At 62.3% G+C, this 114415-nt stretch carries 100 protein-coding genes, 2 tRNA genes, 3 pseudogenes and 1 riboswitch (2 of these 106 only partly in view); of the genes and pseudogenes, 37 read left to right on the top strand and 68 right to left on the bottom strand.

Going from position 1 to position 114415, the window contains the following annotated elements:
- Both P9217_RS20670 and P9217_RS20665 read right to left on the bottom strand, forming a co-directional pair.
- A protein-coding gene (locus tag P9217_RS20670; RefSeq protein WP_278087428.1) for a PleD family two-component system response regulator crosses the window boundary here: on the bottom strand, nt 1-810 show its 5' portion. The gene continues 564 nt to the left of window position 1, outside the view; only the first 810 of its 1374 coding nucleotides appear in the window; its start codon is at nt 808-810; the stop codon falls past the left edge of the window.
- Between the two features lie 15 nt (nt 811-825).
- The gene (locus P9217_RS20665; RefSeq protein ID WP_027166515.1) at nt 826-1197 is read right to left on the bottom strand and encodes a response regulator; all 372 of its coding nucleotides are present in this window, start codon (nt 1195-1197) and stop codon (nt 826-828) included.
- Between the two features lie 238 nt (nt 1198-1435).
- Between P9217_RS20665 and P9217_RS20660 the strand changes: the two genes are divergently transcribed.
- Both P9217_RS20660 and P9217_RS20655 read left to right on the top strand, forming a co-directional pair.
- A complete protein-coding gene (locus tag P9217_RS20660) occupies nt 1436-1735 on the top strand; it encodes a DUF3572 domain-containing protein (RefSeq protein WP_095826132.1) in 300 nt (99 codons plus the stop codon).
- Nucleotides 1732-2385 (top strand): hypothetical protein, encoded by a 654-nt coding sequence (locus tag P9217_RS20655; RefSeq protein ID WP_278087427.1) that lies wholly within the window; start codon nt 1732-1734, stop codon nt 2383-2385. The genes P9217_RS20660 and P9217_RS20655 overlap by 4 nt, the downstream gene beginning before the upstream one ends.
- A gap of 9 nt (nt 2386-2394) precedes the next feature.
- On the opposite strand, the gene P9217_RS20650 is transcribed toward P9217_RS20655, so the two are convergent.
- Both P9217_RS20650 and P9217_RS20645 read right to left on the bottom strand, forming a co-directional pair.
- Complete coding sequence (locus tag P9217_RS20650) at nt 2395-3978, bottom strand: DUF2125 domain-containing protein (protein WP_278087426.1); 1584 nt, start codon at nt 3976-3978, stop codon at nt 2395-2397.
- Between the two features lie 101 nt (nt 3979-4079).
- Nucleotides 4080-4655 (bottom strand): GNAT family N-acetyltransferase, encoded by a 576-nt coding sequence (locus P9217_RS20645; RefSeq protein ID WP_278087425.1) that lies wholly within the window; start codon nt 4653-4655, stop codon nt 4080-4082.
- Nucleotides 4656-4720: 65 nt separating this feature from the next.
- Between P9217_RS20645 and P9217_RS20640 the strand changes: the two genes are divergently transcribed.
- A complete protein-coding gene (locus P9217_RS20640; RefSeq protein ID WP_278087424.1) occupies nt 4721-6049 on the top strand; it encodes a DNA polymerase IV in 1329 nt (442 codons plus the stop codon).
- A 28-nt stretch (nt 6050-6077) separates the two neighbouring features.
- Here P9217_RS20640 and P9217_RS20635 read toward each other — a convergent pair whose 3' ends face one another.
- The 5 genes from P9217_RS20635 to P9217_RS20615 all read right to left on the bottom strand — a co-directional run bounded on the left by P9217_RS20635 (nt 6078) and on the right by P9217_RS20615 (nt 10676).
- A complete protein-coding gene (locus tag P9217_RS20635) occupies nt 6078-6581 on the bottom strand; it encodes a hypothetical protein (protein WP_127404286.1) in 504 nt (167 codons plus the stop codon).
- Between the two features lie 155 nt (nt 6582-6736).
- Nucleotides 6737-7915: a hypothetical protein gene (locus P9217_RS20630; protein ID WP_127217428.1), complete on the bottom strand. Its 1179-nt coding sequence runs from the start codon at nt 7913-7915 to the stop codon at nt 6737-6739.
- Between the two features lie 36 nt (nt 7916-7951).
- Nucleotides 7952-8962, bottom strand: a complete 1011-nt coding sequence (locus tag P9217_RS20625) for a succinylglutamate desuccinylase/aspartoacylase family protein (protein ID WP_127847169.1) — start codon at nt 8960-8962, stop codon at nt 7952-7954.
- Between the two features lie 9 nt (nt 8963-8971).
- On the bottom strand, nt 8972-9316 hold the full coding sequence (locus tag P9217_RS20620) for a RidA family protein (RefSeq protein WP_067000282.1): 345 nt from the start codon (nt 9314-9316) through the stop codon (nt 8972-8974).
- A gap of 34 nt (nt 9317-9350) precedes the next feature.
- A complete protein-coding gene (locus P9217_RS20615) occupies nt 9351-10676 on the bottom strand; it encodes an alanine racemase (protein ID WP_127217186.1) in 1326 nt (441 codons plus the stop codon).
- 68 nt (nt 10677-10744) lie between these two features.
- Between P9217_RS20615 and P9217_RS20610 the strand changes: the two genes are divergently transcribed.
- A complete protein-coding gene (locus tag P9217_RS20610) occupies nt 10745-11686 on the top strand; it encodes an amidohydrolase family protein (protein WP_127217187.1) in 942 nt (313 codons plus the stop codon).
- Here the strand turns inward: P9217_RS20610 and P9217_RS20605 are convergent.
- From P9217_RS20605 to P9217_RS20590, 4 genes are read right to left on the bottom strand one after another with little or no spacing between them, the layout of a single operon-like run.
- Entirely contained in the window at nt 11660-12631 is a 972-nt protein-coding gene (locus P9217_RS20605) for an ABC transporter permease (protein WP_127248446.1), read from the bottom strand. The genes P9217_RS20610 and P9217_RS20605 overlap by 27 nt on opposite strands.
- Complete coding sequence (locus P9217_RS20600) at nt 12628-13593, bottom strand: ABC transporter permease (RefSeq protein ID WP_278053868.1); 966 nt, start codon at nt 13591-13593, stop codon at nt 12628-12630. Before P9217_RS20600 ends, P9217_RS20605 begins: the two co-directional genes overlap by 4 nt.
- Nucleotides 13590-15089 carry a sugar ABC transporter ATP-binding protein gene (locus tag P9217_RS20595; RefSeq protein ID WP_278053867.1) on the bottom strand — a complete coding sequence of 500 codons (1500 nt, stop codon included), beginning with the start codon at nt 15087-15089 and terminating at the stop codon, nt 13590-13592. Before P9217_RS20595 ends, P9217_RS20600 begins: the two co-directional genes overlap by 4 nt.
- Nucleotides 15090-15113: 24 nt before the next feature.
- On the bottom strand, nt 15114-16166 hold the full coding sequence (locus tag P9217_RS20590) for an ABC transporter substrate-binding protein (protein ID WP_127403560.1): 1053 nt from the start codon (nt 16164-16166) through the stop codon (nt 15114-15116).
- A gap of 239 nt (nt 16167-16405) precedes the next feature.
- On the opposite strand from P9217_RS20590, the gene P9217_RS20585 reads away from it, so the two are divergent.
- Both P9217_RS20585 and P9217_RS20580 read left to right on the top strand, forming a co-directional pair.
- Complete coding sequence (locus P9217_RS20585) at nt 16406-17206, top strand: IclR family transcriptional regulator (RefSeq protein ID WP_278087422.1); 801 nt, start codon at nt 16406-16408, stop codon at nt 17204-17206.
- 80 nt (nt 17207-17286) lie between these two features.
- Nucleotides 17287-18168 carry a DMT family transporter gene (locus P9217_RS20580; RefSeq protein WP_127240814.1) on the top strand — a complete coding sequence of 294 codons (882 nt, stop codon included), beginning with the start codon at nt 17287-17289 and terminating at the stop codon, nt 18166-18168.
- 73 nt (nt 18169-18241) lie between these two features.
- Here P9217_RS20580 and P9217_RS20575 read toward each other — a convergent pair whose 3' ends face one another.
- The 8 genes from P9217_RS20575 to P9217_RS20540 all read right to left on the bottom strand — a co-directional run bounded on the left by P9217_RS20575 (nt 18242) and on the right by P9217_RS20540 (nt 30237).
- A complete protein-coding gene (locus tag P9217_RS20575) occupies nt 18242-19933 on the bottom strand; it encodes a hypothetical protein (protein ID WP_278087421.1) in 1692 nt (563 codons plus the stop codon).
- Nucleotides 19934-20126: 193 nt separating this feature from the next.
- The gene (locus tag P9217_RS20570) at nt 20127-21260 is read right to left on the bottom strand and encodes a glycosyltransferase family 4 protein (protein WP_278087420.1); all 1134 of its coding nucleotides are present in this window, start codon (nt 21258-21260) and stop codon (nt 20127-20129) included.
- Nucleotides 21261-21272: 12 nt separating this feature from the next.
- Nucleotides 21273-21941 carry a class I SAM-dependent methyltransferase gene (locus P9217_RS20565; protein ID WP_067000248.1) on the bottom strand — a complete coding sequence of 223 codons (669 nt, stop codon included), beginning with the start codon at nt 21939-21941 and terminating at the stop codon, nt 21273-21275.
- Nucleotides 21938-22330 carry a GtrA family protein gene (locus P9217_RS20560; protein ID WP_278087419.1) on the bottom strand — a complete coding sequence of 131 codons (393 nt, stop codon included), beginning with the start codon at nt 22328-22330 and terminating at the stop codon, nt 21938-21940. The genes P9217_RS20565 and P9217_RS20560 overlap by 4 nt, the downstream gene beginning before the upstream one ends.
- On the bottom strand, nt 22327-22902 hold the full coding sequence (locus P9217_RS20555; RefSeq protein WP_278087418.1) for a methyltransferase domain-containing protein: 576 nt from the start codon (nt 22900-22902) through the stop codon (nt 22327-22329). Before P9217_RS20555 ends, P9217_RS20560 begins: the two co-directional genes overlap by 4 nt.
- Before the next feature lie 198 nt (nt 22903-23100).
- Nucleotides 23101-24321: a glycosyltransferase family 2 protein gene (locus P9217_RS20550; RefSeq protein ID WP_127240809.1), complete on the bottom strand. Its 1221-nt coding sequence runs from the start codon at nt 24319-24321 to the stop codon at nt 23101-23103.
- A gap of 258 nt (nt 24322-24579) precedes the next feature.
- A complete protein-coding gene (gene dnaE, locus P9217_RS20545) occupies nt 24580-28107 on the bottom strand; it encodes a DNA polymerase III subunit alpha (protein WP_278087417.1) in 3528 nt (1175 codons plus the stop codon).
- Nucleotides 28108-28224: 117 nt separating this feature from the next.
- Nucleotides 28225-30237, bottom strand: coding sequence for an acetyl/propionyl/methylcrotonyl-CoA carboxylase subunit alpha (locus tag P9217_RS20540; RefSeq protein ID WP_278087416.1), 2013 nt, complete (start codon nt 30235-30237; stop codon nt 28225-28227).
- Nucleotides 30238-30504: 267 nt separating this feature from the next.
- On the opposite strand from P9217_RS20540, the gene P9217_RS20535 reads away from it, so the two are divergent.
- The 10 genes from P9217_RS20535 to gcvP all read left to right on the top strand — a co-directional run bounded on the left by P9217_RS20535 (nt 30505) and on the right by gcvP (nt 40086).
- Entirely contained in the window at nt 30505-31632 is a 1128-nt protein-coding gene (locus P9217_RS20535; RefSeq protein ID WP_278087415.1) for an S-(hydroxymethyl)glutathione dehydrogenase/class III alcohol dehydrogenase, read from the top strand.
- A gap of 67 nt (nt 31633-31699) precedes the next feature.
- Complete coding sequence (gfa, locus tag P9217_RS20530; protein WP_067000227.1) at nt 31700-32269, top strand: S-(hydroxymethyl)glutathione synthase; 570 nt, start codon at nt 31700-31702, stop codon at nt 32267-32269.
- A gap of 62 nt (nt 32270-32331) precedes the next feature.
- On the top strand, nt 32332-32799 hold the full coding sequence (locus P9217_RS20525) for a YaiI/YqxD family protein (protein WP_127241728.1): 468 nt from the start codon (nt 32332-32334) through the stop codon (nt 32797-32799).
- 24 nt (nt 32800-32823) lie between these two features.
- On the top strand, nt 32824-33501 hold the full coding sequence (locus P9217_RS20520; RefSeq protein ID WP_278088178.1) for a DUF1345 domain-containing protein: 678 nt from the start codon (nt 32824-32826) through the stop codon (nt 33499-33501).
- Between the two features lie 103 nt (nt 33502-33604).
- A complete protein-coding gene (locus P9217_RS20515) occupies nt 33605-34486 on the top strand; it encodes a cytochrome b/b6 domain-containing protein (RefSeq protein WP_127241726.1) in 882 nt (293 codons plus the stop codon).
- A 1-nt stretch (nt 34487) separates the two neighbouring features.
- On the top strand, nt 34488-35279 hold the full coding sequence (locus tag P9217_RS20510; RefSeq protein WP_127248604.1) for a molybdopterin-binding protein: 792 nt from the start codon (nt 34488-34490) through the stop codon (nt 35277-35279).
- A complete protein-coding gene (locus P9217_RS20505; protein WP_278088179.1) occupies nt 35279-35407 on the top strand; it encodes a hypothetical protein in 129 nt (42 codons plus the stop codon). Before P9217_RS20510 ends, P9217_RS20505 begins: the two co-directional genes overlap by 1 nt.
- A 139-nt stretch (nt 35408-35546) precedes the next feature.
- Nucleotides 35547-35633, top strand: a riboswitch (glycine riboswitch).
- Nucleotides 35634-35782: 149 nt separating this feature from the next.
- The gene (gene gcvT / locus P9217_RS20500) at nt 35783-36883 is read left to right on the top strand and encodes a glycine cleavage system aminomethyltransferase GcvT (RefSeq protein WP_278088180.1); all 1101 of its coding nucleotides are present in this window, start codon (nt 35783-35785) and stop codon (nt 36881-36883) included.
- A gap of 7 nt (nt 36884-36890) precedes the next feature.
- Complete coding sequence (gcvH, locus tag P9217_RS20495) at nt 36891-37259, top strand: glycine cleavage system protein GcvH (protein WP_067000208.1); 369 nt, start codon at nt 36891-36893, stop codon at nt 37257-37259.
- 16 nt (nt 37260-37275) lie between these two features.
- Complete coding sequence (gcvP, locus tag P9217_RS20490) at nt 37276-40086, top strand: aminomethyl-transferring glycine dehydrogenase (RefSeq protein ID WP_278088181.1); 2811 nt, start codon at nt 37276-37278, stop codon at nt 40084-40086.
- Between the two features lie 13 nt (nt 40087-40099).
- Here gcvP and P9217_RS20485 read toward each other — a convergent pair whose 3' ends face one another.
- The 9 genes from P9217_RS20485 to cpaB form a co-directional block, all read right to left on the bottom strand.
- Entirely contained in the window at nt 40100-41272 is a 1173-nt protein-coding gene (locus P9217_RS20485) for a GGDEF domain-containing protein (protein ID WP_067328074.1), read from the bottom strand.
- Nucleotides 41273-41446: 174 nt separating this feature from the next.
- The gene (locus P9217_RS20480) at nt 41447-41920 is read right to left on the bottom strand and encodes a hypothetical protein (RefSeq protein ID WP_095802255.1); all 474 of its coding nucleotides are present in this window, start codon (nt 41918-41920) and stop codon (nt 41447-41449) included.
- A 133-nt stretch (nt 41921-42053) separates the two neighbouring features.
- Nucleotides 42054-43016 carry a type II secretion system F family protein gene (locus P9217_RS20475; RefSeq protein WP_067328072.1) on the bottom strand — a complete coding sequence of 321 codons (963 nt, stop codon included), beginning with the start codon at nt 43014-43016 and terminating at the stop codon, nt 42054-42056.
- Between the two features lies 1 nt (nt 43017).
- Nucleotides 43018-43983: a type II secretion system F family protein gene (locus tag P9217_RS20470; protein WP_067328069.1), complete on the bottom strand. Its 966-nt coding sequence runs from the start codon at nt 43981-43983 to the stop codon at nt 43018-43020.
- Nucleotides 43984-43986: 3 nt separating this feature from the next.
- The gene (locus tag P9217_RS20465; protein WP_095802174.1) at nt 43987-45408 is read right to left on the bottom strand and encodes a CpaF family protein; all 1422 of its coding nucleotides are present in this window, start codon (nt 45406-45408) and stop codon (nt 43987-43989) included.
- The gene (locus P9217_RS20460; RefSeq protein WP_278088182.1) at nt 45405-46619 is read right to left on the bottom strand and encodes a response regulator/pilus assembly protein; all 1215 of its coding nucleotides are present in this window, start codon (nt 46617-46619) and stop codon (nt 45405-45407) included. Before P9217_RS20460 ends, P9217_RS20465 begins: the two co-directional genes overlap by 4 nt.
- Before the next feature lie 13 nt (nt 46620-46632).
- Nucleotides 46633-46908 carry a hypothetical protein gene (locus P9217_RS20455; RefSeq protein ID WP_278088183.1) on the bottom strand — a complete coding sequence of 92 codons (276 nt, stop codon included), beginning with the start codon at nt 46906-46908 and terminating at the stop codon, nt 46633-46635.
- A gap of 4 nt (nt 46909-46912) precedes the next feature.
- Entirely contained in the window at nt 46913-48307 is a 1395-nt protein-coding gene (locus P9217_RS20450) for a type II and III secretion system protein family protein (RefSeq protein ID WP_245322498.1), read from the bottom strand.
- 81 nt (nt 48308-48388) lie between these two features.
- Complete coding sequence (gene cpaB, locus P9217_RS20445; RefSeq protein ID WP_278088184.1) at nt 48389-49327, bottom strand: Flp pilus assembly protein CpaB; 939 nt, start codon at nt 49325-49327, stop codon at nt 48389-48391.
- Between the two features lie 254 nt (nt 49328-49581).
- Between cpaB and parE the strand changes: the two genes are divergently transcribed.
- Both parE and P9217_RS20435 read left to right on the top strand, forming a co-directional pair.
- Complete coding sequence (parE, locus tag P9217_RS20440) at nt 49582-51636, top strand: DNA topoisomerase IV subunit B (protein WP_067000178.1); 2055 nt, start codon at nt 49582-49584, stop codon at nt 51634-51636.
- Between the two features lie 43 nt (nt 51637-51679).
- On the top strand, nt 51680-53770 hold the full coding sequence (locus P9217_RS20435; RefSeq protein ID WP_278088185.1) for an FUSC family protein: 2091 nt from the start codon (nt 51680-51682) through the stop codon (nt 53768-53770).
- Nucleotides 53771-53819: 49 nt separating this feature from the next.
- Here the strand turns inward: P9217_RS20435 and P9217_RS20430 are convergent, their stop codons facing one another.
- On the bottom strand, nt 53820-54941 hold the full coding sequence (locus P9217_RS20430; RefSeq protein WP_067328054.1) for a DUF2336 domain-containing protein: 1122 nt from the start codon (nt 54939-54941) through the stop codon (nt 53820-53822).
- A gap of 148 nt (nt 54942-55089) precedes the next feature.
- On the opposite strand from P9217_RS20430, the gene P9217_RS20425 reads away from it, so the two are divergent.
- Together P9217_RS20425 and P9217_RS20420 are read left to right on the top strand one after the other, a co-directional pair.
- Entirely contained in the window at nt 55090-55542 is a 453-nt protein-coding gene (locus P9217_RS20425) for a MaoC family dehydratase (RefSeq protein ID WP_067000165.1), read from the top strand.
- Nucleotides 55542-56423, top strand: coding sequence for a CoA ester lyase (locus P9217_RS20420; protein WP_278088186.1), 882 nt, complete (start codon nt 55542-55544; stop codon nt 56421-56423). The genes P9217_RS20425 and P9217_RS20420 overlap by 1 nt, the downstream gene beginning before the upstream one ends.
- A gap of 63 nt (nt 56424-56486) precedes the next feature.
- On the opposite strand, the gene P9217_RS20415 is transcribed toward P9217_RS20420, so the two are convergent.
- Nucleotides 56487-57095, bottom strand: coding sequence for a flavin reductase family protein (locus P9217_RS20415; protein ID WP_278088223.1), 609 nt, complete (start codon nt 57093-57095; stop codon nt 56487-56489).
- Between the two features lies 1 nt (nt 57096).
- Nucleotides 57097-57681: a nitroreductase gene (locus tag P9217_RS20410; RefSeq protein ID WP_095779230.1), complete on the bottom strand. Its 585-nt coding sequence runs from the start codon at nt 57679-57681 to the stop codon at nt 57097-57099.
- A 162-nt stretch (nt 57682-57843) separates the two neighbouring features.
- Here P9217_RS20410 and P9217_RS20405 point away from each other — a divergent pair, with 162 nt between their 5' ends.
- The gene (locus P9217_RS20405) at nt 57844-58809 is read left to right on the top strand and encodes a hypothetical protein (RefSeq protein ID WP_278088187.1); all 966 of its coding nucleotides are present in this window, start codon (nt 57844-57846) and stop codon (nt 58807-58809) included.
- 5 nt (nt 58810-58814) lie between these two features.
- Here P9217_RS20405 and P9217_RS20400 read toward each other — a convergent pair.
- The 5 genes and pseudogenes from P9217_RS20400 to P9217_RS20380 all read right to left on the bottom strand — a co-directional run bounded on the left by P9217_RS20400 (nt 58815) and on the right by P9217_RS20380 (nt 63379).
- Nucleotides 58815-59757, bottom strand: a pseudogene (locus P9217_RS20400) (1-acyl-sn-glycerol-3-phosphate acyltransferase).
- A 95-nt stretch (nt 59758-59852) separates the two neighbouring features.
- Nucleotides 59853-61826 carry a threonine--tRNA ligase gene (gene thrS / locus P9217_RS20395; RefSeq protein WP_278088188.1) on the bottom strand — a complete coding sequence of 658 codons (1974 nt, stop codon included), beginning with the start codon at nt 61824-61826 and terminating at the stop codon, nt 59853-59855.
- 229 nt (nt 61827-62055) lie between these two features.
- A pseudogene (locus tag P9217_RS20390) lies at nt 62056-62247 on the bottom strand (class D beta-lactamase); the annotation flags it as partial.
- Nucleotides 62248-62389: 142 nt separating this feature from the next.
- Nucleotides 62390-62764 carry a membrane protein insertion efficiency factor YidD gene (gene yidD / locus P9217_RS20385; protein ID WP_095802165.1) on the bottom strand — a complete coding sequence of 125 codons (375 nt, stop codon included), beginning with the start codon at nt 62762-62764 and terminating at the stop codon, nt 62390-62392.
- A gap of 168 nt (nt 62765-62932) precedes the next feature.
- Nucleotides 62933-63379 (bottom strand): iron-sulfur cluster assembly scaffold protein, encoded by a 447-nt coding sequence (locus P9217_RS20380; protein WP_067328046.1) that lies wholly within the window; start codon nt 63377-63379, stop codon nt 62933-62935.
- Between the two features lie 236 nt (nt 63380-63615).
- Here P9217_RS20380 and folE point away from each other — a divergent pair, with 236 nt between their 5' ends.
- The 3 genes from folE to P9217_RS20365 all read left to right on the top strand — a co-directional run bounded on the left by folE (nt 63616) and on the right by P9217_RS20365 (nt 65850).
- On the top strand, nt 63616-64242 hold the full coding sequence (gene folE, locus P9217_RS20375; protein ID WP_067328045.1) for a GTP cyclohydrolase I FolE: 627 nt from the start codon (nt 63616-63618) through the stop codon (nt 64240-64242).
- Between the two features lie 93 nt (nt 64243-64335).
- A complete protein-coding gene (gene hisI / locus P9217_RS20370; protein ID WP_278088224.1) occupies nt 64336-64794 on the top strand; it encodes a phosphoribosyl-AMP cyclohydrolase in 459 nt (152 codons plus the stop codon).
- Between the two features lie 84 nt (nt 64795-64878).
- Nucleotides 64879-65850, top strand: coding sequence for a patatin family protein (locus P9217_RS20365; protein WP_067000906.1), 972 nt, complete (start codon nt 64879-64881; stop codon nt 65848-65850).
- A 13-nt stretch (nt 65851-65863) separates the two neighbouring features.
- Here P9217_RS20365 and recJ read toward each other — a convergent pair whose 3' ends face one another.
- The 5 genes from recJ to P9217_RS20340 form a co-directional block, all read right to left on the bottom strand.
- Entirely contained in the window at nt 65864-67648 is a 1785-nt protein-coding gene (recJ, locus tag P9217_RS20360) for a single-stranded-DNA-specific exonuclease RecJ (RefSeq protein WP_278088189.1), read from the bottom strand.
- Between the two features lie 140 nt (nt 67649-67788).
- On the bottom strand, nt 67789-68772 hold the full coding sequence (glpX, locus tag P9217_RS20355; protein WP_278088190.1) for a class II fructose-bisphosphatase: 984 nt from the start codon (nt 68770-68772) through the stop codon (nt 67789-67791).
- A gap of 148 nt (nt 68773-68920) precedes the next feature.
- Nucleotides 68921-70234 carry a homoserine dehydrogenase gene (locus tag P9217_RS20350; protein WP_278088191.1) on the bottom strand — a complete coding sequence of 438 codons (1314 nt, stop codon included), beginning with the start codon at nt 70232-70234 and terminating at the stop codon, nt 68921-68923.
- Between the two features lie 47 nt (nt 70235-70281).
- Nucleotides 70282-71499: an LL-diaminopimelate aminotransferase gene (locus P9217_RS20345; RefSeq protein ID WP_067000132.1), complete on the bottom strand. Its 1218-nt coding sequence runs from the start codon at nt 71497-71499 to the stop codon at nt 70282-70284.
- Nucleotides 71500-71548: 49 nt separating this feature from the next.
- Nucleotides 71549-71959 (bottom strand): hypothetical protein, encoded by a 411-nt coding sequence (locus P9217_RS20340; RefSeq protein WP_067328042.1) that lies wholly within the window; start codon nt 71957-71959, stop codon nt 71549-71551.
- A gap of 97 nt (nt 71960-72056) precedes the next feature.
- Between P9217_RS20340 and phaC the strand changes: the two genes are divergently transcribed.
- The 7 genes from phaC to P9217_RS20305 all read left to right on the top strand — a co-directional run bounded on the left by phaC (nt 72057) and on the right by P9217_RS20305 (nt 85781).
- A complete protein-coding gene (gene phaC / locus P9217_RS20335) occupies nt 72057-73898 on the top strand; it encodes a class I poly(R)-hydroxyalkanoic acid synthase (protein ID WP_095829324.1) in 1842 nt (613 codons plus the stop codon).
- 270 nt (nt 73899-74168) lie between these two features.
- Nucleotides 74169-75395 (top strand): YcbK family protein, encoded by a 1227-nt coding sequence (locus tag P9217_RS20330; RefSeq protein ID WP_278088192.1) that lies wholly within the window; start codon nt 74169-74171, stop codon nt 75393-75395.
- Between the two features lie 138 nt (nt 75396-75533).
- Nucleotides 75534-75608, top strand: a tRNA-Glu gene (locus tag P9217_RS20325).
- Between the two features lie 226 nt (nt 75609-75834).
- On the top strand, nt 75835-80739 hold the full coding sequence (locus tag P9217_RS20320; protein ID WP_278088193.1) for an ATP-binding protein: 4905 nt from the start codon (nt 75835-75837) through the stop codon (nt 80737-80739).
- A complete protein-coding gene (locus P9217_RS20315) occupies nt 80736-82232 on the top strand; it encodes a hypothetical protein (protein ID WP_278088194.1) in 1497 nt (498 codons plus the stop codon). Before P9217_RS20320 ends, P9217_RS20315 begins: the two co-directional genes overlap by 4 nt.
- A gap of 143 nt (nt 82233-82375) precedes the next feature.
- Nucleotides 82376-85399: a hypothetical protein gene (locus tag P9217_RS20310; protein ID WP_278088195.1), complete on the top strand. Its 3024-nt coding sequence runs from the start codon at nt 82376-82378 to the stop codon at nt 85397-85399.
- Nucleotides 85400-85526: 127 nt separating this feature from the next.
- Nucleotides 85527-85781, top strand: coding sequence for a hypothetical protein (locus P9217_RS20305; RefSeq protein WP_278088196.1), 255 nt, complete (start codon nt 85527-85529; stop codon nt 85779-85781).
- Nucleotides 85782-85863: 82 nt separating this feature from the next.
- Here P9217_RS20305 and P9217_RS20300 read toward each other — a convergent pair whose 3' ends face one another.
- From P9217_RS20300 to P9217_RS20290, 3 genes are all read right to left on the bottom strand, one after another.
- Nucleotides 85864-86745 (bottom strand): aldo/keto reductase family oxidoreductase, encoded by an 882-nt coding sequence (locus P9217_RS20300; RefSeq protein WP_278088197.1) that lies wholly within the window; start codon nt 86743-86745, stop codon nt 85864-85866.
- Between the two features lie 103 nt (nt 86746-86848).
- Nucleotides 86849-87148: a 4Fe-4S binding protein gene (locus P9217_RS20295; protein ID WP_278088198.1), complete on the bottom strand. Its 300-nt coding sequence runs from the start codon at nt 87146-87148 to the stop codon at nt 86849-86851.
- A gap of 105 nt (nt 87149-87253) precedes the next feature.
- Nucleotides 87254-88183 carry an NAD(P)-dependent alcohol dehydrogenase gene (locus tag P9217_RS20290; RefSeq protein WP_278088199.1) on the bottom strand — a complete coding sequence of 310 codons (930 nt, stop codon included), beginning with the start codon at nt 88181-88183 and terminating at the stop codon, nt 87254-87256.
- A 124-nt stretch (nt 88184-88307) separates the two neighbouring features.
- Here P9217_RS20290 and P9217_RS20285 point away from each other — a divergent pair, with 124 nt between their 5' ends.
- On the top strand, nt 88308-88907 hold the full coding sequence (locus tag P9217_RS20285) for a TetR/AcrR family transcriptional regulator (RefSeq protein WP_278088200.1): 600 nt from the start codon (nt 88308-88310) through the stop codon (nt 88905-88907).
- 20 nt (nt 88908-88927) lie between these two features.
- Here the strand turns inward: P9217_RS20285 and P9217_RS20280 are convergent, their stop codons facing one another.
- The 10 genes and pseudogenes from P9217_RS20280 to P9217_RS20235 form a co-directional block, all read right to left on the bottom strand.
- A complete protein-coding gene (locus P9217_RS20280) occupies nt 88928-89611 on the bottom strand; it encodes an SAM-dependent methyltransferase (RefSeq protein WP_278088225.1) in 684 nt (227 codons plus the stop codon).
- 180 nt (nt 89612-89791) lie between these two features.
- Nucleotides 89792-90175: pseudogene (locus P9217_RS20275) on the bottom strand (VTT domain-containing protein); the annotation flags it as partial.
- A gap of 421 nt (nt 90176-90596) precedes the next feature.
- Nucleotides 90597-91481, bottom strand: a complete 885-nt coding sequence (locus P9217_RS20270; RefSeq protein ID WP_278088201.1) for an MBL fold metallo-hydrolase — start codon at nt 91479-91481, stop codon at nt 90597-90599.
- Between the two features lie 7 nt (nt 91482-91488).
- Complete coding sequence (locus P9217_RS20265; protein WP_278088202.1) at nt 91489-92697, bottom strand: alpha/beta hydrolase family protein; 1209 nt, start codon at nt 92695-92697, stop codon at nt 91489-91491.
- 20 nt (nt 92698-92717) lie between these two features.
- Nucleotides 92718-93341 carry an SDR family oxidoreductase gene (locus P9217_RS20260; protein ID WP_278088203.1) on the bottom strand — a complete coding sequence of 208 codons (624 nt, stop codon included), beginning with the start codon at nt 93339-93341 and terminating at the stop codon, nt 92718-92720.
- 46 nt (nt 93342-93387) lie between these two features.
- Nucleotides 93388-94293 carry an SDR family NAD(P)-dependent oxidoreductase gene (locus P9217_RS20255; RefSeq protein ID WP_278088204.1) on the bottom strand — a complete coding sequence of 302 codons (906 nt, stop codon included), beginning with the start codon at nt 94291-94293 and terminating at the stop codon, nt 93388-93390.
- Nucleotides 94294-94422: 129 nt separating this feature from the next.
- Nucleotides 94423-94785, bottom strand: a complete 363-nt coding sequence (locus tag P9217_RS20250) for a hypothetical protein (protein ID WP_278088205.1) — start codon at nt 94783-94785, stop codon at nt 94423-94425.
- A 74-nt stretch (nt 94786-94859) separates the two neighbouring features.
- On the bottom strand, nt 94860-95702 hold the full coding sequence (locus tag P9217_RS20245; protein WP_278088206.1) for a DUF3313 domain-containing protein: 843 nt from the start codon (nt 95700-95702) through the stop codon (nt 94860-94862).
- A gap of 93 nt (nt 95703-95795) precedes the next feature.
- On the bottom strand, nt 95796-97088 hold the full coding sequence (locus tag P9217_RS20240) for an ATP-binding protein (protein ID WP_278088207.1): 1293 nt from the start codon (nt 97086-97088) through the stop codon (nt 95796-95798).
- Nucleotide 97089: 1 nt separating this feature from the next.
- A complete protein-coding gene (locus P9217_RS20235; protein WP_278088208.1) occupies nt 97090-97776 on the bottom strand; it encodes a response regulator transcription factor in 687 nt (228 codons plus the stop codon).
- A 422-nt stretch (nt 97777-98198) separates the two neighbouring features.
- Here P9217_RS20235 and P9217_RS20230 point away from each other — a divergent pair, with 422 nt between their 5' ends.
- The gene (locus tag P9217_RS20230; RefSeq protein WP_278088226.1) at nt 98199-99338 is read left to right on the top strand and encodes a patatin-like phospholipase family protein; all 1140 of its coding nucleotides are present in this window, start codon (nt 98199-98201) and stop codon (nt 99336-99338) included.
- 135 nt (nt 99339-99473) lie between these two features.
- On the opposite strand, the gene P9217_RS20225 is transcribed toward P9217_RS20230, so the two are convergent.
- The gene (locus P9217_RS20225; RefSeq protein ID WP_278088209.1) at nt 99474-100349 is read right to left on the bottom strand and encodes an oxidoreductase; all 876 of its coding nucleotides are present in this window, start codon (nt 100347-100349) and stop codon (nt 99474-99476) included.
- A gap of 160 nt (nt 100350-100509) precedes the next feature.
- Nucleotides 100510-101196, bottom strand: a complete 687-nt coding sequence (locus P9217_RS20220; protein WP_278088306.1) for an aspartyl/asparaginyl beta-hydroxylase domain-containing protein — start codon at nt 101194-101196, stop codon at nt 100510-100512.
- A 720-nt stretch (nt 101197-101916) separates the two neighbouring features.
- Here P9217_RS20220 and P9217_RS20215 point away from each other — a divergent pair.
- Together P9217_RS20215 and P9217_RS20210 are read left to right on the top strand one after the other, a co-directional pair.
- A complete protein-coding gene (locus tag P9217_RS20215; protein ID WP_278088318.1) occupies nt 101917-102951 on the top strand; it encodes an efflux RND transporter periplasmic adaptor subunit in 1035 nt (344 codons plus the stop codon).
- A complete protein-coding gene (locus P9217_RS20210; protein ID WP_278088211.1) occupies nt 102951-106097 on the top strand; it encodes an efflux RND transporter permease subunit in 3147 nt (1048 codons plus the stop codon). The genes P9217_RS20215 and P9217_RS20210 overlap by 1 nt, the downstream gene beginning before the upstream one ends.
- Nucleotides 106098-106335: 238 nt before the next feature.
- On the opposite strand, the gene P9217_RS20205 is transcribed toward P9217_RS20210, so the two are convergent.
- The 9 genes from P9217_RS20205 to P9217_RS20165 form a co-directional block, all read right to left on the bottom strand.
- On the bottom strand, nt 106336-106641 hold the full coding sequence (locus tag P9217_RS20205) for a hypothetical protein (RefSeq protein ID WP_278088212.1): 306 nt from the start codon (nt 106639-106641) through the stop codon (nt 106336-106338).
- Nucleotides 106642-106737: 96 nt separating this feature from the next.
- Nucleotides 106738-107505: a recombinase family protein gene (locus P9217_RS20200; protein WP_278088213.1), complete on the bottom strand. Its 768-nt coding sequence runs from the start codon at nt 107503-107505 to the stop codon at nt 106738-106740.
- Nucleotides 107506-107636: 131 nt separating this feature from the next.
- Nucleotides 107637-107993, bottom strand: coding sequence for a hypothetical protein (locus P9217_RS20195; RefSeq protein WP_278088214.1), 357 nt, complete (start codon nt 107991-107993; stop codon nt 107637-107639).
- A gap of 286 nt (nt 107994-108279) precedes the next feature.
- Entirely contained in the window at nt 108280-108723 is a 444-nt protein-coding gene (locus P9217_RS20190; RefSeq protein ID WP_278088215.1) for a terminase small subunit, read from the bottom strand.
- A 184-nt stretch (nt 108724-108907) separates the two neighbouring features.
- Nucleotides 108908-109309: a hypothetical protein gene (locus P9217_RS20185; protein ID WP_278088216.1), complete on the bottom strand. Its 402-nt coding sequence runs from the start codon at nt 109307-109309 to the stop codon at nt 108908-108910.
- A gap of 128 nt (nt 109310-109437) precedes the next feature.
- Complete coding sequence (locus P9217_RS20180) at nt 109438-110499, bottom strand: AAA family ATPase (RefSeq protein ID WP_278088217.1); 1062 nt, start codon at nt 110497-110499, stop codon at nt 109438-109440.
- 280 nt (nt 110500-110779) lie between these two features.
- The gene (locus P9217_RS20175; protein WP_278088218.1) at nt 110780-111322 is read right to left on the bottom strand and encodes a hypothetical protein; all 543 of its coding nucleotides are present in this window, start codon (nt 111320-111322) and stop codon (nt 110780-110782) included.
- Nucleotides 111323-111391: 69 nt separating this feature from the next.
- On the bottom strand, nt 111392-111646 hold the full coding sequence (locus P9217_RS20170) for a hypothetical protein (protein WP_278088219.1): 255 nt from the start codon (nt 111644-111646) through the stop codon (nt 111392-111394).
- A gap of 237 nt (nt 111647-111883) precedes the next feature.
- Entirely contained in the window at nt 111884-113284 is a 1401-nt protein-coding gene (locus tag P9217_RS20165) for a tyrosine-type recombinase/integrase (protein ID WP_278088220.1), read from the bottom strand.
- A 124-nt stretch (nt 113285-113408) separates the two neighbouring features.
- Between P9217_RS20165 and P9217_RS20160 the strand changes: the two genes are divergently transcribed.
- Nucleotides 113409-113505 (top strand) — tRNA-Ser (locus P9217_RS20160).
- 128 nt (nt 113506-113633) lie between these two features.
- Entirely contained in the window at nt 113634-114275 is a 642-nt protein-coding gene (locus P9217_RS20155) for a hypothetical protein (protein ID WP_278054104.1), read from the top strand.
- Here the strand turns inward: P9217_RS20155 and P9217_RS20150 are convergent.
- Nucleotides 114248-114415, bottom strand: partial view of a DUF4238 domain-containing protein gene (locus P9217_RS20150; protein WP_278054103.1) — the final stretch only. Its footprint extends 753 nt past the window's final position; the window shows 168 of its 921 coding nt (coding positions 754-921); its start codon lies off the right edge, out of view; the stop codon is at nt 114248-114250. The two genes, P9217_RS20155 and P9217_RS20150, sit on opposite strands and share 28 nt — an antisense overlap.

The raw sequence follows: 114415 nt of genomic DNA, 5'->3' as shown, positions 1-114415 counted from the left end.
CGTGCGCAGCCGGGCCGTCAGCTCGTGCTGATCGATCGGCCGCGTCAGATAGTCGTTGATGCCGAGTTCGAGGCCGCGGATAATGCGGCCCTCCTCGCCCTCATCGGCCAAGAGCATGATCGGCAGGAAGCGGGTGCGGTCGAGCGAGCGCAGTTGCGAGCAAAGCCGGAGCGCATCGAAATCGGCGAAGGCCGTCGAGATCAGCACGCATTCATAGGCGGTCTCGGCGGCCTGGAAGAATCCGGCATTCGGATCGGTGGCGACGTCGAGATCGGCGCTGCCGCGAAGCATCTTCTGGATACGCTCGATAGACGACTTGCGCTCGTCCACCAGAAGCACCTTGGGCTTGGTGTCTTCCGTCGCGAAATTGCGGCTGAGCAGCTCTTCGATGCCGATGTTGCGCGTGGTCGAGGCGCGCAGCCGCAATTCGTCGGTCAGCGACTTCAGCCTGACCAAGCTCTTCACCCGCGTCATCAGTTGCAGATCATTGACCGGCTTGGTGAGGAAATCGTCGGCGCCCGCCTCAAGGCCGCGCACCCGGTCCGATACCTGGTCGAGCGCGGTGATCATGACCACCGGAATATGCGAGGTCGCCGGGTCGCTCTTCAGCCGCTTGCAGACCTCGAAGCCGTCCATGCCCGGCATCATCACGTCGAGCAGCACGACATCGACCTTGCCGTTTTCGCAGGTCTCGATCGCATCCGGGCCGTTGCCGGCCGTCAGCACCTCGAAATATTCGGCCAGCAGCCGAACCTCCAGCAGCCGCACATTGGCGGGGATGTCATCGACGACGAGGATCCGCGCGGTCATCTCAAAGGCTCCGGCTCAGGCATCGCCCAGATAGGATTTGATCGTTTCGATGAAGCGCGGCACCGAGATTGGTTTGGAAATATAGGCCTCACAGCCACCCTGGCGGATGCGCTCCTCGTCGCCCTTCATCGCGAAGGCGGTGACGGCGATGACCGGGATCGAGTGCAATTCGTCGTCTTCCTTCAGCCACTTGGTCACTTCCAGGCCAGAAACCTCGGGCAGTTGGATGTCCATCAGGATCAGGTCCGGCCGGTGCTGGCGCGCGAGATCCAGCGCCTCCAGGCCGTTGCGCGTGCGGACCGTTTCGTAACCGCTGGCTTCGATGAGGTCCCGAAAGAGCTTCATGTTGAGCTCATTGTCCTCGACGATCATGACCTTCTTAGCCATCAATTTCCCGTCCCGACGGTCCCCTGAGCCGAAGACCGCCGTCATGCGTCCTTGCCGGATCGCACCCAACCCGCCTGTACCCTACGTCAATATGATTGACGAAACGCAAACCTGCCGTTGGAAAAGCACACCCATTCCACTTGCGGCTGCAGGGCTGAAGCGGCTGAGACTTGCCGCAAGCGACGCTTGCCATTACTGCGGAAGAAAGACTCAACATGCACATCGGCAAAAGGTAATGATGACGAACGCAGCGTCAATGCGCGAGGAGGCGGAAACCCTTGCCGTCAGGGCGCTTGGCTTCGTCGCCGGCGATCCGGAGCTGTTGCCTCGCTTCCTGGCGATAACCGGCATCGAGGCGCGGTCGATCCGCCACGCTGCCGCGGAGCCGGGCTTCCTTGCCGGCGTGCTGCAGTTCATCCTCGCCCACGAGCCGACGCTTTTGCGCTTTGCCGAGGAAACGGGCACGCCACCGGCTGCCGTCGGCAAGGCTTTGCGGGAGCTGCCGCTCGGCAACGACGATCATGAGCGCTCGACATGAGCGACGATCCCGAAACCGCGCGCCAGATCGAGGAGTTGGCGGCCGACGACCGGCCGCTGCTGGTGCTCGATGTCGATGATGTCGTGCTCGAATTTATCCGTCCCTTCCCGCGCTACCTGAAGTCGCGCGGCTTCGGGCTGACTCTCGCCTCCTTCCGCCTCACCGGCAACATCGCCGAGACGGCGTCCGGCCGGCTGATCGAGCAGGCGGAAGTGACGGCGCTTCTCGGCGATTTCTTCGATGCCCAGGCCGATTGGCAAAGCATCACCGACGGCGCCGCGGAGGCGCTGGCGTCGCTCGGACAGCGCGCCGAGATCGTGCTCCTGACCGCGATGCCGCACAAGCACCGCGCCGTGCGCCGGGCGCATCTCGACGTGCTAGGCCTGAACTACCCGCTCCTGACCACCGAAATGGCCAAGGGCCCAGCCATCGCCAAGCTGCGCGGCGCCAAGGGCCGGCCCGTCGCCTTCGTCGACGACCAGCCCTCCAACCTGCTGTCGGCGCGCAGCTCTGTCGTCGACGCGCACCTCTTCCACCTGATGGCCGACAATTCGCTGCGCGCTTTCCTGCCGCCGACGCCGGACGACATCATCTCGGTCGATAACTGGCGCGAGGCGGCGCCGAGGATTGCGGGCGCGCTCGGGCTATAATTCAGGCGCTCAGGGCTGCAGCTTCGCTCCAGCCCCGCCATTGTCGCCGCCGTCCGAATCGGCCCCGCCGGTTGAATTGTCCGTTCCGTTCGCGCCGTCATCGCCGCTCGAATTGTCGTCCTGCCCCGCGCTGTCGTCCTGGACTTTATCCGGGCCCTTCAGCATGGCGCCGTTGACGACGATGGACCCATCGGCCTTGGTGTTGATCACCCACTCCAGGCGACCGTCAGGCAGTGTCTTGCCAAAACCCTTGACGGCAAGCGCGAACGGGAAGGCCTGCACCATTTGCTCATCGCTCTTTGCCGCTTCCTTCAGGGCATCGACGATCCTGTCGTAGCCGGCGACGTCGATGGTCACGCTCCCATCGGGTTTCTTGCTATCCGGGAAATACACCTCGCCTTCCATGGCGACTTCGATATCGCCATTCTTCACTGTCGAGTGCCCGAACACGATCTTGGGCTTCTTGGCCTTGAAATCCTCGACCAAAGCCTTGCCGAATGCATCCGGCAGCGACGGATTCTTATTGAGATCAAAGGCTTCGATCGTCTTCCTTGCCATCGTATCGAGATCAATATTGGCGCCACCGAAGTTGAGGTCAATATCCGTCGGCAGCAACGCGACGCTCCAGGCGGGCAGCGCTTGCTGCGGGATCGTCAGGCCGGAGGCCTTGATCGCGTAGTCGACTCTGCCGTTCGGTGAGATTCCGTCCATCGCGAACGCGGTGCTGAACTGCTTCGCCGCGAATTTGCCGACGGGGCTATCCACCTCGAAATCCTTGAAGCTGTAGTTGCCGTCGATCCTTTCCCAGACGGGCAGCGCGGCCAACAGGAGCGATTTGAGCTCCGCCTGGTTAGCCTTGAGCTTGGCTTCGTCCTCATTGGCGACGGCAAAGGCAAGAAGGTCGAGCAACGGCTTCGTCCGTACGCCCTTGCCATTCGCATCAACGGAAAGTTCGGGCGTTTTCAGGGTGACCGGAAAATTCATTCCGCTGTTGGGATCGTCGATCTTGATCGTCTCGACGAAGCTCGAGACCTTTTGCGTTGCCTTGAAGTCGACGCCGCCATTGACCGACTTGGTGGCGGCAATCGTCGCGGTGCCGGCACCGGCGGTGACGTCCGCCTGCTGCTTGGCTTCCCGAGACGTCAACGTCATGCCGGCCATCGAGCTGGCGCCGCTGGTGAACGCCGCCAGGTTCGGATCGTAGACGGCGGAGCCCTTGCCGTCCTTGACCGAAACTTGCATGCTTTGCGGGCCTTCGGGTCCGTTGAATTCGAAGGACATGGTGTGGGAAAAATCCGAGGTGACGTCCCAGAATCCATCGCTGCGCGGCTTCACCAACAAGGCATAGGGCGCGAGGTCGATCTTGAACGGCTTCTGCTCCGGCAGGGCGCTGACCAGGGCCTTGACGTCCACTGCGATCTTGTAGGCGTCGCCTTCGACCGAGACCTTGAGCACGCCCTTCTCGAACGCCTGCTTGCCGAAATAGCGCGCCAGATTGTCCGAAAGCTGTTTGGCGCCCTGGCTGTCGACGGTCTGTGCAACGGCCGGCGCGCTGAAAGCAAGAATGAAAACAAGTGGCAAAACACGCTTCACGTCAGTCTCCGTCGGTCTCGGAAGGCAAATCGTTTCGTCTTCTCGTAGAAAAGAAGCATTACAGCCGCAAGACGATGACTGTAAGCCAAATCCTCAAGCGGCTAAAGCACCAGCCGCATCAGCGGCCTACCGGGCTTGCGCTCCAGAAGCCTCTCGAACCCGGCCTTCTCGAACACGCGCGACGAGCCGACGAACAGCCCGATCGAACGCGAATCGCGCGACAGATCGATCGGCCAGGCTTCCAGCAGCCTGGCGCCATTTTCGCGGGCAAAGGCGATGCCGCCGTCGACAAGTCGATGAGTGATGCCCCTGCCCCGCGCCTTGGCGCGAATGAAAAAGCAGGAGATCGCCCAGACGTTCGGGTCTTGGGCATCCGCGGGATCGACAGGCGCCGAGCCCCGGCCTTGATTGTTCCATTCAGGCACGTCGGCGCGCGGGCCGACCTGCATCCAGCCGACGGCCTTGCCGTCCTCGAAAGCTAGAAGCCCGGGCGGCGGGCCGGCTTCGATGCGCGCCTTGATGTGATCCTTGTTGCGCTCGCGGTCGCTTGCCCGCCGCTCCGCCGGGGTCAGCCGGAAATGCGTGCACCAGCAGCCGTAACAGGCGCCCTGCTTGCCGAAGAGATCCTCGAAATCGGTCCAACGCTCAGGACTCAGCGGTACTATGGTCGTGCTCATACGTTCTCCCCAGGCCAAGCTTGTTGCAGGCCCTGCACTGTCGTACCATTGCGTTTGTTCTCTTTATGTTCGCAGCGATGGCGGCTCCTGTCAACAATCCCGAACACGGCTTCTGTCGCGACTGCCTGGCTTCTCAGCGCAGCGAGACGCGCCGTTGCGAGCGCTGCGGCAGCCCGCGCCTTGTCCGTCATCCGGAACTCTACCGGCTGCACATCGCTCACATCGACTGCGACGCTTTCTATGCCGCCATCGAAAAGCGGGACAATCCGGCGCTGAAGGACAAGCCACTCATCGTCGGTGGCGGCAGGCGCGGCGTCGTCTCCACTGCCTGCTACATCGCCCGCATCCAGGGCGTGCGCTCGGCGATGCCGATGTTCAAGGCGCTCGAGGCCTGTCCCGAGGCCGTGGTGATTCCGCCGAACATGGAAAAATATGTCCGCGTCGGCCGCGAGGTGCGCGCGCTGATGCAGGCGCTGACGCCGCTGGTCGAGCCGCTGTCGATCGACGAAGCTTTTCTCGACCTCGCCGGTACCGAGCGGCTGCATGGCATGCCGCCGGCGCTTGTGCTGGCCCGCTTCGCACAGACCGTCGAGAAGGAACTCGGCATCACCGTTTCCGCCGGTCTCTCTTACTGCAAGTTCCTCGCCAAGATCGCGTCGGACTTCCGCAAGCCGCGCGGCTTTTCAGTCATCGGCGAAGCGGAAGCGCCAAGCTTTCTCGCCGGGCAGCCGGTCACGCTGATCTGGGGCGTCGGCAAGGCCTTGGCCGCGACGCTCGAGCGCGACGGCATCCGCACCATTGCCCAGCTGCAGCGCATGGAGCGCGGCGAGCTGATGCGGCGCTACGGTGTCATGGGCGACCGGCTCTACCGGCTTTCGCGCGGCGAGGATGACCGCCGCGTCGACCCCGACGGCGATGCCAAGAGCGTATCGGCCGAAACCACCTTCGACAACGACATCGGCTCGCTGGCAGAATTGGTGCCGGTGCTGCGCGGCCTGTCGGAAAAAGTCTCGGCGCGGCTGAAGAAATCCGGCATTGCCGGGCGCACCGTGGTGCTGAAGCTGAAGACGCAGGATTTCAAGCTGCGCACACGCAACCGCCAGCTTGGCGATCCGACACGGCTGGCCGATCGCATCTTCCAAACCGGGCTCGATTTGTTGCGTCGCGAGACCGACGGCACGAAATTCCGCCTGCTCGGCATCGGCGTCAGCGATCTTTCCGACGACGGGAAGGCCGATCCGCCGGATCTGGTCGACGTCCAGTCGCGCAAGCGCGCGATGGCCGAAACCGCGATCGACGAGCTGCGCGACAAATTCGGCAGGAAGGCCGTCGAGACCGGTTACACCTTCGGCAAGGGCCGTGCTGCCAACCCGCCCGAGCCGCTCGAGGACTGAGACCGGCTGGCATTCATGGGCGGCTTGATCAGGTGCGCTGCAGGTCGATCCGGCTCGTCACCATGGTCTTGCCAGTTTCTGGATCCGTGTCGGTCACCGTCAGCCGCATGCTGTCGCTGCCGGTCTTTTCGACGGTCAACTGCGCTTTGCGGTCGCCATTGACCTCCTTTGCCCAACGGATGCCGAGATTGAGCGCGTTGCCCGAGCGGCTGCCGTTCAATTGCGCCGGCCCGGTACGTGAGCCGATATAGACGCCGCTATAGCCCCTGCCGGTGGCCTTCAGATCCGCGCTGATCTCCCGCGTCATCAAGATCAGCCCGCGGCATTTGCCGTCGAGCGACAGCGAGGTCGAGGTAGCGCCGGATTTGAAGTCGCAGGAGATATTCACCGTCGGCGCATTCGCGCTCACCTTGAAGGTGCCGTTGCCGGCGAAGCTGCCCTGGAACGAGCGCAGGAAATCTGCATCGTCGGCGTAGGCGCTCGCGGCAGTCATCAGGCAGCCGGCGAGAACGAGCGGAACCACTGGTCTCATCGAAATTCTCCCCCGTTGGAGCCGAAACGCGCCTCCTGGCCTCGGAAGGCGCAAACAGACTCAGGAACGCAAGCGATCTTGGCAGGTTCCCCTGCCGATATCACCGTTTTGCAACAATGTCGGTTGGCGTGAGGGTATTTTAAGCCGGCGGCGGCTCAGGCCGAGAGCGCGGCCTTCACCCAATCCAGCCGCGCTGCCGGCACCAGCCCGTAATTATAGAAATTGATGCCATCGACATCAGTTTTCCGCGCCGGGCTGACCTTCGCCGCTAGCAACTGCGGACCCGCCATTTCCGGGTAAAAAAGCCGGTAGCCGGTGCCGAGAAATTTGCCGGCGCCGAGCGCGGCGCGGCCGTCCGTCACCAGGCTTGCGACATCCTCGGCCTGCATGTCATAGGCGCACAGGATCGCCCCGTCGCAGACCTTGCCGACAGCCGCCAGATCGCAGCCACCCAGCCAGCCTTCCTTGAGGTCGATGATGAGGACCTCGGTGACCGGATGCGCCACCTCGCGCAGCTCGGCGATCAGACTGGTCACCGGCTCGAAGCGCCAGACCAGATAGGCGTGTAGCTCCGGCCATGGCCCGAAAACCTCGAGTCCGCTCGCTGGAAAGCTGGGGAAGCGCCGCTCCGGCACTGCGCGCTCGCAGGTCTCGACAATCCATTGCCGGACGAGCGCTCGCGCCGGTTCGGCGTTGACCCCGGCTTTGGCTGCGCGATCGACACAGGAGGGACAGAAGCACAGCGACAGCAGGAAATCCTCCTCGGGCGTCAGGCCGACGCCGTCCTTTTCGTGATGGTACTCATGGGCAAATCCCATGAAGGAAGGGCTTTCGAGTTCGATCCTGTCCGGTTTGTAGCCGTGCGAGATGTCCGCAACCAGCGCCCGGACATAGGCGCGCGCGTCGGGATGCGAGGGACAGAGATTGTAATAGTTGGGATCGCCGAAGGCGTTGCGAGTGACCGCCTCGGGATGAAGCATGCCGAGGCGGGTGTTGTGCAGGCACACCGTCCAGCAAGAGACCCCGGGGCCGCCCTGTTCCCGCCGGCGGACGAGTTGGCCAAGCACGTCGCCGCCTTCGCTAATCACATCCGCGACCTTGGGCTGGATGGCGAGGTCGGCCCATCGCGCCGCTGACGGCTTGAAATAGATGGTGCCATCCTCTGGAAAATAGGCTTTTCGCCGCGGGCTACGCGGCTGCAGGAAGCGACCGGCATGATAGGAGGTGGCCAGGCTGATCATGTTGAGGTCGGCGCGCTGGACAATATCGCGCTCGACCGTCTCCAGGCCGAGATCCTGAATGTCCCAGGGATAGGTCCACATCGAAAGCTGCATGCTCATCCTCGGTTCTTCGTCCCTTCCGGGCCGGCGTCAGCCTTCGACCGGCTCGGCCACTTGCATCAGGCAGTCGCCCGCCTCGCACATGGTGTGCAGCCGGCGCGACAGCACGATGCCGCTTTCGGAGAAACGCATCGCCTCCTCGGCAAGCTCCAGCCGTTCGAGATCGTGATACCATCCCGCCAGCTGGCCAGCACTGACGCTGTCGCCGAGGCGGACCGCAGGCTCGAACCAGCCGCGCCGCGTCGAGTAGATGCCCTGGCTGTGCCTCGACAGCGAAAGCAACCGCGTCGGCTTCGCCGGCTCTGCGTCCGATGTGAGCACCGGCGCCGCGACCACGCCCAGCTCGACCATCAGGCGATCGAGCGCGCGAGCGGTAAGCGTCATCGAATCGACGGTAGCGGTTCCGCCGCCGCCGAATTCGCCGCTGACGCCGATGGCGCCAGCCCGGCGCGCGGCACCCATCGAGGTCGGCGAGGCCTGGCCGTTGTCTGCGACGAAGCCGAACGGCATCCCGAGCGCGCGCATTAGCTCGACACCCCGCCGATGGCGCTCGGCATCGGCATTGCGCTCGACCAGCGCCGTCGGCAGATGCTCCATCGAGGTGCCGCCCGAATGGATGTCGAAGACGACATCGTGACGGGGAAACAGTTCCGTTTCCAGGAAATGGGCGAGCCGACTGGTCGGCGTGCCCGTCGGATCGCCCGGGAACGCGCGGTTGAGGTTGCCGCCGTCCAGCGGCGAGCAGCGCTTGGCGGCCATAACCGCCGGCGTATTCGCCATCGGCAGGATTGTGATGCGACCGCTGATTGCGGCCGGATCGAGCCGGCGGATCAGCTTGGCCAGCGACAGCTCGCCCTCATACTCGTCGCCGTGGTTGCCAGCCATCAGCAGCAGTGAGGGACCCTTCCCGTTGCGAATGGTGCAGATCGGTACCTTGACCTGGAAATAGGGTGAGCGGTCGACCGAGAACGGAATGCTGAGATAGCCGTGCGTTTTGCCTTCGCGGTCGAAACCGAGCGTGTGGACAAGGCCGGTATGCATGCTGTCCTCTCAGACGGCCGCGACGGCGGTGACTTCGATGCGCAGGTCCGGGTCGGCCAGACGCGCTTCGACGCAGGCGCGTGCCGGCAGGCGCTCGGGATCCACCCAGGCATCGTAGATCTTGTTCATCGCGTCGAAATCGCCGATCTGCGGCAAGAAGATGTTGACCGCCACGAGCTTCGACTTGCTGCTGCCGGCCTCATGCAGCAGCGCCTCGACTTTGGCCAGAACATCGCTGGTCTGCGCTTCGATGCCCCCCTTGCGGTCGTTGGCGACCTGGCCGGCTATATGCACCATGCCGCCATACACCACCGCCTGCGACATGCGAGAGCCGGACTGGAAGTATTTGATCATCTCGGATCCTTTCGAGTTCTTTTTGGAGGCCTGGTCAGCCGAAATAAGTCGGAATGGCATGGGCCACACGACCGGTCTCATCCACACCGAAAATAACGCGATAGCGGTCGAGGCAGGTGCAGGGATGCGAAATGCCGAATTCGATGACGTCGCCGACCGCGATGTCGTCGCCAGGCTGGAGAGCCAGGAAGGCATGCTGATCGTTGAGCTTGACTACCTGCGATTTCTCAGGTGAAGCCGGCAGCGGCTCGCCCGAACGATACACCCTGAGCGGCTTGGGAAAACCCTGGTCGAAGGAGACGTCGCGCATGCCCATGCCGCAAATGACGAGATCAGGTTCCGGCCGCGAAAGCACTTCGGCCCAGACACGCAGGACCGGACGGAAAGAATTGCGCGCCGAGGCGGTGGCGCCGCCGAGCTCGAAACCGCTGCGGCTGTCGACCGCGCCAAGCGATCGGTCATAGACGCCGTGGTCGTGGAAGAAGATGGCACCGCTGCGCAGCACCAGCGTCGCCTTGCCGTCCTGTTCGACCAGCGGCGAAAGCGCCGCCACCACCCTGTCGAAGAAGACCGACCCGCCGGCCGTCACGACCAGGGGAGCCTCGCCGCCGAGGCGAGCGCGGAGCCTGAGGAACATGTCGCCCACCGATGCCAGCAGCGCAGAGACCGCTTCATCGGTGCGCAGCGAATCAGGCTGAGCGGCAGCACCTTCATAGGTGCCGACGCCGGCAATGCGCAGCCGTCCGCCGGTCGCAGCGACGGCATCGGCGATTGCTTCGGCCTCGGCCGTGGTTCGTGCGCCGGCCCTCGCCGCGCCGAGCTCGACCAGGACACGCAACGGCGGGAGATCGGCAGCTGCCCGCCACGCATCCGCCAGTGCCCGCACGGCCGCGACCGAGTCGGCGAAGACATAGAGCTCGGCATCCGGCCACGCGCCAGTCAGTTTCGCGAGCCGGCCTGCACCACCGGCGCCGCCGACCTCGTTGGCAATGATCAGTCTCGAGAGACCCGCCTTCAGCATCACCGTTGCCTGCCTTATATCGGCGACCGTCGTGCCCCAGGCACCGGCCTTGACCAGCGAATGGGCGAGATCCGGCGCCATCGGCGTCTTGGCATGCGGCGCGACCGCAGCGCCCTGCTCGAGCGCATAACGCAGGAACAAGTCGCGATTTGAGGCGAAGGCCGCTTCGTCAAGGGTGAGCAGCGGCAGCGACATGCGGCCATCGGCCGGATGCCAGCCTTGCTGTCCGGCCAGGCTGGAATCCAATCCGGACGTGCCGGGGGGCACGCCACGGATACGATCGTCGAGCATGAAATTTTCATGCACGACAAGCGATTGGGCCGGTGTGTTCTCGCTCATCCGATGCTAACCCTTCGGTCGCCGAACAATGGCTCAACCGATTGCCGGCCAAGGCCTGAGGGAACCGCGTGCCAAATCCCTACTCCGGACCCATCATCGACGCCCATCACCATCTCTGGGATCTCAGCCTCGGCCGCCATCCCTGGCTGACCGCCTCTGCCGGCGAACGCGGCGGCCTCGGCGAGCTTGATGCCTTGCGCCGCAACTATCTGCCCGAGGATTATCTGCGCGACGCCGCCCGGCACAATGTCGTCGCCAGCGTCCATGTCGAAGCCGGCTGGGCGAGCGACGACAGCGTCGGCGAGACCCGCTGGCTCGAGACGCTCGACAAGTCGTGCGGCGTAGCGGCGCGCTACGTCGTCCATGTGCCGTTGGCGAGCCACAACGCGGCGGAGTTGATCGAGGCGCAGGCCGCGTTCGACCGCGTCATCGGCATACGCGACATTCTGAGCTGGGACCCTGATCCCGCCCGGCGCTTCGCCGCTCGCGACGGCATAATGGACGATCCCGCCTGGCGCGCCGGCCTTGGCTCGCTCGCCCGGTACGGGCTCTCCTTCGACCTGATGGTGTTTCCACGCCAACTGGCCGAGGCAGCGCACCTCGCCGCGGCCTTTCCCGACCAGCAATTCGTCCTCAACCATTGCGGCAGCCCGATCGACCGTGATCCCGAAGGCTTGCAGAGATGGCGAGACGGGCTGCGGCGGCTGGCCGAGCGCGACAACGTCGCCATCAAGATCTCCGACCTGGTCGCTTACGATCATGACTGGACGCTCGAAAGTCTGCGGCCGATCGTTCTGCATTGCATCGACTGCTTCGGCATGAAGCGCGCCATGTTCGGCTCCGACTTCCCGGTCGCCGGCCTGCACGCCTCGTTCGATGAGGTATATGACAGCTTCAAGGTCATCACCGCCGATCTTTCCCGGGATGAGCAGGCGGCGCTGTTCTTTGGCAACGCCGCTCGCATCTATCGCCTGGACGCCGGGTCATCGCCGGGCTTGCTCCCTGCCTGAGAGCAGCAGCAGCCCGAGGATGAGCGAACCGAACAGGATGCTGCGCCAGCCGGGCGATGCATTGACCACGGTGATCAGCGCAGTGATCGTCACCAGCAGGATGGCTCCCGGGATGGTGCCGGCATAGGTGCCGAGCCCGCCGAGGATCGAGGTGCCGCCAAGCACCACTGCGGCGATCGAGGCGAGCAGATAAGGATCGCCGATCCCGACATAGCCCTGCCCGTTCATGCCGAGCACCAGCACGCCCGCGAGCCCCGCCGTGAATCCGCTGATGCCGTAGACGGCCAATGTCGTGGAAATGATCGGCACGCCCGATAGCGAAGCCGCAAGCGGATTGGCGCCCATGGCGAAGATGCGGGCGCCGAAAGGCGTTGCATGCATCAGCGTCAGCACGAGCACGGAAACCGCGATCCACAGCAGGATGCCAGCCGGGATGCCGGCCGGCCGCGCATTGCCAAGCCAATGAACCAGCGGGTTCTCGGCGGTGACGGCACTGCCGCCGGCAATGATGATCAGCAGACCCTGCAGGAATGTCGCCATGGCAAGCGTCATGATCATCGGATGGACTCGCAGCAGCGCCACGCCTAACCCGTTGACCACGCCGATAGCTGTGGTCAGCGCAAGCACCGCGAGCACGGAGGCAAGGCCGGTCGGATCGGCCTGCCATGACAGCAGCGGCAGGCTGATGGCGCTGACGGTGACGATCGCTGCCACCGAGAGATCGATGCCGCCGGCGATCACCACGAAGGTCTGCCCGGCCGCCACGAGGCCGATCACCGCGCCAAGTTCTACCAGGTAGCGCAGATGTCCGTAGGCGCCGAAGCCGCGCGATGCGAAGCTCGCCGCGATCCAGACTGCGACGACGATGGCAAGGGTAAGGGACGGTCGGCTGGTGAGGATCGCCCTGGCGCGTCTGCCGCCGGGGCTATCGGTCCAGGCTGTCATTGCTGCACCTTGCGGAATTGCGGGATGGCGACCGCGCCGATGATGATCAGCCCTTGCGCGACATACTGCGCTACCGGGGTGAAGCCGAGGAAGAACATCACGCTAATCATCAGGCTGAGCAGCAGGCTGCCGGCGAGCGCGCCTCGCATGGTGCCCTGCCCGCCGAGAAAGCCAATGCCGCCAAGCACGGCAGCGGCAATGGAATTGAGCGTGAAGGCGGTGCCGATGACCGGATCGCCAGAGCCCGTTTGCGCGGCGACGAACAGCCCGGCGCCGGTCGACAAGAGGCCGCTGATCGCATAGGCGGCCACACGCGCCGCGTCGACCGGCACACCGGAACGGTAAGCCCCGACCGGATTCTCGCCGGCGGCATAGAGGCTCAATCCAAGCGGCGTGGCGAGATAGAGCTTCCACAGCAGGACGACCACCACCAGCAGCACGAACACCGCTGGCGTGTCGCCGGCAAGCAGGTCGGACAGCCAAGCCGGGATGGAGCCGCCAGGCCTCGGCAGGATCAGCAGTGCGGCGCCGCCGATGATGAACGAGCCGGCGAGCGTCACCACGATCGCCGGCAGGCGCAGCCTGACCACGATGAAGCCGGTCGCGGCGCCGATGCCGAGCCCGGCAAGCGCCACGGCGGCCGCGCCGCCGGCGACGCCCAGCGGTCCGCCCATGGTGGTCGCGGCAATGACCGCGCCGAGGCTGACGGTCGCGCCGATCGCAAGGCTGATGCCGCCGGTGAGCATGAGGATCGCCTGCGCCATCGCCACCAGCGCCAGCGGGAACCAGCTCTGGGTGAACTTGGCAAAGCCGGAGACCGTGAACAGGCCCGGAAAAAGCACGGCATAAGCGATGAGAAACGCCAGCACGACCAGGAAGAGGCTGCGAACGCCGATGTTGCGGCGCGCCTGCACCTGCCAGTAGAGCGCGCCGTCGGCTCTCGCGGATGGAATGATGCTCATGCCGCCACCTTCCGCCTCTCTGCACCCATCGCCGCCGACACGATGGCTTCCTCGCTCAGCGCGGCACGCTCGAGCATCCTGGCGACCCGGCCTTCACGAACCACCGCGACGCGGTCGCATAGATGCACCAGTTCCGGCGTATCGGAACTGAGCAGCACGACCGCCTTGCCAGCGGCGGCGAAGGCGCGAAGCATCAGATAGATTTCGCGCTTGGTCCCGACGTCGACGCCACGCGTCGGATCGTTGAGCAGCAGCACCAGCGGATCGTGCGGCATCCACTTCGCCAGCGCGACCTTCTGCTGATTGCCGCCCGACAAGGCCTGCGCCGGACGCTGCAGGTCGCCCTTGATGGAAAGCTGGGCGGCGAGATCCCTTCCCTTCTGGCGTTCAGCCTTGCGGCTGCGCAGCTTCAACGACGGAAGCCTCGCGAGGGAAGGCAACATCATGTTGGTGATGATCGGATGAATAAGGTGGAGGCCCTCGCGCTTACGGTCGGCTGGCACATAGGCGAGCCCCAGCGCGTTGGCTTTCGGCACATTGCCCGGCAGGCCCGACACGCCGTTTACCGTCGCCGAAACCGTCCTCGCCGGGATGGCCCCATAAAGACCGAGCAGCAGATCCTCCTGCCCCTGACCGACCAGGCCGCCTATGCCCAGCACCTCGCCGGTCCCGATGTCGAGGTCGACGTCTTGCATCAGGCCGGCCGAGAAGCCGCGGACCGAGATGGCGGCGCCGGGCGATACCGACGGCTGCCATTTCGGAAAGAGATCGCCGGGGTCGCGGCCGACCATCAGGCGCACCAATCCAGTCGCGTCGGTTCCCTCCAGCGACCGGTCGGCCGTGCAGGTGCCGTCCTTCAGCACGGTCACATGCTGGCAGAGCGCCATCACCTCGTTGAGCCGGTGCGAGATGTAGAGAATGGCGACGCCTTCTCCACGCAACCGTCCCAACAGGGCGGTGAGGATTTTCGTTTCCGTCGCCGAGAGCGACGAGGTCGGCTCGTCGAGGATGAGCACGCGCGGCCGGCGATAGAGAGCCTTGGCGATCTCCACCATCTGCCGTCGCCCGAGGGATAGATTCCCAACTGGTGTCGACAGCGGCTCGTCGAGGCCGACAAGTTTGCATGCCGCCTTCGCCCGCGCGGCAAGCTCCTTGTAATCGACTAGCCCGAAGCGCTTGGGATAGGCGCCGATGCCGATGTTCTCGGCTATAGAAAGGCTGGCCGTCAGGCTGAGCTCTTGCTGCACGACGGCGATGCCGGCCCGCCGCGCGAGCGCTGGCGTCATGCGTGCCACGGCACGCCCATCGAGCTCGATGGTCCCGCTGTCCGGGCGCAAGGCGCCCGACAGGAGGTTGATCAAGGTCGACTTTCCGGCGCCGTTCTCGCCGAGCAGCGCATGCACGCGGCCCGGCTGGAGAGCGATGGAGACGTCGCGCAGGACGGGGTTGCCGAAGAACGCCTTCGACACCCCCCGCGCGGCAAGGAGCGGAGCCATGGTCAATGCTGCGACCTTTCCGGCCTACTTCTGCGCCAGCAGCTTCTTGAACAGCTCCTCATCGTAGGGCGAATAGATGTAACCGTCAGCCGGGAAATCTTTCGCCCGGGCGAGGTATTGATCGATGTTGGAATTGTCGATGACCGGCAGCGGAATCTTGACGAAGGCCGGCACGTCCTTACCCTCCAGCGCCTGGACCGCGGTGTAGGTGGCAAAGGCGCCGAGCCAGTTCGGCTGCATGGTCGCCCAGCTCTTCAGGCCCTTTTCCTTCCACAGCTCGAGGAACTGGCGCGCATTCTCGCCGGTGATCGGCACCTGGTCGCGGCCCTGCTTGTCGAGCGCGAGCACCGCACCGGCCGAGAGCGCGCCGCCGAGCGACAGGATGCCGTCGATCTCGGGATTGGCGAACAGCAAGCTGGTGACGGCTTCCTGGGCCGGCGCGACATTGTACGGCGTGTTGGTCTCGGCGAGGATTTTCACGTCGGGGTGGGCCTTGAGCTCGGCATCGGCGCCCTTGCGGCGATCGTCGCTGACTGAAACGCCGGCGGGGCCGTTGAGGATAAGGATCTTGCCCTTGCCGCCGATGGCGTCGATCAGGAACTTCGCGGCCTGGTCGCCCCACTGCGAGGAATCCGTGTTGACCTTGGCCGTCACCTGGTCGGTATCGACCAGGCTGTCGAAGTTGATGATCGCGATACCCTTGGCGCAGGCATCCGCGATCACGCGCGCCGGAGCGGTCGAGGAACCGGCGATCAGGATGATGGCGTCGACATTGGAATCGATCATCGACTGGATCTGCTGGATCTGCACATTGGCGTCGCCCTGGGCGTCGGTCACGACCAGCTTGTCGACCAGCCCCTGCTTCTTGAGCGCCTCGACCTCGGCTTCGATCGTGCCCTGGGTCTGCTTCATCCAGGTCGGCACGGAATAGATGTTGGCCCAGCCGATCGTATACGGCGCCTTGCGGTCGCCCTTGATGCACTTCGCGGCCGCATCGGCCTGCGAGCCGACACCCACGGCCAGGACGAGACCGAGGCAAAAGGCGCTGGCGGATACGAAAAACGATGACTTCTTCATGACGGTTCCCCTTCTGTAGCTCTTGTCCGGACGCGCGGAGTCGGGACGGCGAAACACCGCGGTCGCCGCGTCGCGGAAACCGCTTGTTCGTCGTCTGGACTTCTTCTGCCCGGCTCGTTAGTTTGTCCGATATTCCAGACAACGTGTCTGTATATCGGACAAACTGGATGCTAGACTGAGCCTTGACATCTTTCAAGCGTCTTGAGACGAGAGCCGAAAATGATTTTTGGGCGGCTGGCATGAGCGAAGGCGCAACTGGTTTGATCGAGGCAGGCGCCGGGGTGCAACCGCAGGCCGGTGAGCGCCGCCGCGGCATCGACCGCGTCATCATGCTGCTCGAGGCCCTGCTGAAGCATCGCGCGCCGATGCGCATCGGCGACATCGCAAAGATGATCAACGCACCCCGTTCGACGACCTATGAGATCGTCAACAGCCTGCTCGGAGCCGAGATGCTCGAAAATGTCGGGTCCGAGGGCTACGTCTATTTCGGGCGGGCGATGCACTTGTTCGGATGGGCGTACTCGCATCACAACGCACACTATCGCCGCATCCTTGAAACGCTGGACAGGATGGCGGCCGAGACCGGCGAGACCGTTCAGCTCTGTGGCCTGCGCGGCAACAAATATGTCGTTCTCGATTGTCGGGATTCTCCTGGCCCTTTCCGCATCTCGAGCGATGTCGGCATCGAGGTGCCGATCCCCTGGACGGCGTCGGGGCGGCTGCTGGTCGGCCATATGCAGGAGAGGGAACTCAAGGATTTCATTCCTGCCGCCGACTACGAACTCCCCGACGGTCGGGTCATTGCTCCCGACGAATTCTTCGCCGACGTCGACCTGGCTCGCCGGCAGGGCTTCAGCGAGACCTCGGCGCTCGCCGACCGTTTCACCTGGTGCATGGCGGCTCCCATCCGCGACAGCCACGGCGCCATCAACACGACGCTTTGCTTTGTGCTGCCGGTCGATACGCCGGAGCCGCGTCGCAACCAGTTGCTTGAGCTGCTGCGCGAGCGCGCCCGCGCACTGTCGCTCGCCGGAAGCTGAGCCGGAATGCGGCCGTCTGGCCCAGTCGAATGCCGCGACTACCGGTTGCGGCACAACGACGGTCTTGCGACATAGCGCCAATGGCACCCGCTCCCTCGATCACCAAGGCCGCGCTCTGGATGGCGCTGTCGATCGCCTCGTTCCTGGCGATGTCGGTCGCTGGCCGTACCGCGACGGCCGCGCTCAATGTCTTCCAGGTGCTGGAGCTGCGCTCGGTGATCGGCTTCTTCATCCTGCTGCCGCTGGTGCTGATGGGGGGCGGCTTTAGGGCGATGCGCACCCAGCGCCCGCTCGCCCACATTGCCCGCAACGTGGTCCATTATGCCGGCCAGGCCGCCTGGCTCTATGCGCTGACCTTGATTCCGCTGGCCGTGCTGATCTCGATCGAGTTCACGACCCCGATCTGGACGGCGATCCTGGCGGTGAGCTTTCTCGGCGAAAGGCTGTCGCGGGCCAGGCTGACGGCAATCGTGCTGGGGCTGATCGGCGTGGTGATAATCGTGCGTCCCGGCGTCGGCTCGGTCGATCCCGGGCATCTCGTCGTGCTGGGAGCCGCAATGTGCTTCGGCGTTTCGGTGGTCATGGTCAAGTCGCTGACGCGAACCGACAGCGTCGTGCGCATCATCTTCTGGATGCTGATCATTCAGTCCGTGGTCGGCCTCGTCCCGGCGCTCTATGTCTGGCGCAACCCGGCAGTCGAACTGTGGCCGTCGATTTTGGTGGTCGCCTTCACCGGCATGTCCTCCCATTTCTGCATGGCCCGCGCGCTCAGCCACGCCGATGCGACCGTCATTTCGCCGATGGACTTCCTGCGCGTGCCGCTGTCGGCGCTGATCGGATGGCTGCTTTACAACGAGCAGATCGATGTCTTCACCGCCGGCGGCGCCTTGCTGATCCTGACCGGCAATCTGCTCAACCTGCAGCGCAAGGCGCCTCAGCCTGCCGAAGTCGCGACCTCCTAGCTGCCAGGTCAGACGCCCGGTTGGGTTGCCTGCGAACTGGCGTCGGCGGGACCGTCATCACTCGCCTCATCGCTCAATCGTAGACGCCATCAAATAGAAGATCATTGTCGCCGCCGGCCTTGAAATGTCCGGCGTAAGAGCCCGCTGGCAGCAGCAGGGCTTCGCCCGCACCGTTGCGTAATGTTACGGTCTTTGGCCCGATCGCAAGGTGAAATGGCGGATCAAGCACGGTGCCGTCGATTTCGACCCGGCCCCGCAAAGGCGTTCCATCGGCGCTGTAGAGCGCATAAGTTCCAGCAATAGGAACATCAAAGATCTTCCGCTCACCGGGTTGCAGGCGGAAACCAGCGATCCTGAGGTTTGGCGCCACACGGACATAGCTGTTCAAAATCAGGGGCGCGACTACCGGATAGATATAGTCCATCCGGTAGGACCACAGGATCAGCTTCGGGCGAGACTTGCTAAGCACATTGTAAGCCTCGGAACGCCCGCTTTCCCGCAAGGTCGCGAGCACGTAGTGTTTGTCGAGCCACAAAGTTGTTGGCTCCATTCGATTGGGCAACATTCCTATGCCGTCGAAGTACCGCTCGTCGGGTGCAAGCAATGACTCCGCACGCGCCACCAGCTCAAGTTGGGCCGTATTGTCGAAGCGAAAGTAAAGTATATTGGCAACGAAGCTTATGGCCATCGCCGTGACCAAGGCTATCCACGCCAGGCGCAGATAACGCGCGCGGGCTGCGAGGCCGTCGAGCATCGTCAACGACCATAGCGACATGAACGGCAACGCCATGATGAACACGTAGGGCCACGGCTGGTCGTGCGCGAAGACCAGCACCGTGATGACGACAGAGAAGATCAGCGCAATTCGCCTCCGCTCGTCGAGCTTCATGATCTGTATCAGAGACAGAGCCATGCCGGCGAAACAGAAGACGTAAAGAACATAATTGCGCGCGAGCGTCTGAACCACGAAGCGCCTCAGCCCCCCGTAGTCACCGCCGCCGCGCGTCGCGACCTCAACAGGGCCGAACACCAGGCTCTTGGCGACGGGAACAGGGTCGGCGCCGCCGAAGATGAAGCAATATGCGATTATAGGGAGAGTCCATCCCAGCACGAGCCATGCCCCGCGGGCCATGCCTGCCAGATAGCGTCTCATCAAAGCCGCGTCGGCGACCAGGCCAAGGCCTAGCGCAAGGTTGAAGTAGATTGATTTCTGCGTTGCGAGAAACGACAGGCCGCTCAAGGCGCCGGCAGCGACAAGCTGCCATCCCCTCAATTCACGGGCCCGTAGCACGACCAGCAGCGCCCCTACGGCGAAGAACACCGCCAGCGGTTCGGCGATAGTGCGAAAGATGCGCTCCATGAAATTCGAGAAGCACAAGAGGACGAGGACAATGGCCAAGGCACGAACCCGATCCTCCCCAAGCGCGCGAGCGCAGGCGTAGACCAAAGCAATGGTCGCGCATGCCAGCAATGCGGTCTGCATACGACCGACAAGCAGAATGGACGTGGCATCCCAACCGATCAGGTGAGCCAGCTTGTAAAAGGCGGTGGAACCGACCGCCTTGCTTGGCTGCACGGTGGCGAACAGCCCATTAAACAAATGCTTCGCGTATCCAAGCTGACCAAATTCGTCCATGACGAATCGGCAATTCCAAGCCGAGGCGAACAACAACGCGATCTTCAGTACGATCAAAGCGCGTAGAAAGATCGTTAAGCGGCGCGATCCTGCACCGAATAAATCAGCCAGACCTGCTTCTGATCGCATTCAATCCCGCCCTGGAATGAACCTCAGATTTAAGCGACGTTAATTAAGAAAATTGGCTAGGCCACACCGCCCAGACGTTTGAAGCCCTGTTCGGTGTTCGTTGCTGGAAGGCCTCAAGCACAGGCCAGGGCCGAAAGCGCCTGAACTTCGGCCAGATGCGGACGCGAAACCGCATCGACCATGGCGAAGTAGGTCAAAGTTTGGCCACTCCTCCGCCTGCCAAGGTCAGCACGCCGAGCGCCGTTGCGCGCCAGTCGTACTGCGCCAACGCGTAACGAGCCATGGCGGCTCGCTCCTCGGAGGTGAGGGCAAGGCTGTCGATGGCATCGGCGCAACGCCTGGCCGACCCGTCGGGATTGGTGAGGTCGATGGCAACGCCACGCAGCCATTTGGCCGCGCCCGGGTCGGCACGGTTGCTCGGTTCGCCGCAGACGACAGGCAGTCCGCAGGCCATTGCCTCTTGAATAACGAGCGGAAAGCCCTCTCCGACGCTCGGCAACAGCAGGAAGTCAGCCCCCCGATAAAGGTCCGCCAGGGCCTGAGGGCTCTGGACACCAAGGTCGTGAACATTGGCAAGTCCCCATTTGCCGGGGTGGATCGGGCCGCTGCCGACCATCAGAAATGCGAGATCCTGGCGGAACGCGGCCAAAGCCCGCAGCACCGACAGTCCTTTCTTCTCGACGTAGCGACCAACGAAAAGAACGCGACGCGTACCCGGGGGGATCGAGTTCGCCGCAGGGGCCTCCGGCACAGGCAGCGGGCCTGAAGCGGGATGAAAAATCGCACCGTCAACACCGTTGAACAGCAGTTGGAAGGGAATGCGCGCTGGCGTGCCCACAAGATCATGGCGCACGGTGTCGCAGATGAACACAACTGCGTCAGCGGCTCGGAGCATCGGGCGCGTGATGACGATGTTGGCTAGTGCCATCACGGAGCGGAGAATGCGCGAAGAAAAGGGGATGCCGGCGATATGCTGGATCAGCACCACGCGCTTGCGAAAAGCCTTCGACATCAGCAATGCCAGGATCGATGTCATGTACAGCGCATCGTGCACTACGACCGCATTGCTACGGTGCATTTCGCGGGCTAGCGCGCGAATCGCACGGACGCGCGCCAGCGGCATTGGCAGCCCAATGACCTTCTCGACTGGGTCGACGCAGGCAAGAGGGACCGCTTCAACGTCGCCTTCCGGCGGCTGATCGGCATCGCTGGCGGCCCAAACAGCCTGAACGCCCAGTTGCGTGAATTGTCGGCACAAATGCCCGGCCACACGCTCTATGCCGCCGCCGTGACCTTCATAGAAATGGCTGACGGTCAAAATGCGCACCGGACCGACCCATCAAGCGGGCTCGAAGCGCATTGTCACTTCGAGACGATTGGGAAACAGCAGTTCATGGATGCTTTTTCGATATTGCTTCGGCGCAGCGCGACGAGCAATGCGGTAGCCACTTTCGGTTGCTAACTTCCCCCATTCTGCCCGCTTCAAGTAGCGCGCCCAGATCATTCCGCCAAATGGGATATTGCCTATCGCATCCATTGCGGTGAGGCGCAGGTCGTCCAGCCTTCCGCAGCTTTCGTGATCCTTTATGTAAAGCGGACCATCAACCACGCGCCGAATTTCACGCAGCAAGTCCGTACGTGCTGTGACTGGAACGTGATGTACTACATTGTTGAGTGTCGCCGCATCAAAACTACGGTCCGCGAAAGGCAGGGTTTTGCCGTCATACTGCTTGGTCAGCACGCTCAGCGAAGGGCAGAAACGGTCAACCATATCCACTGTCTGCACCTCATCCACCGGAAAGAGTTCGGCTATGGCTTGAGCGATCACCCCAGTGCCACCACCGACGTCGAGCAATTTGCAATGCTGCTTGTCCCACAGCTCGCGTAGACTATCGAGCATAACCGCCTGATAAGTCGGCGCCTTGTTTCGATAAAAGGCGAGGTGACGCGACAGGATGTCCTGCAGAAGCTTCGGATCGATCGGGCCCATTGCCGTGGCCAAGGTCATGGTCCCCCCGTCATCCAGCGGTTTGGCGTGGCGATAGCCCATCGACCAAGCAGGAAGTTCAGCGCCAGCATGCAGACCGAGGCAAGTGGCGAGGCGAACACCATCGGCAGGCCGGTCTGCTGATGCCAAAACCATATGGTGACAAATGCCAATGGTATGTTGGCGATCATTGCAATGACGTACCGTGCGAAGGTTATGGGAGCCAATGGTCGCCGAAAGGTGAATACGCTATGAAGCACATAGCCAGTGCCCGCCACGACGCAGAAGGACAACAGTACGGCCAGCCACAAACGTATCCCGACCCTGTCAGACAAGATGATGACCACGTTGTGCAGAGCGATGCAGATGCCGGCGATCACCATATAGGCGAAGGGCGTGCGCACGCTCATATCGCTGCCTTCCGAGCGCGGATCAAGAAAACGCAGGCATTGTCGTCGCGTATCTGGGCGGGCGTTAGACGATCTTCCAATTGAGCGCGCAGGTTCATCAACAGGGCAAGGAGCGACGCCAAAATTGCGCCTATGATGGGTAGGCGGCGAAGGAAGAAAGCAAAGCCCGTAAGGCGGATTAGCGTCGTGGTTGCCAAGGGCCCGGCAATCGCATGCACCTCTTCGACTTCGAGGCCGCGATCGGCAAGATCTACGACAAGTCCGGTGCGTGTCCAACGACGATGGTCCTCAGGGTGAGGGTGGTAGAGCCAGCTGCCGTGAGTAGACAACAACAGCACACCGTCATCGCGCAACAATCTCCGAATCTCGGCGCAGTACGAGTCAAGGTCGCGCACGTGTTCCAGGACCTGTACTGAAAGTACTGCTCCAGCGATGCCATCTGCTAGTGGCACGCGGCCCTGCTCGTCAATTTTCAGGAAGCTGCCCTCGCCGATATCCGCGCCCCGATAGTCGATCTTCATCTCGAACATCATGTCAGCATAGGGCATGTCACCACAGCCGAGATCGACCATTAGTGTGCCCGGCCTAACATGCGCCCTCGCCTCTTTTCGCAACAGCCGAGCTAGCCCGCGCAAGACCAGCCAGTCCGTATCCCAAATCCGCGGAACCGCCCTGCTTCCCCTCATCCCACCAGCTTTCAATGCACCACCGACCTGCTGGCGCCGACTCTATCTTTTTTCCGTCGCGCCAGGCGCTCGATGTCGAAGCGCTCAGAACGCACGCCTATCGTCCAGATTATCAAGCAGCAACTTGAGAACGAAGCCGGACAGCACCATGGACATCCCGGCCACGCAGGCGGTGGTGATCACGAAGGTCAGGTGCACCGATTGCTCCATCGGGCCGCCTATGAAGATCCAATGCAGTGCCAGCAATACGTCCGCGACAAAGCCCGCCACCGCGAGCATGCCGCCGGAAAAGACCAGCCATTCCAGCGGGCGGCCGCGCATCAGCCAAGGCACGACCCGGCCGCCGTGGCCCGGGTGATAGATAGCGATCGCCACCTTGGCCAGCATACCGAAAAGGATGGCCGAAAGGCCAATCAGCGTCGCCATCGCGGAGAGCGCGACGAAGTGAATTCCGAAATACCACCCTCCGATCCGGACAGGTCCCGCCGCGAGGACCGCAAGACCAGCAATACCGGACACCAGCAAGGTCGCTCCCGGTATGAGATACATGGTGTTGGGTGCATGGGCCACGATCAGCCGCAGATGTCGCCAACCGTCGCGGAACGAACGCAGGTGAGGTGGGCGGCCGCGCTTGTCCGGATAGAGCTTGATTGGCACCTCGCGGATCACCAGGCCCGCGCGATGCGCGTTGATGACCATCTCCGAGGCGAATTCCATGCCAGGCGAGCGCGCGCCCATTTGGCGAAACGCATCGCGGGTGAATCCTCGCATGCCGCAATGAAAATCGTGTATCGGAGAATGATGAAGCCAGCGGGCAATTGTTGAAAGCGCAGGATTGCCAAGATACCGATGCAGAGGGGGCATGGCGCCGGGCTCGATACCGCCGGCGAAGCGATCGCCCATCACCAGTTCGGCACCACCCTCCAGCGCGTCGATGAAGTCGCCTAGGCTGCTCCAGTCGTAGGAATCGTCCGCATCCGCCATGACGAGGTACTTGCCTCGTGCAGCTTCAGCCGCCGCGCTGATCGCCGCGCCGTATCCCTTGACCCGCTGGTGCACGACACGCGCGCCGAGGGACTCGGCAATCTCCACCGACCGATCGGTCGACCCATTGTCCCCGACGACGACCTCGCCCTTAATGCCCCGCTTCGAAAAAACGTCAAGCGCCTTGCGAATGCAGATGCCGAGCGTGCGCTCTTCGTTCAGGCAAGGGATAATGGCCGACACGAGAGGGGCCCCTGCGTCATCGGCGTGCTGCCCATCGAGATCAGTTGCGACGATCGCGAGATTCGACTTGTCGACCATCGTGCCCGCTCCTGCCCAATCGTCAGCCTTGCTTACAGCTTGGGCCCCAACATTTCCGCAGCCCAGTTGCAAGATTAGCAAGAACAAGTTAGGCAAAGATATACAGAACCATACGTCGTTGAGCGAATGACGTGGTTTGGCCAGTACGGGTGATCGTGGCGGGGCTTGAACTGGTGGCCACGCCTCGCGCCAAAGCATTCAAGGAAAGCGCTAGCCGGTTTCTGTTCGGAGTTGCGCGAAAACAAGTCGTTGGAACGCTTACACCAGTTCCACTTCGACGACACCCGGCACCGCGCGCATGGCCGACGCGACCTGCGGCGAGATACGATAGCGGTTGGGCAGTTCGATCTCCACCTCGCCCTGGCCGGCTTCCTTGATCAGCACGAAGCTCACCTGCCCCTCGCCCTTCACGGCAAGCTGGTTGGCAAGGATGTTGATGGGCTGAGCATCACGCACGAAGATGCGTAGCGCCTTTTGGATGCGGCTTGCTTCGTCCTCCAGCGACTGCACCGTCTGGATGCGCAGATTGATCCCCTCCGGCCGGTCTTCGGCCGAGACGGTGATCACCACCGAACGGCCAGGCTCCAGCATGTCGCGATACTGCGCCAGGCCTTCGGAGAACAGCACCGCCTCGTACTGGCCGGTGGTGTCGGAAAACTGCACGACGCCCATCTTGTTGCCGGTGCGGGTCTTGCGCTCCTGCTTCGTGGTGACGGTGCCGGCGAGCCGGCCGGCCGCAGCGCCGCGTTTGACCGCGGCGGAGAATTCCGCCCAGTTCTGCACCCGCATCTTCTGCAGCGCGGCCTTGTATTCGTCGAGCGGATGCGCCGAGAGATAGAAGCCGACCACCTGGAACTCGCGGTGCAGCCGGTCGGCGGCAAGCCATGGCTCGGCCGCCGGCAGGTTGAGCGCCTGCGACTGCGCGCCGAGCGAGGCGCCGAAAATATCCGTCTGGCCCGAGATGGCGTTCTGCTGCGCCAGCGACGCGAGGCCCATCATCCGCTCCACGCCGGCCATCATCACGGCGCGGTCGTGCCCGAAGCAGTCCAGGGCCCCCGCCATGATCAGGCTTTCGAAGACCCGCTTGCCGACGATCTTCGGATCCACGCGCTCGCAGAAATCGGCAAGGCTCTTGAACGGCCTCTCACCACGCTTCTCGACAATGTGTTCGACCGCCGCGTCGCCGACGCCTTTGAGCGCCGCCAGCGAGTAGAAGATCTTGTTCTCGCCGACCTCGAAGGGTCGGAAGCTGGTCATCACCGACGGCGCCACCACCTCGATGCCGAGGCGCAGTGCGTCCTGGCGGAAATCCGCCAGTTTGTCGGTGTTGCTCATGTCGAGCGTCATCGACGCCGCCAGGAACTCGACCGGATAGTGCGCCTTGAGGTAGGCGGTCTGGTAGGAAACGACCGCATAAGCCGCGGCGTGCGACTTGTTGAAGCCGTAGTCGGCGAATTTCGCCAGCAGATCGAAGATGAAATCGGCCTGCGCCTTGCCGACGCCGCGCTCGACGGCGCCGGTGACGAAGCGCTCGCGCTGCTTGTCCATCTCGGCGCGGATCTTCTTGCCCATGGCGCGGCGCAGAAGATCGGCTTCGCCGAGCGAATAGCCGGCAAGCTCCTGCGCGATCTGCATCACCTGTTCCTGGTAAACGATGACGCCTTGAGTTTCCTTCACAAGGTGGTCGATCTTGGGGTGGATCGAGGCCATCTCCTCCTCGCCATGCTTTCTGGCGTTGTAGGTCGGGATGTTCTCCATCGGGCCTGGGCGATAGAGCGCGACCAGCGCGATGATGTCCTCGATGCAGTCCGGCCGCATGCCGATCAGCGCCTTGCGCATGCCCGCGCTTTCAACCTGGAACACGCCGACCACCTCGCCGCGCGACAGCATGGCGTAAGTCTCGGGGTCGTCGAGCGGGATGCGGGCAAGATCGATATCGACACCGCGCCGCCGGATCAGCTTCACCGCCGTTTCCAGCACCGTCAGCGTCTTCAGGCCGAGGAAGTCGAATTTCACCAGCCCGGCCTGCTCGACATATTTCATGTTGAACTGGGTGACCGGCATGTCCGAGCGCGGATCGCGGTACATCGGCACCAATTCCGACAACGGCCGGTCGCCGATGACGATGCCGGCGGCATGCGTCGAGGCATGGCGGTAGAGGCCCTCGAGCTTCTGCGCGGTGTCGAGCAGCGTCTGCACGATCGGCTCCTTTTCTGCCTCGTCGGCGAAGCGCGGCTCGTTGGCGATAGCGTCCGCCAGCTTGACCGGGTTGGCCGGGTTCTGCGGCACCATCTTGGAGAGCTTGTCGACCTGGCCATACGGCATCTGCAGGACGCGGCCGACGTCGCGCAGCACCGCACGCGCCTGCAGCGTTCCGAAGGTGATGATCTGCCCGACCTGGTCGCGGCCGTATTTCTGCTGGACGTAGCGGATGACCTCCTCGCGCCGGTCCTGGCAAAAGTCGATGTCGAAGTCCGGCATCGAGACGCGGTCCGGGTTGAGGAAGCGCTCGAACAGCAGCGAGAAGCGCAGCGGGTCGATGTCGGTGATGGTGGTCGAATAGGCGACAAGCGAGCCGGCGCCCGAACCGCGCCCCGGTCCGACCGGGATGCCTTGCGCCTTCGCCCATTTGATGAAGTCGGCAACGATCAGGAAGTAGCCGGGGAACTTCATCTTCTCGATGATGCCGAGCTCGAATTCGAGCCGCTCGCGATATTGCTCGACCGTGTAGCCGGGCGTCGGTCCGTGCGCGGCAAGCCGCGCCTCCAGGCCCTCGCGCGCCTGGCGCGCGAGCTCGGCGGCTTCCGCCTTCTCGGCGGCGTCCTTGTCGGCGGAGTCGGCGCCGGTGAAACGCGGCAGGATCGGGTTGCGGTTCTTCGGATAATAGGAGCAACGCATGGCGATCTCGACCGTGTTGTCGATCGCTTCCGGCAGGTCGGAGAACAGCCGCGCCATCTCGGCCTGGCCGCGCAGAAAATTGTCAGGCGAAAGCCGCCGGCGATTGTCTGCGGCCACCACCGAGCCTTCGGCGATCGCAATCAGCGCGTCATGCGCCTCATAGTCTTCACGCTTGGAGAAGAAGGCCTCGTTTGTGGCGACCAGCGGCAGTTCGTGGGTATAGGCAAGGTCGAGCGTCGACTTTTCGACCATGCGGTCATAGCCGGCGACCCGTTCCAGCTCGACATAGAGACGGTCGCCGAAAAGCTCTTTGAGGAACAGCAGCCGCTGTTCGGCCAGGTCGCGGCGGTCCGCCTTCAGCGCGCTGCCGATGGGGCCGCGCGGGCCGCCGGTCAGGCATAGCAGGCCATCGCGATGGCTCTCCAGCATGGCGCTGGTCATGTGCACCGGCTCGCCGGGCGGCGTTTCCAGATAAACCTTGCTGATCAGCCGGACCAGATTGGCATAGCCGGCCTCGCTGGCGGCGATCAGCACGATCGGCGACATCTCGGGACCGTGCCGGCGGCGGTCGCGTTGGGCGTCGCTCGTTTCGCCGGAAAAGACCAGATCGACCTGGCAGCCGATGATCGGCTGGATACCGTCCTTGACCGCTTTCTGGGCGAATTCGAGCGCGCCGAACAGATTGTTGGTGTCGGTCACTGCGATCGCCGGCGCTTCATCCTTGACCGCGTGGCCGACGATGGCGCCGAGTTGCAGGGCGCCCTCGAGCAGCGAATAGGCTGAATGCACGCGCAGATGGATGAACCTCCGTGCAGGCGTCTCCGGCTGCGTGGCCTTCACGACAGCTTCGCGCTGCAAAGGGTCGCGTGGAAGTCGTTCATCCGCCATGTTTTTTTCGCGCTATCTCAAGGACTCATCCGTGCAGATGTATTGTCCCGGACGCCGCGATGCCAGTCCAGTACAATCGACCGCGAACCACAAGCTTGCGGCCTATGTCGCCCTGGGTCAGGCGAACTCCATGATCACAGCGTCGACCGCCAGGCTGTCGCCCGGTTTGGCGTTTAGCTTCGCCACGGTGAGGTCGCGCTCCGCGCGCAGCACGTTCTCCATCTTCATCGCCTCGACCACGGCCAGCGTCTCGCCGGCCTTGACGTCTTGGCCCTCGGCGACGGCGATCGACACCACCAGTCCTGGCATCGGGCAAAGCAGCATTTTCGAGGTATCCGGCGGCAGCTTTTCCGGCATCAGCCTTTCCAGCTCCGCCGTCCGCGGCAGCATGGCTTGAGCCGTCACCGACATGCCCTTCCAGGCGATACAAAGGCCGTTCAGCACTGGCCGGACCTGCGCCGCGATCCGGTTGCCGCCGACCGTGCCGCGCCAGATCGCGTCGCCCGGCCGCCAGTCGGAGGCGACCGTCAGCGGCTCGCTGCCATCGATCGAGAGATCGATCTCCATCGGGATCAAGACCATGCCGTCCAGGATGCCGGCGCAAAGGTAGTCCGCGCCGATCTTCACCACCCAGTCGCGCTTGAGATGGCCCGAATGCGGTGCCAACCGGCCGCTGAGCCGGTCGAGCCGGTCCCGTCGCAGCAGTTCGATCGCGGTGGCGATCGCGGCAAACACCGCCATCTCCTCACCGTCCGGTTCGACCGGCGCGAAACCGTCCGGATACTCCTCGGCGATGAAGCCGGTGGAAAGCCGCCCCTCGCGCCAACGCGGATGCTGCATCAGCGCAGCGAGGAACGGAATGTTGTGCTCTATGCCGTCGACGACAAAACCGTCCAGCGCTTCGGACATGGCATCGATAGCCTCGAGCCGCGTCGGCGCCCAGGTGCAGAGCTTTGCCACCATCGGATCGTAGAACATCGAGATCTCGGCCCCTTCGGCGACGCCGGTGTCGTTGCGGATCACCACATCGCCGAACGTGCCCTCTTGCGGCGGCCGGTAGCGCGTCAGCCGGCCGATCGAGGGCAGGAAATTGCGGAACGGGTCCTCGGCATAGAGACGGCTTTCCACCGCCCAGCCGTTCAGCTTCACCTCGCTTTGCCTGATGCCGAGCTTTTCGCCGGCGGCGATGCGGATCATCTGCTCGACCAGATCGATGCCGGTGACGAGCTCCGTCACCGGATGCTCGACCTGTAGTCGCGTGTTCATTTCAAGGAAATAGAAGTTCCTGTCCTTGTCGACGATGAACTCGACCGTGCCGGCGCTCTGGTAATCGACGGCTTTCGCCAGCGCCACAGCCTGCTCGCCCATGGCCTTGCGCGTCTTGGCGTCGAGGAACGGCGACGGCGCTTCCTCGACCACCTTCTGGTTGCGGCGCTGGATCGAGCATTCGCGCTCACCCAGATAGAGCGCATTGCCATGCGCGTCGGCCAGCACCTGGATCTCGATGTGGCGCGGGTCGACGACGAATTTCTCGATGAAGACGCGGTCATCGCCGAAAGAGCTTTTCGCTTCCGAACGCGCTCGCTCGAAGCCGTCGCGCACTTCCGCGCTGCTCCAGGCGATGCGCATGCCCTTGCCGCCGCCGCCGGCCGAGGCCTTGATCATCACCGGATAGCCGATCTCGCCGGCAATCCTTTCGGCGTGGTCGGCATTGTCGATGACGCCCAGCCAGCCGGGTACGGTCGAAACCTTGGCCTGGCTGGCGAACTTCTTCGATTCGATCTTGTCGCCCATTGCGCGGATCGCCTTGGGCTTCGGTCCGATGAAGATGATGCCTTCCTTTTCCAGCGCTTCGCAGAAAGAGGCGCGTTCCGACAGGAAGCCATAACCCGGATGCACCGCTTCGGCGCCGGTTTCCTTGCAGGCGGCGATGATCTTCTCAGGCACTAGATAGCTCTGCGCGGCCGGCGACGGGCCGATATGCACAGCCTCGTCGGCCATTTCGACATGCACGGCGTCGCGATCGACGTCCGAATAAACCGCGACCGTGGCGATCCCCATCTTGCGCGCCGTCTTGATCACGCGGCAGGCGATCTCGCCGCGATTGGCGATCAGGATCTTCTTGAACATTCGGATGTCGTTCCTCCGGCGAAGCGGTCCAGTTCTATGGACAATCCCGACGCGCCTCAAGTGTCTCCAACCTCCTGCCCTTCGGCACTCGATGCTTTTGCAGAAACGGCGTCGAAAAACGTCGTAACAGACGTTGGCCGCCACCTTCGAACCCGGTAAGGTGGTGGCGAGCGCAAGAAAATGGCAGGCGGTATTCGCCTCGCCGGGCAGGCTCGGCGGCCTGCCACAAAGCTGAGACTTTTAAGATTGCCTTGGGAGGAATGCCTCATGAAAACGCGTGCCGCAGTTGCCGTTGGTGCCGGAAAGCCGCTGGAGATCATGGAGGTAGACCTTGAGGGGCCGCGCGAAGGCGAGGTGCTGATCGAGGTCAAGGCGACCGGCATCTGCCACACCGACGAGTTCACGCTCTCGGGCGCCGATCCGGAAGGCATCTTTCCGGCGATCCTCGGCCATGAAGGCGCCGGCATCGTCGTCGATGTCGGCAAGGGCGTGACCTCGGTCAGGAAGGGCGACCATGTCATCCCGCTCTACACGCCCGAATGCCGGCAGTGCCCGTCCTGCCTGTCGCGCAAGACCAATCTGTGCACCGCCATCCGCGCCACGCAGGGACAGGGCCTGATGCCCGACGGCACCTCGCGCTTTTCGGTCGGCGGCGAGGAGCTGTTCCACTATATGGGCTGCTCGACCTTCTCCAACTTCACCGTGCTGCCGGAGATCGCGATCGCCAAGGTCAATCCCGACGCCCCCTTCGACAAGATCTGCTATATCGGCTGCGGCGTGACCACCGGCATCGGCGCCGTCATCAACACGGCCAAGGTCGAGCAGGGCGCCACCGCGGTCGTCTTCGGCCTCGGCGGCATTGGCCTCAACGTCATCCAGGGCCTTCGCCTGGCCGGCGCCGACATGATCATCGGCGTCGACTTGAACAACGACAAGAAGGCCTGGGGCGAGAAGTTCGGCATGACGCATTTCGTCAATCCGCAGGAGATCGACGGCGACATCGTGCCTTACCTGGTCAACCTGACCAAGCGCGGCGCCGACCAGATCGGCGGCGCCGACTACACCTTCGACTGCACCGGCAACACCAAGGTGATGCGCCAGGCGCTCGAGGCCTCGCATCGCGGCTGGGGCAAGTCGGTCATCATTGGCGTTGCCGGCGCCGGCCAGGAGATTGCGACGCGGCCCTTCCAACTGGTCACCGGCCGGACCTGGATGGGCACCGCCTTTGGCGGCGCGCGCGGCCGCACCGACGTGCCGAAGATCGTCGACTGGTACATGGAAGGCAAGATCCAGATCGACCCGATGATCACTCATACGCTGACGCTCGACGACATCAACAAGGGTTTTGATCTCATGCATGAGGGCAAGTCGATCCGCAGCGTCGTGGTTTATTGAAGCAATGCCGCATCGGTCGCGGGCTGGAGCCCGCGACCTTTGCGGCTCAACATGGGAGGAAGGACGAATGGCGGAAAAACTGCATCCGAAGATCGACAACGGGCTGCCGAAGGAAAGTGCTGCCTTTTCCGGCGGCACGCTGGTCTGTCTCTGCACCAGCAATCCGGTGAAGGTGAAGGTCAAGGGCCAGATCGCCCACAACCATGCCTGCGGCTGCACCAAATGCTGGAAGCCGGAAGGCGCGGTGTTCTCGGTCGTGGCCGTTGCCGGCACCGGCGACGTCACTGTGGCCGAGAATGGCGACAAGCTGAAGGTGGTCGACCCGGCAGCGCTGATCCAGCGCCATGCCTGCACCAGCTGCGGCGTGCACATGTACGGCCCGGTCGAGCGCGACCATCCCTTCAAGGGTCTGTCCTTCATCCATCCCGAGCGTTTCGAGGAGGACGGCTGGTCGCCGCCCGGCTTTGCCGCCTTTGTCTCCTCCATCATCGAAGCCGGCGTCGACCCGAGCCGCATGGACGGCATCCGCGGCCAGCTGAAATCGATCGGGCTCGAACCCTATGACTGCCTCAACCCCGCCCTGATGGACTACATCGCCACCTGGACGGCGAAGAAGTCGGGAGCCTTGGCGGCCTGACGATTGCGGGATTTCTGGTAAAGGGCCGGCCAACGCCGGCCCTTTGCACATTTGGAGAGACGATGCCAGCACCTATCATCTATGTCGATGCCGATGCCTGTCCGGTGAAGGCCGAGGTCGAGAAGGTGGCGGAGCGGCACGGCGTCATGGTTACCTATGTCTCCAATGGCGGCCTGCGCCCGTCGCGCGATCCGATGGTCCGCAATGTCGTAGTCTCCAAGGGCGCGGATGCCGCGGACGACTGGATCGTCGAGAACGCCAAACTCAACGATGTCGTGGTGACGGCCGATATCCCGCTTGCCGCGCGCACGGTGGCGCTCGGCGCGCATGTGCTGGGACCCACGGGCCGTCCCCTCACGCCCGAGACCATCGGCATGGCGGTGGCGATGCGGGATTTGAAGCAGCATCTGCGCGAGACCGGCGAAAGCCGCGGCTTCAACGCCGCCTTCACGGCGAAGGACAGGTCAAACTTTCTCGGCGAGCTCGACCGCATCTTGCGGCGGGCGCTCAAATCCGCCACACCCGGCTGACCCGAAGCCCTTTGAGAACCGGCCATGGGCGACGACATATCCCTCAACACGCCGATCCACCGGCACGTGCAGTTCGCTTTGGCTGCGGCCATCGGCATTGTCGCGCTGCTTCTCGCCCTGATGCTGGGGGCGCCGCTGCCCTACTCCATCGGCGCCAACCTCTTCTTCGCCGCTTACACTCTTCTGGTGCTGGTCGCGATGCCGAGGCTCACCGTCCGTTACCTGAGCAAGAACGCGCGTGCCACGGACCAGCCGGTGCTGCTGATTTTTGCGGTCACGCTCCTGGTCGTCGGCCTCGCCATCGGCTCGCTGTTTCAACTCATCAACCAAAAGGCTGCCGCGCATCCGCTGGAGGTTCTGTTCGCGATGCTGTCGATCCCGCTTGGCTGGTTCACAATCCATGCGATGGCGGCGCTGCATTATGCGCATGTCTACTGGATGGACGGCGACGAGATCGACGAGAAAACCAGGAAGAAGAATCCGGTCGGCGGCCTCGATTTTCCCGGCGGCAAACGCCCGGAAGGCTGGGATTTCCTGTATTTCGCGACCGTCATCGGCATGACTGCGCAAACCGCCGACACTGGGATAACGACCTCGCGCATGCGCCAGGTCGTGCTCGTCCATTCGATCCTGAGCTTTTTCTTCAACACGGTGATCGTCGCCGCCGCGGTCAATCTCGCGGTCAGCCTGGGCTGTCCATAATAAATCCGTGATCGGATGAAACAACGCTTGGGCCGGAGACGTATTGGGAGGAGAACAAGGCTCTGAGAGGCCGCAGAAGATGCAGCCGGGAGGACACCTAGATATGGAGACCGTCGCCAGAAGCGAACCCTCCACCGAGGTAGAAGCATCCACGCCGAAGGACCCGACGCTGATTTACCGGCAATCGGGCTGGACGCGCCTGACCCATTGGCTCTGGGCGTTCTCGCTGTTCTTCATGCTGCTTTCGGGCCTGCAGATCTTCAACGCGCGCCCGCAACTCTACATCGGCAAGGAATCGGGCTTCCAATACAACAATACGATCCTCGAGATCGGCGCCGAAAACACAGACGGCGGACCGCGCGGCTTTACCAAAATCTTCGGGCATCGCTTCGACACCACCGGCGTGCTCGGCTGGTCCGGCCCTCCCGGACAGGAAACGCCGCGCGCCTTTCCGTCCTGGGCGACGATCCCGTCCTACTACGACCTCGGCACGGCCCGCGTCGTGCATTTCTTCTTCGCCTGGGTGCTGAGCGCAACACTGCTCATTTGGCTGGTGGCGAGCCTGATCAACGGCCATATCCGTCGCGATCTTGCCCCTCGCCTGGATGACTTGCGCAAGCTGCCGCGCGACATCCTCGACCATGCGAGGCTGAAATTCCACCACGCGCGCGAATACAACACGCTGCAGAAAATGGCCTATGGCGGCGTGCTCTTCGTGCTGTTGCCGCTGATGATCATCACCGGGCTTGCGATGTCGCCGAGCATGAATTCGGTGCTTCCCTGGCTCAATGAAATCTTGGGCGGTCGGCAGACGGCTCGCACCATCCACTTCATTGTCATGGTGTTGCTCGTGCTCTTCTTCGTCGTCCATATGCTGATGATCGTGGCTGCCGGTCCGATCAACGAGCTGCGCTCGATCATCACCGGCTGGTATCGCACCGACCCGCCCGCAAAGCACGACCAGGCAACCGAGAGGAGCGCCTGACATGGCAAAATTCCAGATTAGCCGCCGGAAGTTCTTGACCTCCGCCAGCCTCGGTCTGTCAGGCATCGCGCTGTCCGGCTGCGATGCCTTCGACAGCGGTCTGGGCGTCGGCAGCGGGCTGCGCAGCTTCCTCGAAAACGCCAACGGGCTGACATACCGCGCGCAGCGCCTGCTTGCCGGCCGGGACGCGCTGGCACCGGAATTCAGCGAGGCCGACATCCGCCAGCCGCAGCGGCCGAACGGCGTCACCGCGCCTGACGACGACACCTATAAGGGTCTTCTCGCCAACAATTTCGCCGACTGGCGCCTGGAGGTGACCGGCCTCGTCGAAAAACCGCTGTCGCTCACCCGCGAGCAGTTGCAGAACATGCCGAGCCGCACCCAGATCACCCGCCACGACTGCGTTGAAGGCTGGAGCTGCATCGCCAAATGGACCGGCACGCCGCTCTCGCTGGTGCTCGATCAGGCCATCGTCAAGCCGCAGGCGCGCTACGTCATGTTCCATTGCCTCGACACGATCGACCAAAGCCTGTCTGGCGACATCAAATATTACGGCAGCATCGACCTGATCGATGCCCGCCATCCGCAAACGATCCTGGCCTACGGCTTGAACGGCAAGCCGCTGCCGGTCGAGAACGGCGCGCCGCTGCGGGTGCGGGTCGAGCGCCAGCTCGGCTACAAGATGCCGAAATATCTCTACAAGATCGAGCTGGTCGACGGCTTCGCCAATGTCGGCGGCGGTCGCGGCGGCTATTGGGAAGACAATGGCTACGACTGGTATGCTGGTATTTGATGGTGCTTCGCCTGCAGGCCGAGCACGATCTTGCGTCAGCCGAGTTCAACGCGATTGAGAAAAGCCTCACGGCGACAATCGGCCATTCCAACATCATCCTTTGCAAGACGATGGCCTCGGGCGACTAGGCCGCCTTGCTGGGCCGCCGTTCAGACCAGATCGGGTGTTGTCATCGGCGTCGGCTGCCGAGAGATATGTCGCTGGGAGGTGACAAGGTGTCGCCGACGGGCTATGGATGGCGCGTCGAGGGCTCAGGTGACTGAGTCCTACCTGTTTGCGGGAGAGAACAGCGCAAGCTGTCGCCGAAGGGGAAATCGCCCGAAATCTCTCAGGCAAAAGAACCGTGGACGGGAAAGACAACTCTGGAAAGTCGGGAATCTTCCCGCGCCGAAGGTGTAAGCGCTGCCGACAGAGTTACGGGGCGCGAGTCTCTCAGGCTTCAGACAGAGGGGCACGGACTAGACCGCTAATGGCGGTCGATTGCGTGCGACTCTGGAGAAGACATGACCGGCGAAGACACCAAACATCTACCCCTCGAGGATTTGCATAGCGCCGCGGGCGCGCGTTTCGGCGCTTTTGCCGGCTGGTCGATGCCGCTGACCTATCCGGCCGGCGTGATGAAGGAGCACCTCCACACGCGCGAGCATGCCGGCCTGTTCGACATCTCGCATATGAAGCTGTTCGAGGTCGGCGGCCCGGGCGCCGCCGCCCTACTCAACCGCGCCTGCCCGCTCGACGCCGGCGCGATGGAAATTGCCCAATCCAAATACACTTTCTTCCTCAACGAGGCCGCCGGCGTCATTGACGACTTGATCGTCACGCGTCTTGACGATGGCCGATTCATCGTGGTGGCCAACGCCGGCAATGCGGCCGAGGATGAAAGGCATCTGCGTGCGTTGGCCGCGGATTTCGATGCCAAGGTCGAGCCGCTCGACCGCGTCTTCCTGGCAATCCAGGGCCCGGATGCCTGGGCGGCCCTTTCGCGAGCCGGTATCGAAACGGGCTCGCTGCTGTTCATGCATGGTGTCGAGCCCCGGCAAAACTGGTTCATGAGCCGCTCCGGCTACACCGGCGAGGATGGATTCGAGATCGGGCTGCCGGAAGCGGATGCCCGCGATCTCGTCGGCAAGCTGCTGCAGGATGAGCGCGTGCAATGGATCGGCCTTGCCGCCCGCGATAGCCTGCGGCTCGAGGCCGGGCTCTGCCTGCATGGCCAGGATCTGACACCCGAGACCGATCCGGCGAGCGGCGGTTTGATGTGGGCGATCCCTAAGGAGCTCCGCGCTTCCGGTCACTTCATCGGCGCCGACGCGCTGCGCTCGATCCTCGAGCGCGGGCCGTCTCAGAAGCGGGTTGGCCTGAAGCCCGATGGTCGTCAGCCGGTGCGCGCCGGCGCCGCGCTTGTCGATGCCGACGGCAATGCGGCCGGCCACGTGACCTCGGGCGGCTTCGGCCCGTCGACGGGCCACCCGGTCGCCATGGGCTATGTCGACAATGCGCTGGCCAAGCCCGGCATCAGACTATTCGCCGACGTCCGCGGGACCAGGATCCCGATCGATATCACTTCGCTGCCCTTCACGCCACATCGCTACCGCAAAGGATGATATTCCGATGGCAAATACCTATTTTACTGAGGATCATGAATGGCTGCGCGTCGAAGGCGGCGTCGCCACCGTCGGCATCACCGACTATGCGCAGGAGCAGCTCGGCGATCTCGTCTTCGTCGAACTGCCGGAAATCGGCCGCAAGCTCGCGAAGGGCGACACTGCAGTAGTCGTCGAATCCGTCAAGGCGGCCTCTGACGTCTATGCGCCGGTCGACGGCGAGATCACCGAAGCCAACACAGCACTGTCGTCGGACCCTTCATTGGTCAATTCGGCGGCGACCGGCGATGGCTGGCTCTGGAAGATGAAGCTTTCCAACGCAAGCCAACTCGACAGCCTCATGGACGAGGCCGCCTACAAAGCCCATATCGGCTGATACCAGGATCTTGGAAATGACCGCAGCACCCATTCCTTTCTCGGCCCGTCACATCGGCCCCAGTGTCAACGATGTCAGGGCCATGCTCGCCACCATCGGCGTTCCGTCCGTCGAAACGCTGATCAGCCAGGCCGTGCCGAGATCGATCCGCCTCGACCTGCCGCTCAACCTGCCCACTCCGGCCAGCGAAGCCGAAGCACTGGCCGAATTGTCGGCGATGATGGTGAAGAACACGGTGCTGAAGAGCTTCATCGGCGCCGGTTATCACGGCGTCCATGTGCCGCCGGTCATCCAGCGCAACATGTTCGAGAACCCGGCCTGGTACACGGCCTACACGCCTTACCAAGCCGAGATCAGTCAGGGCCGGCTGGAGATGCTGTTCAATTTCCAGACCCTGGTTGCCGAGCTGACCGGCCTGCCGGTGGCGTCGGCATCGCTGCTCGACGAGGCCACCGCCGTTGCCGAAGCGGTCGGCATCGCACTGCGCCATCACCGCGACAAGCGCACCAAGGTGGCGCTTGCCGGCACGCCGCATCCGCAGACGCTCGATGTCGTGCGCACCCGCGCCGAACCGCTCGGCACCGAGGTCGACGGCGAGACCATCGACGACAACACCGCCGCCCTGCTCGTCTCCTGGCCGGACACTTTCGGCGTCTATGGCGACCACAAGGCGGCGATCGAGAAGGCCCGTGCCGCTGGCGCTCTGGTCGTCTTCATCGCCGACCCGCTCGCGCTTACGTTGACGGATGCGCCGGCCAAGCTCGGTGCCGACATCGCCGTCGGTCCGATGCAGCGCTTCGGCGTGCCGATGGGCTTTGGCGGCCCGCACGCGGCCTATTGCGCCGTCTCCGACAAGCTCACCCGTCTAATGCCCGGCCGCCTCGTCGGCCAGTCGACCGACAGCAAGGGCCGCCCGGGCTATCGCCTGGCGCTGCAGACGCGCGAGCAGCACATCCGCCGCGACAAGGCGACCTCCAATATCTGCACCGCGCAGGCGCTGCTCGCCAACATGGCGACGGCCTATGCGATCTGGCACGGTCCCGCCGGTTTGCAAGCGATCGCGGAGCGCGTCCACACTCTCGCCAACCGCCTTGCGGTGGGGCTGAAGACAGCGGGCGTGGCCGTTCTCGGAGCACACCGCTTCGACACCGTGACGGCCGAAGTGAAAGGCAAGGCCGCGGCAATAGCCGCCGCCGCCGAGAAGACCGGCCGGCTGCTGCGCGTCATCGATGCCGACCGCGTCGGCATCGCCTTCGACGAGACGTCGACCGAAGCCGACCTAGAGGCGATCGCGGCCCTGTTCGGCGCCAAGCCCGGCAAAGTGGGAGCCGGCTCGACGCCCGGTAAGCCGCGCGGCAAGGAGTTCCTCACCCAGCCGGTTTTCCACGAGAACCGCTCCGAGACCGAGATGATGCGCTTCCTGCGGCGGCTGGCCGACAAGGACCTCGCGCTGGACCGCGCCATGATCCCGCTCGGATCCTGCACCATGAAGCTCAACGCCGCCGCCGAGATGATGCCCGTGAGTTGGGTGAATGTCGCCAACCTGCATCCCTACGCGCCGGCCAGCCATTCGGCCGGCTACCGGGCCATGGTCGACGACCTGGAGGCCTGGCTGTCGGAGATCACCGGTTTCGACGCGGTCAGCCTGCAGCCCAATGCCGGCAGCCAGGGCGAATATGCCGGCCTGCTCGCCATCCGGGCCTATCACCGCGCGCGCGGCGAAGGCCACCGCACCGTGTGCCTTATCCCGTCCTCCGCGCATGGCACCAATCCGGCGAGCGCGGCGATGGCGGGAATGAGCGTCGTCGTCGTGCGCTGCGCCGAGGACGGCAGCATCGACATGGATGACATGCGGGCCAAGGCCAACGAGCATTCCAAGAACCTCGCGGCGCTGATGTTCACCTATCCCTCGACGCATGGCGTCTACGAGGAAGGCGCGCGACATCTCTGCGCCCTCATCCACGAGCATGGCGGCCAGGTCTATTTCGACGGCGCCAACCTCAACGCCCTGGTCGGTCTCGCCCGCCCCGGCGATATCGGCGCCGACGTCTGCCACATGAATCTGCACAAGACCTTCTGCATCCCGCATGGCGGCGGTGGCCCGGGCGTCGGCCCGATCGGCGTCAGGGCGCATCTGAAACCCTATCTGCCGGGCCATGTCACGGAAGGTTCGGCGCATGCCGTCGCCGCCGCGCCCTTCGGCAGCGCTTCGATCCTGCCGATCACCTGGATGTATATCCGCATGATGGGCGGCTCCGGGCTGAAGCAGGCCACCGAGACGGCGATCGTTTCGGCCAACTATGTGGCGACGCGGCTCGCGCCGCATTTCCCCCTCCTCTACAAGGGCAGGAGCGATCGCATCGCCCATGAGTGCATTCTCGACACGCGCGTGCTCAAGGAGAGCGCCGGCATCAGCGTCGACGACATCGCCAAGCGCCTCATTGACTACGGCTTCCACGCCCCGACCATGTCGTTTCCGGTTGCCGGCACGCTGATGGTCGAGCCGACGGAATCCGAACCCAAGCGCGAACTCGACCGATTCTGCGAGGCGATGATTGCGATCGCCGGCGAGGCGGCGAAGGTGGCGAAGGGCGAATGGCCGCTCGACGACAACCCGCTGGTCAACGCCCCGCACACTGCCGCCGAGGCATTGGCAGGCGCATGGCCGCATCCATACTCGCGGATGGAAGCAGCCTACCCAGCGGGTGACGTCGATCTGGCAGCAAAATACTGGCCGCCGGTTTCGCGCATCGACAATGTCGCCGGCGACCGCAACCTGGTCTGCTCCTGCCCGCCGCTGTCGGAATATCTCGGCGCCGCAGAGTAGACGGTAGGGCAAGTTAGGCCGAGCGCAGGGCTGGCCCACTATCGGGCTGGTCCTCCTGGCGTTGGGCGATCACGCGGTTTCGCCCGGCGCGCTTTGCGGCGTAGAGCGCGGCGTCCGCCTCAGCCAGCACCTCGTCCAGGGTCCGGCCATCGGGGGCGCCAAATCCCATGCCGCCGCTGACGCTGCTGCGCAACGGACCACGTTGAGTCGGAACGATTTCGGTGCCGAAAGCGACCCCGATCCTGCTTGCCATATCGTGCGCCTTTTCCGGCGTCATGCGCGATAGGACGAGCGCGAACTCCTCACCGCCTAGCCGGAAGGCATCGACCCCGGCCCTGCCATATTTCTTGATCACCGCCGCGAAGCGGCAAAGCACCTGATCGCCGACGGGATGGCCGAAGACATCGTTTGTGGTCTTGAAATGGTCGAGGTCGAACATCGCGATCGCCATGAACGGACCGAAGCTGCGACCGCCGTAAAGCTCGTTGAGCGCCCTGCGGTTCATCAGGCCGGTCAGCGGATCGGTCATCGTCGCGGCCTTGAGCTCGATCTGCGCCTGCAGATGGTGCAGCGAAAGCGTCAGCGCGCCGAAGCCGGTCATGCAGGCGACCGCGACGACGGAGTTCAACCGCTCCGCCCAGTTGTCGGGCGCGGCGCCTAGGACCCATTGCCCTTGCACCAGCAGCACCAGGCCGCACAGCGCGAAGGATATCCCGCAGGCGCCGCTGAGAAACGAAACGACGAGCAGTATCCGGCGGTCGTGATCGCCCTTCATCCAGAACATCGTTCCGATCGCGCCGAGCAGCGCCGTCACCGTCGAATAGGTGATCAGAAAGCCGACGCCATCGAAGCCGAAATAGGTGACGAGGGCGCAAGCCGCCATCGCTGCCAGCGCCGGCACGATGGCGCGGCGATAACTGCGGATGCCGAGATACTGCATCGCCGACAAACAGATGACGAGGAACCCCAGGCTGAGCAGGGCAAGCACCATCTGGCAGAGCCACGGGTTGGCGTCCTTGGTATAGCGCCAGAACAGGACGACATGGGCAACGAGCACGAGTATGCCGCAGGCGACCGTAAGCACGAAACGCGCCTGCGGCGCGGTGAGCCAGATCGCGAGCATCGTGACGCTGAGGCATGTGCCCGACAGCGCCGCCGCGAGCAGGAGCGAGCTGAAATCCAACATCTCTGAAGATCTGCCGTTGGGGAGACTCGTTGCTTCCTCAATGTAGGTTGTAGAGGCGTGGCGCAAACCCTTTTCGGCCGGTGTCCGCTGCTCGCTCGACAAAGGGTTTACAAAGCGTCGACATGTCCGCTGAAACTACGGCCCGGTTCCGCGGCGGGACGAGCCGGAAGCGGATCAGCTCTTGTCGAGCAGCGCTAGGTTGGCGTTGACCACGGTCTGGTCGGCGAGACCGGCCTTGGCTTCGAGCAGCAGCGCCCTTGCCTTCTTCTTGTTGCCGCGCAGGAGCTGCGAATAGCCCATATTGTTGACGATCTGCGGCTTGCGCCCGGCGACCCTCAGCAATTGCGCATAGGCGCGGTCGGCGAAGTCGAAGCGGCCGAGCTCGTCATAGGAGGCGGCAAGCCCCATCCAGGCTTCGGCATTGTCTGCCTTGAGCTCCACCGCTTTGCGGAAATGCTGTTCTGCGAGACCGAAATTCGCCTCCCGGAATTGCGCCTTGCCCTCCGTCAGGTCGGCGGCGCTGATATCCTTGGCCGTCGCCTGGATTGCGGTGGTCTTGGTCGTGTCGACGCTGCTGTTCGTAGTACAGCCGGTGATCATCAAGACGGCCGCCAATACCGCCGCTGCCGTGGAAAGTCTGTGACGCATGCCCTGCCCCGTCGCCCGATTTGCCGGGTCGTTCTTCAGCAAGGACCATACAGGAGAGCGATTAAGCTTCGGTGCCGAAATGCGCCTAAATTTCAGTTGCTTGCAAAGGATGCGTTAACCAGCACCGCCGGCCTCAGTGCGACGTCAGCCTTACCACGATCGGGATGATGGCGACCATCAGCACCACCGGCAGGATGCACACCGTCACCGGGACCGACATCTTGGCCGGCAAGGCATGCGCCTTCTCCTCGGCAAGCGACATGCGCTTGTGGCGCATTTCGTCGGAAAAGACACGCAGCGCTCCCGACAGGCTGGTGCCGAGCTCCTTGGACTGCTGCAGGAGCGTCGCGAAGGAGCGCACTTCGTCGAGGCTGAGGCGATCGGCGAGCGCCTTTAGTGCATCGTCGAGGCTGCGGCCGGCCCTCAACTCCAGCGACACCAGCTGCAGGTTTTGGCTGAGCGACGGATAGGTCCTGGCGAGTTCCTTCGAGACCCGCTCAATGCCGGCCTCCATGCTCATGCCCGCGTCGGAGCAGACGATCATCAAATCCATGAAGTCGGGAAAGCCATTGCGGTATTCGCGCATCTTTTCCCGCACCTTCTGCGTCAGCACCAGGCCGGGCAGGAAATAGCCGGCCGCTCCCGACAGGATGATGAAGGTCCAGCGGCTGGTCACGGTCGATTCGGCGCTGGCCGCCCAATGGTTGACCAGGAACGCCCCAAGCGCCATTCCGACCAGCGCGGCAAAACGGATCAGGAAGAACGTACCGACGGCGCGCGGCTCCATGTAACCGGCCTGGATGAGCTTCATGCGCAGTCGCGCGACATTCTCCGGATCGCTCTTGGCATAGAATTCCTGCGCCCGCCTCACCGCCTTCTCGCGCACGGCGTTCGCGTTTTTCCTGGGTGCCGGCTCGTGCTGCTCGATCGGCTGCGCCGCCTCGACCTTCAGCCGGCGCTTGACCTCGTTGCGGTCGCCCTGCGCGACGACCAGCGGCCAGGCCACCGCGCCACCGCCCATCACCAGCAGCAGCACAGCCACCGGCATCAGCGATGTCGGCGCTAGCGAGGCAAGGAAGCGGATGACCTCGTCCATTTCAGAACCTGAAATTCGACATCTTGAACATGATGGTATTGCCGAGCAGGAGCCACAGGATCGAGCCGCCCAGCATGTACCAGGTCTTCGGTATCCCCCACACCTCGCGGTAGAATTGCGGCATCAGCACCATGATGGCGGTGAACAGAAGCACCGGCACGGCGGTCAGGATATAGGCCGACATGCGGCCTTCGGTCGAAATGGCGCGCACCTTGCGCCGCAGCTTGCCGCGCTCGCGGATGGTCGACGACAGGCCGTCGAGGATCTCGCGCAGATTGCCGCCGGAGCTGCTCTGGATCGAGACTGCGGTGACGAACAGCGGCAGGTCCTCATGGCCGACGCGATCGAACAGGTTGTTGAGCGCTGAAACCAGGTCCGAGCCATAAGTCACTTCGTCGGCCACGACGCCGAACTCGGTGCCGATCGGATCGGCCATCTCGCGCGCCACCATCGCGATCGCCACCGGCACCGGGTGGCCGGCCTTGAGGCCGCGCGTGATCAGCTCCAGCGCTTCCGGCAATTGCATGCCGAAGCGCTTAAGCCGGCGCTTGCGCAGAAAACGCATCGCCATAACCGGCAAGACCGGCACCAGCACAGGAAGCAGGACCAGCCCGAACAGCAAAGGCAGGCCGTACCAGACGGCGAAAAGCGCCAGAGTGAACGCTGTCCCCGACGTGATCGTGAGGAATTTGGGCATCGGCATGATCATGCCGGACTGCGTGCGCAAGGCGCGAAAGCGATCGAAAGAAAGGAGGGGCGTGCCCTCTTCCATGCCGCGCTCCTTGCGCAGCTGGATCAGCACCTGCTCCTGGCTGATCTTGTTCTCCGCCAGCTTCATGCGGCGATTGATCGCCGTGCGCTTGTCGCTGCGGCCGGCATAGAGCAGGTAGCAGCCTTCGGCGATCATGATGCCGGTGAGCGCCGCCGCCGCGTAGACGGCATAGATCGGGCTGAATCCCTCGAGCACCGGCTACTCCTGCGGCCGGCCGGGTTCGAAATACTTGCCCGGAAATTCAATGCCCATGTTGCGCAGGTCCTCGAGGAAGCGCGGTCGGATGCCCGTTGCCTCGAAATGGCCGACGATCTTGCCGTCCGCCTCCATGCCGGTGCGCACGAAGCGGAAGATCTCCTGCATCTGGATGACGTCGCCTTCCATGCCCGTCACCTCGGCGACGCTGGTCACCTTGCGCTTGCCGTCGGACAGGCGTGTCAGCTGCACGATGATGTCGATGGCGCTCGCAATCTGGCTGCGGATCGACTGCACCGTCATCGGCATGCCGGTCATGCCGAGCATTTGTTCGAGGCGCGATATTGCGTCGCGCGGCGTGTTGGCGTGGATGGTCGCCATCGACCCTTCATGGCCGGTGTTCATAGCCTGCAGCATGTCGAAGGCTTCCTCGCCACGGCACTCGCCAAGGATGACGCGGTCGGGCCGCATGCGCAGCGCGTTCTTGACCAGATCGCGCTGCTTCAGTTCGCCATGACCCTCGATGTTTGCCGGGCGCGTTTCCATGCGCGCGACATGCGGCTGCTGCAGCTGCAACTCGGCGGCGTCCTCGATGGTGATCAGGCGCTCGTCCTCGGGAATGAAGGCCGACAAGGCATTGAGCATCGTCGTCTTGCCGGTGCCGGTGCCGCCGGAGATGATCGTCGTCTTGCGCGCATGCACGGCCGCCGCCAGCACCTCGGCCATGTTCTGGGTGATGGCGCCGAACTCGACCAGTTTGTGCAGACCGAGCTTGTTCTTGGAGAATTTGCGGATCGACACCAGCGGCCCGTCGACGCCGACCGGCCTGATCGCGGCGTTGAAACGCGATCCGTCGAGCATGCGGGCGTCGACCATCGGCTGCGATTCATCGACGCGGCGGCCGACGGCCGCGACGATTTTATTAATGATCCGAAGCAGATGCGCCTCGTCCTTGAACGGGATATGGACCTGCTGCAGCTTGCCTCGCTTTTCGACGAAGCAGTTCTGATGGCCGTTGATCAGGATATCGTTGATCTCCGGATCCTTGAGCAGCGGCTCCAGCGGGCCGAGGCCCACCATCTCGTCGACGATGTCGTCCACCAGCGCGTCCAGCTCGGCGGTGTTGATCGCCATTCGCTCCTGACGGGTCTTTTCCGAGACGAATTCATGCACCTGGCGGCGCATTTCGTCCTTGGGCAGCCGCTCCAGAGCGACGAGGTTGATTTCTTCGAGCAGCATGCGGTGGATGCGCACGCGCGCGTCGAGCACCTTGTTGGCGCTCTTTGCGGGTGCTGCTTCCAGCTTCGGCGGCGCCGGCTTGCGGGTCGTCGGAATGACCACGGCGTGATGCGCAACGGGCGCGGGTTCGGGCGCCCGCAGCGGACGGACATCGCGATTCTGCAGGTTGGAGAAGCGACTGCTCATCCTGCTTTCCTCTTCAAGAGGCCCTTGCCGAGGCCGAACAGCGACTTCGATTTTGCCGTCGTCGCCACGGCCTCCTCGGGCAGGATGATTTTCTTCAGGTCATTGACGACATTGGCGTTCGGATCGATGTCGTGCAGCGGCACGCCGCGGTCGACGGCCTCGCGCACCAGCCGGTAGTTGTTGGAGATGCCGCCGACGAAGTGCTCGCCGAGGATATCCTGGACGTCAGCCTGCTTGATGCCGCTGTCGAACATCTTCTGCTCGAAACGGTTGACGATGACGTTCGGCTTCACTTCCCTGCCGGCCGTCTCGTAGATGGCCTGGATGAGACGCTGCGTGTGGCGCAGGCAAGGTACCGTCATCTCGGCCACGATATAGAGCTTGTTGGAGCCGAGCAGCACCGTCTCGGTCCACGGGAACCAGGTGCGCGGCATGTCGATGACGACATTGTCGAAATAGGCCGAGACGAGGTCGAGCATGCGCACCACGACATCGGTCTTGAACGAGCGCATTTCGGAAGGGCGCGTCGGCGCCGCCAGCACGCAGAGCCCGCTTGCATGCTTGGACAGCATGACGTCCAGCAGCTGCCGGTCGAGGCGCTCGGGCTGGTTCTCGATTTCGGTGATGTCGAAGCGTGGTTCGAGGTCGAGATATTCGGCGCAGGCGCCTTGCTGGAAATTGAGGTCGACCACGCAGGTCGAGGCGCCGCGCGTCACCGAATGGTGCAGCTGGAAGGCGGTCTGCAGGGCAAGCGTGGTGGTGCCGACACCACCGGCGGCCGGCATGAAGGTGTAGATTTGCGATTCGGAGTTTTCCTCCCGCCCCGGCCCCTGCAGCGCGCGAATGACGGAACGCACCAGATCGGCGGTGGTGATCGGCTTCACCAGGAAGTCGGCGACTTGGAGCTGAACCAGGATGCGCACCGCCGCCGCATTGAATTCCTGCGTGACGACGACCACGGGCACGCGGCCTTCGATCCGGCGCATGATGCGCTGCAGCGACTCGATCTCTTCGAGCTTGGCCGCGTCCATGTCGACAATGACGGCGCCGAAATCGGTCTCCTGGACCTCGCCGCGCAGTTCGTTGACGCTTTTCTCGACCGTCAAAAGCTCGATGACCTCGGATGCAGCGAAAGCCGTCCGCGTGTCCTGCGAAAACGCCCGGTCGGTCGAAACGAGCAGGATCTTCTTGGTGTTGGTGCCCGATGCCATGGTCGTCAGCCCATCAGTCTGCTGTCGTTGATACCGGTGTCGTTGAAGCCGGCGCCGCGCCGCCCTTCGCGCCCGCGGCATTGGCCGTGGAGCTCGTGCTCGGAGCCGGCACCAGGAGCCTGGTGTTCTGGACGCCGTACTGCCAGGGGTCGACCATCTGGATGGCTGTGTTGGACGCCTGGGCGTTGCCGGCGGCCGGAGACACGCCTTCGGTGCGCACATAGTCGTCGCTGGTGCAGCCGGAGAGCGCGCCGGCGAGCAGCAGAGCGATGCAAGGAGCCAGACGCATGGCTTCAGTCCTTCGGCAGATCGAGGAAATGGCCCGACGTCGTCGCCGCCACCGGACGGGCCCCGCTGCCGTCGGCCAGCGCCAAGGGGCGCTTGGGAGCGGAAGCGTCGACTTCCTCGGTGTTGTTCAGGAAGTAGTCGGCATTGCTTGGCGGCCGCGTTCCGTCGGTGGGCTCGACCATCTTCTTCGACGGGTCAACCGGTTTGACCAGGTAGGGCGTGACGATGATCACCAGATCGGTCTCGCGCCGCTGATAGGATTTCGAGGAGAACAGCGGACCGAGAACCGGCAGCTTGCCGAGCCCCGGCAGGCGCGAGGTGGTGATGTCGTTCTGCGACTGCAGAAGGCCCGCGATCATGAAGCTCTGGCCGTTTTTCAAGTCGACCGACGTCTTGGCGCGACGCACGATGAAGGCAGGAATGGAAATGCCGCTGCTGACTTCGATCGACGCGGAGGGATCGATCGACGAAACTTCCGGCGCGATATCGAGGCTGACCAGTCCACCCTTGAGCACGGTCGGCGTGAAATCCAGACCGACGCCGTATTTCTTATAGCTGACGCTGATCTTGCCGTTGTCCTCGGACACCGGGATCGGGAACTCGCCGCCGGCAAGGAAGCTCGCCGTCTGGCCCGAGCGGGCGATCAGGTTCGGCTCGGCCAGCCGCCGGGCGAGACCGCGCTCTTCCAGCGCCTTGATGGCGATGTCGATCGAAACCCCGTTGGAAAGCAACCGGCCGATGATCTCGCCGGTCCCGGCGGTCGGTACCGTGCCCGGGTCGATGATGACGTCGCGACCGCCGACGCCGAAGGCAAAGTTGGCCCCGTATTTCGCGCCGAGATCCTGTCCCGCCTGCCGGTTGATCTCGACGAAACGGACATTGAGCTGAACCTGCTGCGAGGACGAGATGTTGACCGAGTTGATCACTTCCTCATTGCCGGAGAAGCGCGACGCGATCTTGCTCGCCTTGTCGGCCGCGACCGCGTCTTCCGCCTCGCCCGAAAGCACCACGCGGCCGTTGGCCGAACCGACCTTGATCTTGGCATCCGGCACGCTGGCGCGGATGGTGTTGGCCAGTTGGTCGGTGTCCAGCGTCACCTCGATGTCGATGGTGCCGACGAGCTGCTTGTTCTGATCGAACAGCGCGATGCCGGTGGTGCCGAGATTGTTGCCCAACACATAGAAGGACTTGTCGGTCAGCGGATTGACGTTGGCGATCTCCGGATCGCCGATGACGATCTGATAGAAGGCCGCGTTCGTCATGATCGTCTTGGGCTTGCCCTTGGCGACTTTGATCGAGGCGTTCTTGGTCGCCGAGACGTATACGACGTCGTTGTTTGCCTGGGCCGGCGCCCCAAAGGCCAGCATTCCGGCGGCTGCCAGAAAGGCGCCCGCCGCCATTGCACGCAGAAGGCGCAGCCCTCTCGTCGTCCGTTCTTTGTTCAATACATGCATTGTCCCGTTCCCGCCGGTCCCCACCGGCTATTGTGCTTGTTCCTTGGAAGGAACGACGTCTCCCTCGGCGGGCTTGGATGGAACCTTGTATTCCTCCACCTTCGTGCCACGGGACACGATCACCGTCTTGAATTTTGGCTCCTCCGGCTCCTTCGCCACCGCCTTGACCAGCGAGGCGGCGCTTGCCTCGGCGCTCGCGGCAACCGAACCGCCGAAGGAAGAGATGGTGGTAAGCCCGTTGCCGCTGGCGCTGGCATCGGCGGCGGACCGCAAAGACAGCGACAAGGAGCCGACGGTGCGGGCGAGCGCTACCTTCTGCGCCCCTTCGTTGGTGACCTCGAGGGTCACGGAATTGGCGACCTGCGGCTCGGTCTTGCGCTCGTCCGCGCCCTGCCCGACCGAAAGCACCTTGGCGTCGGACACGACGATTTCGGACGTGACCGTCGAGCCGGCTGCCCCTTGCGCGTTCTTGGACACTTCCTGGATTTCGCCGGCATCGCGCGTCAGCACGACGTCGACCCGGTCGCCCGGCGTGATGAAGCCGCCGACGCCGGCGATCTCGTCGGTGCGGATGGTGACTGCCCGCATGCCCCGCGACAGCATGTTGGAAAGTGTGGCGCGGCCATTCGGTCCCGACAGCTTGGCGAGCAGCACCGGCTCGTTGACCTCGATCGGCGACAGCACGACGCGGCTGCCTTCGGCCAGCAGCTTGTCGACGGTCGGGAAGGCGCCTTGCGGCAGAGAATCCTGCGGCCACGGAATTTCGGTGAGTTGCGACCGGTCGAGCTGCATGCCGTAGCGCAGCGGCGCATTCGCCACGACGATGGTCTTGAACTCGACTTTGGGCTCGTGCGGCACCACGATCGATGCCGTCTTCTGCTCGGACTGGGCCCTCGCCTGGCTTTTGACCCAGAAGTCCGCGGCAAAGATCGAGATCGCGCCGAAAACGGCTGCGATGCCGATCATGGTTATGGCCCTGCCCTTCACAACGAAACCCCTGACGCCCCGTGGTCTTTTGCCGTTGAGGCTCACGCTAGGCCTTAATGTTAAAGAATCAGGAATCCGAAGGGGTGGAGCCCGCCCTATTTCCGGCGGCTTGGTTATCGAATGGTTTTGGAATAAGAGACAGTTTGATCCCTGAACGGAACAGGAACTCGTTCGCCCGCCAAAAGCGTGGCAGTATCGAGGAGTGATTCGCAGTACCGGACTTAATGGCTAGCATGGACGACACCAGCGATCTTTTCGGCAACCCGGAAAAGCAGCCCCAGCAAGTACGCGCGCCCTCGCGGCCGGCCGATCCGCTGGTGCAGGCCGCGAAGCGCTCGGCCGCCGCCCGCGACGGCAGCGAGAGCTACAGCGCCGCCGACATCGAGGTTCTGGAGGGGCTGGAGCCGGTGCGGCGGCGCCCAGGCATGTATATCGGCGGCACCGACGACAAGGCGATGCATCATCTCTTCGCCGAGGTGATCGACAATTCGATGGACGAGGCGGTGGCCGGCCACGCGACCTTCATCGACGTCGAGCTTTCGGCGGACGGATTTCTTACCGTCACCGACAATGGCCGCGGCATTCCGATCGACCCGCATCCGAAGTTCAAGAAGCCGGCGCTCGAAGTCATCATGACGACGCTGCATTCGGGCGGCAAGTTCGACTCCAAGGTCTATGAGACCTCCGGCGGTCTGCACGGCGTCGGCGTATCCGTCGTCAACGCGCTGTCCGATCACCTCGAGGTCGAGGTCGCGCGCGGGCGCCAGCTCTATCGCCAGCGCTTCTCGCGCGGCGTTCCGGTGAGCGGGCTGGAGCACCTCGGCGAGGTGCACAACCGCCGCGGCACCAGGACCCGCTTCCATCCCGACGAGCAGATCTTCGGCAAGGGCGCCGCCTTCGAGCCGGCCCGGCTCTACCGCATGACTCGCTCGAAGGCCTATCTGTTCGGCGGCGTCGAGATCCGCTGGACCTGCGATCCCTCGCTGATCAAGGAAAAGGATCAAACTCCGGCCAAAGCCGAGTTCCATTTCCCGGGCGGCCTCAAAGACTACCTCAAGGCCACCCTCGGCGACGAATTCCAGGTCACGCGCGAAGTCTTCGCGGGCAAAAGCGACAAGCAGGGCGGCCACGGCTCGCTGGAATGGGCGGTGACCTGGTTCGGCGGCGACGGCTTCCTCAACTCCTACTGCAATACGATTCCCACTCCCGAGGGCGGCACCCACGAGGCGGGCTTCCGCAACGTGCTGACGCGCGGGCTTCGCGCTTATGCCGACCTCATCGGCAACAAGCGCGCCTCGATCATCACGACCGAGGACGTCATGATCTCGGCCGCCGGCATGCTGTCGGTATTCATCCGAGAGCCGGAATTCGTCGGCCAGACCAAGGACAGGCTGGCCACCATCGAGGCGATGCGCATCGTCGAAACCGCCATCCGCGACCCGTTCGACCACTGGCTGGCCGACAACCCGCAGGAAGCCTCGAAGCTTCTCGAATGGGTGATCGCGCGCGCCGACGAGCGTGTGCGCCGGCGCCAGGAAAAGGAAGTGTCGCGCAAGAGCGCGGTACGCAAGCTGCGCCTGCCGGGCAAGCTCGCCGACTGCACGCAGAACGCCGCGGCCGGCGCCGAGATCTTCATCGTGGAGGGCGACTCGGCCGGAGGCTCGGCTAAGCAGGCGCGCGACCGCGCCAGCCAGGCGGTGCTGCCGCTGCGCGGCAAGATCCTCAACGTCGCCAGCGCCGGCAACGACAAGCTTGCCGCCAACCAGCAGATTTCCGACCTGATCCAGGCGCTCGGCTGCGGCACCCGCTCGAAATATCGCGACGAGGACCTGCGCTACGACCGCGTGATCATCATGACCGACGCCGACGTTGACGGCGCGCATATCGCTTCGCTTTTGATCACCTTCTTCTACCAGGAGATGCCTAACCTGATCCGCGGTGGCCATCTCTATATGGCCGTGCCGCCGCTCTATTCGATCCGTCAGGGCGGTAAGGTGGCCTATGCACGTGACGACGCGCACAAGGACGAATTGCTGCGCACCGAATTCACCGGGCGCGGTAAGGTCGAGATCGGCCGCTTCAAGGGCCTTGGCGAGATGATGGCCTCGCAGCTCAAGGAAACCACGATGGACCCGAGGAAGCGCACGCTTCTCAGGGTCGACGTGATCGACGCAGAGCAGGCGACCAAGGACGCCGTCGACGCGCTGATGGGCACCAAGCCCGAGGCCCGCTTCCGCTTCATCCAGGAACGTGCCGAATTCGCCGAGGCCGACGTGCTGGATATCTGAACGCGGACTGGTCCATAACAGGCTCCGGCACGGAGACTTGCATGTGACCTGGACGCGGCTGAAGGATCTAGCCGGGACACCGTTAAGTGAGCTGACCCAGCCGACGCGCTCGGACTGGATCTTCGCCCTGCGCACGGTTTCTGCCGGGCTGATCGCGCTGCTTGCCGCTTATGCCTTAAAGCTCGATCATCCGCAGTGGGCGATGATGACCGTGTTCATCGTCGCGCAGCCGGTCGCCGGCATGGTAGTGGCGAAAGGCTTCTACCGCCTGCTCGGTACGCTGGCCGGCGGCCTGGCGGCGATCGGCATCACATCGCTGTTCGGCACCAATCCCTGGCTCTTGGTGACGGTGCTGGCACTATGGATCGGCGTCAGCACCCTCGTTTCCTCGCTGCTGCGCAATCCGGAAGCCTATGGCGCCGCCCTTGCCGGCTATACAGCGATGATCATCAGCCTGCCGGCATTCGGGCAGGCGCATCTCGTCGTCGATCTCGCTGTCGCGCGCTGCGCCGAAATTGTGCTCGGCATCGTCTGCGCCGGCGTCACCAGCCGGCTGATCCTGCCGAAGCTCGCGGCGGACGCCATCATCTCCAGGCTGAAACGCAGCATTCTCGATCTCGCCGACTACGCCTCAGGCGCCTTTTCCGACGGCGATCCGGCCGGTCTTGCCGCTCTCCAGCGCAAGCTGATCACCGATGCCCAGACACTTGCCGAAATGCGCACCTATGCGCGCCTCGAAGCGCCGAGCTTCGCGACCCGCGCCCATCCGGTCCGGCGCACGATCGGACAGCTCCTGTGGGCGCTCTCGGCGGCCCGCGCGCTGCATACCCATGCCGCGCCGGAGAATGCGACGCTCATCCCTGTTCGCAGCGAGTTGAAGGCAATCGTCGGGGAACTCGCTACGACGCGCGACGCGTTGGACGACACCGGCCCATGGGTGGCTCGGCTCGAGGCAATCGCGATCAGGGCAAGAGAAACGGCGCCGGTGGCCACCGATCCCGGTGAAGACAAGGTCGGCACCATCACCCGCCTCACCATTGCCGCCGATTTCGCGGAGGCGCTGAAGCAGGTGATGCGCGGCTTGGATGCGCTTCGCTCGCCGGTTTCCCGAACGTCTCGTGAGCGGCAGCAGCCGGCCCTGGTCGTGCACCGCGACTATCATGCGGCCTGGCGCAATGCGGTGCGCGCCGCGCTCGCCACGCTTCTGGTGGCCGCCTTCTGGCTGACCACCAAATGGTCGGAGGCGGCGGGCACCGTCATTCTCGTCGCCGTCGTCTCCAGCCTGTTCGCGGCACGTCCCGATCCGGTTCAGTCGGCCTGGGGCTTCTTCACCGGAACGCTCCTCGCTTTGCCTTTCGCTTTCCTCGTCGGCCAGATCGCAATGCCGGCGCTGCCCGGCTTCGGCTGGTTCACCCTCTTTGTCGTGCCGATCCTGGTGCCGGCAGCGCTCGGCATGGCCAATCCGCGGCATGTCGGCGTGGCCACCGCCTTCGCCATCAATTTCCTGGCTTTCCTCAGCCCGCACCAGATGATGACCTATGATCCCGGCCCGTTCTTCGCCGGATCGGCATCGATCCTGGTCGGCATCCTGATCGCCATCGGCGTCTTCATCGTCGTTCTGCCGGCCAATCCCTGGGCCACTGTTGAGCGCATCTCGACGGCGATGCGCGAGGACCTGGCGCGCCTTTGCCTGCATGAGCGCGTCCCCAGGCGTTCGGCCTTCGAAAGCCTGGCCTATGACCGGATCAACCAGTTGATGCCGCAACTGCAGCAGACCGGGAGGAAAGGCGACCCTATTCTTGGCGGCAGCATTGCCGCCGTGACCGTCGGCCTCGAAGTGCTCCGGCTGCGCCAGGCGCAACTGAACTCCATCGTGCCACGCGAGACGGTCGAGTCGATCGGCAGCTTCCTGCGCGGCCTGGCGCGGGAATTGCTGTTCAGGAGGCATGGCGAGCCGCAGACCTCGACCATCGCCGTGGCGCGGGAATATGCGGCGAGCATCGCCGGTCGCAGCGACCGGCCGGAAATGCTTCAGGTCGCGGCCTCACTGCGCATCATCGCTGCCGCGATGCAGGATTATCCGGATTTTTTCGCGAAGGGGGCACCCTTAGACGGGCCGGGCCGGGATACGTGAGCATCGAGCAGGAAGCCGCCAGGCCGGCCACACCTGGCACCGACGTGCGCTAGGCGGCGGCAATTGCCAGCGCATGCCCGCGCGCGTTCTCGCGCAGCGCGTCGAGATGGATCGACTTCACCAGTCCAGCGAGATCGCCCTCGGCCGATTGCCCGCCGAGTTCCTTCAGCATCAGCCAACTCACCTCCTGCACGCCGGCGACACGCTTGCCGTTGGCGACCTCGCGCCAGATCTTCAGCGCGCGCAGGATGATGCCGTGCGTGGCGGCGGCGAGGCCTGCGCTGCGGAACAGCGCCTGCAGCGCAACGTCGTGCCCGCCGGCCAGCAACGCCCTCACCCGCTGCTCGGATTGTTGGGCAAGCGCCACCAGGGCCGAGCCGAAGAAGTCGACCTTGCCATGCGCGACGGTGCGGATGATGAAGCTCGCGGTGAGATCGCCGCGCAGTCTGAGATGCTCGATCAGCGCGGCGTGCTCCTCGGCGCGGGTGCCCTCGATCAGCGTCACCGAAGCCTTCACGCAGGCGTCGCGCATCACGCGGTCTGCCCGTGCCGCTCCCATCAGTGCCAGTACCAGCGGCGATCCCTTCAGCGTCTCGCCGAGCTTGACCAGAAGCATGTGCCGGCAGTCCGCGGGAAGCCGCGCGTCGGCGATCAGCGCCTCGCGCACCAGCGGCAGGTGGCCGTGCCGTTCGGCCATCCGGCGGAAACTCAGCGATGCAATATCGGCGCCGCTGTTGGCGATCAGCGTGGCGCAGGCTTCCGGCTCGCCGATCTCGGCGATGGCTGCCGCCAGCGACATCGAGACGACGGGACGGTTGGCTATCAGCTTTTGGGTGGCCTTCTGGCCGCAGGCGACGCGGTCGATGAGATCGGCATCGGTAAGCAAAGGCGAACGCGCCAGCACCAGCGCCGCCACTTCCGGCTGGTCGGAAGCGAGTGCTGCGATCACCTGCGGCGGGGCGTGATGGCTCATCGACAGCGCTTCGGCGAGCGCCTGCCGGACCTTGGCGGAAACGTCGTCGAGCAGCAGCGTGAGCGCCGCCTCGGCGGCGCAGCGATCCTCGAACGGCAGGTCGGAATTGATGTAGGCGCGGGCCAGCGCGCTCGCGGCGGCGGCGCGCTCGGAAACCCTTGCCTTATCGATCCACTTTAGAAAATGCGAAACAACCATGCCGATCAGCTGCCCTTGCCGAAACGTTTCGGCCCCGTTGGGAACGGTAAGCTGGAAATGGTTTACGAACGGTTCACCATGTTTCTTAACCGGCTTGATGGCTTTGCAACCAACGCCTATCAAACAGAAATAGCGGAGGAGATCGACCATGGCCGGGCTTTATCTGGAGGAGTTCGTCGTCGGCCGCGTCTTCCGGCACACGCTGCGCAAGACCGTCACCGAAAGCGACAACATGCTGTTCTCGGTGATGACGCTGAACCCGCAGCCGCTCCACATCGACTTCGACTTCGCCGCGAAGAGCGAATGGGGCAAGCCCTTGGTCAATTCGCTGTTCACGCTTGGCCTCATGATCGGCATCTCGGTGAACGATATCACCGTCGGCACCACTGTCGCCAATCTCGGCATGAAGGAGACCGTCTTCCCGCACCCGGTTTTCCACGGCGACACCATTCGCGTCGAGACGACGGTCGTTTCGGTGCGCGAGTCCAGGTCGAAGCCCGATCGCGGCATCGTCGAATTCGAGCACCGCGCCTATAATCAGAACGATGTTCTTGTCGCCAAATGCACGAGGCAGGCGATGATGATGAAGAAGGCGTCCTGATGCGCTCGCTGCTCTTCGTGCCGGGCGATTCCGAGCGCAAGCTGGAAAAGGGCTTTGGCGCCGGCGCCGACGTGGTCATCGTCGACCTTGAGGATTCGGTCGCCGCCGGCAATAAGGCGGCCGCCCGCAAAGTCGCGGCGAACCTCATCGCCGGCCACCGACAGCAGACCAGCTCCGACATCTACGTACGCGTCAACGATCTGTCGACCGGCCTGACCGACGATGATCTTGCGGCGCTCGTCCCGGTGAAACCCGACGGCATCATGCTGCCGAAGTCGAACAGCGGACAGGATGTCCAGCAGCTCGCGGCCAAGCTTCGGGTGCACGAGGCCGAAAGCGGCTTGCCGGATGGCGGCATAAAGATCCTGCCGATCATCACCGAAACCGCATCCGGCCTGCTGGCTGCCGCGAGCTACGCCGGAGCAAGCAGCCGGCTTGCCGGACTTACCTGGGGCGCGGAAGATCTGTCGGCCGCAATCGGCGCGCGTTCGGCGCGCGACGAGAGCGGCCGCTACACCGACGTCTTCCGCCTGGCGCGCGCGACGACCATCCTGGCCGCCGGAGCGGCGGAAATCGCCGCGATCGATACCGTCTTTCCGGATTTCCGCGACATGGCCGCTTTCGAAGCCGAATGCAGAGAAGCCGAGCGCGACGGCTTTACCGGCAAGATGGCGATCCATCCGGCGCAGGTGCCGGTCATCAACGCCGCTTTCACGCCGTCGCCGGAATCGGTCGAACGATCGCGGGCGATCGTCGACGCCTTCGCGGCGGCGGGAAATCCGGGCGTCGTCGGCATCGACGGCAAGATGTATGATCGGCCGCACCTGCGGCTTGCGGAGCGGCTGCTGGCACGCGCGAGAGCGGCGGGACTTTCAGCCTGAACCGCCAATTGCCAGACCATGGGGATCAGTTTGTAGCGGACGTGAGCCGTGTAGCCCTTTCGGTTAATCCTTGCTCCAGCGCGGCCGCCGCATCGAGAAAATCTCGTTCACGCTGGCATAGTCCATATAGCCGAGCCGGGCGACATTGCCGGCCCTGACGATGTCGAACAGGCCGTCCCTGAGATAAGCATCGTCGATGTGGACCCCGACGACCTCGCCGGCGACGACGATGGCGCTGGTCTCGGCGCCATCCAGTGCCCGCGGCCGAAATATCTCGGTCACCTTGCATTCGAGGGCGGCGGGCGCTTCCCCCACGCGCGGCGGCGCGACGAGGCGCGACGGCGCCATGGCGAGATCGGCATAGGCGAACTCGCTGACGCCGCGCGGCGCATCGACGGCGGTGCGGTTCATCTTCTCGGCAAGCTCGCGGCTGACGAGATTGGCGACGAATTCGCCGGTTTCTTCAGCGAAGGTGGCGCTGTCCTTCGCGCCTTCGGATGAGAACCAGACGATGAAAGGCCGCGTCGAAAAGGCATTGAAGAAGGAATAGGGCGCCAAGTTGATCTCACCGGCCTTGTTCAATGTCGAGATCCATCCGATCGGGCGGGGTGCAACGATCGCCTTCGACGGATCGTGCGGCAGGCCGTGCCCCTTGGATGGCTCGTAGAACATCTCAGCCGGCCCACGGCCCGGCATAATCGGCATAGAGCTTCGCCGGATCGGGTCGGGGCCGCTCCGGCGCCGGTCCCTGGTACGAGCCGATATGGACGAAGCCGATGACGCGCTCCTGCGGCGACAGCCCGAGGATCGCCCTGCCCTCCGCAACGTCGGAATACCAGTTGCTGATCATGTTGGTGCCATAGCCCAGCGCGTTGGCCGCGATCATCAGATTCATAGCCGCCATTCCACCCGACAGGAACATCTCCCATTGCGGGATCTTTGGGTTCTCCCGCGGCACGGAGACGACGCCGATCACCAGCGGGGCGCGCGAGAAGCGCGCCAGTTCCTGGTTGCGGCGCCCCTCCGGCAACGGTCCTTCGCGCTGCTCGGCAAGCGCCGCGAGCTTCTTGCCGATCTCGACCCGCGCCTCGCCGCGGTAGACGATAAACCGCCAGGGCTCGAGGCGGCCATGGTCTGGTACCCGCGATGCCGCGGCGATCATCGTGGCGATTTCCGCATCGCTCGGCGCCGGCTCCTTGAGGTCCGGAATCGGCGCTGAACTGCGGGTCAGCAGGAAGTCGATGATCGGCGACGCCATGGGCGCAAGTCTCCTAGCATTCGATTTTGAGCTGAAGCGCGCCATCGGGAGATCGGGCGGCTCGGGCAATGGCGCAATTATCCGCCGGATAAAGAGCCCTGGCGGAGGGCGGCAGGCTCTTGAGCCTTGAAATTGCCACCGCCTTGGGCTTCAACGCAAGGCATGTTTGAGGGGACTCTGCGCCTTTTCGTGGTCGGGCTCATCGCCGCGTTGCTTGCGGTGCCGGTTTCGTTCGCGCTGGCCCAGAACGCCAACGATGTCGGCAATATCAAGTTGCCGGGCATTTCGAGCTATGCGACGCCGAAGAGCGAGCGGTCGCTGGCGCTTGGCAGCGGCGGAGCGATCACCCTTTCTGCGCAACTGACCGACAAGGGCGCCGACATCACCCGCGGCATCGTCTGGCGCGTCTTCAAGCCGGAACCGGCCAGCGACGGCAAGCTGCCGATGGTCGCGTCCGCGCATGGCGGCACGGCGGTGTTCCAGCTCGACCCCGGCAGCTACCTGGTCCACGCCTCTTACGGACGGGCCGGCGCCACCAAGCGCATCACCGTCGGCAAGGACGCAAAGCGAGAGAGCCTCGTTCTCGATGCCGGCGGCTTGAAGCTCGATGCGGTGACGTCCGGCGGCGCGCACATCGCGCCAAAGAAGCTCCGCTTCGCGATCTATGAGGGCCAGGCCGAGACCAATGGCGACCGCGCGCTGATCGCCCCCGATGTCGAGCCGAACACGGTGGTGCGGCTGAATGCAGGCACCTACCATGTCGTCTCCACCTATGGCGCGGTCAACGCCGTGATCCGCTCCGATATCCGCGTCGAGGCCGGCAAGCTGACCGAGGCCACCGTCGAGCACCGCGCGGCCGAGATGACGATGAAGCTGGTGCGCGAGCCCGGCGGCGAAGCCATTGCCGACACCTCCTGGTCGCTGCTCAATGAATCCGGCGATCCGATCAAGGAAGCCGTCGGCGCCTTCGCCTCGATGGTGCTGGCCGAAGGCCAATACACCATCATCGCCAAGAACCGCGACCGCATCTACCAGAAGGATTTCACCGTCGCGGCCGGCCAGAACCAGGAAATCGAGGTCGTGGCCAACGAATCGTCCGCCATCGATCCCGAGGAGGGCGCGGACTAAGCTGCTCAGGCGGCTTTGCGCATCCGCTTGGTTAGAAACGGCGTGCGTCCGCGCCGCGCCGCCGCCGGAGCGAGATCGAAAACCGCTTGGTAGAGCCTGTCGAGCAGCGCCTTGCGGTCGCGCAACGGTTCGAGCTCGCTCCACTTCAGCACATCGCCGATGCGCACCTCGATCGCCTTGCCCGACAGCCGGGCGAATTCGCGGATTAATAGGGAGGTGCGCAGCGTCAGCGACGCCTTGCCGACGAATTTCGCCACGCGGTTGTCGCGCTCGGCCATGTTCATCGGCCCACTGACGAGATGGAACAGACGGCCGTTCTGGCCGGAGAAATGCAAAGGGATGACCGAGGCCTTGGCCTCCTGGATGAGCTTGGCCGGAAACATCTTCCACGGCAGGTCGATCGCCCGGCCGAACCCCTTCGGCGCCGTGGCGACGCCGCCGGCCGGAAAAACGACGATGGTGACGCCTGCCTTCAACAGCCGCACCGCCTCGTGGCGCACGGCCATGTTGTTCTTCAGCGCTTCCTTGGTCTCGGAAAAATCGATCGGCAGCGAATAGGCTTCCATCTCGCGGATCCTGAGCAGGTCCTTGTGGATCATGACCCGGAACGGACGGCCGAGCTGCTCGGCGAGCGACAGCACTGCAATGCCGTCGCCGATGCCGAAGGCATGGTTGGCGACGATCACCAGCGGACTAGCCGGCACATTTGCCGGCGGCCAACGGCCGGCGTGGTGCACCCCTGACGTCGATCAAGTCCAGCATGCGGCTGAACACACGTTCGCCCGTTGGAGCGACCTGGCGCCGCCACAAGTCGTAGAGCACGGCAAAGCGGTCGCGGCCCGACAGGCCTTCGACGGAATGGATGAACCACCGCGTCAGCGCCGGCTGATGCCGGTTGGCGTAGGAGAGCTCGGGAAACGGCCTTCCCCGCGGTTTCAGCTTGAGCATGGCGGCTCGGTTACAAGGTTGGCGTGACAGGCGTGTGAAGATGGCGGTGGACTATGTGCCACCGCCATTCGAGAAGCGATTGGAGATTAACGATTTTAGGCCGCGCGGCGCTTGCGGTCCGGAGAGACGGCCTCGTCCGCCAGCAATTTCACGGCGTCGCCGAGCTTCAGCGATTCCTGGTCGCGGGAGCCGAGACGGCGGACATTGACGGTTTCCTCTTCCGCCTCCCGCTTGCCGCAAACGAGAATGACCGGAACCTTGGCTAGGCTGTGCTCGCGCACCTTGTAGTTGATCTTCTCGTTGCGCAGATCGGTTTCGGCGAGCAGCCCCGCAGCCTTCAGCCGCTCGACCACTTTCGTGGCATACTCATCCGCGTCGGAGGTGATCGTCGCCACCACCACCTGCAGCGGCGCGAACCACAGCGGGAAATGGCCGGAATAGTTCTCGATCAGGATGCCGAGGAAGCGTTCCATCGAGCCGCACACCGCGCGATGCACCATGACCGGCTGCTTCTTCTCCGAATCCGAGCCGATATAGAAGGCGCCGAAGCGTTCCGGCAGGTTGAAGTCGACCTGGGTGGTGCCGCACTGCCATTCGCGGCCGATGGCGTCCTTCAGCACATATTCGAACTTCGGCCCGTAGAAGGCACCCTCGCCCGGATTGACCGAGGTCTTGATGCGATTGCCGGAGCGCGTGCGGATCGTCTCCAGCACATTGCTCATGATCGCCTCGGCATGATCCCAGGCTTCGTCTGTGCCGACGCGCTTGTCGGGCCGCGTCGACAGCTTCACCGCGACCTCGTCGAAGCCGAAATCGGCATAGGTCGACAAGATTAGATCGTTGATGCGCAGGCATTCCGCGGCGAGTTGCTCCTCGGTGCAGAAGATATGCGCATCGTCCTGAGTGAAGCCGCGCACACGCATCAGCCCATGCAGCGCGCCCGACGGTTCGTAGCGGTGCACATTGCCGAACTCCGCAAGCTTTACGGGCAGTTCACGGTAAGACTTCAACCCATGCTTGAAGATCTGCACATGGCCGGGGCAGTTCATCGGCTTCAGCGCGAAGACGCGGTCGTCGTCGGTGTCGTCACCGGCAACCGTCACCTTGAACATCGCGTCGCGATACCAGCCCCAGTGGCCGGACGTCTCCCACAGGCTCTTGTCCAGCACCTGCGGCGCGTTGACTTCCTGGTAGCCGTGCTCGTCGAGGCGGCGGCGCATGTAGTTGACCAGGTTCTGGAACATCTTCCAGCCCTTGGCGTGCCAGAAGACGACGCCCGGTCCCTCCTCCTGAAAATGGAACAAATCCATCTCGCGGCCGAGCTTGCGATGATCGCGCTTCTCGGCTTCCTCCAGCAGCTTCTGGTATGCCTCGAGCTGCGCCTGGTCGGCAAAGGCGGTACCGTAGATGCGCGTCAGCATCGGGTTGTTGGAATCGCCGCGCCAATAGGCGCCCGCCACCTTCATCAACTTGAAGGCGTTGCCGATCTGCCCGGTCGAAGCCATGTGCGGACCGCGGCAGAGATCGAACCAGTCGCCCTGCGCGTAGATCTTGATATCCTGATCCTCGGGGATAGCGTCGATCAGCTCGACCTTGTAGCGCTCGCCCTTGTCGGCAAAGACCTTCTTCGCCTTCTCGCGCGACCACACTTCCTTGGTGAACGGCCTGTTGCGGGCGATGATCTCGCGCATCTTCTTCTCGATCACCGGGAAATCGTCCGGGGTGAACGGCTCGTTGCGCGCGAAGTCGTAATAGAACCCGTTCTCGATCACCGGCCCGATGGTCACCTGCGTTCCCGGCCAAAGCTCCTGCACGGCCTCGGCCAGCACGTGCGCCGCGTCGTGGCGGATGAGTTCCAGCGCGCGCGGATCCTCGCGGGTGATGATCTCGACCTTGCCGGACCTGCCGAGCGGATCGGAAAGATCGCGGACGGTGCCGTCGAGGCTATAGGCAACAGCCTTTTTCGCCAGCGATTTGGAGATCGATTCGGCAAGGGCGGCGCCGGTCATGGCCGCGTCGTACTCGCGGACGGAACCATCGGGAAATGTCAGGGACACGGAATTCAGCATCAGAGTTGTCCTATCCAGTCCCGCAAACGAGCGCGGGTGGTGAATGCATGTCGCAGGAAGTGTGCTGGAGCATGCAGGGTTGGCCGGAGGCGCCAATCACTTGGACGCTGGCGGGCGGCAGTCTTTTATGAGGAGTTTCCGCCGCCGTAAAGCCGCAAGCCGTTCTATTTGATGAGCCCGGGAAGATCGTTCAGGAAGCCGCCCGCGTCGCGAGCCCCTTCGGCAAGATCGAAGCCGGGCTGACGCGCTCGTCGCGGAAGCCATCCTGGCAAAGCGTCGAGCCGCTCGCCGAGTCCTCGATCAAAGTGCAGTGGATGTCTTTGAGCGGCGCCGATTGCGCCCGCATCGGCAGGCCGAGCATCCAGGCCAGCAGGAACAGAATGATGGCAATGAAGAACGGATAGCGGTCCATCTGGCGCATCGAAGCTCACTCCGGAAAATGGATTACGCGGAGCGGCTTAGCGAGGCGTCTTGTCTCGATTTTGTCTCAAATTGGCAGTGTTTGTGCAGGCTGACGTTAACCCTACTGAATCGTAAACACGGGCTGCGAAACGCTGCCGCAGTCAGCCATCTGCGTCATCGCGCTTCCTGCCGATTTGCCAATAGCGCCACGGCATGAACCAGACATAGCGCGGCGCAAGCGTTTCCGGCACGCGGTCGATGCCATGCGTCCCGAACGGCCCGCAACGCGAGACCCGGAACAGCGCCAGCCAGCCCCCGGTCCACAATCCATGGCGGGCGATTGCCTCATGCGCGTATTCGGAACAGGTCGGCAGATGCCGGCAGCTATTGCCGACGAAGCCGGAAAGCGTCAACTGGTAGAGGCGCACGAGCGACGTGCCGAGGACGCGGCCCGGCGTCTTGCGCCAGGGTCCCTGCCAGTTTCGCCCATGCCGGACCGGCCGGACGCCATGGATATGTCCTGGATGGTCTCCCATCCGTACTTCTCCGCAGCCAGCTTCCTTGTGCGTTAGATGTGGGCTTCGAGCCGGGAACGCAACGACCTTTTATCGCTCATCGCCTGGAACGCCGGACGGTCCACTCAGCATAGCGCCGGGATACCAAGCGAGTTCGCCATAACAGGCAAGCAGCTCAGGAGATCGCCCTCAAGCAGCCTCTCCGGCGCGCTTCTTCTCGATCTGGCCGATCGCGTCGACCACCGCATCGAAGGTCAGCATGGTCGAGGCGTGACGTGCCTTGTAGTCGCGCACCGGCTCCAGATATTTCAGATCGGCGAACCGGCCTTCCGGCGGCGCGCCGTTTTCCTTGAGCATCTTCAGCATGGTCTCGCGCACTGCGCGCAGCTCATCGGCGTTCGCGCCGATGACATGCTGGGCCATGATCGAGGAGGATGCCTGACCAAGCGCGCAGGCCTTCACGTCATGAGCGAAATCGGTCACCACGTCGCCATCCATTTTGAGGTCGACTGTGACGGTCGAGCCGCACAGTTTGGAGTGCGCTCTGGCGGTCGCATCGGGGTGGTCGAGCCGGCCGATCTTGGCGATGTTTCCGGCGAAGCTCAGGATTTTCGCATTGTAGACGTCGTCGATCATATTTTTCCAATCCGTCGCCGCCAAGCGAACAGGCTTTGCCGCTGTTGCGTCTTCCTTTCGCTGTGCACGACCATATATAATGATGGCAGCCGGGCATCGACAAGGCAAACTCAAGCCATTGTCATTGCTCATCTGTTCACGCCGCTTACGGGCTGGAAACCGGGCGAGTTTCACCCGAAAGGTCGTGGTCCGTTCAACTCGTCCCACCTCTGAGTGGGACTACGGGAGACGCCTTTATGGATGCCGTCATCAAGAAACTCATGCCCCCTTCCTCCTATATGGAGAAGCCTGTCACCGATCGCCCAAGCGAGGCCGAGGTCGAAGCCGCCGTGCGCACGCTTTTGCGCTGGACCGGCGACAACCCTGATCGCGAGGGCCTGGTCGACACGCCGAAGCGCGTTACCAAGGCTTTTCGCGAGATGTTCAACGGCTATGACATGTGCCCGGCGGAGGAGCTTGGCCGCACTTTCGAGGAAGTGGCCGGCTATGACGATCTCGTCATCGTCAGGGACATCAAGTTCCACTCCCATTGCGAGCACCACATGGTGCCGATCATCGGCAAGGCGCATGTCGGCTACCTGCCGGACGGCAAGGTCGTGGGTCTGTCCAAGATCGCGCGCGTCGTCGACATCTTCGCCCATCGCCTGCAGACGCAGGAAGCGATGACGGCGCAGATCGCAGGCGTCATCCAGGACGTGCTCAACCCGCGCGGCGTCGCCGTCATGATCGAGGCCGAGCATATGTGCATGGCCATGCGCGGCATCCGCAAGCAGGACTCGACCACGCTCACCTCTACCTTCACCGGCGTCTTCAAGGACACGCCCGAGGAACAGGTGCGCTTCGTCACCATGGTGCGTGCCTGATCGCCGGCTGCTGCCGGCCTTCAGACCATGGTCCCGAAAAGCGGGACCCGGTTTTCGGATAAGATCATGGTCCAACAAAAAGACGAACCGGCAATGTCGGCACTGCAATTTCCCAAAGCCCCGGCAGACAAGAAGGCGCTGGAGGAAGGCACCGTCCTTTCTCCGCGCTTCGATGCTGCCGGCCTCGTGACCGTCGTCGTCACCGACGCCGGCGACGGCATGCTTTTGATGGTCGCGCATATGAATGCCGATGCGCTGACGCTGACGCTCGAAACCGGCATCGCCCACTATTGGTCGCGTTCCCGCAACGCGCTGTGGAAAAAGGGCGAGACCTCGGGCAACCTCCAGCGCGTCCTCGAGATGCGCACGGATTGTGACCAAGACGCGATATGGTTGCGCGTCAAAGTATTGGGCCAGGACGCAACTTGTCACACCGGTAGGCGTTCCTGCTTTTATCGGACGGTGGGGCTCAGCGACGGCAAGGCGGTGCTTGCCGACGATGGCAGCAAGCCGCTGTTCGATGCGCAAGAAACGTATCGGAAGCCGGCGTGAACCATTCGATATTCACAAACCACTCATATTCACTATTCTCAAACATCCTTGTGATAGAAGGGACACGGGACAAGGGAGATCATGATGCTCGAATGGGCGTCATTGCGCAGCAGACCTGACGTTCAGGAGGCCAACGGCCTTGCATCGTCCGGCGGCGTGCTCGATCCGAAATCGGCGAAGAAGATGGGCATCTCGCTGGCGCTCGGCGGCGGCTGTGCTCGCGGCTGGGCCCATATCGGCGTGCTGCGCGCGCTGGACGAAGCCGGCATCGAAGTTTCGATGATAGCAGGCACCTCGATCGGCGCGCTGGTCGGCGGCTGCTATCTCGCCGGCAAATTGGACGAACTGGAAGAGTTCGCCAGAAGCCTGACCAAGCGGCGCCTCTTCGGACTGCTCGATCTCAATCTGCGCGGCAGCGGCCTGTTCGGCGGCATGAAGCTCGATGCGCGGCTGCGCGAACACGTGGACGGTATCCGTTTTGAGGAACTGTCGAAGCCCTTCGTCGCCGTCGCTTCCGAAATCCGCACCGGCCACGAAATCTGGCTGTCGAAAGGTTCGCTCATCACCGCCATGCGTGCGTCCTACGCGTTGCCCGGCGTCTTCGAGCCCGTGAACTGCAACGGGCGCGTGCTGGTCGACGGCGCGCTGGTCAATCCGGTGCCGGTCTCGGTCTGCCGTGCTTACGAGCAGCCGCTGGTCGTTGCCGTCAACCTCCACTACGATCTGTTCGGGCGTGCCGCGGTGATCAAGCACAGCGCGGGCGAACTCGTCATCGAGAACGACGCGCCGCGTCCCGGCCAGGTCAATCCCCAGCACCCGCCGCACCAGACCCGCCTCGGCATCACCGGCGTCATGGTCGAGGCCTTCAACATCATCCAGGACCGGATCTCGCGCGCCAGGCTCGCCGGCGATCCGCCCGACATGTCGCTGCAGCCGAAGCTCAGCCATATCGGACTGACCGAGTTCCATCGCGCCGACGAGGCGATCCGCATCGGCTATCAGGCGACCATGTCCCAGATCAGCGAATTGCGGCGGCTGCAGACGGTGCTCGCCTGATCCGAAGCGTCAGTCAAGCAATCGCGGCATCTGTGATGCGGAATTGCACTGAGCGGTTGCCGTTCCAGTAATTGCCCGACAGCGAACCGGCTATGTGCACGGTCTTGCCCCTGTTCTTGAACAGGAATTCGCCGAGCGCGGTGTCGACGGCGCGGAACGCGATCGCCTGGAGGTTGCCGCCGCTTTGCGACTGCAGGTCGGCGCGGATGTGGTTCGTGCCGATCGGCCGCGCATCGATAAGTCTGTGGCGCGGCAGCACAAACACCGGCGCGATGTGACCGGCGCCGAACGGGCCGGCTTTCTCCAGCGCGTCGAGAAGCGCCAGCGTCGCGCCCTCGGCGGCTAAGGCGCCGTCAATCGCCAGGCTTTCCTCGCTCTGCAGCCGGAACACATCCGCCGCAGCGCGCTCCTCGAAGAAAGCCCGAAGCGCGCCGAGCTTGGCACGTTCCACGGTGATGCCTGCCGCCATGCCGTGACCGCCGCCCTTGGCGATCAGGCCGGCCTGCGCCGCCTCGCGCACCAGCCGGCCGAGATCGAAACCGGAGACCGAGCGCCCCGAGCCGGTGCCGATCCCATTGGCATTGAAGGCGATGGCGAAAGCGGGACGGCGCGCATGTTCCTTGAGCCGCGAGGCCAGCAGCCCGACGATGCCGGGATGCCAGCTGCTGCTGGCGGTCACGACGATGCCAGGGCCGGTGCCGCCGGCAAGCTCCGCATCGGCCTCGGCGCGCGCCTGCGCCAGCATCTCCAGTTCCATCTGCTGCCGTTCCTGGTTCAGCCGGTCGAGCGTCTCGGCAATGCTTGCGGCTTCAACAGGATCCTCGGTGGCAAGCAGCCTGCTGCCGAGCGCGGCATCGCCGATGCGCCCGCCGGCATTGATGCGCGGCCCGATCAGATAGGCGAGATGGAAGGTGTTTATCGGCTCGCCGATGCGCGAGACCCGCGCAAGCGCCGCCAGCCCCTCATTCTTCTGCTGGCGCGCCGCCTGCAGCCCCTTGACTACGAAAGCGCGGTTGACGCCGGTGAGCGGCACCACGTCGCAAACGGTCGCCAGCGCGGCAAGGTCGAGCAGCGAAAGCAGATCGACCGGCGCGGCGTTCGGCAACCGTTCGCGAAGCACCTTCGCCGTCTGGACCAGGCACAGGAAGACCACACCGGCGGCGCAGAGATGCCCCTGCCCCGAAAGGTCGTCCTCCCGATTCGGATTGACCACCGCGTCCGCCGCCGGCAGCGGTCCGCCGACCTGGTGATGGTCGAGCACCACGACATCGGCGCCGGCATCTTTCGCCGCCTCGATCGACACGGCGCTGTTGGTGCCGCAGTCGACGGTGACGATCAGCTTCGCGCCGCGCGAGATCAGTTCGCGCATGGCTTCCGGATTCGGGCCGTAACCTTCGAAGATGCGGTCGGGGATATAGATCTCGGACGGCACCGAAAAATGCGCCAGGAAGCGCTTCAGCAGCGCCGACGACGCGGCGCCGTCGACATCATAGTCGCCGAAGATCGCCACCTTCTCGCCGGCCACGACCGCATCCGCGATGCGCGCCGCCGCCTTCTCCATGTCGGTCAGCGAGGCCGGGTTCGGCAAAAGCTCGCGAATGGTCGGATCGAGGAAGCGCTCGGTCTGCTCGACCGTCACGCCGCGCCCAGCCAGCACCCTTGCGACGATGTCCGGCACGCCATGACCCTGCGCGATGGCCAAAGCGGCCATGTCCTGCCGCTCGGTCAGCCGGTGCTCCCAGGAAACACCGGTCGCCGACTGCCTGACATCGAGGAAGAAGCGTCTCTCGCCCATCATGAGACGCGCCGTCTGCACACCATCTTTCGGCAGATATCAAGATGCGACAGCCCTAGCAATTGCGGGAAAGCGAACCACCCCGGAAAACTGTGGAAGGGCGCTCCGGCCGTAATTGCGCGAAAGTGTCTACAAGGACGAAATCAGAACTTTTCCAGATCCTGGTGACGAGCCTTGATCTCGCGCACTGTGCGCGAGGACGAGCGCAGCACGATGGTGTGAGTGGTGATGAAGGTGCGCCCGAATTTCACCCCGCCGAGCAGATTGCCGTCGGTGACGCCGGTCGCCGCGAACAGCACGTCGCCGCGCGCCATGTCCTGCGCGCGATAGACCCGCTTCGGATCCGAAATGCCCATCTTTTCGGCCCGTGCAATCTTCTCCGGCGTGTCGAGGATCAGCCGGCCCTGCATCTGTCCGCCCGTGCAGCGAAGCGCCGCCGCGGCCAGCACCCCTTCCGGCGCGCCGCCGGTGCCGAGATAGATGTCGATGCCGGTCTCTTCCGGATCGGTGGTGTGGATGACGCCGGCGACGTCGCCGTCGCCGATCAGCCGGATGGCGGCGCCCGTGGCCCGCACCGCGTCGATCAGCTTGGCATGGCGCGGCCGGTCGAGGATGCAGGCGGTGATGTCGGGCACCGCCACGCCCTTGGCCTTGGCGAGATTGGCGATGTTCTCGGCCGGCGACGCGTCGATGTCGATCAGGCTGTCCGGGTATCCCGGCCCGATGGCGATCTTGTCCATGTAGACGTCGGGCGCGAACAGCAAGCTACCCTTCTCCGCGATGGCGATGACGGCAAGCGCGTTGGGAAGGTTCTTGGCGCAGATCGTCGTGCCTTCGAGCGGATCGAGCGCGATGTCGACCGCCGGGCCTTTGCCGGTGCCGACCTCTTCGCCGATATAGAGCATCGGCGCCTCGTCGCGCTCGCCCTCTCCGATGACCACGGTACCCTTGATGGCCAACCGGTTGAGTTCCTGGCGCATCGCATCGACCGCGACCTGGTCGGCCGCCTTCTCATCGCCGCGACCGCGCAGCCTGGCAGCGGCGACCGCGGCCCTTTCGGTCACACGCACCACTTCCATGGTGAGGATACGATCGAGGCCGGCTGCGATGTTTTGGGCCATGTTCATGGATGGGCATTCCTCGTTGAAACTGCGCTTTGCCTCCCGCCAGAAGCGCGCTTCTTCTGGCAAAGCTCCATGACAACGGCAAGACTTGCCATGTCAATTTTTGAAATGGCAGCAATATCAATCGATTAAAGGTGAAGTATGACTCGAACTATTCCGCCCGCTCGATACGGATCACCTGCGGCTTGTCGGTGAGATGGCCGTCCTTGGTGACGCCTTCGACCGCCTTGCGCACCGCCGCTTCCGTTGTCTCGTGGGTGACGAGGATGACGGTCTTCTGCGCTTCGGTAGCCGGCCCGGCGGCCTGCTGGACGATCGATTCCAGTGAAATATCGTTGTCGGCCATGCGCTTGGCGATCGCCGCGAAGACGCCGATGCGGTCGTGCACGGTCAGCCGGATGAAATAGCCGCCGGCATGGCTGCGCATCTGCGCTTTCCTGTAGGGCTTCAATTCCTTCGCCGGCCAGCCGAAGACCGGCCCGTGCTGGAAGCCCGGCCGGCTCTTGGCGATATCGGCAATGTCGCCGACCACCGCCGAGGCGGTGGCATTGCCGCCGGCGCCGGGGCCGGAGAGCAAAAGCTCGCCCAGGATGTCGGTCTCGATCGCCACGGCATTGGTGACGCCATGCACCTGCGCGATGACCGAGGCCGTCGGCACCATGGTCGGATGCACGCGCTGCTCGATGCCGCTGTCGGTGCGCTGCGCGACGCCGAGCAGCTTGATGCGATAGCCGAGCTCGGCTGCGGCGCGAATGTCGGCCTGGGTGATGTTGGAGATGCCCTCCATGTAAATGTCGTTGGCGGCGATCTTCGTGCCGAACGCAAGGGTGGTCAGGATCGACAGCTTGTGCGCCGTGTCATGGCCTTCGATGTCGAAGGTCGGGTCCGCTTCGGCATAGCCGAGGCGCTGCGCGTCCTTGAGGCAGGCATCGAAAGAGATGCCTTCGGCCTCCATGCGGGTCAGAATGTAGTTGCAGGTGCCGTTGAGGATACCGAAGACGCGGGTGACCTGGTTGCCGGCCATCGCCTCGCGCATCGTCTTGATGACCGGGATGCCGCCGGCCACCGCAGCCTCGTAGTTGAGCAGCACGCCCTTCTTCTCGGCGATCTCGGCGAGTTGCACGCCGTGCTTGGCCAACAGCGCCTTGTTGGCCGTCACGACATGGCGGCCGGCCTCGAGCGCCGCCTTCACCGATGCACGCGCTGGCCCTTCGTCGCCGCCGATCAGCTCGACGAAGACATCAATGTCGGCCTTCTCGGCCATCTTCGCGGCATCGTCGAACCATTTGGTGTCGCCCAGATCGACACCGCGGTCCCGCTTCGGATCGCGCGCCGAAACCGCTGTGACGACAATGTCGCGACCGCACTGGCGGGTGAGCTCGGCGGCCTTGTCGTTGAGCACGCGCGCCACCGAGGCGCCCACCGTGCCAAGGCCGGCAATTCCAACACGCAACGCTTCAGCCATGTCCGGCGACGCCCCTCAAAGATTGGTCGGTGTGATGTGCGGTGAATTCAGCGGCGCGCGGTGAGCGGCACAACATTGTTGGGCTGCTTGGCGGTCGAGGCCAGGAAGCGCTTGATGTTGCGCGCCGCCTGGCGGATCCGGTGCTCGTTCTCGACCAGCGCCACACGAACGAAATCGTCGCCGTGCTCACCGAAGCCGATGCCCGGCGCCACCGCCACGTCGGCGTGCTCGATGAGCAGCTTGGAGAATTCGAGCGAGCCGAGCTGGCGGAACTGTTCCGGGATCGGCGCCCAGGCGAACATCGAGGCCGCCGGCGCCGGAATGGTCCAGCCGGCACGGCCGAAGGAATCGACCATCACATCGCGCCGCTTGTGATAGACCTCGCGCACCTCGGCGATGTCGGCACCGTCGCCGTTGAGCGCATGCGCCGCCGCCACCTGGATCGGCGTGAAGGCGCCGTAGTCGAGATAGGATTTGACGCGCGTCAGCGCCGCGATCAGCCGCTCGTTGCCGACCGCGAAGCCCATGCGCCAGCCGGGCATGGAAAAAGTCTTCGACATCGAGGTGAACTCGACGCAGACATCCATCGCCCCTGGAACCTGGAGCACCGAAGGCGGCGGATTGCCGTCGAAATAGATCTCGGAATAGGCAAGGTCCGACAGGATGATGATGTCGTTCTTCTTCGCGAAGGCGACCACGTCCTTGTAGAAATCGAGCGAGGCGACAAGCGCCGTCGGGTTCGACGGATAGTTGAGGATCAGCGCCAGCGGCCTCGGAATCGAGTGGCGGATGCCGCGCTCGACCGCCGGGATGAAGCCGTCATCCGGTTCCACCTGCAGCGACCGGATGACGCCGCCCGACATGATGAAGCCGAAGGCGTGGATCGGATAGGTCGGATTGGGGCACAGGATGACGTCGCCGGGCGCGGTGATCGCCTGCGCCATGTTGGCAAAGCCCTCCTTCGAGCCGAGCGTCGCCACCACTTGCGTGTCGGGATTGAGCTTCACGCCGAAGCGGCGGGCATAGTAGTTCGCCTGGGCCCGGCGCAGGCCCGGAATGCCGCGCGAGGACGAATAGCGATGCGTGCGCGGATCGCGCACCACTTCGCATAATTTGTCGACGATGGCCTTCGGCGTCGGCAGGTCCGGATTGCCCATGCCAAGGTCGATGATGTCGGCACCGCGCGAGCGGGCGCTGGCCTTCAGCCGATTCACCTGCTCGAACACGTAAGGCGGAAGCCGGCGGACCTTGTGAAATTCTTCCATTGGAGTTCCAGACGATCAAAGGGGGCGCTTTTCGGCGCGCGATATAGACCTAATTGCAGTTAGGGTCGAGGGCAGGATCGCATTTGCCTTCGATCTGCTTCAGCGCGTCGTCGCCATGCGTCCTGGCGAGCGTGTTCAGCGCCGCCGTATTGGCGGCTGGCTTCGCGCGGCCGCCCTTGGCGAGCTGCGCCTGCTGCTCGGCCTTGAGCTGGGCAAGCTTGGCGGCAGTCTCTTCCTTCGTCAGCTGCTTGGCGGCTACCGGCGGCGGAATGTTGAGGTTCGGATAGGAGCCGGTGTCCTTCGGCCCCTCGGTCACCGCGGTCGGCCTCGCATTGTTGGTGTTGCTGCTGGTCTCGCAGCCGCCCGCGAGCAACGGCGTGCATAGCACCGCGGCTGCGGCGGCGATGCGGCAAATCGAACCGGCGCCGAGAAAATAAGTCCCGCCAACATTAATCGTCATATTGTTTTCCTGGCAGCCGGGTTAGAGCGTGTTGGACCCGGTCAGATGTCCCATGGTAATATGTCAAGAAAACGCTCCGGGAGGAACCCCGCGAACCATGTCCAAAGCGCCCGATTCGGACAAAGCGGAAAATGGCGGACCTTCGACCGTCGAGCAATATCTGGTGAAAGATCCCGAACGCTTCGCGTTGAACATGGCGCGCATGATCGAGCAGGCCGGCAAGGCGGCCTCCGCCTGGGCCGAGCCGCGCGAAAAGGGCGAGGTGCGCGACCACGTCGCCGAACCCGTGGTCGACATGGTCAAGACCTTCTCCAAGCTCTCGGAGTACTGGCTGGCCGACCCGCAGCGCGCGCTGGAAGCGCAGACGCGGCTTTTCGCCGGCTACATGACGGTCTGGGCGAACGCCATCCAGAAGGTCAGCCCGAGCCCCAACGCCGAAGCCCCCGAGGACGCGGTCAAGCCCGAGCGCGGCGACAAGCGCTTCCAGGATCCGGAATGGGGCCGCAATGCCTTCTTCGACTTCCTGAAACAGGCCTATCTCGTCACCTCGCGCTGGGCCTCCGATCTCGTCGATCATGCCGAGGGCCTCGACGAGCACACCCGCCACAAGGCGAGCTTCTACGTCAAGCAAGTGTCCAACGCCATCGCGCCGTCGAATTTCATTCTGACCAATCCCGAGCTGTTCCGCGAGACCGTCGCCTCCAACGGCGAGAATTTGGTGCGCGGCATGAAGATGTTGGCCGAGGACATCGCCGCCGGCAGGGGCGACCTGAAGCTGCGCCAGGCGGACTACGCGCCGTTCGAGATCGGCAAGAACATCGCCACGACACCCGGCAAGGTCATCGGCCGCAGCGATGTCGCCGAGATCATCCAATACGATCCGACGACGGAGACGGTGCTGAAGCGCCCCCTGCTCATTTGCCCGCCGTGGATCAATAAATACTATATCCTCGACCTCAACCCGCAGAAATCCTTCATCCGCTGGGCCATCGAGCAGGGCCACACGGTCTTCGTCATCTCCTGGATCAACCCGGACGAGCGCCACGGCGCCAAAGGCTGGGAGGCCTATATCCGCGAGGGCCTGCAATATGGCCTCGACATGGTCGAGAAGGCGACCGGCGAGAAGGAGGTCAACGCCATCGGCTATTGCGTCGGCGGCACGCTATTGGCCGCGGCGCTCGCGCTGCTGGCGCAGGAAGGCGACCACCGCATCAGGTCGGCGACCTTCTTCACCACTCAGGTCGACTTCACCTATGCCGGCGATCTCAAGGTCTTCGTCGACGAGGACCAGGTTGCCGCGGTCGAGCGCTCGATGAGCGAAAAGGGCTATCTCGACGGCACCAAGATGGCGACCGCCTTCAACATGCTGCGCTCGGGCGACCTGATCTGGCCTTATGTCATCAACAACTATATGCGCGGCAAGGACCCCCTGCCCTTCGACCTGCTCTACTGGAATGCCGATTCTACCCGCATGGCGGCGGCCAACCATTCCTTCTATCTGCGCAATTGCTATCTCGAGAACAATCTCTCCCGCGGCACGATGGAGCTTGCCGGCCGCACCGTCTCGCTGGCCGACATCACGATCCCTGTCTACAACCTCGCCACGAAGGAAGACCACATCGCGCCGGCGCTTTCGGTGTTCCTCGGATCGCGCTATTTCGGTGGCGACGTCGAATATGTCATGGCGGGCTCCGGCCACATCGCCGGCGTCGTCAATCCGCCGGCGGCGCACAAGTACCAGTACTGGACCGGCGGCAAGCCGGTGGGGGATTTCAGCACCTGGTTCGCCGGCGCGCACGAGCATGCCGGCTCATGGTGGACGCACTGGCAGCACTGGATCGAAAGCCAGGACAACATCCATGTGCCCGCCCGCAAACCGGGCAAGCGTATGAAAACCTTGGGGGACGCGCCGGGCACCTATGTCAAGGTGCGTGTGTAACCGGCTGTAATGTCTGGTGAGTTGACGGGCCGCCCAAACAGGGCGAAATGGTGATGTTAATCGTTTTCGTAGCCTCAGCTCGCCTGCAGACAAACAATAAATCCGAGGCTTTGCAGATCGATACAGATCCCGTTTCCGGTTCGGGAACAGGAGGTCGCCGCCAGAGGCACTGGAGTGCTGCGGCGACGATGTACGGACCGGATGCCGAGGGGGAATTTTATTTTGAAATCAGCAGGTTGGCGCCTCGCACGAAGGGAAAGCCGCAGCATCGTGGCAGCGCTCTTATCCGTGCTTCTGGCCTCCTGCACCTCGACCGGCGACCCCACGATGTCGGTCGTCACGCCCGCCTACAATTCAACCGCCACAGAAATGAGCGCGGCTTCCAGCGCCCAGTCCGAGGCGTCGGCCGATTCGACCTCGCAGGCGGCGTCGACCTCCCCGGCATCCCCAGAGGCGGCATCGACCGTGATGGGCGAAGACGACAAACCGTTGCCTGAAAAAGTCGCCTATTTGCCGGAAACCCGGCCCGGAGCAGCCTTCCCCGCGGTAGCGGTTCCTGCTGACGCCGGCTCGATCGCCGGCAACACGCCGCAACCGCTGGTACATCCGCCGCAGACGGCAGAGGAGACGAAAGCGGCCGCCAACAAGGTCGCTGCCGGCGATGCCGCCGCGGTCGCATCGCAAGCGCAGGCGACCGTGCAGGCGATGAGCAAAGGCGTCTACGTGACAGCGGGCGAGCCCCGGCAGCAGCCGATCGCCGCGCCGAAGAAGGGGCTGTTTGCTTCTCTGTTCAGCACCACGCCGGCCTCGGCCGCGCCTGCCCCGCTGATCAACACGCGCTCCAGCGACCAGCCCGCCGCCCAGGCCAAGACAACGTTGCCGGCGACAAAGCCGATCGTCACCCTCGCCTCCGCGACCCCGGGCGACAAGCCGGTGCAACTGGCTTCCCTCGGTGACGACAGCAGCAACCACATCACCGGCGCCGATGCCTTGCCCGGCGTGCGCCAGACGGCGCTGTTCGAGATCAAGCGCAAGTCCGGCATCGACGACGAGAGCGACGTCGATCTCAACGAGGACGAAGGCGGCGGCTCCTACCAGGTGGCGTCGGCCGCCGGTATGGCAAGGCTCGCGCCCAACGGGCTCTTGAGACAGAACGAAAGCGTCGACGTCGCCTGCCTGAAGCCTTCGCTGGTGCGCGTGCTGAAGACGATCGAGGGTCATTTCGGCCGCAAGATGATCGTCACCTCCGGCTATCGCGACCCTGCCCGCAACCGCCGCGCCAACGGCGCCAAGAACTCGCTGCACATGTATTGCGCTGCCGCCGACATCCAGGTGCCCGGCGTCTCCAAGTGGGAGCTGGCGAGCTATGTGCGGTCGATGCCCGGCCGCGGCGGCGTCGGAACCTACTGCCACACCGAATCCGTCCATGTCGACGTCGGCCCCGAGCGCGACTGGAACTGGCGCTGCCGCCGGCGCGGCGGCGGTGGCGACAACTGAGCGGCTTACCTGCTTCGGTCGAACTGTTTTCCGGTTGCCAAACATGCGTTTTGCAGGCTCGCGAAAAAAGTTGTCGCATGTGGCGGCAGATGGGTTGCCGGTTGCGAACAACGCAATTATAAGCCGCTTCGTCTGAGCGCGCCCATCGTCTAGCGGTTAGGACACCGCCCTTTCACGGCGGTAACAGGGGTTCGATTCCCCTTGGGCGTACCAGCTTTTTCAGGCACTTAGCTTACCTTACCGGTCTTCAGTCCCGATAACGGACCCGAAATGCGCTCAGACCTGTGGATGCCTTAGAGCCGCCATCTGATTCCATCGGTTCTGGGTTTCCATCGTGATTTACAACATTTCGCGGCTTGATCTCAGTCAATCCTGGCGTGCAATGACTAGCAGGCCAACGCACACCAACTCCGGTCCTGGGCGACAACGAAGAACTCCGATGATGACTGATGACAATAAGACCGCTGGCGGAAGAGCTACCGAAGCTGGAATGGCGTTTCAGGCGGCGGTCGCCACATGGTTCGCGGCGCAAATGCTTGCGGACACGCCTATCGGTTCGCACTTCGGGCTCTCAACCGCATCAAACATAGTCGGCTTACAGTGCGAGACTGGTGACGCCCTAGATGACATTGTGGTGCACCTAGAGGATGGAGGCGCGATCTACATTCAATGCAAGACCCGGCCGTCACTGACCGTTAGTGCCGATTCTGCGCTAGGTAAGACTCTCGAACAACTCGTAGGACTTTACGTGCAGTTGGGAGGGACACCCCTCGCCGCGGCGGCAGACGTTGCTTTGTTGGCTGTGGTTGAAGACGCGCCCCGTTCTCTCGACATTCTCGAAGCGGGGTGCCGAATGTTCGATCATGGCGGCGTCTGGGACGCCGTTATCGCACAAGTTCCGCAAGACAAACGGGACGCTCTAAGCCTTTTCAAGGCCCACATCCAGCGTGCTTGGGAAGGCCGCGTCGCGTTGCCGCTCACGGGTGATCACCTTGTCGCAATGGCTCGCTTGTTTCGAGTGAGGCGCTTTGCAGAAAAAGCGACGGGCTCGACATGGCGGGAGGCTTCCCACTTGCTTGGACGACGGCTTTTCGGCGCAGATGATGCGGGCGCCGCGCCCATGGAGAGCCTAATGGCTTTGTGCCGCACATTCATCAAGACGGGCGCTCCCGTCGATCGGAGCGGCCTGCTGCGGGCATTGCGTAGCAAAGGCCACGTCGATATTTCAGCTCCAGCTTTCAATAAAGACATCGAGGCACTACTCACCTATTCTGCCAACGAACAACGTCGCCTGATAAAGCACACCAGACTTCCCCTGGGCCAAGGCATTCCTATCAATCGCGACTGCCTAGAGCCGCTAATAGCGGCAGCTGGCGGCGGAAGCCTCCTAGTCACCGGCGAGCCTGGGGCGGGCAAGACGGGTGTGCTGCTGGTCTTGGCCGAGCGTTTGGCTAAGGCGCCGGGACCGCTGGTGTTTCTGTCTGTAGAGCGGTTGTCCGGGGTCGCTTTGCGCCATGACCTCGCCGCTGAATTGAAACTGGGGCACGATCCTATAGAAGTGCTGGCGGCCTGGCCGGGCAACCAGCCCGGTGTCTTGGTCATCGACGCCTTGGACGCTTCACGAGGCGGCCCGTCTGAAGCAGTAATCGCCTCTTTCATCGCAGACGCGGTGGAGAAGGTAGGCGCACGCTGGTCCATCGTAGCTTCCATCCGCAGTTTCGACCTGCGTAACGGCCAACGATTTCGCGAAACTTTTGCGGGTGCGCCTCCGGACCTCAACTTTGCAGAGAGAGGTCTAGACAATGTCCGGCACTTCCACATTCCGCGCCTGTCGTCTAACGAACTGGCCAAAGTGTCGGCGGCGTCGACCGTACTCGACGAACTGAATAAGACAGCGCCCCAGCAACTGCAGGACCTACTGAAGAACATCTTCAATCTCTCGCTTGCTGCCGAACTTTTAGATGCCGGTGTCGAACCTCAGTCTATCCGCAAAGTCAGCACTCAATCCGAACTGATCCGTCGGTACGAAGATATCCGGCTTCCAACTCAAGCCCTGCAGCGGGCGGTGAAGGCAGTTGTGGCTATCATGGTGCAGCGACGCCAACTGACCGTTCGGGCCATCGATATCGAGAACGATGCGGTGGATGATGTTAAGAAGTCCGGCGTCCTGGTGGCCGCCGGAGACCGCATAGCCTTTGCGCACCATGTCCTGTTCGATCACATCGCGGGACGATTTTATCTCGCATGGGACGACACCGAAGCATTGCGAGATCAGCTCTCCGGCGACCGTTCGATCGGTCTGGTGCTGGGTCCGGCTTTGCGGTTCGCCTTAGAGGAGGTATGGCAGGATGACGCAATAGCCCGAACCATCACCTGGCGTTTTCTAGCAAACTTGGCCGCTGAAGCTGAGCCAGATCCAGTCATATTAAGCATTGCCCTACGAACCGCCGCCGAGCGCGTAGAGGAACCGACAGACGTCGAGGGACTCTGCGATATGATCGTGGCAGCGAGTGATCCCGCGCAGCCGGTCGCCCGCCTAATGTCGCAACTTGCGCGTTTCGCCGACATGGCAATCGCAGAGCGGGGCCGTCTTGCCGCGCCGGCAGCGCTGGCTTGGGCCAAGGTGGCCTTAGCTGCGGCAGCAGGTCCCGACCCTCACCTTGTTGATGCGGCGCGCATTCTCCTGATGACGTTGGCCAACAAAGCCGATTTAGCCGACGCTAACGTTATGCAGATGTTCGGGGCTGCAGGTCGCCGCCTTCTCATAACTGCTTGGTCACTTGCGCCCGAGAATCTGCGTCTGTCGAGCGCTGGCATCCGTTTTACCGCACGATCCTTCGGGTCTGACCCCGCGGCGTCCCGCGCACTCTTGCAGCGCATTCTCGATGACCGATTTGACACCCATGCCTCACAAGAGGCTCCTGAACTTGCAGAAGCCGTCGGGTCGATTATTCCCCACGATCCGGACTTTGTTGCCCGAATCTACGCAACGTTTTTCACCCGCGACGTGACCGATGAGAGCGAGACGTGGATCGGCGGTTCGGCGAGCCGCATTCTTCCGCTAACCTCAACGCGTAGACAGGACTACCGACACGCTCGTTGGCACCTGACTGAAGTGCTGAAACCCTTCCTAGAAGCAAATCCAGCAGGCGGTACCGCCGCTGTGATAGGCGCCGTACGGGGATTGGAGCTTGAGAAGCGCGGTGGAGAGCTTAGCGCGCCTACGGACCTCATCATCACCGGGCGAACGGTTCGAGTCTTCGATGATCTGCTGTCGCTGCAGGATTGGCGGGAGGAGCGCACCCACGAAGAAGAACCCCTGACTGCCTTCGTGGACTTCCTTAGGTCGTGCGAGCCGGACGCATTCCGTCAAGCTGTGATGACGACCCTCGCGTCGCCGGCCAACGCCGCCGTCTGGGCGCGCCTATTAGGCACAGCAGCCGATCGCCAGGGCGTGGCCGACGATCTACTATGGCCGCTCGCCAGCGACCCACATTTCACTGCCCTCCAAGGCCTAGCGCGGGACGCTGTAATCTTTCTGGCGGCTTCCTACGCTGCCCGGCCCGAGGAAGATAGGGCTGCCTTCGAACGCCTGGCTCTCACAGACGGTCTCTTCCCTGCTGGGCGAGCGTCGCGCTGGTGGCGCTCCGTTCTAGGCCGCCTCCTATCAATCCTGTCCGAGGAGTTGTTGGCAACATCCGAGATGAGAACCTACAAGGCGGACATGGCGGCCGCCGGAGAACTCATCGGCAACCAACCGTTTGTGACCATGTCGGTCGGTTGGGGCTCAACCGACAATATTGTTGATAGCATGCTTCAGAGCAGCGGCGCAGATCTAGAGCGCAGCCCTGACCGCGAGATCCGCACCGCCAGCCGCAGAGTCGAGAACGACATCAAGTTAAGCCCAGATAGGGATGACGCTACGACATTGACCGCTCTATGGGGTCACGTCGTCGAGCTGCTAGCAACTCTGGATGCCGGGATTGCCGCCGCGCCGCACGAACAACTCGTGCATTCAAGTTGGGGGGCGGTTTGCAACGGCGTCGAACGGATCGCCAAGAGTTCTGCTTACGAACCGGGCGTCAACGGTTTGCCCGATCTGGACACTTTGCTGGCCCTAATAGACCGCCTATCTGCCAGCCCATATCCCGAAATCGTCGATGCACCCTCTGATCAGATGGGGTGGGGCAATTGGGACGTGCGGGTCTATGCAGCCTCCAGCTTGGTCGCCCTTGCGCCGCGCTTCGCCGACGTGCGGTCAGACATAGTCGACCGCATGCAGGCTTGCCTTCACGATCCGGCTCCGACGGTGAGGCTGCAAGTGGCCCAAGCCGTAAACGTGCTTTGGGACGTCGCCCATGAGCGAATGTGGGAAATGGTCACCGAAATCGCAGAGACCGAAACCCACGAAGGTGTGCTGTTTTTCTTCATCGCTGGCCCGCTCGGACCAATCTCCCGCGAATACCCGGAGCGCTGTGCGAATCTCCTTTCCCAGCTGCTGGAGAGGGAATGGGTGAAGGTGCCTGACGAAGTGCGCACGGACCGTGACCGCGACGCCGAAGCCTCCGCCAATCTAGCTGCGTCTCTCTATGTGATTCACGACCAGCCTGCGGCGTGGGCATGGATCGATCGCTGGGCCTCTGATCTGCGCCGTGGCGAGGCTTACGTCGCTCCCATGCTACACTATCTACGCCAAGTATTTTTCTTTCCTTACGGCAAGGCACCGACGCCCGATGACCTCGACATTGCTGCGCGCGGCCGACGAATCCTGGACGCGGTCACAACCTCGGCGGCCGCGGCTCTGGTCCAAGCCCGCCCTTATCTCTTGGGACAGCCAGACGAGGCAGCCGTCGCCACATGGCGCCCCCTCTATGCGGCGGCCGACCACCTGATCAATCAAGTCTGCAACCAGCTTTATTTCGGATCTGGTGCCTACCGATCAAACACTAACGACGAGCCGGGACTACCGGATATCCAAGCCAAGCGCCGTTTCCTCGTCGACTACGCGCCAATTCTGGACATCATCGCGAACCACGCTCAGTCCAGAACCGCCCATAACCTCATCGAACTGCTGGCCTACCTTGTTGAAGGCGACCCGACGGCGGTCTTCGACCGCATCGCTAACATCCTTTTGGGATCGGCGGCACGGGACGGATATCAATTCGAATCTCTTGCCGTAGATCGATTGGTGAAGCTGGTGCGTCGTTACCTAGCGGATCACCGAAACATCTTTGAAGATCGGGATCGGCGTCAAAAGCTGCTCGAGGTGCTGGAGCTGTTTTCGTCAGCGGGTTGGCCAGACGCGCTGAAACTCTTGTTCGAACTTCCGGACCTTCTGCGATGAACGAGGCGGCAAATATTGCCGCGTTCGGGGCCGCTCTCCAACTCGCTTTCGGTCGGTTCAAGATGGAAGAGGCGGTCATCCGAGCCAAGGCGGCGCAGGATATTGATGCGGGAAAAGCGCCGCGCGGTTTGGCTTTAGACGACATGCTCGAACGCCCCACACGGCGATTTCTGGTCGACCCGATGCTCCGTGAACTTGGTTGGGATCCAGCCGATCCTCGTCAGGTTACCGAGGAGGCCCGCAGTTGGGCCGAGAACGGCGACCGACTTTATTTCGACTATCTCGGGCTCGATCGGCAACGCGCACCAACGCTGATCGTCGAGGCCAAGGGAGCAGACGCCAAAACTGTGCGTCCACCTCGTAGCGCCGAAGTATCAGGACGGACAATGGCCGCCTTGATAAGTGAGGCGCTTGCTAGTCTAAAAGCCAACGCAGCACCTTCTGCGGTATTGGCGCAATGGGCGGCTTGGCTCAACGACCTTCGGATATACGTGCGCTCTCTTGGTCCGATTGAGCGGAAAACCCTGCAGCGAGTTGTTATCACTGCTGGTCGATGGTTGATTATTTTCGCCGATCCCATCTCCGCATTCGTCGACGACGAGGCGCCTTCGCCAGAAGCGATTCATTGCTACGTTTCGTTGGAAGAGATAGTCGATGCCCACGCGGAGATTTATCGCCTCCTCGCGAGATCGCGGCTTATCAATACCCTTCCGCTTACACTGACGCTTCGCGAGGCGCTAGAAGTACTCCGTCCGTCTGCCTTGACGAGAACATACCGTGGCGTCGTAGTTGCAACTAGGATGAGCGGTGGCATGCGCGGCGAGTACCCTACGCGCGCCGTATATCCTGCTGTGGTGTTGCTGTCGGGCGGTTCAGCCTGGGGTGTAGTCGACTACAATGGCGAACCCATAGAGGAACCAAGGGACGCAACACGCCTCAAGGAATTTCTCTCTCTCTTAGCCACGAGGGCCGACGCCTTCGAACAGAACGTCCTAGTCGCTTTTGGCCGTACGGATTTAGCCCCGTCACCTTTGGCTGCTTTCCCATTGGACATTCTCGATCCTGGTGTCGAGGATGCCTTCGCGCCTGTGTCAGGATCTACTGCGGGTATGATTGCGGCAACCGCGCCTTTACAACCGCAGTTCGTCCGGCGAACCAGAGAACGAGGCGCCAACTACGAATTTCTGGTGATCACCGGTGAAGCGTGGTTCTACAAAGCAGCGGCACCCTTTGGGAAGCCATGCGATTTCCACAGCTTCCCAACGGCCCGCAAGCAAGGTGCTGCTGGCAGCGCGGGCCACTTCGAGCGGGCTGCCGATACATTTACAGTCTCGGGCGACGACCAGCACTGCGAGCATGATCCATTGAGTGGCTTGCGGTCATCTCGATGCCATCTCACCCCAATTGAGTTGCATCTTTGTTGCCGAGCCTGCATATTTCATGACAGCTGCTGGAGCGACGATGACCTCCTCAGACTGCCTTGCGCAACGTGATGGTACGACCTTCACGCCTCCTACCAACCGACTTCTTGCAGTTCTCCTAGAACGAACCAATAGCTTCATTCAGAAGCTGCGTGAGCGTGCCCGCCGATTTGTCTAGAATAGTCCCGTGAGTCCTCGGTCTAGACTGGATCTCTATGGATTTTGTTGAACTGCACCGTTGGTTTGCACCGATTAGCAAGAACCAGGAGCTCAATCCCGATTTTGGGACCTACTGGGGCGCACGGTTATCGGGTTGGTTGGACTGGTCGGGGCTGCTGCAACGGCACCGCGTAGTTATCCTTGCAGAAGCTGCCAGCGGCAAATCGGAGGAGTTTCGCAACCAAGCACGCAAGCTATCCGCCCAGAATAAGCCCTCGTTCTACCTGCGCATCGAGGAGCTTGCCGACCAGGGCTTCGAAGCTGCCCTTGGCCAAGGCGAAGCGCGAAAATATGAGGGCTGGCGGACGGGCTCTGCCGAAGGCTGGTTCTTTCTCGATTCAGTTGACGAGGCTCGGCTCAATCGGAAGAGTTTCGAAGGTGCCCTCAAGCGGCTTGCCCGAGAAAGCGGTCCAGCTCTGGAACGCGCCAACATCTTTATTTCGTGTCGGGTTACCGATTGGCATAACGATGACGACCGCCGCGCGATCCGGGAGTGGCTGCCAGCCCACAAGAAGGCTGAGCCTGCGACTGACAAAGTTGATCAAACCAAACTTCTCGAGCCACTTTTCGAAGAACGCAGATCATCCCAACAATCGCAGACTCCTGAAACCGCAACACATGAGCTGCTTGTCGTGCAGATCGTGCCTCTTGATGCAAAGCAGTCGACTGCCCTTGCATCTGAGGCAGGCGTTGCCGATTCCGGAACATTTGCCGCCGCGATTGTAAAGGCTGGACTGGAAGCTTTCCGGCAGCGTCCAGGCGACGTGCTCGATCTCGCGGCGTACTGGAATACACACAAGGCGTTCGGCAGCCTAGCGGCAATGGTTGACTATGGAATCGAAAGGAAGTTGGCAGAGCGCGACCCTCACCGAACTGACAATGATGTACTGACTCCAGCCATGGCTCGAAAGGGCGCAGAGAGTCTGGCTGCGGCCCTTACCCTCGGCAAATCGTTCACCTTGCGCGCGCCTGGCGGGGAGAGCGATCCAAGTCTAGCAGCCGGCGCTGTTGACCCCGCCTCCGTGCTCGATGAATGGAGCGGCGCACAATGCAATGCGTTACTGCGGCGCGGGATTTTTGCGCCTTCAACCTTCGGCAGAGTGCGATTTCACCATCGGGCAACCCAGGAGTATCTCACCGCTCGATGGCTAGACCGCCTACTCCGGGAAGGTTGCCCGCGCGCTGAAGTCTGGGGCTTGATTTTTGCAGAGCGTTATGGCGTGGCCACAGTTGTACCCTCGTTGCGGCCAGCAGCCGCCTGGCTCGCGATGTGGCATACAGACATTTGCGATGAGGTCATCCGCCGTGAACCGATCATTCTGATGCAACACGGCGATCCTCGCTCGCTTGCCATTGGTTCCCGCGCTCGAATCTTGTCAGCGGTGGCCAAGTTGCACGCGGAAGGCGAGATTCCCGACACCAGTTTGGACTCTCGCAACTTTGCCATGTTCGCCGATCCCCTTTTGTCTGCTGAGATTGCCAGAGCTTGGCAGGCAAATAGCTACGACGATTTTCGATTTCTGCTGCTGCGCTTGATAAAAGATGGGCCGATCCCGGGGTGTGAAGGCCTGTTGCGCGAAGCCTCGAAGAGCAAGGGATCAAGAGACTATCGCCGTATCGTTGCCGTTGAAGCGATGAAAGCCTGCGGTGACTTTGTCGGGTGTCGACAGGTCGCGCGTGACGCTATGGCCGATCCCGGCAGGCTCAGCGCATATATGGCGGCTGGACTCGCTCAGGCGCTGTACCCGGACTTTCTCAGTACTGACGATCTGTTGCGGCTCCTCGTGGAAGCAAAACCGCCACGTCCTAGATCGACCGAAGGGTTCGCTTACACGATCGTTGAGATTTATCGATTGGCCGGAACGCCGCACGACAGAGCCCAAATTGTAAAGGCAGTCGGCGACCTTTGTCTGATGCCGCCGCTGGTGGAAACGTATCATCGCGTATCGGCGAAATATGGATATCTTGCCGATCATCTTCGGCCGATCGCCGCAGCCGAAATCGGAATGCTTGGTGATGAAGCCCCTCGTGCTGCCCTCGTCAGATTGCTTATGGCGATTGAACGAGCCGATCGGAGCTATTCCGTCGAAAAGGAGGAGCTACCCGTTTGGCAGCTAGTACAAGCAAATTGGAAGCTCAATCGAGCCTTGTTATGGGCCGATGTTGCAGAAGTCCGCTCCGTTCAATCCGAGCGCCCAGTTACACGGCACTGGCACGTCTATTTCGGATCAGACAATAAATTATGGGGAGTATCGGAGCGAGATCGCGAATGGCTGTTTGATGACGCTCTGACGTTACCCGAACTTGATGACCGGCGCGTTGCGCTGAGCCTTCTCATGTCGCTGCTTCAAACTGGGGAGAAAGAAACAGAGCGAGAACGCCTTCAGGCGATCGCAGCGACAGCGCCTGCCCTCGCTGAGGATCTCGCCGCCTATTTTGCGCCCCCAGTGGAGAGCGAGACAGACCGCCGTTACCGCGCGGAGCACAAAGCCTACGAAGACAAGCAGAACCAACAGCAGGAAGAGGCCAAGGCTTCCTGGATTCGATTTAGGGACGCTTTGCGTGCAAACCCGAGCGAACTCTGTGCGCCAGCAAATCTAGCGTCGTGGCAAGCTGGAATACATCGTCTCAAGCACCTCACCCATTGGCTGCAACGCAAGACCGGCCTCGCCGATCATGCCGCGCCTTGCCAATGGCGCCTTTTAGAAGAAGGCTTCGACCGCCAGGTCGGAGAAGCCTATCGCGATGGAATGATGGCGCTCTGGCGGTTCGTAGAGCCGAAGCGCCCCCAGCGGAAGTCAGGAGGCGCCCTGACACGTCAATGGACGCAAATTCTGGCCTTTGCTGGTATCGGGATTGCGGCGCGAGAGCAGCCCGATTGGCCGTCCTTTGCCCGCTCCAGCAGAGGCCGCGAGCTAACGTCTCCCTTTTTTAGCTGGAAGCGAATCTCATTGAGAACTGATAGGCCGACCCGCATCAGGTCGACACCGGTCTTGACCGGGGCTGTGTGCGTTCGCTAGGGGGCGGTTTCATGCCTATCGAGAAGCCGAAGTTGCCCTTGGTGATCGGCCAGACATCGTCCTTGCCTCTACATCGGCCCAATGCGAGGTCGCCATTGAGGTAAAGCACGGTGGTATGGGGTGGACGTTGCGCCAGCTTGATCATGCCTTGCGCATTCAACTCGCTGAGGACTACCTCAAGCCGGCAACTCGTCGTCATGGAATCCTGATCATCACCAATCATACATCGCGCATTTGGATCGACCCGCAAACCAATGAACGGCACGGATTTGAGGAGTTGATCTCAATACTCGCCGCCGCGGCCGACACCATCACCGACAACAGCAGTGGTGCTATCGAGGTCGCGTGTGTCGGAGTAGATGCTACTGCGGCAGTAGTTTGAGATCTATGGCGAGAGAGACCGCGGGTTAGGCCCTTTGACAACCAGTTTACCGCACTGGCAGTGGAAGCGCGAGAAACCTGGGCTACCTCCCCTCCTGCTGAACCGCACGGCCGATCCGCGCCAGAAGGTCCTGCGACAGTGAGAGCTCGGAAACACCCAGGTTCTCTTGCAAGTGCGCTGTGCTGGACGTGCCCGGTATGAGCAGGATGTTCGGCGAACGGGCGAGAAGCCATGCCAGCGCGATCTGCATTGGCGAGACGCCCTGCCGCCCCGCCTCGGCTTCAAGCACCTCCGACTGCAGACGGTTGAAGCCACCTAGCGGAAAGAAAGGAACATAGGCGATGCCCTGTTCGGCCAGTGTGTTGATCAAAGCATCATCGGCCCGATGCACCAGGTTGTAGTGATTTTGGACGCAGACCACGCGGGCGATAGTCTGTGCTTCCTCAACTTGCGTTGCGGTCGCGTTGCTAAGGCCCAGATGGCGGATAAGGCCTTGCCTTTGGAGTTCGGCAAGTGCGGAGAAGCGCTCCTCGATCGAACCCTCAGCCGGCGCCATCCCGTTGCCTTCGATGACGCGGAGGTTGACGACCTCGAGCACGTCGACGCCGAGGTTGCGAAGGTTGTCGTGCACACCGCGAACCAGCTCGGCGGGAGCCTGTGCGGGCAGCCACGAACCATCTTCGCCGCGGAAAGCGCCAACCTTTGTTACGATAACCAGTTCATCCGGGTAAGGGTAGAGCGCTTCCCGGATCAATTGATTGGTCGTGTGAGGACCATAGAAGTCGCTCGTGTCGATATGATTGACGCCCGCAGCCACGGCTTCGCGGAGCACCTCAAGGGCTTGCTCGCGGTCCTTGGGTGGGCCGAACGCGCCCCTTCCCGCGAGTTGCATAGCGCCATAACCGACGCGCGCTACAGACCTGTCGCCCAGCGCGAAGGTGCCGCTCTTTGTGATGTCCATCATCATCTTCTCCATTTTTGTGGCCGTACTCGCCTGGACAGGGATGCAGGCGCAATTGCCTAGCTGTTGGCCTGTTCGGCGCCCGCAGAGCGCCGTCGCGCGCGTTTCAGGCAACGAAGCGTTGCAACCGAATAGCGTGCTCGGGGCACGCTGAGACGCACAGCCCGCAGCTCTCGCAAGCGGCGGCGTTGGGCGTTGCTGCTGTCTTCATGCCGTGCGCCCAGACCTTGAACTTGGCGAGACGCGGTAAGCCTTTGTAGGTGTCGTCCGGAATGCGCACGATCTCGAACACGTCCACCGGGCACACTTCCACGCACGCGGCTTTTCCCTCGCAGCGGGCAGGATTCACCACCGGGCGTATGATGCCCGGGGGCTGGCGGCACTTGTCCTGCGTTCCTCTTTCCATGCGAAATCGTCTCCTTGAATCGGCGGGTTTTCCAGACAGATGAGGGCGCCGTCTCTTTTAGAGACTGTCAGCCTCTGCCGCTCCGGCGCGCTCGGTTTGGCCCCTTCAAAACGCCAGCACCATCTTGCCCGCGTGACGCCGGCCGTTCTCGGCATCCGCGATAACTGACAGGGCTTCGCTAAACGGGGCTTCAAGGCCGATTGTGGGTCGCAGCGTCCCGTTGGCCGCGAGTTCTGCAATTCCCGTAAGATGTTTTATGCCCATGGTGGCGAACGCCAGCTTGTAGCGTCGGGACAGCATCCCGCGAAGGAATCTTCCCGGGGTGGGATTGATGTCGACAAACACGCCCTTCTTTGTGAGCATCGAAAGGCCCTCGCCAACGCCAAGCGTTCCAAGGCTGTCAAAGACGGCGTCGTATTTTCCGCCTTGCGTGTATGCTTGCCTGTCGGAGTAGCCGAATATCGGATGGACGCCGGCAGCGCTTGCGCTGTACCTCGAGCCAGGTCCGCAGGTGCCCGAAACGTGAGCTCCCTGGGCGATTGCCAACTGCGCGGCAAAGGCGCCCACGGCGCCGCTGCAGCCATTAATGAAGACCCGGGATCCGGATCGGACCTGCGCTCTGTCGAGGATGGCCACCCACGCCGTCATCGCGGCGATCGGAAGAGACGCTGCCTTGCCGAATGATAGCTGCGATGGCTTCTTCGCCACATGATGGCTCTCAACGACTACCGCTTCGGCGAAGGCGCCTGACTTTCTGAAGTCCACGGTGCCGAACACTTCGTCACCAACCCGCACGTTTCTTACCTTGCTGCCGATCGACTCCACGATCCCGGCGAAGTCCGTGCCCATGGCCTTTGGAAACCGCCTGCCGGTGAACAGTTTCATTGCTCCCTGACGGAGCTTCCAGTCGAAGGGATTGATCGCGGCGGCCTTCACGGCGACGCGCACCTCGTCGTCGCCGAGCTGGGGCAAGGCGTATTCTCCGAAGTACATTTTTTCCGGACCGCCATAGCGGTCATACTGAACCCGTTTCATCTCACTTTCCTGCATTGGTCTGGATGCAGCCTTAGATATTACATTACGTGCGATTTTACAATGTGTGTGATTTTACAGAAATTGCGATTTTACAAGAGATGCGATTTCTGATATGATTTCGGGTATGGATCAGAATCAAAATCAGGAAGGCTGGCGGGAGAAAAAGCGTCGCGAAACGCTTCGGCGCATCACCGATTCCGCGCTCGGGCTGTTCGTTGCGAACGGATATGAGGCGACGACGCTCGATGCTATCGCCGAAGCAGCCGGCATCTCGCCGCGGACGTTCTTTTATTATTTCAAGTCGAAGGAAGAGATTCTGGCGGCTTGGCAAAAGGGTCTGCCAGAGGCCTTTCATGCCGCCGTTCTTGCAGAATCGACGGCTCAGTCTCCGCTTGAAGTCGTTCAAAACGCTCATCGAAAGCTAGTGGCGAACTACGACGCCGGCCAAGCGGCCGCTATCGATAAAATCCTTCGCTCGAGCGAACAGTTTCGCGCGAGCAACCAGGCCAAATATCTCCAGATGGAGCAGGCCGGGTTCGAGGCTCTTTGCGAACTCTGGCCGCAAGCCAAACGACGGAAGGCTTTGCGAATTGTGGCAATGGTCTCGGTCGGAGCATTGCGCCTGGCGATCGACAACTGGGTGGAAGAGCAAGGCCGAAAACCGCTTCTCCATTATTTGGATGAGGCGTTTGCCGGTTTGAAAAGCGAACTCTCCGGCGGATAAACGTCCTGGTAAGCGGCTCGTCATGAATGTAGCTTCATTCTGACGCGGGTACCCGACAGTGGAGTTGTCTCGACCGGCCGTTTGCTGAGCTTGCATTCATTCTCGAAATCGACAACTGCGCGGACGCGATCAGCACCGGATTCACGCCGCGCCCGTCGGCGCGTTATGCGATAGACAGAGGCGGGCGGCACATTCGCCATCGTGCCGCCGATCCGCACCGCTTTAAGTCCCAGCCGGTCGAGTATCCAGCGCGGGATCGGGCAGCGCAGCCCGTAGGTGAACTGGTAAAGAGCGGCGTGGGGCCGCAGTCGACCGAATGTGCCGTCGAGAATTGCTATGACCTTCCTGGGCGGCATCGAGAGCAGCGGCAGACCGCTGATAGCCGCGCCGGCTTGATCCGATCCCGGTATCCTGGCGCGGCCGAAATGCGCGGCATCGATCGACAGAACGTGAGCGCTCGGAAAGCGCCGGGCGAGCAATTGCGAGAACCCGGCTTCAGCCTCGACGAGGACCAGCCTATCCTCCGGCACTCCGCGCGCGACGAGGGCTCGGGTGAAAACGCCGGTTCCGGGTCCGAGCTCGATTACGGGCGACGAGGAGCTGGTGATCTCGCTCGTTATCAGGTCTGCAAGCGAACTGCTTGACGGAGAGACGGCGGCAATGCGCAGCGGATGGGCGGCCCAGGCGCGAAGAAACAGCAGCAAGTCTTTTGCCCCATGGCGCTCACGGTCATTGACCGCTCGACCTGATGCTTGGCGCTTGGCTCTCGCGCTCCAGAAGCTGAAGAACAATGCCTCGGCGACTAAGAGAACGATTACGGTCTCGAGCGCCAGAACCGACGCATTGGTATCGTCCGCGGCAAATTTGGCCACGTAGCCCACCACGATGAAAATGGTATCCCACAGAGCCACGCCGATGGTCGTAGCAGCGACAAAGCCGCCAAAGTTTGCTCGTAGCAGGCCAGAAATGCCAGGCGCGACCACGCGGATGCCGGGAACGATCTGCGCGCTCGCGACGGCCGAATATTCGTTGGCCCGGAGCCGTTCAAGCCATAGGTTGAACCTGACCGGTTGTATGCCGACTAGCCTTGCCAGTCGTTCGAGGAAATTGCGGAAACGGCTTTCGCCGGTGACCGTACCGATTGCATAAACTGCCATGCAACCAAGGACGCTTCCAACCGTACTCAGAGCGATTGCCGCCGGCAGAGAGAAATATCCCTCAGCCGATGCTATCCCAATCACGACGAGCAGCACGTAGGACGGCAGCATCGGGATCAGGCGTTCAACGAACGTCGCCGTTACTACCGCAACCAGGCCGAACGTCACGATCCACGGGACAAAAGTTCCAACAAGATCCATAGCGCATCCCCTTCAAAGCCGGCATTTGGCCAAGGTGCCCGAAGAGAAATTCGCTCCGTCATTGGCGATCCGGCCGCCCGCGGCGTCGCCGAGCTTTCGACGATGGTCACAATCGCTGCGCCTGCCGAAGACAGCAGGGCCACCGAGAGGTCTGCCGGTGCGGGCCTTTAAGTCGCCGAACATTGCGGAAACTGCTGAGCGGACATCATAGGCTCAGCCTTAGCGACCTCAGCGTTAATGGCGGTAAAGGCAGTGTAAAGTTGGGTAAATCTTGCGCTCTGCCTTAAGTACGCGACGGTGAATGAACACCATGCTGGCGTAATCCGCGCTTCTATTCCTTCGAGAGCTGGTGATAAGCGACTGAAGCGAAACTCGGCAACCGAAGACCTCGCGCTTGCGGCGCAGGGGGGTCCACCGCCATTGCCTTCTCCACTTCGTCTATCGATTCCCCCGCCGCGACCATGGCCTTGATCTCATCATACTGGGTCTGGAACTGCTCCAGCTTCTGCTGCACCTCCGGTTTCGACTGCACGTCTCCGTGCCCAGTTACGAAGGAGTCAGCGTCGAGTTTGAGCATCTCTTGCACAGTCGCCAGCCAGCCGGCCGCCGACCCGCCCTTCTCTTCATGCACGGTGGGAGTTGGGCTGCCGCCCCAGGCGAGAATGTCGCCGGCGAAAATCAACTTGTGATCGGGCAGGTATACGATGACATCCCCGCTGGTGTGCGAAGGACCAAAATGGAGGAGTTCGAAGCGCACGCCGTCGAGGGTGGCATATTCCTTGGTCTCGAATGTTTGGTTCGGCAAGGCTGCATCGGGGATAGTTCCCATGAGCCCCGCGGCGTTGGCAGCCTGCATATCCCTCTTGCAGTTGTGATGGGCGATGATGGTCAGTTCGGCAGGAAAACTGGCGAGGCCCATGACGTGATCGCCATCGCCATGCGTGAGGATGACGTGAGTTACGGGCTTCGCCGTAATGCGAGCAATTTCATCCAGAAGTCTTTTCCCTGCGCCAGCGCTGACCTTGGCGTCGATTACGATGACGCCATCCTGGCCGACCACGATGCCGGAATTTCCGCCGGCTCCCTCTACCCAGTAGACGTTGTCCCGCACTTCATGAACAGCGAGGGGCTCAGCGCCCCACGCTTCGACATAGCGCTGGATCTCCTGTAGCGAAGGGCGCTGCGGGTTATTCAACTTTTCGCTATCCATTTTCATGCCCCGCTCAAAGCCTTTCGTCGATCCAGGCGAACAGATGTTCGGTCGCCGTCGCGTAGGCTCCTATCTGGCAGTGAGCCTGCGCCGTACTGGTCTCATCGAACAGCAGGTAGTGCTTCGGACACTTCAGGGCATCAAACAGCCGTTGCGCCTGCCCCCGCGCCATCTCTTCGGTTCCGTCGGTGACAAGCATTTCGCATTCGATCTGGTCGATGACGGGCGTGTTGTCATAGGCCAGAAGGGTCTTGAACACTTCCTGCTGCCGAACCCCGTGCTTCCACGCGTAGTCCCTGACGAGCCAGCTAAGTGAATCGCCCTCAGCGGTCCCAGCAGATGCCTGCAGAATGAAGTCCGGGCCTTCTTCGATAAGCTTTGGACGGACGGGTGGCGGGAAATGATTGATGATCGACTCGCCCCAGCTAATGGAGCCCGGATCGGCGATGCAGACTTTCAGGCGTTTCTCAAAAGCCGCGGCGCGCGTGGAAAGAAACGCGCCGAAACTCAGCCCCATCAGGCCGACCCGCGAGGCATCGATCCCTGGAATTTCCAGCGCGAAGTCTATCACCGGCCCTACGACGTTCTCCCAGTCGGGTCGAAATGTCAGATTGTTGAGCCGCAATGCGAACCCCTGGCCGGGACCGTCATAAACCAGGCAGTGGATGCCCCTGCGAATGGCAGCGTCGTAGACCCAGCACGTGTCTTCGGCCCAGGTATCGCGGCCTGGTGTGAGGATCAGCAATGGCGCCTTTTTCGCGGCCACAGGAGACCTGTAGAAATGCCCCCGGAGAAATGTGTTCTCGTAAGGTATCTCAACATATGCTCCGGGATATCCTGACAGCTGAAGGTAGCGCTCGTAACACTTTGAACTGGCGCGCGCGTAATCGCGCAAACGTGTGTCATCGGGATAGCTGAAGTACATCAAGGACGCGCGCCAGTATGTGGCTGCGCGCAAATATGCGGAACTGGCCGTAATCAGCTTGCCAGCCCGATCGGCCTTTTCGGCCCGGCTTTGAAGGCGCTGGGCTACGGCGCTCCAAGCATTGATCCAGCATTCCTCGTCGTTCGACTTCAGCTGACCTATGACCTCATAGACCTCACCGAGGTCTGACATGCCGTGTCGCATCAGGCCGAGGAGGTGCTTCAGCAGTGCGTCTATCAACAGGCTGTCGCTGAACTTAGTCGACGTCCAATGGGCGTTGATGTTGTCGTCCGACATGATCACAACCTTCCTTTCGCTCAATAGATCAGCAATGGCGCCTGGCCGATCAGGCGGGGCGCCTTGGCTTGCGAGAGCATGAAATCGGCAACGTCGGCGCGCGAGATCCGGCCGCCGTGGATGCCCCTTAGATCGGTAAGAACCCGATACCGCCCCGTGCGAGGTCCATTGTTCAAGAAGCCGGGGCGCACGATGATCCAGCAGGAAACATTGCGCATGATGATGCGTTCCTGGCGCTCCTTGTCCGCATACATCCTGCGCAGGACGACTGGCAGAAACAGATGGTCGTACAAGAAACTTCCATGTCCTCTGCTGTCGCCGGTCCCCATCCCCGTCACTGCGATAAGCAGTTGTTCAGGCTTGAGTGCTTTCGAGAGGTTTTCTGCGCAGCGGGAGAACATGGTTATGGTTCGAAACACATTGGTTGTCCCCAGGCAGTCGCAGACGACATCTTGCCCCTCGACCAACTTCTCGATCGCCTCGGGATCCTGGGCATCGCCTGCAATAACCTGCAAGCGTAGTTGGCTAATCGGCACGCGGGCTGGTACGCGGGCGAGTACCGTGACCTCATGGTCGTCCGCGAGCGCCGCCTGCGCCAGAGCCAATCCTATTCCACGCGTCGCGCCTATTACTGCTATCTTCATCGAGATCTCTTGAGTTGGGAAACTCGCTGCCTCGGCTCCCCGAGTGCTACTTGAAGCCGACCATCACCGCGCTTTCGCGCCACAGCCGATCTTGCGCTTCTCGGTCCCGCGCGAGTTCAGAAGGGTCCGGGAATGTCGGTTCGCCCTTGACCAGTGAGACATAGGCCCTGCCGGGAGGTGGAGCGATTTTTCCCAGAGCCACATCGGCCAGCATTTTTCCCGAATGCTCCGGTCTGTTCATGACGAACTCGGGACGAAACAGGCCGACCAGCGGAAAGATCGTACGAGTCAGAACCGTGACAAGTGCCCTTTGTAAAACAGAGGCGTCACGGCCCGAAACACCACCGGTAAGACCTGGATTGAAGGCGATCACACTGATCTGGCGTGACTTCACCTCATCCAGTCGGGTGAAGGACAGCGCGGTCATGAGGTTGCACAGTTTCGACGCCGTATAGGAGCGAATGCCTGCACCAGAGCCGTTTGGGGTTGGATGTGCCCACTCCTCCAAGTCGAGCTTCTTGGGCGCGATCCGCTTGATCGGCGGATCATGCATATTGCTCGAGGTGATCACGAGTCGGCCGTCGTTGGCCAATTGCGGCAGCAGGAGCCGTGCTAACAGGTAGTGGGCAAGGTGGTTCACCGCGAAGGTCAAACCGTAGCCGTCGGCGCTCCGCTCCTCGGCGGCAGAACCATGAAGGCCGGCGTTGAGGATCAGAATGTTGATGCGGACGTCACCAAGCCGCCGCTTAACCGCGTCGATGAAGTCCCGTACGCTGGCGAGCGAGGCGAGATCGAGCGGCAGGATCTCGACCCCCGGCGGCGCGGTTCGGCCGCTTCCGCGAGCGCCGATGATTACCCGCGTGTTGGGCTGTGCGGCGATGTGCCGAAGGGCGTACACGCCAAAGCCGCTTGTGGCCCCGGTCATGACAACAACACGTTGCGCTTTTTCCATGATCGATACTTCCGTCCTGCCGCGCGGGTTCTGTTAGACCAGCCGCCGCGCCAGCGCGCTTGAGCCGCTCGCCGGCGCGGGCTCAGCTCTGACTTCATGCAGGGCTCGTTCGAGCCGGATCACAAGCAATTACCGGGTGACCTTCAGGTCAGGCTTGCCCCCATTCCAGCCTTGAAGCCCGCCAGGTATCTCGCGAAACTGGAGGCACTTTGAAATCATTGTGTTTTTAAGGCATACGGCGTCGCCTTTGATCGCCCAGTTGACGGACAGCGTAAACAGCAAAGGCCCGCGTATGCTTCCAGTGCCGTCCTTGTTCAGAGTGAGCTTGAAGCTCCGGCCATTCGGCGCACTTGCCGACCAAGGGGCGCCATCGGCTAAGATGGCGACCGCCTTTTGTGGCGGCAGATAATCCTGCCCCCCCGCAGCGAACGAGGTGGGTATTGAAGCAAAAATTGCCACGGCTGCAGTTGCTAGCGTTAGCTGGATCTTCATGCGATGTCCTTTCTTTCGAGGCTTGCGGAAGGAGGGCCTTGTTGGAGCGCTCCCCAAAGTGGTGTTTTCTATTGTCAGTGAGGGGCCGCGGCGCCCTTGTCCGTCCAGGCCGGCGGCAGGCCAAGCTGACCGGCGACGGCGCCAGGGATGCCAGGGGCTCGGCCAAATGCGTTGCAAGCGTCGTATTTCGGTTTGCCGCCAAGCGAGACCCTGATCCTTTGCATCGACGGGATCGCCGGCATTCCCTTGAACGGGTCCTTGCCCTTGACCAGCATCTTGCTGAAGTCATCCGAGAAAGCCGAAGAGAGCGAATACGCGTCCCCCACCGAGGAAACGCGAGCGCCTGTCGTGATCATGTTGGCGCCGCGCGACCAGACCATGGCTGCCTTTTGCGATCCGTCCCTGCCGACCGCCTCTGCTTCGATGGCCAAGCCACCAAGGCCGATCGGAAGTCTCGGGATCGGGACCGGAAGCGCCACCGTGGCGCCTAGCGAAGCGACGGTCGAGGCTGCAGCTGCCGTCCGGTTCGTCGCGACAATGTTGGTGACCGTGGCGTGGACAACGAGATCTGCCGGCTGGTTCGGAGCCACAACCAGGAACCGATCACTAAGATCCGTGCAGAGGGCACGATCGATGGTGTTGGTGACAAGCGCCAGGTCTTTGGGCTCGAAGGTACCGCTTGCAATCTTCGCCGACGTCGGCACGATGCTCACCGTCTGTGCCGTGAGAACCGGCGCAGGATCCAGGCGTATTTCAGCTTTGGTGAGCATGCCGCCTGACGGGGTCATTCCGGCGTAGGAACTAAGGGATGTGCCCTGCTGCAAAGGCACATTTGCGCAAGCGGAGAGCAATGCGAGCAAGGGCCCGCAGAGTGCCGTTCGCCGGACCGTTGCACGTCGCTCAAATCTCAAGATCATTGCCAACTCTCTGAACCGCGATCACGGGTTCAGACTTAGCGACGTCAGCGTTAATGGCGGTAAAGGCAGTGTAAAGTTGGGTAAAACTTCCAGTCAGGCTCGATCATCGGACGGGCCATACGCCGTCGGGCGCCGAGGGATGGCGAGCATGATAGCCAAACCGCCAGCCTGTGGCAGCGAGGCGACCACCTGCCCGCCATGTCGTTCGACGGCCTGTCTTGCGATCGCAAGGCCCAGGCCATATCCGCCTCTCGGCACCGCATCCTCTCCGCGGGAGAATGGCTGGAAGATTCGCTCCAGTTCTTCTCGCCTGACGCCCGGCCCCTGATCCACCACGCAAACCTTGAGCACGTCTCCAGCCGTTTCGCAAACCACCGATATCCGAGACCGCACGGCAGTGTACTTGACTGCGTTGCGGATGACGTTCTCCAGCGCTCGGTAGATCAGCTCACCTTCGACATCCGCTAGGAAGGTGCCATCGACATTGGCAGTGATCGCTACCTCGCGCGCCTGGGCTTCGAACGCCGCGTCGGCAAGGATTTCATTCAGAAGTTCGATGATGTCGAGCGTCTGCGTTTTCAATGGAAGGCTGGATCTAACAGTCAGTCTGGCAAGAGTCAGGACTTCGCCCACCAGTGAATCGAGCCGTTCGACTTCCCTGTCGATGCGCTCCAGCATGGCATTGAGTTTGGCGGGGCTCTGCCTGAGGACGCCCACGACGGCTTGCAGTCGCGACAGTGGCGAGCGCAGTTCATGCGACACATCATGGAAGAGTCTCTGTTGAGCGTCCTGCAGCTCCTGCAACCGCCCGGCGGTGGCATCGAAGTCGTGCGCAAGTGCGCTTACCTCGTCCTTTCGCCAAACCTTCATCTTGTTCCCGATACGCACATCGAAACGCCCATGTGCGAGCGCGCTCAAGCCTTCTCGGAGGTTTGCGACAGGACGGATGAGGTATCGCGCGAGCGCAGCCGCCGACAGCGCGCTCGAGATCAAAATAGCGGCCCCCAGTAAAAGAGGAGCAAACCTATCGAAAAGGGAGCTGGATTGCTGTGCTATTGAGATGCGGTAGCAAATCCCATCCTTCAGGACGCTTCTTGCATCGCTGACGTTCCTATCGGAACAAGCGTCGGCCTGCGCGATCTTCGAGATTGTGAGGCCGAGGGGCAACGTGCTTTCGCTCGTGCGAACAAATCGCTGAGCGGCATCTTCACCATTCTGGGCAAGCTGGTTTTTAGTCAGATCAAGGACGATTTCCCGCTTCTGACGTTCCAATTTCGGGGCATAAGGCAGCGTCTGGAAAAAATTAAGCATCATGACCAAGGCCGCAACGGAGGCGGCAAGCGTTAGCCATGTTATTGCGAAGAACTTCCAAAACAGCCTGGGCATCTTAGTCCAAAAGCAATTGATAGCCTTGGCCGCGGACAGACCGTATCCAGGACTGGCCGTCATCCCTGAGACCGAGTTTCTGACGAACACTGCTGATATGGACGTCGATGCGGCGATCGAACGGGGTCAGCGGCTTCCCAAAAGCCCGCTTCGAGATGTCCTGCTTCGGCACCAGTTGCCCGGCATTTCGCGCGAGAACCTCGAGTAGGCTGAACTCCGTGCCGGTAAGCTCCAAGGGCTGGCCGTTCCATTCCGCGGTTCTGTTGCCTGGGTGGATCACCAGCCGCCCTGCCCGGAGCGCGTCGGTTGACGCCCCGACCGCGAGTTGGCTGGCACGACGAAGGATTGCGCGCACCCTGGCCGCGAGTTCTCCCGGCGAGCAGGGTTTCGTAACGTAGTCATCGGCGCCGAGGTTAAGGCCGGATATTCGGTCGATGTCGTCACCTCGCGCCGTCAGCATCAGGACCGGAACCTGGCTCAGCTTCCTGATCCTTTGCAGAACCTCGATCCCATTCATTCCAGGCATCATGATATCGAGCACGATCAGATCCACAGAGTTGCGCGCGGCTGCGGCAATGGCTGCGCGACTGTCCGTGTCTGTCGAGACATCATATCCCTCCTCGGTCAGGTATTCCTGCAACAGCGTCGTCAGTTCGACATCGTCGTCGATCAGGAGGACCTTGTTCATCTGCCTTCGTCCGTCATTCATGCCGGCCACCCATAAGGCACAAACGCGGGCGGGCGGCAGGTTTTTACCCAGCTTAACACTAACTTCACAGCACTTAACGTTCATCCGGCTACTCATGGACCCCGTCAGCCTTGGCCGGGATAGCTGCCCCGCCGAGGAATACCTTGGGAAGCCATGCTATGCGCAGCGTCCTCGTCATCGCGCTAATCCACGTATCGATCTTGCTGGCTTTCTCATCGGTTTGGCTGCCGAGGTTGACCGGTTGGGACCAGCCCGGGGTTGCTTCCTCGGGGACCACGCTCGCCTCTCGGTGACGCCCATTGGGACCGAATGACACCCTCGAAGCGGACCCAAGTCTCCGCTCGGCTGGCAAGCTGACTGGTGAAAGGCCGTCTCGAACGGCCGCGCCCTCAAGGAACAGGCTGACGCAGACACTTGCGGTTTTGCTGCCAGCAGCCTTGATCATTTCCGGGTGTACCCAGACGCTGCACAGAGCCCGCAGCGCCCAAGAGGCTGAAAAGGCTTCGATCTCCGGCTATGGCGAGATCCGTTCCTACCTCGACATCCGGCCGAACGAATTTCCGCGCAATGCACTCGACTGGACGCCGGCAGCTCATCACAATGACCTCGATGTCCTTATGATTTCAGGCGGCGGGGCGGGCGGCGCTTACAGTGTTGGCGTGCTCTGTGCGTGGAGTTCGGCGAAGACCCGCCCGCAGTTCGACGTCGTCACCGGCGTAAGCACAGGAGCCTTGATCGCCCCCTTCGCATTCCTGGGGTCGGCTTATGACGACACGCTGGTGCATCTCTATACGAGCGGCGTGGCCGAAGACCTTGTCCGAAGCAAGCGGCTCGGTGGGCTGTTCAGCTCAAGCCTGCTGCGAGCCGATCCTTTGAGACGGATGGTCGAGCGCTTCATCACGCCGGCGGTCCTTCAGCAGGTTGCTGCCGAGCATCGCAAAGGCCGTCGACTCCTGGTTCTGACCACCAATCTCGATACACAACGTGCCGTCGTATGGAATCTCGGCGCAATTGCCAACAGTGGCCGCCCCGACGCACTGAAGCTGTTTCAGGATGTCGTCGTGGCCTCGGCGAGCATCCCAGGCGTTTTCCCTGCGGTTATGATCAAGGCCGAGTCGGGAGGACGGCACTTCGAGGAGATGCATTCGGATGGGGGTTCTGCATCGCAGGTCCTAACCTTTCCGCAGACGTTTCTGACACGCGCCGTCCGCCTGGGTACCAGGCGCCAGAGCGTCAATCTCTACGTCATTGTCAACAATGCGCTCATGCCGGAATTTGCCGCCACGCCCGATGAGACGCTCTCAGTGATTGCGCGCGCGTACACGATCTTCGTCAAATCGCAGACACAGAGCGCCGTGACAGCCCTCTATAACTATTCCAGGCTGACCGGAGCACGTTTCCATCTCGCATCGATCGATGCCCAAGTCCCCTATTCGATGCTTGACCCGTTCAACACCAACTATATGCGAACCGTCTACAAGCTCGGCTACGCCGAAGGCGTTGCCGGAACGGTATGGAAAAGCACCCCGATTTTCCGCTGATTGGCGATCACAGTGATCGGTCGAACACGTCCACCGATGAGGTAGATGTGTCGCCAACCAGGCGGCGGAAGAGTCGGCCCTAGTGGCCTTGTCGAGATGTCCAGCTGCTCGGTCAACGATCGGAACGAGTAAACCCTATAACTGCTGTGCGATTCCATCCAGCTGCGAGATGATCTCGGCCGGAAGATCGACATCACCCGCGGCGAGATTGTCGCGCAGGTGGGTTAAGCGTGAGGTGCCTGGGATCAGGAGAATGTTAGGCGACCGAGCGAGCAGCCACCCAAGCGCGACCTTCAGGGGGGTTGAACCTAAGTCCGCAGCAATCGACGACAGTTTGCTGGACTGTATCTGGGAAAAGCCACCAAGCGGGAAGAACGGCACGTATGCGATGCCTTGCTTCGCCAGGCTGTCAATTAATGCGTCATCCGTGCGATGGACGATGTTGTAGTGGTTTTGGACGCATACTACCGGGGCAATTTGCTGTGCTTCTGCGACCTGAGCGGCCGTAACATTGCTTAAGCCAAGGTGTCGGATAAGGCCTTGCCGCTGGAGATCGGCGAGCGCCGCGAAGCGCTCTCTGATTGAGCCCTCGACAGGCTTTTGCCCATTCCCGATGATTACTCGTAGATTGACGACGTCCAGAACGCTCACGCCAAGCGAGCGAAGGTTGTCGTGAACCTCCGAGACCAGTGTCTGTGGCTCCTGAGCCAAGTTGAAGGAGCCATCGGAATTGCGTCGAACACCGACCTTGGTGACGATGGTGAGATGGGACGGGTACGGAGCAAGCGCATCGCGCAACAATTCGTTGGTGACGTGTGGCCCGTAAAAGTCGGCAGTGTCGAAATGATCGACGCCGGCTTCCGCCGCGGCGCGAAGAACGGACAAAGCGCCCTCGCGGTCCGCCGGAGGACCGGACATGCGTGGCCCGGTTAGTTGTAAGGTGCCGTAACCGATGCGCTTTACAGGTCGATCACCCAACACGAATGTGTCGGCTTTTCTCTTTCGAGCCATTGTTATCTCCTTGAAGTGGTTTGTCCCGATGAAGCAACCTCGAACCCAGTCACCGGCGGGGCAGAGCGTTATTGGGTTGAAGACTGTGGCGATGTGTTCAGCAACCGCGCGACCAACGCGTTGCTCCATCATCTCGGCGGAGCGCCTCGACAGGAAGGCTCTAGCCGCCGAAGGAGATCCCTCTGCGGCGCATTCCGACTTGAACACCGCGCACGATCAACCTCGACAGCATCTCCATGTCCCGCGACATTTTCGGACGCCAGACGTCGAGAAGAAGGGCGACACGGGGTTGGTCAGAGTGGTTGGTCACTTCGTGAGGAAAAGTGTCGTCCCACAGCATGCACTCGCCGTCAGCTATCCTTCTTTCCTGATGGTTGATCATCATCACGGTAGCCGGACGGCCGTCCGGCTGCGCCGGAATGGAGAGGCCAAGATGAAACCGCATGATGCCCCTGAACGGTCCGCGATGGCTTGGGATGTGCTTGCGCGGCGCAAGAAACGAGATGGCCGCCGATTTTACTTCGGGGCATTCTGATAGCAGTCGGCTGAGGACCGGCATTCGAGCCAGGTTATCCTGAACCGGGAGGTCGTAGGCCTTGAGGACGAACATACGCCAATCAAGGCCATCATTCGCCGAAATGTCGGCTTGTTCCGGCATGATGTCGTGGAAGCGAGGCACCCTATTGAGCCTCACGGAAAGCGCTTCATCGCGGATGACTTGCCAAGCAGCGGTGAACTTCGTTGCGTTTGGGAAATCCGTGGCGGCGTCGAGGATTGCTGGGGCGTTGATGCGCATTTCATAGATGCGGCGAACCAACCCAGATGCAAGGTCGTAGGCGTAGGACATCCCGATACCCTAGTGAGATGGAAGTACGGATCGTTCAGACTTGCCGCCGTGTCGACGTTATTACCTTCCGTACCAGTCTTGGTTGAGCTCGAGGCAGAGCCGAGAAACCTGCACAAGAGCAGGGCACACCTCCCTTGTTCGGATCGAAAAAAGTGGCGGCTTTTGAGGATGCATTGTTCATGCCGCCACCATAGGGCGCATCACCGGACATCCGGAGGGATTTTACCCAGCTTTACACTAACTTGACCTCACTTAACGTTCGTCCCGCTATTCGTTGGGGTGGGCAACGTCGACCTCATGTCCGTCGAATCGACGCAACCGGAAGATGGCGCCCCAAACACCGAACCATGAGGTGTGGATCGTTGAGTAAGTCGCCCTACCCGCCCCCGTTGCCCAACCCTGCGGGGGGCAGTCCTGACTCACCGAGCTGTCAACTTCCTGGTGCCGGCGGTGCTCGCCTCCGGGGGCGGAGGTCGTGCGCCGCAGAATGCAACTGGTCCGAGAGGTCGCTGAATAGGCTGCTCGGCACTGAGTTGCGCTGGCCGGTCCTACCCCCCGGGGACCGGCCAGATCTTCTTTTTTGAGCGTGTTTCGGGCGGAACATGCAGCAACAAGCGCAAGCCATTCGCTCGAACAGGCGATAGCGACCGTCAACGCCAGCGTCTTAGACTTCGAGGACTTATGACATCGCTTTCCATCCGCTTTGCCACCGCGCTGTTCATGATGGCGCTTTTCCTGCCCTTTGGCAGCGCCAGAGCGCAGCAATCCGAAGCTCCCGCGCTCACTGTCTCACTGGTGGAGCCAGTGCAGCGGGTGTGGCCGGAGACGATCCCTGCCAGCGGCTGGCTGAAGCCATGGCAGGAGGCAATCATTGCCTCCGAGACCAGCGGCCTCCGGATAACCGACATTCTGGCAGATGTGGGATCCGTTGTGTCAAAGGGGCAGCCGCTTGTTCGCCTTTCCCAAGACAGCGTGCTGGCTGACCTTCGCAAGCAGGAGGCTGCGGTCGAAACCGCCAAGGCGAACCTGGCAAAGGCCAGCGCGGATGCCGACCGAGCCCGGCGGCTTCGTCCCTCCGGGGCTCTTTCTGATCAGAACATCGCCGACCGCCTCACCGATGAGCAAACGGCAAAGGCAAGCCTTGAAGCAGAGGAGGCAAGCCTCGAAAGCCAGAAGATCAAGCTTGCACAGACTGTCGTGCCAGCCGTTGACGACGGCCTGATAACCACACGATCGGCCGAACTCGGCGCCGTCGTGTCCTCTGGCACCGAGCTGTTTCGCATGATCCGGCAACAACGTGTCGAGTGGCAGGCCGAAGTCTCTGCGCGCTACCTGCCGCGTATCACAGAAGGTTTGCGCGTCGAAATCGACGGGCCGACCGACCGTCCCGTTCAGGGCAAGGTGAGGCTTGTCGCCCCCTCCGTCAGCGCCAATACCGGCCGAGCGATCGTCTATGTTGCACTTCCATCTGACGTCCACCCGCGTGTGGGGCTCTATGTGACTGGCAGCATCGAGCTCCAAACCACGCCCGCACTCGCGGTACCCGAGACGGCGATCGTCTTCCGCGACGGGCTCAACTACGTCTTCACGGTCGACGCCACCAAGCGCGCGCGCCGCGTCCGCGTGGGGACAGGTCGCCGCAACAACGGCGAAGTCGAGATCACGTCCGGGATAAACCAATCGTCGCGAGTCGTGTCGTCTGGAGGCGCTTTCCTGTCCGACAATGCGCTAGTGAATGTTGCCGGAGAAAGCTGATGAATTTCTCGGCATGGTCAATTCGCAATCCCGTTCCCGCGATATTGCTGTTCGTCTTGCTGACCGTAGGTGGGCTGTTGGCCTTCGAAGGTCTCGCGGTACAGAATTTCCCTGATATGGACCTTCCGACCGTCAGTGTCACCGCCACGCTCGATGGCGCGGCGCCCACGCAGCTCGAAACCGAAGTTGCCCGGGTCATTGAAGATAACCTCGCCTCGCTGAGTTATCTCGATCACATCACCACGACGGTCACAAATGGCCGGGTCTCGATCAACGTCTCCTTCAAACTGGAGAAGAACAGCGAAGAGGCTTTGAACGAGGTCCGCAATGCCGTCGACAGCGTCAGAGCCAATCTTCCGGCGCAGATGGAGACGCCGAGCGTCACCAAGGTCACCAGGCAGAGTTCCGCCCTGGTAGCCTACGCAATCCGCTCTGGCGATCTTAACGAGGCCGAGCTCTCCTGGTTTATTGACAATGATATGACCAAGGCCCTGCTCTCCGTGCCGGGCGTTGGGCAGGTCAGCCGTGTGGGCGGAATCGACCGCGAGGTTCACGTCGACCTCGACCCTGCCATGATGGCACAGCTCGGCGTCACGGCAGCTACGGTGTCCGCGCAACTGAAATCGGTCCAGACGGATAGCTCGGGTGGGGTGGGCGAGATAGGTGGCACCCGCCAGACTTTGCGAACGCTCGGTGCCGTGGCGTCGATCGACGATCTGAAAGCTTTGCGGATTCCTTTGACGAACGGGCAGCAGATTCGCCTCGATGAGGTCGCGTCCATCACGGACAGCTTCTCGGACCGATCTTCCATGGCCTATCTCGATGGTAAGCCCGTGACTGCAGTCGAGATCAAGCGCTCAAACGGGTTCTCGGACACCGGTGTCGCTGCAGGAGTCGAAAAAGCCATGGAGCGGTTTGCAGCCGCAAATCCCAACGTGAAAATCGAGGAGGCCTACAGCACGGTTGGGCCTATCCTCGACAACTACAGCGGTTCGATGCACATGCTGTTCGAGGGGGCGATCCTCGCGATCGTCGTCGTCTGGCTGTTCCTTCGCGACTGGCGGGCGACGTTTCTATCGGCTGTGGCACTGCCGTTGTCGGTCATACCGACCTTTCTCGTCATCTATCTCGCCGGCTTCAGCCTGAATATCTTCACGCTGCTTGCGCTGTCGCTTGTGGTCGGCATCCTGGTCGACGACGCCATCGTCGAGATCGAGAACATCGCCCGCCACCTCAAGATGGGAAAGCGGCCGATCGATGCCGCGCTAGAAGCCGCCAACGAGATCGGCCTCGCCGTCATTGCCACCACTTTCACGCTGGTCGCGGTCTTCCTGCCGACAGCCTTCATGAGCGGTATACCGGGCCTTGTATTTCGGCAGTTCGGTGTCACCGCGGCCGTTGCGGTGGTCGCCTCGCTCGTCGTCGCCCGCCTCCTGACGCCGATGATGGCCGCATATTTGATGAAGGCCCGTCCGGGTGACGACGAGGACGGTCGCGTCATGCGTGCCTACCTGAGGATCGTGAAGGCGTGCCTGAGCCATAGGAAGACGACCATGCTTGTGACGGCTATCGCCGTCGGACTTTCACTTTCCACCATACCCTTCCTGAAGTCCGGCTTCCTGCCCGCCGCAGACGACGCACGCACGCAGGTCACGCTGACCCTTCAGCCAGGCGCCACAATCGAGCAGACAAATGCCGTAACCAAGAAGGCCGCGGACATCGTCAGAAAGCTCCCCGACGTCAGGCATGTCTATTCATCGGTCGGTTCTGCATCATCGAATGAAGGGCCCCAGACCACTACCACGAGCAATCTCGCAGCCGCCACGCTTGTGGTCGTGCTGACGCCCATCGAAGAACGCAACTACAAGCAGTCAAAGATCGAGAACACCATCCGGGAGGCACTGTCACCCTTACCAGGCGTCCGAGTTGCAGTCGGCGGCGGCGGCAATGGAACGAAACTCGATATCACGCTGGCCAGCGACGACCCTGACGCGCTCGACGGAGCCGGCACGGCACTGGAAGAGCAACTACGCGCCCTCAAGGGCATCGGAGCGGTGACCTCGACCGCTGCAAGGCAGGCTCCGGAACTTCAGATCACCCCCGACTTCGCGCGCGCTGCCGCGCTTGGAATAACCTCGAGCGCGCTCGCGGAGGCGGTGCGAGTGGCGACAGGAGGTGAATACTCTTCGGCACTGCCGAAGCTCAATCTGCCGCAAAGACAGATCCCGATCGTTGTCCGATTCAACCCGGAAACACGAGCAAGGCTCGACGACATCAAGAACATGAGGGTTGTGGGAACGAACGGCAGCGTCGATCTGGGTTCCGTCGCCACCATCCGCATCGGCGGCAGCGCTTCCGAGATCAACCGCATCGATCGAATGCGCAATATCACTCTGTCCGTCGAACTGAACGGCCGGATCCTTGGCGACGTCTACCAAGAGGCAAAGGCATTGCCGGCCCTGCAGCATCTGCCGCCGGGTGTGACGCTCGTGGAGCAGGGAGAGCTTCAACGCAGTTCGGAGCTGTTCCAGAGCTTCGGGATTGCAATGGCAATCGGCGTCTTCTGCATCTATGCCGTCCTCGTCCTGCTCTTCCACGATTTCCTGCAGCCATTCACCATCGTTATGGCTCTGCCGCTTTCGCTCGGTGGTGCGCTGCTGCCGCTTGTAATTACCGGAACCGCCTTCTCGCTGCCGGTGGTCATCGGGCTGCTCATGCTCATGGGCGTTGTGACGAAGAACTCCATCCTACTGGTCGAGTACGCGATCATGTCGCGGCGCCAGGGCATGTCCAGGTTCGACGCTCTCGTAGATGCTTGCCACAAGCGCGCACGACCCATCGTAATGACAACGGTGGCGATGGCGTCGGGCATGCTGCCCGTAGCTCTCAGCCTGACGGGAGGCGATTCAAGCGTTCGGCAGCCGATGGCGATCCTGGTGATCGGCGGCGTGATAACTTCGACGTTTCTGAGCTTGATGGTCATTCCTGTCATCTTCACATTCGTCGATGACCTGCTTGAGATGCTCAAGCGGCTTGCGCGTTGGAGCGAACCGCATAGCGCGGATACGGACCCTGAAGCGCATCCTTCCGAGGATTGGCAGGTGGTTGCCTTTGAGCGCGGCTCTTCGAAGCGCGGTCGCGGTTAAATGGCCACATCTCGGCAAGAAATCGGGCGGGCCTGAGCAATTGGCTGCAGAAGTCATCCGCGTTTTCGACGATGGAACGACAGGCGAAGCGGACTTGCTGCGAGCCATCTCCAAGCACTGGAGGAGGTAAGGTGAAGGCAGGTCTACTCAACGTATGATCGCCTTTGCTTGGGGCCCCACATCGACCCCCGCCCCCCGCCGTCGGCAAACCCCGGCGGGCTGGGCACCTGGCGGCGCTTCATTGCTCCTTGCGAGGATAGAGCCGTGCGATCTCCGCCGGTGTGAGATCATCGAGCGGAACAAGCGTCGGACCATCGTGACGAAACACCATCACCTTTCGCCGGCTGTCAACTGCGCCCTTAAAGTCGCCGTGCGTGCGCCGCCAGACCTCGTCGAGCGCCTCGGGCTTCGCGATCAAGTGCGGCTTATGGCCGGCAGCGTCGAGAGCCGCGAAGCTCTCTGCTTGTGCGCGGATGGGTATCCGAACCATATCGGCATCATCCTCTGGTGCCCGCGTCACTACCAGGCCGAGGATGTCGGCCACGATTATTGCATCCTTGTTGAACGCCTGCAGACAGTCGCCACCCCGCTGAAAGACTATTCGTGTCACGGTTTATCGTTCCTTCCTGCTGTCGCCTTATCACCAACGCGACCCAAGCGGTGTACGCGACACTGGCTCGCCACCTTTGCTCGTTTCATCCTGCGGCTCAGCGCCGGGCTCGGGAGGATTGAATTTCAACCGCTCTCCGCGATTGATGATGTCCGTCACCTGAACTGCCGTCCAGGTCCCGCCACGCGCCGAGGCGATGCCGCGTGCATTGAGTGCTACCGCGACCTGCCGCCGCGATTTGACCCCGCTCGCTTGGATGTCGCGGATGATCGGAAGGATGTTGGCCGCGAAGGCGTCAGCCTGTGCCATTCGAACCTCAACTGATCGTTGCTGAGCTTCGACAAGCTTCGGGCCGCCAAGTTTGACGCCACGCTCTTTGGCAGCGGTGAGTGCGGCGCGCGTGCGCTCGGAAATCATAGCTCGTTCGCGCTCGGCGACGGCGGCAAAGAGATGCAGCACAAAAGGATCGACGTTGGGCCCAAGCTCGGCGACGATGAACGGCACGCGCCTCGCCATCAAACCGGAAATGAAAGCGACATCACGGGAAAGCCGGTCCAGCTTCGCAACAACGATTGAGCATCCCGCCTTCTTGGCGACAGCAAGTGCCTTGGCCAGTTGCGGACGACGCGACAGGGCGTCGGCACCCTTGCCGGTCTCGATCTCGACGAACTCGGAGGTGATATCGAACCCTTCGGCCTCGGCAAAGCGGGCGATGGCCTGCCGCTGTGCTTCCAGTCCGAGGCCGCTCCTGCCCTGCCCGTTGGTCGACACGCGAAGATAGGAGATGGCCGGCTTCATGACGTTCCTTACGCTCTGTAAGGATTATATACGCTCGTATGGAAACTTTACATATAAAAAAGGCGGCGTCTGGTGGAAAAAATAGTCATTCATGGGCGGCTTCAAATCGGAGATGACCACCGTTCCGAGCATCAACCCACAATGAGTAACTTACCGCCGTAGATCGCCAAGGCGATGGTCACCGCCCCAAACGCGATCACATGCAACCATTGAAGAGACCAAAAACTGATCTTGCTGAGGTCTTGGCCTTTGAGCCAATAAAGGTTCACGCAGAGGGTTCCGTAAGCCAAACCCACTGGATAGAAACTTATGTTACTCGATGTAGGATCGAGCATCTTTATAAATAGCGGAACCCCGCCTACAACGGCTGCTGATATCGCCCCGCCTATGAGGCTGAGAGGATTGTCCCACTTTGTGGCACTAGTAATGCCGTAGAAAATGATGCTCGCGATGACAGCACCAAGGCAAAACATCCCGATCTGATCCATTGCCGGCTCCAGTAAAACTGTCTTAGCAGTCATAGTATATCACAATGCCATCCGTCGAGCCAGTATTTGGCTCGCCTTGCGCGCCAGAACGGAAGCGCATATCGTATCGGCGTCCCTGGCCACAGCGGGGCTCACCCTGACGGTCGAGACCGTGTCCAGCTCGGAGCCTCTTCCCCCTGATCATCCGCTGATCGGCCCGCCGAATAGCGGCAAACAGGCTGCCTTTCGCTGTGCCATCAGGCTTTGCCGATTTCGCAATAGGCGCGGCGCGGTAGCCGTCACCGGGCTACGATGCGGGTGTCTTCGGCCTGAACCGCCTTTCCCACTCCTCAAGTGACATGCGCTTGTCGTCGGTGGGCTCACGGGCGGGTTTACGAACGGTCGCCTCTATCTCGGCTTTGTCAACGATCAGCCCGAGCAGCTTTGCCTTGCCCATGACAGCTGCCACGCCTGCAGCCGGGTTCTTGCATGCCATGGCGAGTTTGCGCATGCTTTCAAGCTCGGCAACCAAATCGTCGACCGTGATCTCCGAACGCTTTGCAGCTGCAGCCTGCAACTCGGCGACGCGGGCGGCGACCTTAGGATTCCTGAGAAGCTGGGAAGCGCTCACTTCAGCCGCATTGCCGCGCGCAACATAGCCGGCCTCAATGTAGGCGCGAGATTGGGGCAGGCCTTCAGCGAGGCCGAGGCAGAAGCGTTCTTGGCGCATATTCAATTTGGCGTTCGGCATGGAGGTATTATAATACCACTCGGTTGGTTTGCACCAGACTGTGGTGGGCGAAGCTCAAAATTAAGAGGCTCGATGCGTTCAAGCTCGGTAGCGCTCAAGAATTTGCCCGCCGGTGTCATCGTTTCTATCGAAAGCAGGTAGCAGCTTTGGGCGCTGCTACCTGCGACTGCTCTCGTGGGAAGCCCTAGTTTCTAGCCAATTCGCGTTCATCAGCACGGCGAAACGACTCGTCATTCACCAAATGGTACAAGGCCATCGCGGTGCATCTCCAGTCGTCGCCATAGCGCCAGTTCAGCATCTGGCCAGCTAAGTGCGAGCATAACTCGTCCAATTCCTCTTGGTCGAGTACCCGTATGTTGGCGCGATATTTCTCAATTGCGCGGAGCAGCGGCTCAATTTCTTGCGGTAGGTTTGGCAGAACATCTGGCGCCCTGCCATGCGCTGAATTGCTCCATATTGGCGGCACGACTCGCATTTGGCGCATAAAGCTCAGCATTTCAGAAGTCCTGTTATCTGACATCATTGCCACTACCTCCGTGGTTGCCAGGATCCGCCAGGCGTCGGTGTTGATTGCTGTTCCGAACAAGGCGGGACACCGGGACATCACGGGACATTGCGGGACATGTCCCGTAGCGTCCCGGACGGCAGGAAGACGGGACAAAGCGGGACATATACCTATAGGTATGTCCCGTTGTCCCGGCGCCGGTCGCCGATCTACCCACGACAGCGCCATGCATGGTCGTCATAGAACTCGACATCACCACGCTCCCTCAATGCTTCGCGGGCTCGCTGGAAAGCCTTTCTCTTGGCTTCTGGTTCGTCGTCGGCAGAATGGCGGTAGAAGTGCTTGCGCCAGACGTCGATAGGTACGACGTTGCATGGCGGCCAATCGGCGCCGACTTTGCGCACCCCGGCCTCGACCAAGGCATCATCAAGCGCGTTTAGGGCGGCGCGGTTTTTGGCGGAGAGTATCGCCTTCCTCGGGCCAATCTTCACCGTGGCGTCCAGTTCGGGAACCAGGCTGTCACCGGCCTTCACCAGCTTCATCCCCCACGCTCCGCCGCTGTCGGCGTCCTTGTGCCTATCGACGGCCAAGGTCGCCGTCATGGCTTCCTTATCGCCTACGACTTTTAAACGCGTATCAAAGCTGCCCCAGAAATGCGTATGCATGCGGGCGCGGCTATCGTCCTGCCATCCGGTATGTGCAACGGTCAGCACGGCGACGCCGGTTTCGCGCATGATCCGCTGAATCCCATGCACCCACGCCCTCGCCGTTCTGTCTTCGATCTCAGATCCAGCCATCGAGCCACCGAAGATGTCGATGACGACCAACGCGAATTTCAAAGGTGGTCGAGCGTGTAATTCGACATTGGCGATTGCAGCGATCAACCCAGAGACATGTTCAGGCTGATCGAGCAGGACTTCTTGGGGATAGAGAAATGCTCTGCGTTCGTGTTCGGGAATGCTGTGGTGGTCGTACCACGCTGGAATACGCATGCGACCGACGCTATTTCCCCCCTCCGTGGCAACAAACAGCACAGTTGGCAGAACTTCGGGTCTGCAGGAGCCAGGCTTCACTTCATGTCCGTGCCACGGACGTCGAGACGCCACCGACAGGCCTATGTCTATTGCGAGAAACGACTTGAATGAGTTCGATTTGCCGAACATCAAAGCGGCTGCGTTCTTCTGGATCAGCCCCTCGACGAGCCATTCGGGTTCGCGCAGTTCCCGCATCTCAGCGTAGGACAGGATGTGAAGCCGCTGCGGTTTGGCCATCAGTAGCTTCTCCCGGCCGCGCGTCGGTATTCTTTTGCCGATTCGACGATGTGTTCCGGGACGTCGCAGGCGGTCTGGCGTCTGGCAATCCAGTTGGCCGGCAGAGTGTCGGCAACACCCAGCCATTTGCCGAGGTAGCCTTGGTTGTTCAGAGCCGGTTGCGCATTGCGGAGGTATCTGCAACCCATCCGAGCCAATGCCAGCAACGGGCAAGCCACCGGCTGGTGCCCTGGCAGTTCCGCAGAAGCGCGGCACCGCTCCATGCCTATATCGCCATGGCCTAACATGGCACCTCGATACGGGAAAGGATCTTTGGTCCTCCACAGTGACCGGGCGGAAAAAAGTGCCAGGCGCTATCGTCCTTTGCGCAGTCTTTCGTGCCTGGGATCCAGCGCAGGCGACGCGTAGGCTGCACAAGTGCGCAGCCATCGAGCAGCGCAGATGAGCGCCGGTTGAATAGCCACGGGGTGTCGCGCAAGATCCACGTGGGAAGACCAAGCGCCAATAAGTGATTCAGGATCGGTTCAAATGAGTGCCACGACCAGGGCAAATTTCCGATGATCATGTCGACGCCAACGATGTCGGCCGATGTCAGAGATAGGGCGTCTCGGCGGATGATGTGCGGATCTGTTGGATCCAGGTCGACTGCCAAATGGCAGATATGGCCATAGTCTGCCAAGCCACGGACAAGAGCGCCGTCGCCGGCAGTCGGCTCAAGGTAGCGGACCGGAACAGGCAGATGCTTAAGCAGTGGCGGAAGCGCCATCGCCGGTGTGCTGTAGAGGTCTTTGGCGATGCGGGGGAAGTCGGAGCGGCGACCCATGGCAAAGTCCTTCCCGAGATCGGGCTCTGCAGCACGACCGTGGGCAAAATTGTTCCTGGAGATGGGGGATTACGAGTTCATGGTGTCATTGGGCAGGGGCTTGAATTTCGCCTCCGGCATGGCTCGTATGTAGCGGTCCAGTTCTTCATATAGCAGAACGGTCCGTGTGCCTTTTTTGCGGGCAACCAGCAGGCCGGCGCGCATATCCTTGTAGAGCTGCGCCCGGCACAGACCCGTGTAAGTCACCGCGCCCTTTATGTCGGTCGCGAGTTTAGGGCGTGGCGCCGGGATTTGCGAAGCGTTGATCGAGGAATTTAAGGTCATGTCGCTGCCTCAGGAGACGTTGCAGCAGCCAACTATGACCATGCGTGGAAGGCTGTAAACAAGGCGAATTTCAGCAAAAAAACGGCCCTGAAAAAGTACGCAACCCCACGATTTGCGGACAGCAGGCCATAGTGGCGCGTTCATCTCGGTTCATTAGTGTTCAAAAAGCTCGATTTTATTTTTGCGGGTTTCCACATAATTTCGAAGAGCCTGTGCATAAGCGGTGGAAAAGACCGACTAGGCCTCTCCTGCCGAGACCTGATTAGGACCAACATCCGGCACCAGCTGTCCAATTCGCAACGGAACTATGTTCGTCGATGATCGCTCCGCGATTAGCGGAATCACAGCGCTTGCTGATAGCTCATCAAGCAGGTCGACGATGGCCGACGCATAATGGCGTTCAATCATCGTTGTGCTGGTGTCATGGAGAGCGGCCACAAGCCGAACAGGTAGGCCTGCCCTAAGCTGGCGAACGATGGAGGAATGCCTCAATGAATAAGGCACGACCTCGCGCGACAAGCCGGCGCGGGTGACGATCTCCAGCCAAGGCCGAGCCAATTCGCTTGCTGCGACCCACGGTCCACGGGCATCGCGAACCCATTGTGGCGGCTGGGATTCGGTGGCCTTCGTTTGAACATGGCGCCACCGTTGAAGCAAAGCGTCACCGCGCTGCTTTCCTGCAATCGCGGGGCGCAACTGATCGATGACATCAATGCCAACTCTGATACCGACGTGCGTTGTCTTTTTCGTACCCCTGCCCTTACGGCTCGTTGGCACCATCAATCGGCTTTGTGGTATCTGAACATCGCCTACAGTCATGCGAGTGACTTGCGAAAAGCGGGCTCCGGTCGCGGACAGCACCAGCACGATCCGCAAAAGGTCACCGTCCCAGCCCTGGTCGATATCGACCACCCTCGCCGCTTCGATTATGCGGCGGATATCTGCGTCGGGCAGTGCGGCCTGGTCGCGAGCAATAGGTGGCGCGGCCTCGCCTGCTGACAACCCATTCTTGATGACGACCGCCACATCAGCCGGAAGGCGCGAACGATTTTTGACAGCTGCGGCGTTGAGGGCGGCCTTGAGATCGTTGACCACCCGGCGAACAGTCGACACTGAAAGATCAGATGATCGACGGTTCCTCCATTGGTCAAAATGTGCCTCTTTCAAATCGTGAAGCGCCACATCAGATAGCGCATCCGACAACACGTGTCGGGAAAGCCTAAGCCGTGCATCACCCCGCAATCTGCCTTTGCCTGCCACGGCACGTTCCCGCGCCGCCTGCACTTCAATATAGTTCTCCACGGCAGATCGCACCGTCGGCGCAGGGCCTTCCGCGGATGCTATTTCCTCTGCATGCCACGAGGAAATCTTCGCAAGGACAGCACTCTTAGCCTGGTCATAGTCAAAAACGTTGACACCGTCCGCGTTCAAAAAATCATCCGCGATGCCAATCTGCTCAACGCGGTAACGTTTGTTGCCGAGCGATTCAATCGCCTGCCAGACCCCGCCTCGCTGTTTCCTCTGGTAGCCGATGGCAACAGTTGGGCCGAGTGATCGACAATACGGCTTCTTGCGAGGCTTGAGCTGCTTGCGGGCATTCCGCGTCGTTATTGCCGCCTCTATCCTTGTGCGCGCCATGCGGATTTCCCCTTCCCTAGAAGCAGACCCGAAATAAGACCCGAAATAGCACCTGTGAACGCAGGAGTGCGACCATAGATCATCTATTTTGAAAACTCAACATTTTCAGCGATTTATCAGAAATGCGCGTAGATGCCGGTAGCCGCGAATAGACTGCCATCCGCCTGGAAACTCGCCCTTTCACGGCGGTAACAGGGGTTCGATTCCCCTTGGGCGTACCAGTCTTTCCAAGCACTTAGCGGATCTTTGCCCGGGCGCGTCGAATATCCATCGAATAAACACCTGCGAACCAAGGTGAACAAATGGCATTGCGGACCGCCGACACCGAACTCTCATCCCAGGGGTTTCCGTGGGGATAAAGCGACAAGGCGGCCCTGAACGCAGAGGCGCCCACCAGTCTAAGCCGAACGAGACACCCACACCCAAAAAGGGCATCATCGACCATCTGGGGCGCTATTTCGGCGCTATCGTGGCGGCAGTAGGCGGACTGGCCGTCATCCTTGGCGGAATAGCGGCCGTCTACTCACACCGCGCCCTATTTGGTTTTGCGTCATCGCATGTAACGGTACGCCCCATCGCTTCGACCAAGGACTACATACGCTTCCTGGCCGAAAACGACGGCAACCGTCCAGCTTCGATAGGCAGAGTGAGCGGGGAGTTCCGTTTCTCAGGGACGGTCCGGTCTGCGTTTAGCGGAAACTTACGGCTCGATCTCGAACAGGACGATACCGTCGTCCCCGCTGGAGGATCTCAGACATTGCGCGCGCACTTCGCCGATCGCGCGCGATGGCACACGCTGGAGAGCTATCTTTCCAGCGTCGGCGAGCTGAAAGCGTCCGAGTGCACGTTTGGCTTTGACATCGTCAACTATGACGGCAACCGTGAGCGCCTTCAGGCGGCGTTCGACTGCGGGCAATTCCTCGGGCAATACTTGAACATTGGCAACGGCAACCTTCCGCTCCGCTATCCAGCAGGTGAGCCACCGCTCTGAGGAAGTGGTCCACCTCTACTCTCAATTTGCCTCCCAACACAGCTGGCAAGCGATGCCGTAAGCTGGGGCGAGCGGGAGGCGATCATGTTCGCTTTCGCCGCGGCTGCCTTGTTCAGCTTTCTGATCTCGACGCCATCGAA

Source organism: Mesorhizobium sp. WSM4989 (assembly GCF_029625795.1).
Taxonomy (GTDB): domain Bacteria; phylum Pseudomonadota; class Alphaproteobacteria; order Rhizobiales; family Rhizobiaceae; genus Mesorhizobium.
This window is presented reverse-complemented; position numbering and strand designations above follow the sequence as displayed.

What these genes read in the sequence shown, in the direction of transcription:
- P9217_RS20640 (WP_278087424.1), top strand. Translation starts at nt 4,721, where the DNA reads ATGTTCGCAGCGATGGCGGCTCCTGTCAACAATCCCGAACACGGCTTC.
- P9217_RS20165 (WP_278088220.1), bottom strand. Translation starts at nt 113,284, where the DNA reads ATGGCGCGCACAAGGATAGAGGCGGCAATAACGACGCGGAATGCCCGC.
- P9217_RS20310 (WP_278088195.1), top strand. Translation starts at nt 82,376, where the DNA reads ATGGATTTTGTTGAACTGCACCGTTGGTTTGCACCGATTAGCAAGAAC.
- P9217_RS20180 (WP_278088217.1), bottom strand. Translation starts at nt 110,499, where the DNA reads ATGGCCAAACCGCAGCGGCTTCACATCCTGTCCTACGCTGAGATGCGG.
- parE (WP_067000178.1), top strand. Translation starts at nt 49,582, where the DNA reads ATGGACGACACCAGCGATCTTTTCGGCAACCCGGAAAAGCAGCCCCAG.
- P9217_RS20615 (WP_127217186.1), bottom strand. Translation starts at nt 10,676, where the DNA reads ATGAGCGAGAACACACCGGCCCAATCGCTTGTCGTGCATGAAAATTTC.
- P9217_RS20285 (WP_278088200.1), top strand. Translation starts at nt 88,308, where the DNA reads ATGGATCAGAATCAAAATCAGGAAGGCTGGCGGGAGAAAAAGCGTCGC.
- P9217_RS20220 (WP_278088306.1), bottom strand. Translation starts at nt 101,196, where the DNA reads ATGTCCTACGCCTACGACCTTGCATCTGGGTTGGTTCGCCGCATCTAT.
- P9217_RS20655 (WP_278087427.1), top strand. Translation starts at nt 1,732, where the DNA reads ATGAGCGACGATCCCGAAACCGCGCGCCAGATCGAGGAGTTGGCGGCC.
- phaC (WP_095829324.1), top strand. Translation starts at nt 72,057, where the DNA reads ATGTCCAAAGCGCCCGATTCGGACAAAGCGGAAAATGGCGGACCTTCG.
- P9217_RS20320 (WP_278088193.1), top strand. Translation starts at nt 75,835, where the DNA reads ATGATGACTGATGACAATAAGACCGCTGGCGGAAGAGCTACCGAAGCT.
- P9217_RS20365 (WP_067000906.1), top strand. Translation starts at nt 64,879, where the DNA reads ATGCTCGAATGGGCGTCATTGCGCAGCAGACCTGACGTTCAGGAGGCC.
- P9217_RS20415 (WP_278088223.1), bottom strand. Translation starts at nt 57,095, where the DNA reads ATGTTCTACGAGCCATCCAAGGGGCACGGCCTGCCGCACGATCCGTCG.
- P9217_RS20605 (WP_127248446.1), bottom strand. Translation starts at nt 12,631, where the DNA reads ATGACAGCCTGGACCGATAGCCCCGGCGGCAGACGCGCCAGGGCGATC.
- P9217_RS20260 (WP_278088203.1), bottom strand. Translation starts at nt 93,341, where the DNA reads ATGAAGATAGCAGTAATAGGCGCGACGCGTGGAATAGGATTGGCTCTG.
- P9217_RS20585 (WP_278087422.1), top strand. Translation starts at nt 16,406, where the DNA reads ATGAGCGAAGGCGCAACTGGTTTGATCGAGGCAGGCGCCGGGGTGCAA.
- P9217_RS20515 (WP_127241726.1), top strand. Translation starts at nt 33,605, where the DNA reads ATGGAGACCGTCGCCAGAAGCGAACCCTCCACCGAGGTAGAAGCATCC.
- hisI (WP_278088224.1), top strand. Translation starts at nt 64,336, where the DNA reads ATGTCGGCACTGCAATTTCCCAAAGCCCCGGCAGACAAGAAGGCGCTG.
- P9217_RS20340 (WP_067328042.1), bottom strand. Translation starts at nt 71,959, where the DNA reads ATGACGATTAATGTTGGCGGGACTTATTTTCTCGGCGCCGGTTCGATT.
- P9217_RS20505 (WP_278088179.1), top strand. Translation starts at nt 35,279, where the DNA reads ATGGTGCTTCGCCTGCAGGCCGAGCACGATCTTGCGTCAGCCGAGTTC.
- folE (WP_067328045.1), top strand. Translation starts at nt 63,616, where the DNA reads ATGGATGCCGTCATCAAGAAACTCATGCCCCCTTCCTCCTATATGGAG.
- P9217_RS20475 (WP_067328072.1), bottom strand. Translation starts at nt 43,016, where the DNA reads ATGGACGAGGTCATCCGCTTCCTTGCCTCGCTAGCGCCGACATCGCTG.
- P9217_RS20455 (WP_278088183.1), bottom strand. Translation starts at nt 46,908, where the DNA reads ATGCGTCTGGCTCCTTGCATCGCTCTGCTGCTCGCCGGCGCGCTCTCC.
- P9217_RS20295 (WP_278088198.1), bottom strand. Translation starts at nt 87,148, where the DNA reads ATGGAAAGAGGAACGCAGGACAAGTGCCGCCAGCCCCCGGGCATCATA.
- P9217_RS20645 (WP_278087425.1), bottom strand. Translation starts at nt 4,655, where the DNA reads ATGAGCACGACCATAGTACCGCTGAGTCCTGAGCGTTGGACCGATTTC.
- P9217_RS20290 (WP_278088199.1), bottom strand. Translation starts at nt 88,183, where the DNA reads ATGAAACGGGTTCAGTATGACCGCTATGGCGGTCCGGAAAAAATGTAC.
- P9217_RS20625 (WP_127847169.1), bottom strand. Translation starts at nt 8,962, where the DNA reads ATGCATACCGGCCTTGTCCACACGCTCGGTTTCGACCGCGAAGGCAAA.
- dnaE (WP_278087417.1), bottom strand. Translation starts at nt 28,107, where the DNA reads ATGGCGGATGAACGACTTCCACGCGACCCTTTGCAGCGCGAAGCTGTC.
- P9217_RS20630 (WP_127217428.1), bottom strand. Translation starts at nt 7,915, where the DNA reads ATGCAGCTTTCGATGTGGACCTATCCCTGGGACATTCAGGATCTCGGC.
- P9217_RS20250 (WP_278088205.1), bottom strand. Translation starts at nt 94,785, where the DNA reads ATGAAGATCCAGCTAACGCTAGCAACTGCAGCCGTGGCAATTTTTGCT.
- P9217_RS20235 (WP_278088208.1), bottom strand. Translation starts at nt 97,776, where the DNA reads ATGAACAAGGTCCTCCTGATCGACGACGATGTCGAACTGACGACGCTG.
- P9217_RS20480 (WP_095802255.1), bottom strand. Translation starts at nt 41,920, where the DNA reads ATGCGTCACAGACTTTCCACGGCAGCGGCGGTATTGGCGGCCGTCTTG.
- P9217_RS20580 (WP_127240814.1), top strand. Translation starts at nt 17,287, where the DNA reads ATGGCACCCGCTCCCTCGATCACCAAGGCCGCGCTCTGGATGGCGCTG.
- P9217_RS20590 (WP_127403560.1), bottom strand. Translation starts at nt 16,166, where the DNA reads ATGAAGAAGTCATCGTTTTTCGTATCCGCCAGCGCCTTTTGCCTCGGT.
- P9217_RS20550 (WP_127240809.1), bottom strand. Translation starts at nt 24,321, where the DNA reads ATGGTCGACAAGTCGAATCTCGCGATCGTCGCAACTGATCTCGATGGG.
- P9217_RS20265 (WP_278088202.1), bottom strand. Translation starts at nt 92,697, where the DNA reads ATGTCGGACGACAACATCAACGCCCATTGGACGTCGACTAAGTTCAGC.
- P9217_RS20245 (WP_278088206.1), bottom strand. Translation starts at nt 95,702, where the DNA reads ATGATCTTGAGATTTGAGCGACGTGCAACGGTCCGGCGAACGGCACTC.
- P9217_RS20170 (WP_278088219.1), bottom strand. Translation starts at nt 111,646, where the DNA reads ATGACCTTAAATTCCTCGATCAACGCTTCGCAAATCCCGGCGCCACGC.
- P9217_RS20520 (WP_278088178.1), top strand. Translation starts at nt 32,824, where the DNA reads ATGGGCGACGACATATCCCTCAACACGCCGATCCACCGGCACGTGCAG.
- P9217_RS20555 (WP_278087418.1), bottom strand. Translation starts at nt 22,902, where the DNA reads ATGGTCGATCTCGGCTGTGGTGACATGCCCTATGCTGACATGATGTTC.
- P9217_RS20210 (WP_278088211.1), top strand. Translation starts at nt 102,951, where the DNA reads ATGAATTTCTCGGCATGGTCAATTCGCAATCCCGTTCCCGCGATATTG.
- yidD (WP_095802165.1), bottom strand. Translation starts at nt 62,764, where the DNA reads ATGGGAGACCATCCAGGACATATCCATGGCGTCCGGCCGGTCCGGCAT.
- gfa (WP_067000227.1), top strand. Translation starts at nt 31,700, where the DNA reads ATGGCGGAAAAACTGCATCCGAAGATCGACAACGGGCTGCCGAAGGAA.
- P9217_RS20410 (WP_095779230.1), bottom strand. Translation starts at nt 57,681, where the DNA reads ATGGCGTCGCCGATCATCGACTTCCTGCTGACCCGCAGTTCAGCGCCG.
- recJ (WP_278088189.1), bottom strand. Translation starts at nt 67,648, where the DNA reads ATGATGGGCGAGAGACGCTTCTTCCTCGATGTCAGGCAGTCGGCGACC.
- gcvH (WP_067000208.1), top strand. Translation starts at nt 36,891, where the DNA reads ATGGCAAATACCTATTTTACTGAGGATCATGAATGGCTGCGCGTCGAA.
- P9217_RS20665 (WP_027166515.1), bottom strand. Translation starts at nt 1,197, where the DNA reads ATGGCTAAGAAGGTCATGATCGTCGAGGACAATGAGCTCAACATGAAG.
- P9217_RS20255 (WP_278088204.1), bottom strand. Translation starts at nt 94,293, where the DNA reads ATGGAAAAAGCGCAACGTGTTGTTGTCATGACCGGGGCCACAAGCGGC.
- P9217_RS20195 (WP_278088214.1), bottom strand. Translation starts at nt 107,993, where the DNA reads ATGGATCAGATCGGGATGTTTTGCCTTGGTGCTGTCATCGCGAGCATC.
- P9217_RS20525 (WP_127241728.1), top strand. Translation starts at nt 32,332, where the DNA reads ATGCCAGCACCTATCATCTATGTCGATGCCGATGCCTGTCCGGTGAAG.
- P9217_RS20560 (WP_278087419.1), bottom strand. Translation starts at nt 22,330, where the DNA reads ATGAGCGTGCGCACGCCCTTCGCCTATATGGTGATCGCCGGCATCTGC.
- P9217_RS20300 (WP_278088197.1), bottom strand. Translation starts at nt 86,745, where the DNA reads ATGATGGACATCACAAAGAGCGGCACCTTCGCGCTGGGCGACAGGTCT.
- P9217_RS20240 (WP_278088207.1), bottom strand. Translation starts at nt 97,088, where the DNA reads ATGCCCAGGCTGTTTTGGAAGTTCTTCGCAATAACATGGCTAACGCTT.
- P9217_RS20620 (WP_067000282.1), bottom strand. Translation starts at nt 9,316, where the DNA reads ATGATCAAATACTTCCAGTCCGGCTCTCGCATGTCGCAGGCGGTGGTG.
- P9217_RS20225 (WP_278088209.1), bottom strand. Translation starts at nt 100,349, where the DNA reads ATGGCTCGAAAGAGAAAAGCCGACACATTCGTGTTGGGTGATCGACCT.
- P9217_RS20350 (WP_278088191.1), bottom strand. Translation starts at nt 70,234, where the DNA reads ATGGCTGAAGCGTTGCGTGTTGGAATTGCCGGCCTTGGCACGGTGGGC.
- P9217_RS20575 (WP_278087421.1), bottom strand. Translation starts at nt 19,933, where the DNA reads ATGCGATCAGAAGCAGGTCTGGCTGATTTATTCGGTGCAGGATCGCGC.
- P9217_RS20200 (WP_278088213.1), bottom strand. Translation starts at nt 107,505, where the DNA reads ATGAAGCCGGCCATCTCCTATCTTCGCGTGTCGACCAACGGGCAGGGC.
- P9217_RS20635 (WP_127404286.1), bottom strand. Translation starts at nt 6,581, where the DNA reads ATGAGACCAGTGGTTCCGCTCGTTCTCGCCGGCTGCCTGATGACTGCC.
- P9217_RS20190 (WP_278088215.1), bottom strand. Translation starts at nt 108,723, where the DNA reads ATGCCGAACGCCAAATTGAATATGCGCCAAGAACGCTTCTGCCTCGGC.
- P9217_RS20215 (WP_278088318.1), top strand. Translation starts at nt 101,917, where the DNA reads ATGATGGCGCTTTTCCTGCCCTTTGGCAGCGCCAGAGCGCAGCAATCC.
- thrS (WP_278088188.1), bottom strand. Translation starts at nt 61,826, where the DNA reads ATGCTGAATTCCGTGTCCCTGACATTTCCCGATGGTTCCGTCCGCGAG.
- P9217_RS20450 (WP_245322498.1), bottom strand. Translation starts at nt 48,307, where the DNA reads ATGGCGGCGGGCGCCTTTCTGGCAGCCGCCGGAATGCTGGCCTTTGGG.
- P9217_RS20485 (WP_067328074.1), bottom strand. Translation starts at nt 41,272, where the DNA reads ATGTTGGATTTCAGCTCGCTCCTGCTCGCGGCGGCGCTGTCGGGCACA.
- P9217_RS20420 (WP_278088186.1), top strand. Translation starts at nt 55,542, where the DNA reads ATGCGCTCGCTGCTCTTCGTGCCGGGCGATTCCGAGCGCAAGCTGGAA.
- P9217_RS20660 (WP_095826132.1), top strand. Translation starts at nt 1,436, where the DNA reads ATGACGAACGCAGCGTCAATGCGCGAGGAGGCGGAAACCCTTGCCGTC.
- P9217_RS20460 (WP_278088182.1), bottom strand. Translation starts at nt 46,619, where the DNA reads ATGGCATCGGGCACCAACACCAAGAAGATCCTGCTCGTTTCGACCGAC.
- P9217_RS20510 (WP_127248604.1), top strand. Translation starts at nt 34,488, where the DNA reads ATGGCAAAATTCCAGATTAGCCGCCGGAAGTTCTTGACCTCCGCCAGC.
- P9217_RS20380 (WP_067328046.1), bottom strand. Translation starts at nt 63,379, where the DNA reads ATGATCGACGACGTCTACAATGCGAAAATCCTGAGCTTCGCCGGAAAC.
- P9217_RS20600 (WP_278053868.1), bottom strand. Translation starts at nt 13,593, where the DNA reads ATGAGCATCATTCCATCCGCGAGAGCCGACGGCGCGCTCTACTGGCAG.
- P9217_RS20175 (WP_278088218.1), bottom strand. Translation starts at nt 111,322, where the DNA reads ATGGGTCGCCGCTCCGACTTCCCCCGCATCGCCAAAGACCTCTACAGC.
- P9217_RS20595 (WP_278053867.1), bottom strand. Translation starts at nt 15,089, where the DNA reads ATGGCTCCGCTCCTTGCCGCGCGGGGGGTGTCGAAGGCGTTCTTCGGC.
- P9217_RS20465 (WP_095802174.1), bottom strand. Translation starts at nt 45,408, where the DNA reads ATGAGCAGTCGCTTCTCCAACCTGCAGAATCGCGATGTCCGTCCGCTG.
- P9217_RS20430 (WP_067328054.1), bottom strand. Translation starts at nt 54,941, where the DNA reads ATGGTTGTTTCGCATTTTCTAAAGTGGATCGATAAGGCAAGGGTTTCC.
- P9217_RS20535 (WP_278087415.1), top strand. Translation starts at nt 30,505, where the DNA reads ATGAAAACGCGTGCCGCAGTTGCCGTTGGTGCCGGAAAGCCGCTGGAG.
- P9217_RS20565 (WP_067000248.1), bottom strand. Translation starts at nt 21,941, where the DNA reads ATGACCTTGGCCACGGCAATGGGCCCGATCGATCCGAAGCTTCTGCAG.
- P9217_RS20345 (WP_067000132.1), bottom strand. Translation starts at nt 71,499, where the DNA reads ATGGAAGAATTTCACAAGGTCCGCCGGCTTCCGCCTTACGTGTTCGAG.
- P9217_RS20315 (WP_278088194.1), top strand. Translation starts at nt 80,736, where the DNA reads ATGAACGAGGCGGCAAATATTGCCGCGTTCGGGGCCGCTCTCCAACTC.
- glpX (WP_278088190.1), bottom strand. Translation starts at nt 68,772, where the DNA reads ATGAACATGGCCCAAAACATCGCAGCCGGCCTCGATCGTATCCTCACC.
- P9217_RS20405 (WP_278088187.1), top strand. Translation starts at nt 57,844, where the DNA reads ATGTTTGAGGGGACTCTGCGCCTTTTCGTGGTCGGGCTCATCGCCGCG.
- cpaB (WP_278088184.1), bottom strand. Translation starts at nt 49,327, where the DNA reads ATGATCGGCATCGCAGCCGTTTTCGGCGCGATCTCGATCTTTGCCGCG.
- P9217_RS20540 (WP_278087416.1), bottom strand. Translation starts at nt 30,237, where the DNA reads ATGTTCAAGAAGATCCTGATCGCCAATCGCGGCGAGATCGCCTGCCGC.
- gcvT (WP_278088180.1), top strand. Translation starts at nt 35,783, where the DNA reads ATGACCGGCGAAGACACCAAACATCTACCCCTCGAGGATTTGCATAGC.
- P9217_RS20425 (WP_067000165.1), top strand. Translation starts at nt 55,090, where the DNA reads ATGGCCGGGCTTTATCTGGAGGAGTTCGTCGTCGGCCGCGTCTTCCGG.
- gcvP (WP_278088181.1), top strand. Translation starts at nt 37,276, where the DNA reads ATGACCGCAGCACCCATTCCTTTCTCGGCCCGTCACATCGGCCCCAGT.
- P9217_RS20270 (WP_278088201.1), bottom strand. Translation starts at nt 91,481, where the DNA reads ATGAAAATGGATAGCGAAAAGTTGAATAACCCGCAGCGCCCTTCGCTA.